Below are 115,343 nucleotides of genomic sequence, written 5' to 3'. Positions count from 1 at the left end.
GCACGGCGAGCTGCTGGTGGAGGACATCCGCAACTGGCTCAGGGACGATCTCGGCCTGCGCGGGCTCGACAAGCACGTCACCAGCCTCCTCATCGCCGCCTACGCCCTGCTCGACGACCGCTCCTGGGTGCTGTACTCGGGTGTCGAGAAGACGCCTCCGCCGCTGTCCGAGATCGGCCTCGGCTGGAAACTGCGCGCCCAGCGGCTGCCCACCGAGGAGGAGTACGCCACCGCCCGGGACCGCGCGGGGCGGCTGTTCGGCGTCCCGACCAAGCCCGGCCTGTTCGCCCGGAACGTCAACCAGCTCGCGACCGACGTCCTCGCCAAGGCGGGCACGTACGAGGAGAACGTCGCCGGAGTGCGCACCGTGCTGAAGCGGCACGCCGCGCTCCTCGGGCTCGACGACGGTGTCACCGGCCCGCGCGGTGCCGTCCTGCGCGAGGCCGCCGGCCTGCTGGCCCGTCTCGTGCGCCACACCGACGACCCCACCGGTCTGGTGAGCGAGCTCGCCTCCGTCTCGTACGAGACGGAGGCCCGGGACCTGTCCCACGCCATGGACAAGGCCGGGGATGTGCTGGCGGCCCTGAACGGCACCGACTGGAAGCTGCTGGCCAGTGTGCGGGGGCTCACCGCCCGCGACGACAGCGTCGGCGACCGCGCCCAGCGGCTCATGGACCGGATCGGCGAGGCCGCGCGCGCTCCCGAGCGCGAGCGGTCCCTCATCCCCGTGCTCGGCGAGGTCCGTGAGACCGGGCTCGCCCTGCTGGACGCGGCCCTGCGGTTGGAACGGCCGGCCGTCGTGGATGAGCCCGACCGAGCGAACCCGGTGACGGATGCCGAGCAGATCACGCTGTCCGAGCACGGAACCCCGCCCGTCCCCTCGGATCCCACGGGCAGGGGCACGGGTGCGAGCACAGCGGAACAGGAGCCGCTGACCTGGGATCCCGAGCCGGGCGCCGATGTCCCCGGCCCCCGGCGGGCCGCCCGCCGGGTCATCGCCGCCGGTCCCGCCGCGCTCCACGCCGACCTGGACGCCGTACGGGAGGAGATCGAGGCGTTCCGTGCCCTGCACCCGGACACTCCGGTGGAGATCTCCTGGCGTGCCGAGCCGGAGGGTGGGCAGCGGTGACCGCTGCCGTCGTCGGCCGGCGCACCGCCGATGCGCTGCCCCGGACCCGACCGAAGGGTGAGAGCCGATGACCGCCACCCGGCCCGTCGCCGGCCGGCGGGCGATCGAGGTGCTCCTGCGGACCGAGCTGAAGAACGCGCCCGGCTGCCGACTCGTCCTGGTCGACGCGGTCTGGGACGCCGATGAGAAAGACACCGAGTTCACCGTCGCGGTCGGCGGCGGGAGCCGGCGTGTCGTCGTCACCGACCAGCACTCCCCGCTCGGCGTCGCCGACGCCTGGCACCGCCACCTCGCGGGCGATACGACAGAGGACGACAGCGTGCTCGTCGTCACCGGGACTGTCCCCGCCGAACAGCTCGGCCTCGACCTGCGCGCCCACGCCGTGGACAAGCACCCGCTGCCCGTCAACCGCGCCGAGATCGTCCCCCAGCTGTTCGGCGCCGCCGACCTGGATCCGCGGATGCTGGGCGAGCACTGGCTGCTCGAGGCGCTGCTGCAGGCCGAGCCCCTGGACGGCTGGCCCAGGGTCGGTGCCGTCCTCACCCGGGACCGTGCCGTGCGCGCGCTCATCTGCGCCCGCCTCGGGCTCGGCGATCCCGCCTCCGACACCCTGGATCTGGATGCCGGCACCCTGTTCGCCTGGACCCGCACCCCGGCCGGGCCCGCCCTGTACGCGTCCCTCTCCGCAGACGAGCAGCGCGGCCTGGCGGCCTGGCTGGCCCGGACGGTCGGGCCGGCGGCACCCACCCTGCTCGCCCTCGCCGCCGAAGGCCGCGGCAGCGACGCGTTGCCCCTCGGTGTGCTCGCCTCGGCCGCCCTCGGCTCACGGACGGCGGAGGCCGCGGGCTTCGCGCTGGGCACCCTGTTCGGCCCGGCCCTCGCCTCGTTCGACACGCTGCGGCCCTTCGCCGACGCCGCCACCGGCGTCCTCACCCGCTGGATCGCACAGGCGGAGGGCACCGCCGTGCCCTCCGGGGCCGCCCGCTCCCGAGTGCTGGCCGTCCTCGAACGCGCCGACAAGCTCGCCGCCGACGCGCGCCTCACCGACCTGGTCCGCGGCGACCGGCTGCTGCCCTCCGGCTATCAGAGCCGGCTACGCGCCCTGGCCGTCTGCCTCGACAGCCGCGGTGCCGGGGCCCCCGCGGTCGCCGAGTCCGCCCTGCGCGACCTGGGCGCCCACCAACTCGCCGCGCTGCGCGCCGACTCCACCGAGACGGCCCGTACCGCTGTCCGTCTGATGCGCTGGCTCGCCACCGAGCCCGCGGCTCCGGCGACCGTCGGCCAGGCCGTCCAGGAGCACCTGTCCTCGTCGGGCTGGGCCGACCTGGCCATCGGTGTCCTCGCCGAGGGGGACGCCTCGCGCGACCCGGCCGTCGGCGAGGCCTACCAGCGGCTGATAGGAGCGGCCCGGGAGCGGCGTACCGCTCTCGACGCCCGTTTCGCGGAGCTCCTCGCCTCCTGGACCGAGAACGCCCACCAGCAGGCGAACGGCGGCGCGCTGCTCATCGAGGACGTCCTCGCCAGGACCGCGGCCCCGCTCGCCCAGGGCGGCGGCCGCCCCCTGGTCCTCGTCCTGGACGGCATGAGCGCGGACGTCGCCGTCCGGATCGCCGGGGAACTGGACGCGAGGGCGTGGACCGAGATCGTGCCCGCCGTGGAGAAAGGCACGCTGCCGCGCCGGCAGGCCGCGGTGTCCATGCTGCCGTCGGTCACCCGGGTCAGCCGGGCGTCGCTGCTGTGCGGTCGGCCCTCCGAGGGCGGGCAGGCCGCGGAACGCACCGGGTTCGCCGCCTTCTGGCGCAAGCGCCACCGCAAGGCGCACCTCTTCCACAAGGGTGGATACGAGGGCCGGCCCGGTCACCGGCTCGCCCCGGAACTCGTCCAGACCCTCGCCTCCGACGACATCGTCGCGGTCGTCGTCAACACCATCGACGACGCTCTGGCCGACGGCCGGGAGGGAACCAGCGGGCGTTCGGGCCTCACCGACATCGGGAAACTGCCCGACCTGCTCAACGCCGCCCGCGACTACGGACGTCCGGTCGTGCTCGTCTCCGACCACGGGCACGTGATCGACCGCACCGAACGCGGGCACCAGCCCGCCGAGGTCACCGGCGTGCGCGGCGCCCGCTGGCGCACCGGCGACGCGGGTGAGGGCGAGGTGGCCCTGTCCGGTCCTCGTGTGCTGACCGACGGCAAGCGCATCACTGCCGCTTGGCGCGACGACCTGCGCTACACCGCACGGCAGGCCGGCTACCACGGCGGCGCCTCGCTCGCCGAGGTCACCGTTCCCGTGATCACGCTGGTGCCGTCCGAAGGGGTCGTGCCGTCGGGATGGGTACTGCTGCCGCCCGAGTCGACCGAGCCCCTGTGGTGGAAGTCCTCCGAAGCAGCCGACGCCGATGCCGTGCCCGAACAGGCCGACCAGGCCCCCGCCGCCCCTCCGCGGCGCCCGGCCCCCGGCCGCACCTCGGCAACCGGCCCGCTCACCCTCGGCCGGCGGACCGTCCGCAGCGCCCCGTACCGGACACAGCGCGAGTTCGTCCGCCTCGCCCCCACCGACAAGGCAGTCGAAGCAGCGCTCGACGCCCTGGACGCGGCGGGCGGAAAACTCTCCCCCGGGGCGGTCGCAGCCGCCGCCCAGGCCGCCACCGGCAAGTCGCAGCGCAACCCCGCGCGGTTCGCCACGATGCTGGAGCGGCTGCTCAACATCGACGGCTACCCCGTGCTCCAGCTGGTCGAGTCGGGCCGCACCGTACAGCTCGACCGCGCCCTCCTCACTCAGCAGTTCCCGTCCCCGGAAGGCACCGCATGACCCGCCCGGCCCTCGACATCAGCGCCGCGCGCCGCCGCGACGTCGTCGACGCACTGCGGCGCGGCACCGTCCCGCAGGCGGGCCTCGGCCTGTTCGCCGTCGGCCTGGAGCGCTTCGAGGGCGCCCTGGACGACGATCTGACCACCGTCGCCCGCGGCAACGCCGCCTTCCACGCCCTGCGCGGTGAGTACGGCTCCGGCAAGACGTTCTTCGCCCGCTGGCTCGCCGAACGGGCCAAGCGGCGCGGGCTCGCCGTCAGCGAGGTCCAGATCTCCGAGACCGAGACCCCGCTGCACCGTCTGGAGACTGTCTACCGCAGGCTCACCGAACGCCTCACCACCGCCACGCACCAGCCGTCCGCGCTGCGTGCCGTCGTCGACTCCTGGTTCTACGCCCTGGAGGAGGAGGCGCTGGCCGGAGGCGAGGTGCCGGACGACGACGAGGAGGCGCTGACCGCCGCCGTCGACGTACTACTGGAACAGCGGCTGGCTGCCGTCGCCCGCACCACACCCGCCTTCTCCGCCGCGCTACGCGGCTACCGGCGGGCCGTGGCCGCGAGCGACGGAGCTCTCGCCGAAGCCCTGATCGCCTGGCTCGGCGGGCAGAAGTCGGTGGCCGCCGCCGCGAAGCGAGCCGCCGGAATCCGCGGCGACCTGGACCACTTCGCCGCCCTCGGCTTTCTCCAGGGCCTGCTCACCGTGCTACGGGACTGCGGGCACCCCGGGCTCCTTCTCGTCCTGGACGAGGTGGAGACCCTGCAGCGGGTGCGCGGCGACGTCCGTGAGAAGTCCCTGAACGCTCTGCGCCAGCTCCTCGACGAGATCGACACCGGACGCTTCCCGGGCCTGTTCCTCGTCATCACCGGCACGCCCGCCTTCTACGACGGTCAGCAGGGAGTACAGCGCCTCGCGCCCCTCGCCCAGCGCCTGGCCACCGACTTCACCACCGACCCGCGCTTCGACTCCCCGCGAGCCGTACAGCTGCGCCTGCCGGGATTCGACCTCACCTCTCTCGGCGAGTTGGGGCGCAAGGTACGCGACATCTACGCTGCCGACGCCCGCCACCCCGAGCGGCTCGCCACGCTTGCAGACGACGCCTACCTGGATGAGCTGGCCCGCGCCGTCACCGGCGCGCTCGGCGGCAAGGTCGGCATCGCGCCGCGCCTGTACCTGCGCAAGCTGGTCGCCGATGTCCTGGACCGCATCGACGAGTTCGAGGACTTCGACCCGCGCAGGCACTACTCCCTCACCCTGCACACGGCCGAACTCAGCGCCATCGAACGCAACGCGGCGACCAGTGCCGCGGACATCCCGCTGGACCTGCCGTGACGCACCGGACGTCTGACCAAGCGGGCGAGTGGCCCCCGCCCGACGCCTTCGATCTCCTCGACCCCGTCCTCGGACACCACATCGTCAACACCCTCGGCTGGCACTCCCTGCGCCCCCTCCAGACAGAAGCGGTCGCACCGCTCCTCGACGGTGAGGACGCCGTACTGGTGGCTCCCACGGCGGGCGGCAAGACCGAAGCGGCTGTCTTCCCCCTGCTGAGCCTGATGAGCCGACGCGGTTGGAAGGGCACCAGCGTGCTGTACGTGTGCCCGCTCAAGGCCCTCCTCAACAATCTGCATCCGCGGCTGGAGACCTACGCGGGCTGGCTGGGCCGCAGCGCAGGCCTGTGGCACGGCGACGTCACCACCGGGCGTCGCCGGCATCTGCTCGTCCAGCGCCCCGATGTCCTGCTGACCACACCGGAATCCCTGGAGTCCATGCTGGTCAGCACCCATGTCGACCATCGCTCCTTCTTCAGCGGCCTGCACTCGATCGTCATCGACGAGGTGCACGCCTTCGCCGGCGACGACCGGGGCTGGCACCTGCTGGCCGTACTCGAACGCCTGGGGCGCATCGCGGGTCGTCCCCTCCAGCGCATCGGGCTGTCCGCGACCATCGGAAACCCCGCCGAACTGCTGGGCTGGCTCCAGGGCTCCGGACACGGACGACGTCCCGGCCGCGTCATCGCCCCCGACTTCCGGCGGGAACCACCCACGACGGGCACCACCAGTCCGGCCGGAGACATCGAGCTCGACTACGTCGGCTCCATCTCCAACGCTGCGATCGTCATCGCCGGTCTCCACCGCGGCGAGAAGCGCCTGGTGTTCTGCGAGAGCCGACGTACCGTCGAAGAGCTGGGCGAGCAGTTGCGCCTGCACGGCGTCACGACCTTCCTCTCCCACGCTTCGCTCTCCGTCGACGAACGCAGACGAGCCGAATCGGCGTTCGCCGAGGCGCGGGACTGTGTGATCGTCTCGACCAGCACGCTGGAACTCGGCATCGATGTGGGCGACCTGGACCGGGTCATCCAGCTCGACGCACCCCGCACCGTCGCCGCCTTCCTCCAGCGGCTCGGCCGGACCGGACGCCGCCCCGGCACCAGCCGCAACTGCCTCTTCCTCGCGCTGGACGACGAAGGGCTCCTCGCCTCCGCCGCCCTGCTTCTTCAGTGGTCGCGCAACTGGGTGGAACCCGTCACTCCGCCCCCCGAGCCCCGCCATCTCGTCGCTCAGCAACTGCTGGCCCTGTGCCTTCAGGAACACCAAGTCGGCGAGAACCTGTGGCAGCAGTGGTGGGGCGGCATGGGCCCCTTCGGTCCCGGAGCGGCGCCTGTCGTCCGCCACCTGGTCGAACAGGGCTACCTCGACCAGGACTCCGGCCTTTTGTTCATCGGCCCACAGGCCGAACACCGCTACGGCCACCGTCATTTCATGAACCTGACGGCCGTCTTCACCGCGCCGCCCGAATTCACCGTCCTCAACGGCCGCACCGAGATCGGCCGGACCGATCCCGATCTGCTCACCGAGGAGGTCCAGGGTCCGCGCAGGCTCCTGCTGGCCGGACGCAGTTGGCAGGTTACCCACATCGACTTCAGCAGGCGCCGCTGTTTTGTCACCCCCGTCGACGAGGGCGGGCGGGCCCGGTGGGCCGGCTTCGGCGCCGAGCGGATCCTCTCCTTCGAACTCACCCGGGCCGCACGCGATGTCCTCCTCGGTGAGGACCCGCCCGTGCGCCTCACCGGGCGGGCCACGGCACACCTCTCTCAGGCCCGCGAAGCGCACCTGGACACGGTGCACCCCGGGGGTAGCGTCATCGCCCGCCGCCCTGACGGCGACGTCCGCTGGTGGACCTGGGCCGGTCACCGCGCCAACGCCACCCTGACCGCCACACTGAGCTCGGCAGTCTCACCGCACCTGCGCACCAACGCCCACTGGATCCGACTGCGAGACGACCTCACGGCAGACGACTGGGCAAGTGCCGTGGCGGACGCAAAGGACAGCCTGAGCCTGCCCGAGGTGGACAAGCACGCCCTGCGTGGCCTCAAATTCAGCGAAGCTCTTCCGCCCAGGTTGGCAGAGGCCACTCTTGCCGCACGCACCTCGGACGAGGAAGGCGCCCGCCTCTCACTCGCAGAGCCGGTGCGGTTCACCACTCTTCTGCACAAACACTGACAGTGGAGTCAGCAGATCGGTGGTGGAGGTCCCTGGCCGCTGTCCGGCCGAAGCGTGGAGCGGGTGGCACAGCCGCTGCTCTGCTTGACCCCCGAGTCGGCCGACGCGGTGCCCGTGGCGACGGGAATGGAGTCAGAGCAGGAGCGACGAGGCCTACGACCATCGCAAAGGCGCCGGCAATCAGGGCAACCGTTACCTCTTGTGACTCATCAGACACGCTAACGCCAGCTGCGTCTTCGTCGGGCGGATACACGCCCACGGGCATCACGGAGGCCGTGCTGTCAGCATCGCCCCGACGGCGGTGGCCCGCACTGGCCTGGGAAGAAGGCGGTCAGAAAGGGCTCTGACGGCTGACGGCAGGCGTACCGTCGAAGAGAACGACGCTCCCGCGCAGCCACGTCCGCCCTGGGAGCACTTCGGGAATCGCATACATCGCGACCGCGGCCCGCATCGCCTGGCGCCAGCGGCATCCGAAGCTTCCTGCTCTCACGGCTGCTGCGGCCCACCCCTACTCAGGGGGCCGCCCTATCCGGCCCGAGCACGGCCCGGCCGCGGCGAAGGGCACTCTCGACCACCACCACGGCAGGTAACCGACCCGGCCGAGTTCGGCTCGGCCGCAAGGACACGAGGAGCGGTCGCTACTGCGGCACCGGCAGTACCTTCGGCGTCACCTGCCCGTCCCACGTCACGCAGATCGACGTCGGGAGCGGCCGGCCACGGCGACGGCAAGACATGCGGCCCGCGGCTACGACCACGACAAGTACTTGCGGCTGCTGTGGGAGCGCGGCATCCGCCCCGCCATCGCTGAACACGGCCAGCCCCACGGCTCCGGCCTGGGCATCTTCCGGTACGTCGTCGAGAGAATCCGCCTGGCTGCACGGCTTCCGCCGCCTGCGCATCCGATGGGAACGGCGCGACGACATCCACGAGGCCTTCCTCTGCCTCGCCACCTGCTTGATCACCCATCGCCACGTCCAACACTTTTGTTAGGACCTCTAAGGACGTGCAGATCTTTAACTCGTAGCTTTCTGCTTGGTGGTTCGTTGGTCTGGCATGAGCGGGGTGGATAGGCAACGGACCGCGCTGGCAGCCAAGTTCGAGGCGATTTTGCCGCACCTCGACGAGCGGCAGCGTCGCCTGCTGATAGGGGCGGAGGCCCAGTCCCTCGGCCACGGCGGGATCAGAGCGGTCGCTCGTGCTGCCGGTGTCCGTGAGGCCACTGTGTCTGCCGGAGTGCGGGAACTCGACTCCGGAGAGGCGCCGTTGGGCCGCGTCCGTCGGCCCGGCGCCGGCCGCAAACGCGTCGTCGACCGGAACCCAGCCGTTCGGGAGGCACTCCTCACCCTGGTCGAGCCCGACGTCCGCGGAGATCCCATGTCACCGCTGCGCTGGACCACCAAATCCACCCGCAAGCTGGCCGAGCAGCTGACCCGGCAGGGCCACAGGATCTCCGCGGACACGGTGGGCGACCTGCTGCGCGAGGAGGGCTTCAGCCTGCAGAGCAATGCCAAGACGCTGGAAGGCAAGCAGCACCCAGACCGGGACGCACAGTTCCACTACCTCAATGAGCAGGCCCGCGACCACCAGGACGGCAGTGCTCCGGTGATCAGTGTGGACACGAAGAAGAAGGAGCTGGTCGGCCCGTTCAAGAACAACGGCCGTGAATGGGAGCCGAAAGGCGAGCCCGTGCGGGTCGACACCCACGACTTCCCCGACCGCGTGCTGGGCAGGGCGGTGCCCTACGGCATCTACGACGTCGCCGCGAACACTGGCTGGGTCAACGTCGGCACCGACCATGACACCGCCGCGTTCGCCGTCGAGTCGATCCGCCGGTGGTGGAACGGAGCCGGGCGGGCCACTTATCCGACGGCCGACCGGCTGCTGATCACCGCCGATGCCGGCGGCTCCAACGGGTATCGCACCCGCACGTGGAAGACCGAACTCGCCCAGTTCGCCGCTGAGTCCGGCCTCACGATCACCGTCTGCCACCTGCCTCCCGGGACTTCGAAGTGGAACCGGATCGAGCACCGGCTGTTCTCCCACATCACCATGAACTGGCGCGGCAGGCCCCTGACCAGCCACGAAGTCATCATCGAGAGCATCGCGGCGACCACCACGAAGACCGGTCTGACCGTGCACGCGGAACTCGACACCAACCCGTACCCCACCGGCATCCAGGTCAGCGACGACGAGATCGCCTCTCTGCCGATCACCCGCCACCGCTTCCACGGCGACTGGAACTACACCCTTCACCCCCAACATCCGATGGACGCGGCCACGACCGACAGCACGCCGGACCGGGCCCCGGTTGGCAGACCGCCTCGACTCACGCGGCGTTCGCTGCAGGACCCGGAACTAACCGGGATGACCCGTCAGCAACTCAGCGAGCTCATCGACGCGCTGACTCCAGCACTGGAGGTTCAACGCGAGCAAGTGCTCCGCGCACGTCGCGGTCACGAGCGCCTGGTAGCCCCTGGCACAGGTGCCAAAGCCAAACTCACCGCAGCCGACCGGATCCTGGTCACCGTGCTCCATCTGCGCAAACTCGCGACCATGGACCTCCTCGGCCAACTCTTCGGCGTCACCGCCATGACCATCAGCCGCGCGAAACAGGAGGTCCGCCCACTGCTGGAAGCACACGGCCACCACATCAACGCGTCTACCGCCCGCCTCCGCACACCAGCCGACGTCGCGACGTTCCTCGCTCCCGACTCCACCCAGACCAAGGTCAAAAATACGAGTTAAAGATCTGCACGTCCTAAGTGGGCGTTAAGTCCGTTTCTGATAGCGGCCTCGTGTGCCGCCGCGACGCCCAGTGTGACGCGGAACTCCGCGTCCGCCGCGGCGACCGTTCCCGTCCGTCGAAGTCAGCAGCATGGAGGACTCGGAGGTCGCCGATCTGTCAGATCGGGCTTTGCGGAACCACTGGTCCAGCCGGGGCCAGGCCTGGCGGAAGGTCCGGTACGTGAGGGTTCGATACCATTAATGCAACTTCTTCACGCGTTCCGACCCGCCACATACACCGCTCGACGCCCCGAACGGGGAGGGTCGCTCACTACTGTCCATGAGGGCTCCGCGACTGCACATCACCCTGAAGGGTATTTCCCCATGTCCGAAGACAGTCGAGCACTGATCGCCCGCATCGCTTCCCACAGTCGCTGGGCCCACTGCTCCGATCCTGTGGCTGCCACCGCACCCGCCCGTGAGGCGTTCTTCGCCCGCTTCGAGCACGACGTCGACCCCGAACGCGTCCTTACGCCCGAGGAGCGCGCACGCCGTGCTGAGCACGCAAAGAAAGCGTACTTTCTGCGCCTTGCCCTGAAGTCGGCTCAGGTCCGTAGCACCAAGTCCGCTGGCCGCCGCAAGAAAGCTGCCGGCTGACCGCCCGCGGGCACCTCCGACCTCGCCCTCAAGCGTTGGCTCACGGGGGTCCTGCGCTGCTCTCAGCGCCGTCGCATGGCCTCGATGTGTGCGCAAAGAGATCGCCTTCGCCGAGTAAGCGAGGCCCGGCGCAGAAGCGCGTGAAGGACTCACGGGCGCTTCTACAAAGCTCCCATCCCCAGGCCTGGGACGACCTGACGCCGGCCGGGAAACGCGACGTCGTCCTCACTCTCGTACCGGGTTGCGAGGTGACGCCGCACGACCGGTCCCGCGGGAAGGCCTTCCAGTCCGAGCATCTCGTGCCGACGGGTGATCCAGACCGACGACGAGCGCGACGGCAATCCGCCGACGGTCCAGTGCGGGCGGCAGCCCCTCCGCGCCTTACCGTCCAGGCCCGGGGTGCACATGAGGCCCTGCGGCGTGAACATGAAAGTGTCCACGACCACCGCGGCGTCCACACTGACGTCAAAAGACTGCACGCACGGGCAGGCACGCCCGGCTCGTCGAGCACCTCCTTGCCGTCCGCACCGAGGCCTTTGCTCTCTCTTCGATAACCACACCATCTCGCCGGTGGTGATCTATGAAGGCGTCGAAAGCTGCTACCGCGCTCGGTATCGCCGTCAGCCTCGGTCTCGCGGGCTGTACCCAGCACGGCAGCACGTCCCAGCCCTCGCCCCCGGCCACATCCAGACCGCCAACCCCACCACCCAGCACACCGGTAACTCCTTCGACGCCGTCGCTGCTGTCGACGCCGTCGGCGCCGGCACCAGCTCCAAGCAGCGCTCCGGCAGATCCTGCCTCTGTCATTGAGAGCTTCTACGCCGCGATCAACGCCCACGACTACCAGCGGGCATGGGATCTGGGAGGAAGCAACCTCGGCCTGCCCTACGCCGACTTCGCAGGAGGCTTCGCCGATACCGCCCACGATGTGATCAGTATCGATAACGTGAAGGGAGACGTGGTTGATGTCCAGCTCCACGCCGTGCACACCGATGGAAGCACCGCCGATTACGCCGGTTGGTACGTCGTCGAGAACGGGACGATCACCCGCGGCTCGCTGCACCTTGTGGCGACGAGCGGAACGACTCACACTCCGGTGCCCACCACGCCAGGTGGCCCGGCTGGAGCTCTCAATCCGGCCGTAACTCAGCCCACGATCCACTCAACTATCTGCGTCCCGGGCTGGGCGGCGACGATTCGGCCGCCGGTCGACGAGACCGAGCATCTAAAGAAGCAGCAACTCGCGGCGTCCGGTGCGGCGGACAAGAACCCCTCGCACTACGAGGAAGACCACATAATCCCCCTGGAACTAGGTGGGGCCCCTTCCGATCCCGCGAATCTGCGCCCCGTGCCGCTCGCCCAGGCGCGTACGGATGACCAGTTGGAGAACTCCCTACACCGCGCTGTGTGCGACGGCAGCAAGACGCTCACAGCCGCTCAATCCCAGATCGAGCAGGCGAAAGCCGCAGAAGCACTTCCATGATCGACTCGGCCCGGCTTCCGGAGCCCCGGAGTCGGATTGAGGAATGCGGCTTGGGCACTTGGACCCGGCGGGACTGTCACCGGGCAGGTGGGCAGTCCAGCGAGGCGAGAGGGCAGCCCTGCCCCGGCCGCCTTCTTCAGCTTCGGCTTCCTGAATCCCCCGCTCATGTCCCGCCCCACTACAGCGGCGTCGTGACCGTGACGTGCTCCCCGCTGCCCAGGTGCAGCATGCCCTTGCCCGGTGTGATCGGGCCGCCGACCATGCTCCGGTTCGTGCGGATGCCGATCAGCTCGCCCGCCGAACTGTCCTGCGGAGACAGCAGGATGCCGCGGCGTGCCTTCTTCATGTCGACCTGCCAGCCGGAGAAGCCGTCGCAGATCTCCTCCTCGTCACCGGCGATGACGATGGCCAGGCCCTCCTCGGTGCCGCGTTCGACGATGCGCTTGAAGACGTCCTCGGCGTCGCAGTCGTCGTGCACCTCCGCGTCGTCGACCAGGACGACGATCGGCTGCTCGGGACTGGCCGATCCGATGACCTCCTCCAGCTCGTCCTCGTCGACGTCACGGCCAGCGAAGACCTTCAACACCCCATCCTGGCCCTCCAGTTCACGCAATGGCGACGGACGTGGCGCCGCCAGGACCAGCCGTACGCCCTGTGTGAGGTAGGAACGAGCGATGCTCAGCAGCACAGTGCTGCGCCCGGACTTGGCGGGCCCGCCGACGACGAACGCCGGGACGCCCTGGGAGAGGTCCGGGCCGAACGCGGTGAGCTCGTCGCCTCCGACGCCCACCAGCGCCCACAACGGTGAGGAAGCGGTCTCCGGCGCGCGCATCGCCCAGGCGTCCGCGAAGGAGATCCTGCTCGGCAGGACGTCGACGCGGAAAGGGCGCCGCGAACGCGGCACGTTGGCGTCCCGTGCGGCCGCCGCGTCGCCGATCGCGACGAGCGCGGCAGCCTGACCCTGACCGGTGGTGTCCTCGGCCAACAGCGCGAACTGGGTCTCGGTGGCCGTCTCACTGCGGAACGCGCGGCCGGGCGCGATCTCCTCGGGGACCTTGCGGGCGTTGATGTCCAGCATCGAGAAGTCGCTGCGGTCAGCGAGGCGCAGACCGTACTTGTCCTCGGTGAGGGAGGAGATCCGGCCCGTCAGCAGCTGACGGTCACCGGTGATCACCATGTGGATGCCGACGCTTGCACCCTCACGCATCATCGCCATCAACTGGTCGGTGAGGTCACCGTGGTTGTACTCGCCGAGCGCCGGGAGCCAGCCCTCCCAGCGGTCCAGCAGCAGCACGATGTGCGGCAGCCGCTCGTCCTCCGGCGCGGAGGCCCGCTGCTCGCCGATGTCTGCGTATCCCTTCTCCGCCAACAGCTCCTGGCGCCGGGCGAGTTCAGCAGTCAGACGGTTGAAGAGCCGGACGACCCGTTCCAGTTGGTTGCGGCCGACGACCGCTCCGCAGTGCGGCAGCCTGGTCAGCGCGTTCAGGGCGCCGTTGCCGCAGTCGATGCCGTAGAGGTGTACGTCGGCGGACGACAGCGTACGGGCCAGGGAGCCGGCGATGGTCCGCAGCACCTGAGAGCGGCCACTGCGCGGTGCGCCGGCGATGAGCAGATGCCCGAAGGTGGCGAAGTCGACGACCACGGGGCGGCGGTCCTGGTCGGCCGGCAGGTCGGCCACACCGTACGGCGCGGCCGGCAGCGTCCCCTCGCCGCGCACCGCCGGGATGTCGTCCAGCAGCAGCATCTCCTCCAGGGCGGGCAGCCACGGGGAGCGCTGGGCCGGGATGCCCAGCGACTGGTTGGCGTCCCGTACGGCGTCCACCAGCACCTTGAGATCGGTGATCTCGTCGTCCTCACGCGCCTCCGACTTCGGCTTCTGGAGCGCGGCCCGCCCCAGGTCCTGCCAGGACAGCGGCCCGGCCCAGGGCGCCAGCGCCTTCGGGTCGGCCGCTCCGGGCCGGCGTCCACCGACGCGGCCGGACTGGAAGGGGATGAGGGAGGCGTGGCCCAGACGGACGTACGCACGGCCCGGGGTGCTCTTGGAGATGTGTCCGGCATCGGGGGCGTCGATGACGTCCGTCGACTCGCCGGCGTCGGTCACGCGCAGCGCGATGCGGAGGTTGGTGTTGGCGCGGATCTCGGGCGAAACGACACCGCTGGGCCGCTGAGTGGCGAGCAGGAGGTGAATGCCGAGGGAACGACCACGCTGGGCGATGTTGACAAGGCCGGTGACGAAGTCCGGCAGATCACGCACCATCGACGCGAACTCATCGATAACGATGAGCAGTCGGGGTACGGACGCGTGAGACGGCTCCCGGCGCACCAGGTCCTGGTAGTCCTCGATGTCCTTGGCGTCGGCCGCGGCGAGGATGTGCTCGCGCCGCTTCAGCTCCGCGCCCAGCGACTCCAGGGCACGCTCGACGAGGTGGGCGTCGAGGTCGGTCACCATGCCGACGGTGTGCGGGAGTTTGACGCAGTCCTTGAAAGCGGATCCGCCCTTGTAGTCGACGAGGACGAACGTCATGTTCTCGGGCGTGTTCGCGACGGCGAGTGCGGCGACGATGGTCTGCAGCAGCTCCGACTTACCGGAACCGGTTGTACCGGCGATCAGGCCGTGCGGCCCGTCCCTGCGCAGGTCGATGCCGAACGGACCGTCGTACGACTCACCGATGACCGCCATCGTCGACTGCCCGCCCATCCGCCACCGCGCGGCGATCCCATCGCGCGTCGGCGGCTCCAGCTGCAGTACGTCAAGCAGTCGACTGGCGGACGGGAGCGCGGAGTCCTCACTCTCGCCACTGATGTCACGGAGGGGGGAGAGGGAGCGGGACAGCCGGGCACACCAGGCGGGGGAGACGAAGTCGGGCCGGACTCCGGTCCTGCGGCGCGCACCACTTTGCTCGACCCGCAGCCGCAGTTCGAGGGCCTGACCGGTGTTCTGCCGGTCCTGCTGGGGCCCTTGGTGCCATGCCTGGAAGGAGGGGAATCCGCCGACGGGAGCCTGGGGCATGCCCATGGGTGAGGCGGGGACGGTGTCGTCGGCGCGCCGCGGTTCCGCGATGACGACGGCCTGGCACTCGCCGGGCAGGAACCGCTCCTCTTCGTCCAGGCAGATCGCGTAGACGGCGACGGCCGGACCTTCCCGCAGCAGTCGTACGACACCGGGCATCGACCTCAGCCGCCGCGACCCGTCCCATACGACGACGATGTCGGGGTCGGAGAAGGAGGGTCCGTCCCCGCTGTTTCCGCCTTCTCTGAGGGCCTTCTGCCGGGCGTCGAGCAGCTGGGTCAGCTCACCGACCCGCGCACCCACTGTCTCGGAGTCCGTACCGATCAGGACGTTGGCGTCCTGACCGCCCGCCGGGCGGGTGTGCGGCAGCCAGCGCACCCAGTCCCAGCGCGGGTGCGCGTCGTTGTCGGTGAGCACGTAGAACTGCACGTCCATGGGGCTGTGCAGGACGGCGGTCTGGGCGACGGCCCACCGCCCGAGCGCCTGAGCGGACTCACCGGGCCCGGCGATACCGACGACACCGAGGTCCTTCAGCGGCAGCGCGACGGGCGAGTCCTCGATCTTCCAGGTGACCTGGCGCTTGTGCTCGTCCTGCTCCGGGTCGTCGAGGACGACCTCGGACGGGACACGGCCGGTGCCGACCCGCAGGAGAAGGTGGTCGGCGTCCGTGCGCCGCCGCTCCCACAGCCGAGTACGGGGCCCGGTGCCGAAGGCCAGGACGGAGGCGGGGTCGGGAACGGCACCGCGCCGGTCGAGCCGCTCCAGGCGCAGGGCGTCCTGGGCGTCCTTCTCGATCCGTTCCTTGTGCTCCTTGTACTCCTTGACCTGCTTCGCATGGGACTTGCGTCCGTGCTTCTTGTCCATGAAGTAGTTGCCGAAGAGCATGAGGGGGCTCATCAGCGCCATGATCAGGTAGTACCAGCGCCCGAAGACCATAACCGACACCACGGCTCCGACCAGGGGCGTCAGCCCCATCAGCCAGTTCAGCGGCCGTGCTTCGTACTCCTTGGGCGGCGAGGGCAGCCGGAAGTGCGTCCGACGCTCGGCAGGGCGCAGTCGCGGAGGCCGGTTGTAGTCAAGCCCAGTGCCGTCGTCCGACCACTTCAGGGCCGCGTTCGGCGGGGTGTACCCGTCGATCTCCAGGAGTGTGTTGCCGAGGGCGAGCTGGGAGCCGAGGGGCCAGGAGCCGCCGTCGAAGTCGTCGCCGTCGAGACGGGGGAAGTCGCGGTCAGGGCTTCCCTCCTCCCGATCCCCCTTCTTCTTAGTGCTTACTGTGCTCTTCTTCTCGATGCCGTGAAGGGCGACGTCGCAGGCGCCGTCGATGGCGATGGACAAGGTGGCGGCGCGGGCGGGGAGTTCGGGGTCGTCGATACGGATGTGGGCGGCCGGACCCCTGCCAATGTCGTACCGTCCGACGCCGAGCCGGTGCACCGCGCCGGCCGCAGGACCGCCGGCCACGCGGAACTCCACGACGCCGGTGGGCTCGCCGAGGACGCACCCGGCGGGGTCGTGGAGGCTGACGACGGCGCCGTCACGGAGGGGCGAGCCGACCACGGTGGCGGAGGGATCGAGGGCGTAACCGTCGACGTAAGCGAGGGGGGCGGCGGAGCCGCCGAGGCCGCCGCGATGCGCGCCGATGGGGATGATTTGCGCGCTGTCACCCAAACCGACGTGCCGCGCCAACTCCTGGGCGATGTCAACCACGGTGGACTCCGGATCGGCGTCGAGCACCACGTCGGCACTGACACCGCCGAGCGGGTCGACGACGGTCAGACTCAGACGCACGTCCATCCCCCAACACACTCAACACATTGAGAACACTCAACTCGGTGGCAATGACCATAGCTGGCCGGTCTTTCGCGAGCGCAACGGATGTGCGCCGGTTCACGGTTTCCTCGCCCGAGCCCCCTGTGACCCCACAGGCCCCACCCGTAGGATCTTTGCTCATGCGGATGGCCGGTCGGACGACCGCGCAGGCCGCGTCGGTCGAGCCACGGGGGCAGGCCCTGCGGCGATCGCAACGGGAGGGAGAGCCGTCATGGCCAAGGACACTGACCTTACTTATGCCGAGATGGAGAAGAAGGCCAACGACCTCATCAAAGCCATGCACGACATGGAAGACATGCTGAAGAGCGTGGAGAAGGGTGTCGAGGAGCTGGTCCAGAACGGCTTCACCACCCAGAAGGCCTCCGGCGCCTATGACGACGCCATGAAGGACTTCACCAAGGGCGCGGCGAAGACCATCCAGGGTCTGGATGGCCTGTCCAAGTTCCTGACCAACGCCAAGAAGGCGTACGAGGACCTGGATGAGCAGTTGGCCAAGGGCGTTAAGGGTTGATCTGACCGACCCACGGTCCTGTGGTGCGGGGGGATGTGCGCGTCCCGCCGCACCACGTTGCTTCTGCTAGTCCGGCCTTGAGGCCGCGGAACGACATCAATGGGGGCGCTGTGGCCGGCGAAGGCGATTACCAGCGGCTTGATCTCGACGTGATCGAGAGCATGGGTAGGGGGCTGAGCAGCATCAAGAAGGCGTTCGACGGAATCGGGAAGCTCGACGACTACTCGGACGACTTCGGCAATGAGCATCTCGCCGACAAGTTCAAGGACTTCGCTGACAACTGGGAGATGAGCAGAGAGAAGCTGACCGGAGAAGTGGACGCGCTGGCGAACATCGCGAAGGCGGCTACGAAGGCCTACGAAGATATCGACCATCAGCTGGCCGAGGCCATTCGGGGTGCTCAGGCCCCGAAGGGGAAGGGAAAGTAGGCCGTGGGAGGAAGGCCACGCGACTGGCACCCGGTGGCGGACAGTGATCCGGTCCCGGGAGACCCCGACCGACTGGCGTCGTTGGGCAGGACCCTGCGCAAGACGGCCGACGAACTCGAGCGCCAGATCAAGAATCTGAAGGCGGTTGCCGGAGTCGACGCCTGGGACAGCAAGGCAGGTAAGGAGTTCCGCGAGAAGGCGAAGGGCAACGTCAAGAAACTGGAGGCCGCCTTCAAGCGGTATGACACCGCGGCGACGGCCATCGGCTCCGCCGTCGTCGAAGAGGGCGGCACCTACGAGGACAAGGTGCACGCTCGGCCCCGAAACTATTCGTCCGATCTCAACCGCGCCCAGGAGATCGCCGACGTTGCCCTCAGGGACGCCCAGGATGCCGAGCAGCGCAAAGGGGCAGCCCAGAAAGGTCTCGACGGCCTGTCCAGCAAGGGCCGCCAGAAGGAAGATGTCGACAAGGACCGCAAGGACATCGAGGCCAAGCGGGACGCCGCCAAGGACGAGATCGAAGCTGCCCGCGACAAGATCAACCAGGCCAAGAAGATTCGTGACGACGCGGCCAAGCGCGCCGCCGACTCCATCGACGCGATCATCAACCACGACTCCCTGAAGGACGGCTTCTGGGACAAGTTGGTCAAGGACATCGCCGACATCACATCCTGGGTCGCCACAGTCTGCGGAATTCTGTCTCTCGTCGTCGGATGGATCCCGGTGATCGGGCAAGCGCTGGCCGGAGTTCTGGGAGCCATCGCCATGATTGCGACGCTCATCAACTTCGTGGCAACCTTCGTCGAGGTGCTGCAGGGCAACGCAGAGTGGATGGACCTGGGGATGGCGGCCCTCGGATTCCTGTTGATGGGAGTCGGAAAGGGTTTCTCCAAGATCGCGGGTAGGTTCGCCAAGGGCGCTCTGGGTAGGCTCGGTAGGGCTGGTGTGGCACGAACCGCACGTCAGATCAGCCGCGCCAACAAGAACCTTCGGAGGACGTCCGCCATCCGGCCCACCCTGGACAAGGGGGACGTCTGGAAGTCGATCAAGGAACCCTTCACGGAACCCTTTTCGAAGAGTGCGTGGAGTGACAACCTCAAAACTCTCAAGCCTTTCAGTGGAAACTATGCGAAGGCTGGTAGTGAACTCGCCAGCCGTGGTGGGGGTAGCGGATTCCTGAACGGCATCAAGGGAACCCCGAAATCGTTTTCCATGGCCGATCCCGGTGTCGCATCCGATCTGAAATCTGTCAAGTTGGGTACCGCGGCCCTGGGCGGTCAATTTGACACTGATGCCCTCAATCGGATCTCCAAGTCAGCCAGCCGCCTGTCCACCGTAGGAGCCGGCATTACGCTGGGCGGGCTGGGTCTCGACGGAAACCTCGACCCGCTCCTCGGTTGAGTGGACAACCATGCTCCGTCGAAAGGAAAAGAGACGTGACCACGCCGAACGATCCCGCCCCGCTGGACGAGACCTACGAGTGCACCTTCGACTTCCAGCCCGGGTGGATCGACCTGACGCTGCGTGAGGGGACGAAGGCCGAGGCCAAGGCACTGGCCACGGAAGTCGTGAACCGCCTCAATCAACTCGCCCTGGAGATTGAGAACAGCGCAGTCTTCGACGACATGGTCGAGCGTGCGGTCGATCTCAACACGGATATGCCCACGCTCGCGGCGGCATATTACTCCGAGGCCGGGGAAGCTCTGACCAATCTCAGGGTTGACGGGTACGGCGACGAGGGTGTGCCGCGTCCCGGCGCCGATGAGGTCATTCCGCTGATTCTGCAGTGGGAAAACGCCGAGGTCGCGGGCGAACCCGAGGTCACGCACCTCGAGCTACCGGCCGGACCTGCCGTGCGCGTACAGGCCATGCTTAAGGTGAAGCGCGTGTTCGGCTTCGGTCGTAAGCTGACCGAATTCGTCAAGTATGCCGTCTTCCCGCCTGGCATGCAGACCCTCATCGTCGTCACGGTGCAGTGGGAGAAGATCGCTCTCACCGAGCAAATTACGGAGCTGGCCGACGAGGCCGTACGAACCATGCGAATCACCCCGCTTCCGACGGGAGACACCGCTACCCCCACCGATGGAGGCACGACGTGAAGACGGCCGACCAGTTCACCGCGCCACCCAATGACTACCGCGTCATCGTGCCGGACGGTTGGTTCCAACTTCCGCTCGATCCGCCGGACGACCGCGACCGTGCCATCGTGGCGCTCGCGGACCTGACGTTCCGCGGCGTGGACAACGCGCCCCACCTCAAGAAGCAGTTCATGCAGGACCTCCAGCGGAGGGCGAAGGACGCCTACAGGGTCGGCGGAACCGAGCTGTACCTGTCCACGCTTTCCGTGGGTCCGGTGCCGCTTGCCTCCTCGTTGCTGATCAGCGTCCCAGCACCGGACGAGTGGCCGCGTACCTCCGACGCCGAGGAACTCGCGGAGCACCTGGCCGGGGGCGACCACGGCAGGTACGGCGAAGTGGGCGTGGTGCACCTTCCGGCGGCTGGCAGGGCGGTGCGGTCCCGGCGCAGAGAGGAAGCGGACCCTGACACGCAGCTGGGCAACACCATGCCTACGACGACTCTCACGTACTACGTGCCGATTCCAGCCAGTGAGCATTGGTTGATGCTGAATTTCTCCACTCCGATCGATCCGCTTGCGGATCAGATGGTGGAGCTGTTCGACACCGTGGCCGGAACGTTGTACTGGGAATGACGAATGTCCCCGCTTTCGTTCAAGTTTCTGTACCTGAAGGCGGGGTGCCCTTGTCGATTCCACAGGTGGGCACGGCGGGCTCGGCAGCGCCGCGCAGCCAGCCGGTCGCGGGCTATGAAGTACCAGATCACACGGCGCCCGAGCCGGGCCAGTTGATGCTGGAGGGCGACCAGCAACTCGGTTACCTCGGTCACGCCTTGAGGTAGAGCTGTTCGGCTTCCAGGATCGCGGCGCTCAGTCGGCTGTCACAGGGCCAGGAGTCGGTGATGACACGGCCCACACCGCATGCACGCTGCTCTTTGGGGGGCAGCTCGGGAGAGGCGAGCTGGTCCGCAATCCGAGTCAACTGACTGCGGATCCAGGTCAGTTGTCCGGCACTGCTGACGCTGCCCTGACCGGTGGCGTGCCGTTCCAGTTCTTCGTCGACGCCGGACAGAGCCCGTTCGGTTGCGTCGAGGGCCTTTTGTGCGGCCGGTCGGGACACCTACCTACAGCTCCAGCAAATCCGTGTCGGGGTTCAATACGTACGCCGCTATCAGTGCCACTCCTGGCTCCGGTCTCCAGGGGCAGTGGGCGGCCCGAGCAGTGCAAGCCGCCCACGTTGGATCACCGGTTGACGGACTGGATCTCCTGGACAGTGACGTCCTGGGTGGCGCCGAACGTGCCGTCGGGCAGATTGCCGCCCGGGACGCCGGTGCCTGTCCAGTGGATCTTCCAGGTGATGGTGGCCTTGAGTGGATAGGAGCTGTCTCCCGAGGAGCGCAGGTAATTCACGCCGCACGGTGGGGTCTCGTTCGCCTTGCCCTTGGCGTAAGGTTCGCCGATCTGGCCGTTCTTGATCTCGCAGACGCCGGAGGCCGGGTAGGTCTCCGCATCTGCGGTGCCTGGGTCGATCTTCAGAGAGACCGGCGTAGCGGTCGTCGTCGCGGAGATCCCCAGAGCCGGCACGGACGCGGTGACGGAGACCGGCTTGAAGGCGGCGCCGTCCAGCCATGCCCAGGTCTTCAGATTGACCTTGGTCGTGCCAGCCGGAGCGAGGGTCACTTTGGTGCCGGGGACCCGGATCTCTTTGTAGGCGAGTTTGCCGAGGACCTCGGGGGTGACGGCGTTCTCGATGTCGGCCGGTGGTGGATCGCCCTTGTCCACCCAGAAGATGGGCTTGGTGCACTTGTCCCAGCCGGGCGGGAAGGCCTCGTCGACGTACGAGTCCCACCAGTAGCCTTTGCCGGTCTTGTCCTTGTTGAAGTCCTTGTACGGGTGGCCGTTGACGTAGCGGTCGCGCTGTGTGGCGTCCCACTCGTAACCCGTCGAGTCGGCCGCCCAGATCGGCTCCAGGTACGCCTTGAGCTGCGCGGGCGTGTACTTCGGGGCGTACCAACAGGCAGGCGGAGTCCAGGAGGTGGTGGAGGTGACAGGGCCGACGGAGGTGCCGGTGCCGTTCTTGGAGCGGTCGAAGACGACTCCTCCCGCGGACGCGGAGATCTCGTCGTCCTTCCGATCGCCATTCACCTGGGTCTCGGAACCCGTGCCCTTGCCTCCCGGCACGAAATCCGCCCAAGCCATAGGGCTGGAAGCCACCGCGGCGACCCCAACGACGGTCACGCACACCAAGAATCTTCCTACGGCTGGCACTTGGCGGCCCCCCTGGTGGAAATGATCTGGGACGTCTGCCAGGCACCGTCGGAGTTCTTGGCCAGGCTGGTGTTGTAAAGGACGTAGCTATTCTTGGTGACCGGCGTCCTGGCAATCTTGTTGGTCTTCTTGTCCTTGCTGAAGCCCTTGCTCTCGTCGGCGCAGAACGAGAGCGTGGCCGACGTCTTGCTCGTCAGCGTCACGTTGCGGTCGTAGTAGCGAGCCACGCCCGTGAGCGTGGCTCCAGCCTTCTTGAACTCGGCGACCCAGGACAACGCAGCCTCAAGTGCCTTGCCTGTGTTGTAGAAAGCGAGGGCCTCACCCTTGGGATCCGTTCCCGTGATCGCGGCGTCGACAGCTCTCATACGCTCTGCGTTGTCAGCCAGTACGGCGTCCTTCACCGAGTCACCCGTCTTCGTGTCCTCGAAGGTCAGGTTCAGGTCGGAGGGCAATTCAATCTTCGGCCGGCCGGCCACGCTGGAAGCCGAAGTCTTCGGCGAAGCTGCCGTCGGGCTCCCCGTGTCGGCCCCCGCGATCTTGTCGTTGGCCTTCGAACTGTCGCCCCCGCCCCCGCAAGCCGTCAGCAACAGGGTTGCAGTCGCGGTGAGCGCGGCAGCAACGGGCAAAGGGCGGCGTTTCACAGTGGGCTCCCCGTGAGACAGAAGTTGAGTCAAGAACACAGACGGTATCGGTGTGCTTCCCGGTTTCGCCAGAGCGAACTTCCTTGTGAACATGGGCAATACCGGGCGTATTGGGTGCTTGGGGTGTGTGATGTGTCGCGAGCGCGCCCAAACCGGTGATGGCCCCGATCGCCTTGGGATGTGGCGTATGGGGCCGTCGTGAGGTCGGCTCCACTTCGCAATTGCGGGTCCGTCCCGCCCGTTCGCTTTGGGCGGTCAGCAGTGGATGGCGCTACTCGTCTCGGCTCACGCGGGCGTCGTCGGTCACCACACGGCAGAAGAGGGTGCGGCCACTGCGCCCTCAGCTCCGCCCAGAGAAGAGGGCCTGCGGCGTGCCGGCCGCGCCATCGCCGACTCCTCGCCGTATGACAACCCGCTGGCCAGCCTGATCCTCGAAGCCGAACAGCTCTATCTCAAGGCGCGATGCTCTCCCTTTGCCGTCCATTGGTTGTTGGCCTAAGAGCATCGAAGGACAGTAACTGTGGCTGTCCCTTGCTTGTGGGGCAGAAGTGCTCTATATGGCAGAAGCGCTGTATGTACGCGTCGAAGCACCGTATATGTCGGGGGTCGGAGTGGCGGATCACGTCAGGGTGTCCACGTCGGAGCTGAAGGAGATCAGCCGGTCGGTGGCGAAGCTCAAGTCGGGCTTCGAGCAGGCCGGGGACGTCGTCGACTCCTACGACGCCGAGATCGGGTCGAGTGACGTCGCGTCCGCGCTGGGCGACTTCGCCGATGACTGGAAGAAGAAGCGGAAGCAGCTCTGCGACGGGCTGGAGTTCCTCGGGAAGACCGCCGGTGCGGCGGCGAAGGCGTACGACGGGGTTGATCAGCATCTCGCGGACGCGCTGCTGAAGTCCCAGCCGGGGGACGGCGGCAAGGGCAAGTGAGCGACGACTTCTCCGGTGTCGACTGGCAGACGGCGCGGTACGACGACAAGGAGTTCACACCCGGTGATCCGTACGAGGTGGCCCGGCTCGGCAAGCGCATCGCCGACACCGCCAAGCTGATCGAGGAGCAGGCCGGCAAGCTGAACAACCTCGTCGACGGGAACGGGTGGGACTCCGATGCCGGGCGGGCGTTCCAGGACAAGACCCATGACACGGTCGGCCTGCTCAACAAAACCCACACGCGGTATGCGGCCGCCGCTGCCGCCCTTGGCTCCTCGGTGGCGCACGAGCCCGCCTCCGACCAGACGCGGGAGAACTGGGCCACCGCCCTCAACCATGCGCAGAGTTTGGTGCGTACGGCGCTCAACAAGGCTGCCGCCGCCGACGCGGACGGCAGTCACTATCAGAAGCAGATCGATCAGCATCCAGGGTCCGATGGACATCCCGACAAGCAGAAGCTGAAGCGGCAGAAGGAGGCTGCGGACGGGGAGCTGGACGCGGCCAAGAAGCAACTGCGGCATGCGCTCGACTACCGGGACACCCAGGCCGGGTACACCGCCGACGCCATTCGCAACGCCATCGACCACGACGGGTTGAAGGATCCCGAGCATCATTGGTGGGACAGCGTGACGGACTGGGTCGCCAAGATCGGGCACTGGGCGGGGGTGGCCGCGGCCGTGCTCGGTGTGCTGGCCCTCGTGCTGAGTTGGGTGCCCGTCCTCGGCGAAGTGCTCGGGGCGTTGGCTCTCGTGGCCTCGGTCGTCGCACTGGCCTGCGATACCGTCTCGGCTCTGGACGGCAAGGGCACCTGGCTGGACGTCGGCATCGACGCGATCGGAGTGCTGTCCTTCGGTGCGGGCCGGGTGCTCGGCACCACGGTGAAGGAAGCATCCGTGGCGGCGCGCGGGGCCTCCGCCGTCAAGGACGTGCAGCTGGCGCGGGAGATCGGGCTGAACCCGGAGGCGGCACGAGGCCTCGCCGAGACGCTCAACGGGGTCAAGCCCGGCCAGATCGGCAAGGCGCTGGCCAACGGGCCTTCCGAGCTCCTGCCGCAGATGCGGTCGGTGGTCAAGGAGTCCTTGAACGCCAAGGCGTACGTCGACGACATCAGAATCGCCGCCGGCAAGCTGCCCGGCGAGGAAAGCCTTGTCACCGAGGGTGCCCCCCGGCTGACGCACATCACCGACTCCTCCTTCAAGAGCGTGGCTGGTTACGGCAAGGCCCTCTTCATCGGCAGCCAGACCCTGCCGCTCGCGGCCGGCTGGTCCAATCTGGCACCGGTCAGCGACGGGGAGCCGTGGTTCACCGGACCGGACGGCCTGGGTCGGGTCAAGGAGATTCCGGGGCTCGGGGCGAGTGGAATACCGTTCGTGAACGGGCGCTGGAGCACCTCCGGGGACGGTGGCTGACCCGGTCGTCGGCCGGGACCGCGCAGCAAGCACACGGCACACTGCACCGTAGGAAAGGCGCACACAGCGCACCGCACAGCAGGGAGAGCAAGGACCCACGTGGCGAGCGAGGAGGAGCGGTCCGTCGACGATCTGTTCGCGCAGCTGCCGCAGGACGGGCAGCGAGCGCTGGAACAGATCGGCATGGGGCTGCCGGAACTGCGTCGAATCGCCGCTCGCGAGGACGGCATGCGGCAGGTTCGCGGCATCCTCTCCGAGTTCGCCACCGCACCCGACCCGCGGCGGCCCGGCGACGACGAGGGACCGGCGCAGCGGGCCGCGGTGTGGCCGTGGGTGCGGCTGCTGCTGGTGTGTGTCGCCTCGGTCTTCGCCTGCCTGCTCTCCAGCCTGTTCATCGGCAAGGCGGCGGCGTTGGTGGGGCTTGCGCTCGTGCTGCTCGTGTTCTGGGTGGCTTTCAAGACGCGCAGTTCACATGGTGGTGTTGTCGCGCGGTGGCTCACCCTGGCCGCATATCTCATCCTGGTTTCCGTGGGTTCGTACTTCGCCAACGCCTGGTATTTGCAGGTGCGCGGGGAGGAACAGACAGTCGCCATCGCATCGCCGACCCATCAGTGGGCCCACGGGACCCGGGAGACGTACTGCAGGGTCCGGCTGAACGACGGCTCCGTCCATGAGGTGATCTCCAACAAGGAGAACTGTGCCGACCGAGTCGGGCAGAAGGTCATGGCCGTCGTCGATCCGGCAGGACACTACGAACCGTCCCTCGGCACGAAGTCCGATATCGGCGGTGTGCTCGAGGGTTACGTCTGCCTGGGTGCGGCCGCGGTCCTCGTCCTTGCTCCGGTGACTGCCGCGATGACGGGCCGGGCGAAGGAGGCGCGGAGCGCGGCATGAGCGAGGAGACGAACGAGACGAACTCGGCCACTACGGCCGACGCCACCAACCCCCACCCCGCACCCCCCTCCGACTACCGCCTCGCCGTCCCCGAAGGCTGGGAGCGCGTCGTCCTCGACCCCGACCGCTGGGGGTACCGGATAGACAAACTGGTCAACCGCGGGCTGCGCCGGACACAGGCGACCCCTCAGCTGAAGGCCGCGCTCGCGGAGCGGATGCGGGAGCAGGCCGCGGCCGCGCATGCGAACGGCGGCGTGGAGATGTACCTCGTCAACCAGGTCATCGGGCAGGTTCCGGTGTCCGCCGGGCTGGTCGTCACCCTCCTGCGGCCGCCCCCGGGCACCGCGGCCGGTGAGTTGTCCGACCTCGCTCTGTCCCTGGGGCGGGGCGACGGCGAGGTCACCCTGGTCGACCTGCCCGCCAGCCCGGCCGTACGCCACCGATACCGCCGTCTGCCCGCGGCCGACGACCCGGACGGCAACAAGCTGCCTGTCACGCACCTCGACATCCACCTCGCGGTGCCTCACAGCGAGCAGCGGCTGCTGCTGTCCTTCTCCACTCCGATGGAACCGCTGGCGGACGCGCTGGTGACCCTCTTCGACTCGATCGCCCGCACTCTGCAATGGATGGCCTGACATGCCCGAGTTCTCCGCGTCCACGGTCCGTATGCAGGCACCGGACGACGCCGTCTCCCTTCCGGTGCGCGAGCTGGTCGACCTGGATTCCTGGGCCGCGGACGCGGCACGGCTACGTGTGGGCCAGGGCGGCGACGCGCGGCTGATCGAGGCGCTCGCCGCCGAACTGCGTGAGGCCGCGCTGGACGCGCGCGGCCGCGGACCGGTCACCGCCCTCTCGTACGTCCCGGAGCCACGCCTCGGTGAACTGGCCCGCATCGAGCTCTCGGCGCTGGTCGCCGACGACACGTACCCGACGATGACCGTCGACCTCCTGCACCGCTACCTCACCACCCCCACGGCCGGCTCCTTCCGCCCGCCCGAGGCCGAACTCCGCGACCTGCCCGTCGGCCCGGCGGTCCGCGTCCGGCACGCGTACGTCCAGGAACCCGACCGGGACGGCAGCGGCACGGTCCTGGAGACCTGCGCCTACGGGATCGTGCCCGACGAGGAGTGGGGGCTGGTGCTGCTCACCTCGTGGCGGGCCCTCGCGCACACCGACGCCCTGTGCGCGCTGACCGACAGCGTCGCGCGGACGGTGACGGTCAGCTGAGCGAGCGCGTTAAGTCCCCCCGGTTGACCCGCTCCGCCAGGGACCCGTGCGACCCGAACGACCCGTACCCCGTGGCCGCCCACACACTCCGCTCCGCCGGCACCTCGAAGTACGGCACCGGGCTCCCGCCCTCCGCCACGTCCGTGAGGACCTCCGGCGCCCGGCGCGCACGCACAGCGGCGGCGCACTCGGGGCACACGGCCACCTGAACCCGGTCCCGGCGGCCCAGCGGGCGCCATGTCGCACGACGTACGGCGCGGCCGTGCAGGGGGTTGAAGAAGCAGAGGGGCAGGGCGGACCGGGAGCCTGCCAGGGCGTCGCGGCCCTCCGCCACCAGGGCCAGCACGCCCGCCAGGTCGGCCAGGCCGCGGGCGGCGTCGAGGACCGTGCCCGCGGCGGCGTAGGCGTCCAGGGCGTGCTGCAGGCCGGGGGTGCCGGACACGTCCGCCGCCTCGGCCGCCTCGCCGAGGGCCAGGACCTCCGCCTCCGCCCGGCGGCGCAGGGCCGCCTCGTCCGCGGCGCGGGCCGCCGCGAAGACGGCCTGTGGGTGGGCGAAGGGAGAAGGATGGGGCGTACGCCCATACCTCCTCGTACGGCGGTTTCGTACGAGGAGCAGGGCGCCGGCTGTCAGCAGCGCGAGCGTCGATACGGCCACCACGGTCGACCAACCGATCCAAGTACCTTGATCCGAGCCCGGTTTGGGGGAGGGCGAGGTCGAAGCCGGGGTCTCGCCTCTCAGGTCCTTCGTCGCCTCCTCGTACACCTTCGTGCCGTTGCCCTGCGCCACCAGTTGCACGGCCTTCGCTGCAAGGTCCGCCAGTCCCGCGTCCCGCATCTCGTCCAGGAACCCGACGGCGGACACGGCGTCATGTGTCTGGTGGGTGTCGCTCGGCCATTCGTAGCCGTTGAGGGAGTCGGCGAAGTCGCTGTCCGTCGTGATGAGGATGAGATTGCGCAGGCCCAGGCGGTCGCGGACGACCGCTGCCAGGTCGTCGGAGTCGCCGTTGAAGGCGTCGCCCTTGGTGAGCGGGGTGAGGACGACCTTGATCGGCAGGCCCGTCTTCCTGATCTGCTCGGCCAGTTTCCGCTGCCGCGCCTGCGGTACGGCGGTGGCGTATGCCGCGTCGACGTAGACGGGCGAGGTGCGCAGGGCGTTCGCGATGCGTTCGCCGAGGCTCGGGGCGTCGGTGTCCGCCGCTGCCCGGGCCGTGGTGGCGGAGACCGCCAGCAGCAGCACCGCCAGCAGCACAGCGGCCATGCGCCTCACGTCAGCGGACATGTACCCACTCCCTCACATCGTCGACCATCCGCGAGATCCCCCCGAGTAGGGCGTACAAGGGGCTGTCGTAGTCCTCGTACGGCACGCGCGTCCGCCGCCGCCCCCGGCCGTCCGGGGCAGGAAGTGTCAGCCACCGTTTGCGGACCTCGGACGCGTCGCGGCACACCTCGCAGACCGGGATTCGGGCCTTGCGGGCCGCCGCGGGGCCGTGCAGGGGGTTCACGGCACAGCACAGGTCGTTGTCGTCGCCCGCGAGGGCCTGGCGCGCCGCGCGGGCCAGGACGATGACCGTGACCAGGGTTGCGGGGTCCGCATGGCCGGACCGCCGAAGGGCGGTGTCGGGGTCGTCGTCGACCAGGAGCAGCGCCGCGTCGAAGCGGTCCCGGGCGCGGGAGTCCTCCCCGGTCCCGTCGGCGAACTCAGCTGCCAGAGCGCGGAGTTCGACCCGCGCCGTGTGCCGCAAATACGCCGCCGACGGCTCCCTCGGCGAGACCAGCGGCAGCGCCTGAGTCGGCAACGGCTCCTGATTGCGCCGCAGCAGAACCCGGCCGATGATCCCCAGCACACCCGTCATCAGGCCGAACAGCAGCGCGGCCGCGAGGGCGCCCATGGCCAGGCCCGGCCAGAAGTCGGTGGCGAACAGCGGGGGCAGGTCGTGCTCGGTGATCGGGCCCTCCGCGGGGGATGGATCGTCGGCGGTGGTCGGCTTGTCCGTGCGCTCGGTCTTGTCGAGGATGGTCATCAGGGCGTCGAGGCGTTCGCCCAAGAGGTAGTCGTCGGCCTTTTGCGCCCTGTCGTCCCCGTATGCGACGGAGTTCGGCAGGTCGAAGAGGAGGCTGTAACTATCCAGCCGCAGACCGAAGTTGAAGACATCGATGGAGCCGATCGCCGGGTCGGCGACGACGTACACCCCGTCCTTGCGCAGCTTGTCGTGGACCGCGGCGGCGAACGCCTCCCCGTCACCGCCCGATTCGTCCTCCGCCAGTTGCGGGACGAGTGAGACGAAGACCGGTCCACCGCCCTCGGACTTCTCGAACTTCCGGATGCGTGCGTGGAGCCGGTCCAGCCGGGTCGCGTCGAGGACCCGTCGGCTCTCCGGGTCCGCGTACACGGGGTCCTGCGCCAAGCCCGCCGCGACCCGGTCGATACGGGCAGTGAGGTCGGTCGCCCGGGGCGGGGGAGCCGCGCTCGACCTGGTCTGGTCAAAGGTGAGGGGGGCGCTCACAGCGATCGCGACGGCGGCGGCGAGGGCGAGCACGGGGGCCATCCAGCGGGTCGCACGGGCGCGGGACGCCGCCTTGGCCTTCCCTCCGGCCGCGGCATCCTTCCGGGCGGCTTTCCGGGCAACTCCCGGCAACTGGCGCCGCCACCGTCGTACGTACGGAAAGGTCAGCAGAATCAGCAGCGGTACGCCGGTGAGCAGGAACCCCGTGAGGAAGGACTGGTTGCGGCGGTCGGTCGGCCCGATGTACATGTTCGCGGGCTCTTCGCCGCCGCGGCCGTACTTCCCGCGCGCCGCCTCCGCCCGCGCCGCGGCTTTCGCGCTGCCCTGTGCGATGACGTCGGTGAACCGCTCGAAGCTGCACAACGGGCCTGCGTCATAAGGGAGTTCGTACGTCACGACGGTTTCGGCGTCGTCGGCAGGCGCGCGTACCCCGTAGGCCGTGGCCGCGGCGACCGACGAATCGTCGACCAGCACGTACAGCCCGTTCCTGCCGAGCCGGTCGTGGACGGCGGCGAGCAGGCCCTGGCTGTCGGTGAGCTGGACGGGGAGGACGAGCACGTAGGTGGGGACGCCGGTGCGCTTGGCCAGCCTGGCGAATTCTGGGGCCGTGGACCGGGGTATCTCGCGCGGGAGTTGGTCGGTGACGTAGACCGGGTTCGCCCGGAGGCGGTCGGCGAGGTAGGCGGCCTGGGAGACCGAAGTGCCGGGGGCCGCCGCACGGGCCGGGGCGGTGGCGACGGTGAAGACGGCGGCCAGGGCGCAGAGGGCGAGGAGCGCGCGTGCGGCATGGGTGCGTAGGGGGTGCAGCGGCCTGCCTGTGCCGTGTGCCGTGACTGCGCTCACCGCTGCATTCCCCCGTGTGCCGTCTGCTGATGTCGCTCGCGGCACTCTACTGAGTGCTTCGCTGGTGCGAAACGGCGTCTGGGGAGGCGCGTGCGCAGCTGGGGCACCGCGCGTTGCAGAGGGAGGCCGCGGGGCCAGAGCAGCCTTTGGGGTCCACGCGGCAGGACGCACCTTGAGGGGCTTATGTACGGCTGATACGGTGCGATGACTTGACACTCGCCCCAGCGATGGCTAATCGCCCAAGTCGGGCGGTACGTCCCATACATCCGGCAGGTTTGCATGTGTGCGGACGCTGGTGGAGTGTCCGAATGTGCAGGGAATTTGCCGAACGTGGCAGACGACATCCTGGGTGTACGGGGAGCGGTTGCGTGAAGATCCAAGAGCGTGCGGGGGCGGGCGCGGGACGTTTCGCCGCTCCGGCTCAGCCGCCGGTCGGCGACCGGCTTCCCACGCCGCCTCGCGAGCGCAAACCCGCGCTGGCCGCACTGGCGGTGCTGCTCATCCTGGTCGGCGCGCTGGGCGCGACGATGCTCGTGCTGCAGGCCGGGAACCGGATCGAGGTCGTCAAGGTAACGCAGGAGATCCCCGCGGGCGGGTCGGTCACCGGCAGCAACGTGACCTCGGTCATGGTTGCCGAGGACAGCAGCATCAACTACGTCCGGTGGTCTCAGTTGGACCAGCTGAAGAAGCTGAAGGCTATCAGCGCCATCCCGGCCGGGGCCGTGGCCGTCGGCGAGATGTTCGGTGACCAGGCCGGCGTCAGCGCGGGCAAAGCTCTCGTCGGGCTCTCCCTCAAGGCGGGCCAGTACCCGACCAGCATCGAGTCCGGAGACGTCGTCGCCGCCTACCGTGTCACCAGCGACAGCAGTTCCAACTCCGGCTCCGGCTCTTCGTCTTCTTCTTCGAGTGGCAGCAACGCGCTGATCGTCGCCCGGGCCACCGTCAGCGATGTCCCCAAGGACAGCGGCGACCTCGTCAGCAGCACGAACAAGGCGATCACGCTGAGCGTCGACGCCGACAAGGCCGCTGCCCTCGCCCAGGCCGCCTCCAACAACCAGGTGGCCCTCGTGCTCGTCTCCGGTAACTAGAAGGCGGCTCAAGCAAACCATGGCCCTCATCGCCCTCGCCGCCGACAAGGGTTCCCCCGGCGTCACCACCGCGGCCGTCGCCCTCGCGGCGGTCTGGCCGCGTCGTGCCCTGCTCGCCGAGGCCGACCCGGCCGGCGGTGATCTCGTCTATCGCAGCACCGCCGCGCACGGCGGACCGCTCAACCCCAACACCGGCATGCTGTCCATCGCCGCCACCGCCCGCCGCGGGCTCGTACCCGACCAACTCTGGGATCACGTCCAGCCGGTGAGCGGCGGCCTGGAAGTCCTCGTTGGCCTCGGCATCGCCGAGCAGGCCGCCGGGCTCGCCGGCTTGTGGCCCACCCTGGGGCGCGCCTTCGCCTCGCTCGCCGACTCCCCGCACGCGCCCGCCGATGTCATCGCCGACTGCGGACGGATCAGTGGGGACACACCCGCAGTCGAGCTGTTCCCGCACGCCGCCCTCGTACTGCTCCTCTCCCGTACCGAGCCCGAAGCCATCGCCCGCGTCCGTGACCGCGCCGCCGCCCTGGCCGCCAAGCTGCACGGAGGCCCGCGCGGTGCCGTAAGCCTGGCCACCCCGCTGATCGGGGTCGTTCTCGTCGCCGACCCGAACAACGCCGGCCGGATCGCGGGCCAGGTCAACGACATGCTTATCCACGCCCAGACCGGTGCCCGCGTCGTCGGCACCATCGCCGACGACCCCGCCGGAGCCGACCAGCTGGCCGGCCGCAGGCGCGGTCGCCTCGACAAGTCGCTGCTCATCCGGTCGGCCCGCAAGGTCACCGCGGATCTGTACCAGCAGTACGGCGCCGCATGGTCCGTACCCGCCCACGGTCAGGTCAACGGGCATGCGGGGGCCGCGGGATGACCGCTGTCGACCATCAGCTCGTCAAGCGGTTCCGGCAGGACGCCGGTGACCGCATCGCCGAGCAGCGTCGCGTCGACCAGGCCAGCGGCGTCACGCCGATGTCCACCGAGGACGAGCGGCACTATGCCCGTGCGGTCATAGCCCAGATCCTGGAGGAGTATGCCCGGACGGAGATCAACGCCGGGCGTACCCCCCTCGACGCCGAGACCGAGGAGCAGTACGCGGCCGCCGTGCACGCCGCCCTCTTCGGCGTGGGCCGGCTACAGCCGCTGCTGGATGACCCCGAGGTCGAGAACATCGACATCAACGGGTGCGACCAGGTGTTCGTCGGGTATGCGGACGGCCGGGAGTCCAAGGGGGATCCCGTCGCCGAGAGCGACGAGGAGCTCATCGAGCTGATCCAGGTGCTGGGTGCGTACTCGGGTCTGTCCTCCCGTCCCTTCGACTCCGCGAACCCGCAGCTCGACCTCCGGCTGCCTGACGGCTCGCGTCTGTCGGCGGTCATGGACGTGGCCCGGCGCCCCGCGCTCTCCATCCGCCGCGCCCGCATGGGCAAGGTCTTCCTCTCCGACCTCGTCGGCAACGGCACCATCGCCCCCGAGGTCGCCCACTTCCTGGCCTGCGCGGTCCGCGCCCGCAAGAACATCATGATCGCGGGTGCCACGAACGCCGGTAAGACGACGCTCCTCAGGGCCCTCGCGAACGAGATTCCGCCGCATGAGCGCCTCATCACTGTCGAGCGCGCCCTTGAGCTCGGGCTCGACACCTTCCCCGAACTCCACCCCAACGTCGTGGCGTTCGAGGAGCGGCTGCCCAACTCCGAGGGGCAGGGCGCCATTTCGATGGCCGAGCTGGTCCGCCGCTCCCTCCGTATGAACCCCTCGCGCGTCATCGTCGGTGAGGTCCTCGGCGACGAGATCGTGACCATGCTGAACGCGATGTCGCAGGGTAACGACGGATCGCTCTCCACGATCCACGCCAACAGCTCCAGCGAGGTCTTCAACCGTATTTCCACCTACGCCCTGCAAGCCTCCGAGCGACTGCCCATCGAGGCCAGCCAGATGCTGATCGCGGGCGCGGTGAACTTCGTCGTCTTCATCCAGCGGCGCAACAACTTCCAGACAGGCGGCCGCCTCCAGCGCATGGTCACCTCCGTCCGCGAGGTCAATGGCGTCGACGGCCGCGTGCTGTCCAGCGAGGTGTTCGCCGAAGCCGCCGACGGACGGATCGTCCCGCACGCGCCCATCGCCTGCCTGGAGGACCTGATCGCGCAGGGCTACCGGCCCACCGGAACGTGGGGGTGACATGACGTACGAGGCTCTCGGCTCGCTAGGATCTCTCGGCTCGATGGGCGGCCTGTTCTCTACCACCGTCCTGTACTCGGTCGGCTGCGGTGTCGCCGTCGGCGGCGGACTCGCGCTGTTCGTGATCGCCGTACGCGGACTGCCCGCCAAGCCCGACCACGAGAAGCAGAAGGCGGCCGAGCGGGCGAGCGAGTTGATCCGGTTCGCCGGGCAGCGCGGCTCGTTGGCCGCCATCATCGGCCTGGCCGTTCTGCTGCTGACCCGCTGGGCGGTGGCCGGACTGGCGGCCGGTGTTCTCGTCTTCTTCTGGGACCGCCTCTTCGGCGGCGCCGCGGAGGAACGGGCCGCCATGCGCCGGGTGGAGGCCCTGGCGTCCTGGACGGAGTCGCTGCGCGACACGATCGCGGGCGCAGTGGGTCTGGAGCAGGCCATCCCGGCGTCCGCCCGCGCGGCGGCGCCGGTCCTGCGCCCTCACCTGGACGCGCTCGTCGACCGCCTGCGCTCGCGCACCCCGCTCCCCCACGCGCTCCAGCAGCTCGGCGACGAGATCGACGACGCGTCCGCGGACATCATCATCGCGGCGTTGATCCTCAACTCCCGGCTGCGCGGCCCGGGTCTGCGACAAGTCCTGGGCGCGCTGGCCAAGTCGGCGCGTGAGGAAGTGGACATGCGGCAGCGCGTGATGGCGCAGCGGGCTTCGACCCGGCGGTCAGTGCAGATCGTTGTTGCCGTCTCGATCGCCTTCGTCCTCGGCCTGTCCGTCTTCAACCGCGACTTCGTGGCGCCGTACGGCACAGCCGTCGGCCAGCTCGTACTCGCCTGCGTCTGCGGGCTGTTCGGGCTCGGCTTCTGGTGGCTGCGCAAGCTGTCGACCATCGAGACGCCAGAACGCTTCCTGGTCCGGGACGAGTCGGCCGTGCAGTTCGTGCGCCCGCGGATGCCCGCACAGCCGGAAGAGGGGGTACGACGGTGAACCTGACGATGCCGGTCGTCGTCGGCGCGGTTCTCGGCCTCGGCGTCTACGCTCTCGTACGCGCCCTGATGCCGTCCAAGCGCAGTGCCGTCGCGCAGGTCGCGCGGATCGACGCGATGCGGGCTCGCGGGGCGGCGTATGAGTCGGCGACGCAGACCACGGCCCGCAAGGGCCCCCTCGGCTCGCTGCGGGCCGAAGTCGGCGCGCGTGTCTCCGAGTTCTACTTGCAGCAGGGCTGGGAGCAGCGCTCGCTGCGGGCCGATCTGGCCGTCCTGGATCGCAGCTGGGAGAACTTCCTGGCGACCAAGGTCCTGCTGGGCGTGGCCGGCCTGTTCTTCGGCCCGTTCCTGTTCGCGGTCGTGTGGACCATGGGCTTCGGCAGCAGCCCGATCATCCCCGTCTGGCTGGCACTGGTCTGTGCGGCCCTGTTCTTCTTCCTCCCCGACCTGGAGGTACGACGGGACGCGGCCGACAAGCGTCGGGACCTGCGGCGTGTGATCGGGGCGTACCTGGACCTGGTGGCGATGAGCCTGGCGGGCGGACGCGGTCTGCCGGAGGCGCTCATGGCCGCAGCCGAAGTCTCGGACGGCTGGGCCACCCAGCGCATCCGCAACGCCCTCGCCGACGCTCGCATCACGGGCATCAGCCAGTGGCAGGCGCTGGGGCAACTCGGCGAGGAGATCGGCGTCGAGGAGCTGAAGGATCTGTCTGCGTCGCTCGCCCTGGTCGCCGACGACGGCGCGAAGGTACGCGAGTCCCTCGCCTCCCGCGCCGAGACCATGCGGCACCGCGAACTCGCCGAGATCGAGGGCAGCGCGGGCGAGAAGTCGCAGTCGATGCTAGTGGCGCAGCTGCTGCTGTGCGCCGGCTTCCTCGTGTTCCTGATCTTTCCGGCGGCGATGCGGGTGTTCCAGATGTCGTAAGCCGTTTCCAGAACTTCCTGAACCGATTGCGAAATTGCGAGAGGACCACGCGTCATGAACGCACGTAACTTCCACACCGGCATCCCGCCCCTGGACTTCCTTGTCACCTTCTTGCAGAGCCGCGTGCAGCGGGCGCGGTCTCAGGGGCTGGACCGCGGGGCCTCCGCGGTCGAGTGGGTCATCATCTCGGCGGTCGTGGTGGCGATCGTCGGCGTGGTGGCCGCGATCATCAACGCCGCGCTCACCGAGGGCGCCAACAAGGTCGGCGACTGCATCAAGGGCGCCAGCGCGTCCAAGACCTGCTGAGCGTTCGTACAGATTCAACGGACTCAACAGATTCAACGGGGTTGTCGGTGCGCGTTCGTCGCTGGATACGCCGCCGGGTGGAGGCCGCTTCCGCCCGCGGTGACTCCGGCATGACCGCGATCGAGTTCGTGTTTCTCACGCCGGTCCTGTTCTTCATGATCTTCGCGACGGTGCAGTTCGCGTTGTACTTCTTCGCCGACCACGTGGCCCAGGCGGCGGCCCAGGCCGGCGCCCGCAAGGCGCGTGCCACGGCCGATGCCCAGCCGGGTGCGTGGCGGGGCGAGGCACGGGACGTGGTGGACAGCTACATCAGCCAGCTGGGCCCGCAGCTCGTGCTGTCGCCGAACGTCACGATGCTGCAGCCGGAGCAGAACACGGTCGGCGTGGAGATCTCGGCACGGGTGCCGACTGTGTTCCCGGGACTGGACCTGACGGTGCACGCACAGTCGGAGGGGCCGGTGGAGAGGTTCGTGCGGGACCAATGAGATTCGCTGCCTTCTCCGCCTTCTCTGCCCGGCGCGACCGCTTCTCCCGACTGCGGGACGACCGGGGGCTGTCCACCGTTGAAGTCGTGATCCTCGCCCCAGTAATGATCCTCTTCATCCTGGTGCTGGTGGCCTTCGGACAACTCGTGGACGGCCGCGGCGCGATCGACGGGGCAGCGCGCGACGCGGCCCGCGCCGGCTCGATCCAGAAGGACCACGCCACGGCGCTGTCCGAGGCGAAGAAGGCGGCGGAGGCGGATCTCGCAGACGTCTGCTCGGGCCCGGTGTCCGTCGTACAGACCAGCCAGGGCTTCAAGCCGGACACCATCTTCACGGTCGAGGTCACCTGCAGGATCCGGGGCCTGGCGATGCTCGGCCTGAATGTCCCGACGACACTGTCGGCGAGCTTCAGCTCCCCGCTGGACCCGTTCCGGAGGACAGCGTGATCGGCGCGATCGGTGTACGGGACTTCGTGCGCGCGTGGCTGTCCTCCCGCTGCGCCCGCCTGGACGACCGTGGCTCGGGTGCCGGTGCGGTCATCATCTTCGCGCTCGTCTTCCTGTCACTGGCGGCCTTCGTCATAGACGGCGGCATGTCCATCTCGAAGCGGGAGCGCGCGGCGGACATCGCCGAACAGGCGGCCCGTTACGCCGCCCAGGACATCGACCGCAATGCCCTCTACGAGAACCAGGGCGGCGCCGCCCCCATCAAGTACCAGGACTGCGACGCCCGCGTGAAGGCCTTCGCCCGCGAAATGGACATGTCCGGCGCGGACGTCGCGGCTACCCACTGCGTGGCGGCCGACGCCGAACAGGTCCAGGTCGAGGTGCAGTTGACGTACGCACCCGTCTTCACCGGGATGTTCTACGGCGGTGACGTGGTCGTCCACGGGCAGGCGGTGGCGGAGAACGAGGTCGGCTGAGCTTGCCCCTTCGACGTCGCACATACGAGTTCATAAGAACTCTGTAGGCTCAATTCACCTCACACATCCTCACAGATCTCACCGTCCGCCCCGCTACCCGAGGACACCCGCCATGCCGCGAACGCCCCAGCCCGTCCACATCCGGCGGCGTACCTTCGGGGACTTCGTCAAGGCATTCTTCGCGTTCGTCGCGCTGCTCGTCCTGGTCGTGGGCGTACCGGGCGCGCTGGCGGTGTCCGTGGGGTGGCCGCTGCCGAGCAGGTTCGAGCCGGTGCAGTGGCTCCAGAACCCCATCACCGTCGGGACCTTCCTGCACATCCTGACCGTGATCGTCTGGCTCGCCTGGGCCCAATTCACCGCCTGCGTCCTCGTCGAGGTCAAGGCCGCGCTCTCCGGAGTCGGCATCCCCGGGCGCGTTCCCGGCGCCGGCCCCAGCCAGCTGCTCGCCCGGCAGCTCGTCGCCGCGCTGCTGCTGGTCGGTGCCACCGCGGCAAGCCTCACACCGGGGCTGTCGCAGTTCGGGCACAGCCTGGAGGGGAATCAGAAGCCCACGGTCGCGGCTGCCCAGCAGACCCCGGGACTCTTCGCCCAGCAGCAGGAGCAGGCCGCCAGTACCGGCACTGCCCTCGCCGAGCAAGCCTCCCACGCCGCAGCACAGGCGGACAGCGGTACCAGCGGTACCGCCAAGCACGGTGAGACGAAGTACTACCGCATCCAGCCACCCGAGGGGCGTCACCACGACACCCTCTGGGAGGTCGCCCAGCGGCACCTCGGCGACGGGCGCCGGTACAAGGAGATCTACCAGCTCAACAAGGACCGGATCCAACCGGACGGCTCCAAGCTGTCCGAGGCCAGTCTGATCCGACCCGGATGGATCATGGAGATGCCGGGCGACGCGCACGGCGGCGAACTCGTCGAGATGCCCGACGCTCACGCCCCTGTGTCGCACGAAGTTCAGCAGCAGATCCACGACTACGCCAAGACTGGGGACCATGCGCAGGGTCGTGGCGACCGGGACACCCAGCAGTTCTCCGTACCCCAGCAGCCGCTCGCCCCTCACGAACAGCGCCACCAGCACGCCACCCCGGCAACCTCCGCGGCCTCCGAGTCCGACAACCACTCCTTCGGCCTCCCCGAAGCCCTCCTCGCCGCCCCCCTCCTCGCCGCCGGTCTCCTCGGCGCCCTCGGCCGCCGGCGCCGACAGGCGCTGTGGCAGTCGGCGTTCGGGGCGGTCGGCGGGCGGCGCGGAATGGAGCCGCCCACGCCGACGGGTGCGGCCGCCGATGCCCAGGACGCGCTTCTGGTCGGCGCCGACCCCGAAGGCGTACGACTGCTCGACCGGTCCCTACGCGGACTGGCCGCGTCCCTCGCCGCCGAGTCGCGCGCGCTGCCTACCGTGTACGCGGCCTGGCTGAGCAACGGCGACCTGCACCTGCAGCTCGCGCAGCCCGCGGGCAAGCCGCCCACCCCCTGGCGGCTCGGGCAGGACCAGACGTTCTGGATGCTGGCCCGCACCGACGCCGAGCGTTACGAGGACGCCGACACCGCCGCGCCCTACCCCGGTCTCGTCAGCCTCGGCACCATGGACGGCTCCCGGCTTCTGCTCAACCTCGAGTCCGTGCCCGGCATCGTCTCCCTCCGCGGCCGTGAGGCCGACCGGGCCGCCGTGTTCGCCTCCGTCGCCGCCGAACTCGCCACCAACGGGTGGTCGGACCGCATGACGATCACGCTCGTCGGCTTCGGCGAGAACCTCACCCCGCTCGCCCCCAACCGGCTCCGCCACCTCGACGACATCACGGCCCTCATCGAGACCATGGAGGCAGAGACGCGGCAGCGGCGGGGGGCGCTGGGGGCTGCGGGGCATGACTCGGTCCTCACCGGGCGTACCGGGCCCGCCCAGCACACGCGTTGGGCGCCGCACCTCGTCCTCCTCGCCGCCCAGCCCTCCGCCGAGGACGCCGTCAAGCTCGCCGAACTCGCCGCCGACGCAAGCCGCTTGGGCATCGGCTACCTCGTCGGCAAGGAGTCCGGCGATCTGCCCGGTGCCGCCTGGGAGATGGAGATCACCAGCGAGGGCAAGCTGCTCGCACCCCTCCTCGGCCTCGAACTCGACGCCCAGCTCCTGCCGGTCACCCAACAGCGTGCCGTCGTCGAGCTGTTCGTCGAGGCCGACCCCGAGGGCGATCCCCAAGGCCCCACACCCACCCCGCCGCTCCTCGTCGACATCAGCGAGCAGGGGCGGCCCGCGGTATACGCGCGGCTCGTCGGGTCGTACGAGATCATCGGCCTCGACACCCCGGACGGGGAGCGCAGCGCGCTCCTCCACGAGGCCTTGGCCCTGCTGCTTCTGCACCGTGAAGGCGTACACCCGCGCGTGCTCGCATCTGCCCTGTGGCCGCGGGGAGTTACCGAGGACGTGCGCGACGCGCTGCTGACACGGCTGAGCACGTGGCTCGGCGCCGGCCCGGACGGCAACCCGCGGCTGCGTACCGACGCGACCGGGCGGCTCACCCTCGACAAGGCCGTCGTATCGGACCTCGACGTGCTGCGGTCGCTGTACCACGAGGCCACGCAGGGCAAGGGCGCAAGCAGCCGGACCGTGCGCGGGCGGCTGCTCACCGACGCGCTGGCGCTGGTGCGCGGACCGCTACTCGCCGACCGGCCCGAGGGCCGTTACCGCTGGCTCACACACGAGATCGTCGACGCCCAACTCCCGCTGCTCGTTGCGGACATCGGGCTCGCGCTGTCCGCCTTCCACCTGGAGAAGGACCACACGGAGAAGGCCATCGAAGCCCTCACCGCGGCACTCAACTCCGCACCCGGCGACGAGCGGCTGTGGAACGAGCTACTGCGCGCCACCCACGCCACCGGCGACACCGGCCGGCTCCAGGCACTCGCCTCCGATCTCATCAACCGCAGCAGTCAGCGGGGGCTGCCGCCGCGCACTGAGGCGCTGCTCGATGAGCTGCTGCCGTCGTGGCGCAGCGGCGTCGCTACAGCGGGATGAGTACGGGGCTGTTAACCGCGGTCCAGCCGGACAGCAGGTCCCAGTGCCCGCTCACGAGATCGGCGGCCTGCCTCGACGGCAGCATCCGCGCGGTAATCACCCGCGAGTACCCGGCCACCATCACCAGCACCGGCGGGCGCCCGGTCTGCCCCAAACCCATCGGCCGACAGTGTCGGTCGGCAGCCGGGTGAATCTTGGAGGTCAGCCCGCCGCCAGACCGGCCGCTCCCCGGCACGCGGGACATCGTGCGCTTCAGCTCACGGCCGTCGACTGTTCCGCAGCGGCGAGCACTGATAGCGCAGCCCCTTGCCCACGATCCGGAACCGCTCGCGACCGGCGGCCGAGAACGGGTTGGGCAGCTCGAACACCTGACGGTGCTCCGGGTCCAGGGCGGAGGTGATCAGCAGGATCCGGTACCGACCGCCACGCGCGTGGGTGCGCGCGGCATCCACCTCGGACGGCCCGAGCTCGAACTCCACGCGCTCACCGACGGGTTCGCTCAGCGCCTTCACCTCGTACAGCCGTGTGGTGTCACGCCAGGCGACCTCGAAGTCGTACCCCAGGCTGTCCGATGCCTCCCGGTCGCCGTTGATGACCGCGGCGTACCCCGACCGCCAGCGCACCTCGGGGTAATGGCGCTGGAGCCAGGCCCGTGCCGCGACCTCCCCGACCAGACCGATGGCCGACCGCTGGTCCTCACTCACCTGGTGCAGACGGGCCACAACCACCCGCGACGTGCCGGAACTCCCGCCCCGCCCGGGCTGGGGCACCGGCGCGACCGTGTCCAGGCGTACCTTGCCGGACTGGGCGAGGAAGGCCTCGTCGACGGTCCTGGAGGCTAGGTCCGCGATGGCGGAGAAGTGGTCGCGTCCCACGGCGACCTCCTTCTCGCCGATCATGATCGTGGCCGGACCCGCCCCGCGTGATCCGGCGGTGCCCTGCGGCGGTCCGGTCCGGGGCGCCAGGTCGGCGGGGGCGAGGCCGAGGAGCCCCGCGTCGGCGGTGAGCGGCATGCCGGTCGGCCAGCCCACACCGCGCCGCACCACGTCGAGCAGTTGTCCCTCGCTCAGCTCGATGAGGTCGCTCAGGCCGGAGCCGTCGAGGAAGGTCCGCGCCTCCAGCAGGGGCGCGCCCTGCCAGCCGGTCGGCACGGGTGCTCCGTGCCGGCGGCACCAGGCGGAAACCAGCCGGGCCAGCGCCGGAACCAGGGGGTCCAGTGCGGCGGTGTTGAGTTCGCGGAGCCGGTCGACGGGCGGGAGATCGGTGGTTCGGCCGAGATCGTCGTCGGCGCCGTGCGAGCGCAGCCATGCCTGTGTCCTGGCCCGCATCTCATTCTCGGGCGGGGTGACGAACCGGGGCAGCCAGTCGGGGTCCGGCAGCAGGTCGTGGAGTCGACGGGCCCCGGCGTACACGGAGAGGTCCGCGCCGTCGCGGGCCGCCGCTACGTACCGTTCCCGCAGCCGGTCCACCAGGGTGCCGGCGTGGCCGCGTACAAAGTCGCCGAAGGCTTGCTCGTGGAGATCGGGGTGGGAGTAGGGGGCGTAGCCGGGGCCGAGCGTGGTGAGCGCCTCGTTGAACCGCTGGAAGTCCAGGCCGAGTTCGTCGCGGAGTTCGGCCGGTGTGGTGCAGGAGCGGGCGAGGGCGACGAGTTCGGCGGCCGACACGGGCAGCGAGACGGTGTACCGGCCGACGATCTGGACGAGTTCGTCCTCGCATGCCGCGCGGTCGAGCGCCCGCGCGCTCTCCTCGTCCCATGCAGAGCCGAGGAGACAGCACAGGGCCGGGCGCAGCAGTCGTACCGTGTCGTGCACGTCTCCCGTGAGATTGCGTCTGATCTCGGCGACCTTGGCCTCGGTCGTGTCCAGTGCCATCGCCAGGGTGCGGTCGTCGATCCTTTCCGGATCATGGGTGTCGAGCTGCCGTTCCAGCTTGACCAGGACCAGCTCCAGGGCGTCCTGCAGCCCCGGCCTGCCCAGCAGTTGGGCGAGCGCGGACGTGCACGCCTGCAGTTCGTCCCAGCCCTCCTCGCTGCGCCAGACGACGATCGCGGGATGGTCGGCGTCCGGCAGCGGCAGAGCGCGCGTGGTCGGCGGTGGTTCGGTGAGCACGCCCGAGATGACGACCTCCACCTCATCGGCCCGGACGACACGCACGGTGCGCAGCCGCTCCAGCAGGGCCCGCACACCGCGCTCGCTGCGGCGCAGGAACGCCCCGGACTTCAGTTCCACGGCCAGGGCCACCACCGTGACGAGCCATTCCCTGCCGTAGATGAGCGTGTCGGCGTGTCCGGTGGGGGTGATCGGTTCGCCGTCGCGGTGGCGGACCTGCACATCGGTCGCCGACGTGCGCAGGGTGCGGATGCCGTGCGCGTCGGCCATCTCCACGATGGCGTCCCCGCTCTCCGGTCCGGCGACCAGGACGGGATGGCCCGCCAATTCGACGAGTGCCTCCTTCAGCGGCGCCTGCTCGTCACAGACATGCACGGGCATGTCCTCGGCCGCCGGTACGAAGGTGCCGAGGGCGTTGCCGCGACTGACCACGAGCCGTACCTCCTCACCAGGGAGCCACGGCCAGCAGGCGTTCTGCGCGAGGTACGACCACGCCCGCCCGTAGTGCTTCTTGAAGGAGACGCTGAGGTACGACGGCACGTCGCCCCGGTGGAGGATCTCACCGAGGTGCTGGACGGCCGCTCCGGCGTGCCGCGGGTCCTCCCAGCTCCGCAGCCCGCACCGGCGAAGCCTCGCAGCCGCGGCCTTGTCGCCGAGCAGCCGCCGGGTCTGCAGCGGCAACGAGGGGACGAAGCCAGGCAGTTCCCCGTCGGTGCTGAACCACGCCTCGCCGGGGGTGACGAAGGCCGGGCCGTCCGACTCGGCCTCCTCCACCGGAAGCCAGGGCGTGCGGCGGAGGAAGGACGCGAACGGAGTGGGCCAGGAGTGCTCGTCCCTCTTGTGCGGGTGCTCGGGCCGGTACACGGTGACGTCGAACACCTCGTCGCCCCAGGTGCGGAACCCCAGGATGAGCAGTTCGGCGAACTCCCGCCGTGCGGTGGGCCCGAGGCCCGCCACCTCGGTCGCTCCCGGAAGATGGGCCAGTGGCCGCTGGAACGCGTAGGGCGTCCACGGGTGGGCGAACTTGGTCCACCGGGACCGTACGTCCGCCGTCCACACAGGCCCCAGGTCGTCGCCGAGGCTGAACCGCTGGGCCAGGCCACGGGGTGCCAGATCGTTCCCCTGTTGGGCTCCCAGGCGGTCCCCGACAACGGACAGCCACAGTCCGTCGACCACGCCGACGGCCGTGAGGAATTCGAGGTACGCCTCCCGGTCCCGGACCGGCGCGGGCCAGTCGTCGGGGCCGCTGATCCAGTGCCGCCGCTGGTCCGCCAGCTCGGGGATCCGGGAACCGCCCGCTTTGAGGAACCTCTCCAGCCGTTGCGCGCCTTCGGTGCCCCAGCCCGGTGAGTACGAGCAGCGTGCCGCCCTCGCCCAGCCGCCATCGGCGAGCGGCACCCGGAAGGCGATCCGCGACAGCCGGTCGCGCTGCCCCGGCGTGAGCGCCGGGAACTGCCGCAGAGCGAAGGTGAGGGCGTCGCGGCTGAGGGCCTCCGAGGGCCGTGCCCCGAGCAAGTCGTGCAGCGCGTCGAGGACCTGGTCCAGCTGGTAGGAGCGGACCAGCCCGCCCCGCAGCAGGAAGTCCCGTCCGGGGCTCTCCCAGGTGATGTCGGGGTGGGTGAAGGAGATACGGCGTCGCAGCGCCTTGAGGTCACCGGGAACTCGGGTGACGGCGTCGGCGTGCTCGTCCCCGGGATGGAAGAAGACGGTGCCTTCCTTCTTGTCCTTCCTGCCGGGCTCCGCCGCACCGCCAAGCGCCGGTCGCAGGCCGCCGTCCTGGTCGAGGATGATCCGCCGACCCCGCAACGCGGTGTGCTGGCCGACGAAGGCCTGGGCCACGTCGTTGTAGAAGTCCGCCCAACGCGGGCTCGTCGACTCACCGCCCTCGGCCCGGATCTCCTCGGCCACCGCCTCGACCCAGTCGGCGGTCCTCACCAGCGGAGGACGCATGGCCCTGGAGACGACCGCCTTGGCCAGCCGGTCGGCACGGGCGTGCCGGACCTGGCCCACGGAGGTGGCCAGCAGAGGGGCTCCGGCCCGGGCGAGCGCCTCGGCAGTGAGGACCCGCCAGGGGCGCCTGCCGTCCGGCCAGGCGTACGTGTCCCGCAGGGTGCCCCAGGACTCCCCGCCCTCCAGAGGGAGGATCGGCTCGGCGCCGAGCTGCCCGTTCAGCGCCTTGTCGAGGCGGGCCGGAGCGTCCCAGCACATGAGGTCGAGCACGAGATGCCCCGCGCGGCCGTGTGCGGTCTCGGGACGCAGGCGCCGGGTCAAGTCCACGCAGAGAACGGCGAGTTGGTCGAGCAGCAGGTCGTTGAGCGCCACCGCCTCGCTGATCTCCAGACGAGCGAGCTTGGTGAAGAACGGAGCGTGTACATGGCCCGGGAACGGAGCGGAGGACGCCTCGGACATGGGAATGAAGGTGTACATCCGGCCGCTCCGCGACAGCGGCCAGTCCAGCCGGAGCGCGACACCGACCCACGCCTCGCCCTGCCAGTCCAGCCATTTCGCGTCGATCCCGTGGACCTCGACGCTGCGCTCGATCGCCACGCGTAGGGCCTCGGCCTCCAGGGTCCGACGCGCCAGCAGATAGCGCCCTGCATCGCCGAGGTCGACCTCGCTGATCCAGTCCGCCGACCGCGACTCGACCAGGTCGGAGCGGCGCTGGGCACGCGACAGCACACGCCGTGAGCCGCCGCCGTCCGCGTCACGGATCTCCACGACCAGCTCCCGTACCCGGTCGAGGAAGAGCAGCAGGGGCGCCTCGTCGTCCACCACCTCCGCGGCCTGCGCCACGACAAGGCCCCAGGCGTGGTCGTGGCGCAGCGGCAGCCGTACGACGGTCGAGAAGCTGTCCGCGGCGAGTTCCTTGAGTACGGGATCCGTGGCCTCGGCCGGCACCGGCAACGCCAGCGGGGAGATGTCCTGGATCACTCGGGCCGCGAGGGCCGTGTCGTCGACGATGGCGTGGATGTCGTCCGGCCGGGCGAAACGGAAGCAGTAGCCGTCGAACGAGTCGGAAGCGGGCGACGCCTTGGAGTAGATCTCGGGCCAGTCGGTCAGCTGCAGCACACTGCGGAAGCCGAGCCCCTTGTTCCCGATCCCTTCCCCCGCCCCCTTGCTGGAGAGGGCCAGTTCGGTGATGGCCTTGAAATTCTCCTCGGTGAATCCGGTCCCTTCGTTGGCGACGTACAGGACGCCGCCACCGTCCTCCTGGCGGATAGCCAGCACGGCGATCCTGCCGGTGCCCCCCACGGCCAGGGCGTCGTGTCCGTTCTGGATGAGCTCCAGAATCGTGCGGCCCTCGTACTCCTGGGCCGTGTCCTCGCTGACGGACTTCAGGCTCTCAGCGAAGCGCCAGTCTCCTCCCGCTCCGTCGAAGATCTCGATCCGCCGTCGTGTCAGGGCGGTGATCGCGTCCCCGAACCCCGCCCCTGATCCACTACCCCTCATCGGTGTGATGGCCGTTCCCCCCTCACTGAACCGACATGCCTGTGCGTGCCTGCCGGGAATCGTGCTCATCAGTGTGTCCGGAAGGGGGCACCAGCCACGTTTTCCGGCCAGTTCCTTGAAAGCTCACATGTCGACGCGAGAGGGGGCGGGGCCGGCTCCGTCCCCTGCGACGTCCGGGCACCCTCAGATGTGGTGAACGGCGAGACGACTGAAAGAAGCCCTTCGGCAGCCCGAATTGTCAGAGGCGGGTGCTAGGGCGCATATCGAGTCGCGATCAAACTGAACCGTTCCGGGTCGAATGGAGGCTCGATTCTCTGAGAGGATTGAGTCATGGCACGTCCCTCCCCTTACCCCGCTGAACTGCGCAAGCGTGCGGTCCGCATGGTCGCCGAGGTCCGCGGCGACTACCCCACCGAGTGGTCCGCGATGAAGGCCGTCGCGTCCAAGCTCGGCATCGGCGCGACCGAGACGCTGCGCACGTGGGTCCGCCAGGACCAGGTCGACAGCGGGAGTCGACCCGGGACGACCACGGAGGAGTCTGCGCAGGTCAAGGCGTTGAAGAAGGAGAACGCCGAACTGAAGCGGGCGAACGAGATCCTCAAGGCCGCGGCGAGTTTCTTCGCGGCCGAGCTCGACCGGCCACATCTGCGCTCGTAGCGTTCATCAACGAGCACCGGGCCCGCTTCGGCGGTGTCGAGCCGATCTGCAGAACACTCACCGAGCACGGCTGCAGCATCGCCCCCTCCACCTACTACGCCCACAAACAACGCCAGGAATCCCCCTCCGCCCGCAGCATGCGGGACGGGGAACTGAAGGTCCTGATCACGGAGATCTTCGACACCAACTACCGCGTATACGGAGCCAGGAAGATCTGGCGGCACCTGAACCGGCAGGGCCAAGCGGTGGCCCGCTGCACCGTCGAACGCCTCATGCGCGAGCTCGGCATCACCGGCGCGGTCCGTGGCAAGAAGGTCATCACCACGCTGGCCGATCCGGCCGCGACACGGGCCCCCGACCTCCTCGACCGCGACTTCGTCGCCGACGCGCCGAACCGCACCTGGGTCGCGGACTTCACCCACGTCGCGGCTTGGGCCGGCACCGTCTACGTCGCCTTCGTCGTGGACACCTTCTCCCGCCGCATCGTCGGCTGGTCCGCGGCAACCACCAAGCACACCGAACTCGTCCTGGCCGCCCTGGAGATGGCGCTCTGGCAGCGCGACCGGACGGGCACTCCGCCGCGGCGCGGGGAACTGGTCCATCACTCGGATGCGGGTTCGCAATACACGTCGTTCACGCTCGCCGAACACCTGGACCGGGACGGCATCGCGGCATCCATCGGATCGGTCGGCGACGCGTATGACAATGCGCTGATGGAGTCCACGATCGGCCTCTACAAGACCGAACTGATCAAGCCGCAACGGCCCTGGAAGACTCTGGCCCAGGTCGAGTTGGCGACCGCCGAGTGGGTGGACTGGTACAACTTCCGCCGCCTGCACGGTGAGATAGGCCACGTCCCGCCAGCCGAATACGAAGCCACCTACTACCTGACAGCGACAAAACCCCAGGTCACAAACAAGATCTAGAGTCTCCGGTCAACCCGGAACGGTTCAAACTGCCTGCTACATAAGCCGGTGATGGCCGCCTGCAGGGACTCGCGTGAGATCATCCGTCCATGAGCAGCGACCTGGAGCTGAGTGCTCTGGCGATCAATGTCATGATCCCGCAGGCGCTCCGCTGCACGGACACTCGACGCGGTGAAGCGTTCACGCTCAACGTCCGGCTTCTCCCGGACGGCAGCCTTGCCGCGAAGGCCTACGGCTGGCCCGTCGGTGGTGGTCGGGGCGCCTACGTCTCGTTCCCAGTCCCCGACAAACCCGAACTGGCGTCCCTGGGTCGCAGACGCTGCCAGCCGTGCCGGGAGGTTGTGGGCCGCCCATCGTGGTTTCGGCTGAGCCCAGTTCGACCCGATGGCGGACGGTTGCAGTCCCAGTTTTCGCTCCCGCGGCGCGGCCGGGGAGGATAGATCTTCTTGCATGACGCGAGTGCAACTGACGTATGAGGAATGGCAGTTCATCGGGCCGTACCTGCCTGTCGGCGAGTACGGCCCGTACCTCGGACGGCTGTGGCAGCAGTTCGAGGGTGTGATCTGGCGCTTCAAGACCGGCGGACAGTGGCGGGAGATACCGGCGTAGTTCGGTGCCTGGTCGACCGTCCACAACGGTTTCTGCGGCTCGAGCGGAGGGTTGCGTCCATGGAGATGGTGTACGGGTTCGACCTGATCCGGGGGTTTGCTCCGGCGTTGGGACGGTGCCCGCATAGATGAACGGCCACCGGCTGATCTTCGAAGTGTCGAAGCCTCGAAGGAGATCAGCACGATGACCGCACCGGACAGTCTGCCCCTGCACGCCCTCGCAGAAGACAACCTCGCCGCGGCGAGTCCCGATCTGCTGCGCGCGATGGTCAAAACGTTCGCCGACGCACTCATGTCCGCCGAGGCCGATGCCCTCTGCAATGCCGAATACGGGCAGGTCAGCGAGGAAAGAGTCAACCATCGCAACGGGTATCGCCCGCGCGAGTGGGACACGCGGGCCGGCACAGTCGAACTGGCCATCCCCAAGCTGCGCCAGGGCAGTTACTTCCCACACTGGCTACTGGAACGGCGTCGCCGGGCCGAGCAGGCCCTCATCTCGGTGGTCGCCACTGCCTACCTGCTGGGTGTATCCACCCGCCGGGTCGAGAAGCTCGCCGAGTCCCTCGGCGTCACCCAGCTGTCGAAGTCCCAGGTCTCGGCGATGGCCAAGCACCTCGACGAGCAGGTGGCCGCATTCCGCAACCGGCCCCTGGACCAAGGTCCTTACGCGTTCGTCTGGGTGGATGCGCTGACTCAGAAGGTCCGCGAGGGCGGCCGGATCATCAACGTCCACGCGCTGATCGCGGTCGGGGTCAACGCTGACGGCCACCGTGAGATCCTCGGCATCGACGTGGCCACCGCCGAGGACGGCGCCGGCTGGCTCGCCTTCCTGCGCTCACTGATCGCCCGCGGCCTCTCCGGCGTCCAACTGGTCATCTCCGACGCACATGCCGGTCTGGTGGACGCGATCGGCGCGGTCCTTCCGGGCGCTTCGTGGCAGCGATGCCGCACGCACTACGCCCGAAATCTACTGAGCCAGGTCCCCAAGTCGGCCCAGCCATGGGTGGCCACGCTGCTGCGGACCGTCTTCGAACAACCCGACACCGACGCGGTGAAGGCCCAGATGCGCCACGTCCTGGACGCTCTGGAAGCCAAGTTCCCCAAGGCCGCAGCCCACTTGGACACCGCTCAGCACGACCTGCTCGCCTTCACGGCCTTCCCGCGCGAGAGCTGGCGGCAGATCTGGTCCAACAATCCGCAGGAGAGGCTGAACAAGGAGATCCGCCGCCGCACCGACGTGGTCGGCATCTTCCCCGACCGCACCGCCTTGATCCGCCTGGTCGGCGCGGTCCTGGCCGAGCAGAACGACGAATGGACCGAAGCCCGCCGCTACATGGGACTCGACCTCCTGGCCAAGGCCCGCCTCCACCCGATCGAGTCAGAAACCGACGACACCGCCCTGCCCACCGAACTCACCGCATAGCCTCAAAACGAGATCACCGAGTGGCCGTCGATACACCACTCCAGCGGACGTGACCGAGCGGAGGCCAGCGCGCAGATGAGCTTCGCCTGACAGCAGCCGCCGATCACCACCGACAACGGCATGAAGCTGGGGTGCCGTATCCGCGGGACTCGTGATCTTGGTGCCAACTACCCCTGGGCCAACCAAAAATCCTCGTCACAACAGGGGGGAGGCGGGACTGAGGAGCCGTCGTGAAGCTCAACACGCCGATGTGTTCGAATTCGTGGAACTGAGGCGGACCGATCACATAAGTTGACCTCCGATTAGCCGATGCCGTCCGCGCCTGACCAGCGCCGAATGACGGGCGGCCAGAGTCTGCGTAGGGGGAAACAACTTGAGAAAGAATGCTGTCCGCCGTGCCACTCGGGGCGGCGTCATAGCCCTGCTCACAGCTACAGTCATGGCCAGTACCGCTGCCGGCGCACTCGCCGCCGACGGCTCAAAGGCAACGAGCACGGCTGAGGGACCGCAGATCGTGAGCTCGTCCCAGTACACCAAGGAAGGTGGCATGGATCCTCAGTCCATGGCGCCCGTCGGCGAAGTCGCCCCCGCCCAAGGTGTCAGCGTGGAGAAGCTCACTGATCTGCTGACCGAGACGACCGGGCTGGAACTCTTCCAGGCGCCTGGCGTGGAGGAATACGAAAAGATCGGTCAGACGCTCACGTTCAGTCTCGGGGACGGGAACTACGAGCACCCGCTCAACATCACCCGCCTGACCATCCATGGGGACGTACCGTCGTCGGTCCTCTCAGCTGAAGGCGACAAGACGAGCACGACGACGTTGCTCAACGGGAGTCAACTACTGACCGCCGTCGGCAAGGAGGGCACCAGGGTAACCACCCTGTCCAAGGACGGGGAGCTGACGATGTGGGAGGCTCCCGCCACCGCCACCGCCACCGCGACGGCGAACGCCTACAGCACAGAGACCCTCGTGGGTTGGGCCACGGCCGTCGACGAGCAGGGAATCAAAGCGTCGAGCTCTCCCCTTCTCGCCGCCCAGGCCGCGCCGCACTGCCAGCTCACCCAGAGCAGGAAGCCGTACCGGCACGGGGGCAACCTGACGATCCAGGCTGACGCCGCAATGGTCTGCGACCAGGAGGGCAAAGGAAACTTCACCGCTTCGCTGCGCCAGTACCAGGGGCTCGGGATCTGGACGACCAAAGACGTCCAGGGCTATAGGAACAGGCACGACCGGAGCTTCCCAGTCACCCTGCTTTTCGATTGCTCAAGACTCACCACGAGCGATTGGAGGTACCGCAGCAACATAGGCAACGCAACGCTGCGCAACAGCAACGGTTACTGGGGAGACCACAACGTCTTCTCCCAGACGGCCACGATCCACTGCGCCTAGCGGTCGCCTCCAGCTGCTGTCTGCCTCCATGTGACACCTCGGTGGCGGCTCATAGTCGTTGTATCGAACCTGGTCGGGCGGCGTACGGTTGGAGACCGTGACACTGCGCACGCCAACTGTTCAAACGATCGGCCGACCAGGTGCAAGCCAGTGAATGGGGAACCGGTGGAAAACGAGCAACACCGTCCTGATTCAGCGGACATCGGCATGGCTGGATGTGGATGGCTCCTGATCGTGGCCGTCATCGCCATGCCCGGACTCATCCTGAACGACGGACCACTGACGGTGTACCTGGTCGTTGTGGGCGGGGTGATCGGGTTCATGTGGGCACGCAAGAGATTGCGCCGCTGAAGGGTTCCCTTCCCTATCCCATCAACGAAGCGTTGACAGTAGAACGGCAGACTGCGAACCGAGCCGCCCTGGGCAAGCCGGAAGTGACGGCCTTCTCAGGGCGTTACATTCCGTCCCGCCGAGGGGGGAGGTCACTCGCAAGTGCCTCGCGACGCCCTCGGCCTCCTCCCCCGCGTTCGAGCCGCTGAGGCGCCGCCTCCAGCTGCAGCCTTTCCCTCTTCTCCCGTTCGCCGGCGTCAGTCCGCTCCCTTGTGCGTGCCGCATGATCCCCTCGCACCGCAGGGATCAAGAAACGTCACCAGCCGACAGACATCACGAGTTCAGCCCTCCCAGACCAGTACACGACCGCGGATTTCTGCCCCGAGCCTCGTAAGGTGTGGCTATGTCAGTCGAACTCACCCATCTGACCCTCTACTCCGATGACCCTGTGTCGCTGGCACGCTTCTGGGCTGCCGTTTTCGCAAAAGCCGTAACGCAAGACCAGGGGCCTGCCCCCCGTCCACGTGTTGTGTTCGAGGAGGGCCGCCGACTGGAAGCTCTCTACTTTGAGAGGCCAAAGGGCGGGAACCTGTCAGGCGGCGGCCCCGCCCTGGGAATCCAGCCTGAAAGGGGGACCCTGGCGGAAGAGGTAGCGCGGCTTATGGGTCTGGGTGCCCTTATCCTCGTCGAGGAAAAAGGTTTGGATGGCCTGCCAAAGGTGACGATGTCTGATCCTGACGGAAACCAGTTCGTCGTCGTACCGAGCAAAGAAGAACAAATCGACTGGGAACGTGTCCGTGAAGCGGAGGGTAAGGAACTGGCCTCCGGCACCGCCACAGCCGTCATTCTAGTACCGGACAATGAGCGATCCGGAAACGGCGCCGCCTGAACTTTCAGCCATAGGGCGCCAACCCATTAGGGCAGCGCCCTACAGCCACTTACAGATCACCGCCCGGGAGTTGCGGAAAAAAGCCTCGATAAGGACTCATCCGCTCTACTGCCAACCACTCACGTGCGTCTACTCGCAGTATTCGGTGTGGGTGGCGCTTTCCGCCTGTGCCACGTTGCTCCTGCCATGGTATTGAATGCTCAGGTAGATGTGAGTGCGGAACTCTTGCCGCGCAATGATGTGGATGCACTTGTATCCGGCGGATTTCTTGAGGCCGGCGCGGCAGGTCGTCCAGCCCGTCGACTTGTCTGCGTAGACATGCCAAGAGCCAGCCCCTGGTGCCCTTCCTTCGAGTGCGACGTCCAGCTTGCACAGATCCGGCGCAGGTTCTCCGCATTCAGTGATTTCACCCTGCGCGTACAGGGGACTGCTACTCGTCGTGTGAAAAGGCTTTTCGGTCTTGGCCCTGCACCAGACTGGGAGAACTTCGCGCGGCGACTTGTTGACGCCCGCCGACTTACTGACGCGCGCCACGGCCTCGCCCTTGCTGCCAGGATGTGCGTCCGCAATGGCGAGGCCGGTAGTGCCCAAGAAAAGACCAGCAGTGGCGACAGCAGCGAAAACGCTCCTGTGTAATCTACGCACTGATACCCCTCCACGTCTCTGCAGCAAGTCACGACTTGCGACTTGCCGTGACGTCAGCATTTCCGCGGCGAGATGGAACCATGCAAGAACAGAGCATGACTGTGATCACGATCCATTGATGGAACCCATACTAAGCTTGATGCATCTGAGTAGAGATGGCGGTGGTGTCTGGCATCGAGTAGAGCCCGCTTCCACACGTGCTTGTTAAATAAGGCGGTCTCCCGAACACCCCACCCCCACCCACGCCAGCCCTCCATAACCTGCAACTTCATGATGGAAATCTCTCGCTGAAGCCTTCTCGGTAACTTCCCGTGAAGGTTAATGATCGGCGTTGAATTGTTCCGCAATTGCGTGGATGCCTCGGATCAGGGCTTCGGCGTAGTCGCGGTTTGAAAGGTTTGTCCTGGTATGGGCCCGACCGGCTCTCCTGCAAGGACGCGAGAGATCGTTTCCGAACCGCAGGTTGATCGTTTTCGGTCAGTTGTTCCGTGATGGGCTCGTATCGAGAGCACGGCACGGATTAACTTGAGATCAAGATTTCTCCGATCTTCCGGACTGAGGCACGGCCGGCAGGCAAGGTGGTCGGGACAGGTCAGCGGGAGGGACAGGGGATGGTGCATGAAGGACCAGAGACCCACTCTTGAGGCAGTCGCAGCACGTGCGGGGGTCGGCCGGGGAACGGCCTCACGGGTGATCAACGGTTCTGGTCGCGTCAGTCAGGCATCCCGGGAAGCCGTCCTGCATGCTGTCGAGGAACTGGGCTACGTACCGAACCAGGCCGCCCGTGCGCTGGTTCGCCAGCGCACGGACACTGTCGCGTTCGTTGCGGGCGTGACCGAGGACCGCGGCTTTTGGGAGGATCCGTTCTACTCTCCCCTCGTGCGCGGTGCCACGTCGGCTCTGGCGGCCGAAGGGATCCAGTTGCTGCTGGCTGTCGCCCAGTCGCGGCAGGAGCACGCACAGCTCACCGCGTTTCTCGAGGCACGCCACGTCGACGGCGTCCTGCTCAGCTCCCTGCACGATGGTGATCCGCTGCCCAGTCGGCTCGATGCGCGCGGCGTACCCACGGTCTTCGTGGGGGCGCCCACCGGCTACACATCGGATTACGGTGTCGATCTGGACAACGAAGTCGGCGCCCGCCGCGCCGCGCAGCACCTGATCGGGCGCAGCCGGCGTCGGATGGCCGTCATCACCGGTCCGCTGGGCATCCAGGCCAGTGTCGACCGCTGGAGGGGTTTCCGCATCGCGCTCGCCGAGGCAGGGCTGGTTCAAGGTCCGGTTATGCATGGCGACTTCACCCGCGCCTCTGGAGCTGAGGCCATGCGACACCTGCTCGCGTGCGACCGCGATGTGGATGCGGTGTTCGCCGCGAACGATCTCATGGCTGCCGGTGCACTGGACGTCCTGCGGGAATCCGGACGTCGCGTCCCAGACGATGTCGCAGTCGTCGGCTTCGACGACACCTGGGTCGCCGCGGCCACCGATCCCCCGCTCACGTCAATCCACCAGCCCATTGAGGACATGGGCCGCGAGGCCGCGCGTCTCATGCTCGCCCGGCTTCGGCAGGAGGATGTTCCCGAGCGGACGGTCATCTTCGAACCGCGCCTCGTGGTGCGTGATTCTGCGTAGGTCCCGACGGTCCTGGTGGCACGACGTTCATCCGACAGGCCCCCGCCCTGCGCATACCTCATGACAACGACGTACCGCGAGGATCAAGCCCTGTCAGCTGTTACGACCCGAGTTCAACCTCAGTAGATTCTTTGAAAGAGTGTCGGTTTCGATAGCCTCAGCTGCCGAAAGTCCAACGTCCGTTGGCGCATAGGCGACCTTGACCAAGGTCCATGGGGCCTGGTCCGCTTGAGGAGTTGGGGCGTCTGACTCGGGGGTTGCCTTCGTGGCTAAGTCGGTTCTGAGTGTGCTCGTTCTGGTCAACAGAGGTGAAGCAGGTGTGGCCGATTCCGGTGCTGGCTTGACGGGGTGCGCGTGAGACTGAGGCGGGGCGCCGCGATCGCCGTCGTCGCCGGCGGTGGCGCGGTGACCACGATGCTCGTGGGTCTGGTCACGAACGCCGTGTCTGCGCAGTCGCGTTGGCCTTCCTGGCTGGGCTGGTTGCAGGAGCACCCCTGGTTGTCGTTCGTCGTGTTGGGGGCGGTCACGGCAGGGCTGACCGCGGTGCTTGCTGCCCTGGATGACCGTCGGCCCCCAGGGCGGAGCCCGGAGCCCACGGGGCGTCCAGACGATGTGTCGGGTCCGCCCGGCGCTGCCCTGGTCCTGCGCTCGCTGCCGCGCGACACCACGGCGTTCACCAACCGCACCGCCGAGCTGGAGTCGCTGGTGCGGTCGGTCCATGCCGCGCAGGAGACCGGCGAGGTCCTGCCAGTCCACGTGATCGACGGGATGCCAGGCGTCGGGAAGACGACCTTCGCCGTGCACGCCGGACACGTGCTCGCCGAGCGGTTCCCCGACGGTCAGCTCTTCGTGAATCTGAACGGGCACACCACGGGCCGTAGACCTGTGCAGGCCACAGAGGCTCTCGCCTCTCTCCTCGCGGCCGCCGGTGTACCGACGCAGCAGATACCTGTCGGCGACGACGTAAGCGCGATCACGGAGGCGCGCGCCGCCATGTGGCGCAGTCGCCTCTCGGGCAAGAAGGCGCTACTCATCCTCGACAATGCCGCCAGCTACCGGCAGTTGGAGCCGCTGCTCCCCGGTGGGAGCGAGTGTCTCGTTCTGGTGACCAGCCGCAAGCGACTGGCCGCGCACGAGGAGGTGGTGCTCCCCGTGCAGGCGCTGCCACCGGATCACGCGGTCGACCTGTTCGTACGGCTCAGCGGGCGGCCGACGGACGCGCTCGACCGGGACGTACTCAAGGAGCTGGCTCGGCTGTGCGGGTACCTGCCGCTCGGGGTGTCGTTGCTCGCAGCACGGCTGCGGCATCACCCGACCTGGAGCGCCGAGGACCTGCGCGAGCGGCTGGTGGCAGCCCGGCACCGGTTGGGAGAGCTGCGCGCCGGTGACCGCGCGATCGCCGCGACGTTCGATCTCTCCTACCGGGATCTCGCTCCCGAGCAGCAGCGCTTCTTCCGGGGGCTCGGCTTCTACCCCGGCACAGAACTCGATGTGTACGTCGGAGCAGCCCTCGGCGACGTCTTGGTGGCCGTGGCCCGTGAGCAGCTTGACGCGCTCTACGACGCCCACCTGATCGACGAACACCCCGGCAGCCGTTACCGGCTTCATGACCTCTTACGCGACTACGCCCGCGGTCTCGCTGACGAAGGGGACAGCATGGACCACGTACAGGCCGTTCAGCGTGTGTGCACCTACTACCTTGCCGCTCTCGCCGTCGCGAACGAGCACATCGTCCGCAGTGGCGCGGGCGTCCCGCCTCCGCCGGACGACGCGGCGCAGGTGGAAACCCCGGTCATGGAGTCGCGTACCGACGCGCTGAGCTGGCTGGAGACCGAGCGGCCCAACGTCTTGGCCTGCATCCGGCAGGCGAACGGCCTCTCTCTGTACGACCTGGTGATCCGGCTGGCCGCGGCCATGGGGCCCTTCCTCCGACAGGCCGGACCCTGGGACCAGGCCGTCGGGCTGCACCGGACCGCCGCCGAGGCCGCCCAGCAGACCGGCGACCAGCGGGCGTTGGCCGGCGCGCTGGCCGAACTCGGCGTTGTACGTCGCTTCATGTCCGCCTACCCCGAGGCGACCGAGGCCTTGAACGAGGCGGTGAGGCAGTACGACGCGGTCGGCGACCGACGCGGCAAGGCGGACGCCCTCAACCAGGCGGGCATCGTCTGGTACCTGACCGCGGACAACGACGCCTCCGCCCGCGCCCAGACCGAGGCCCTCGCCCTCTACCGCGAGGTCGGCCACCGGCTCGGACAGGCCAACGCCCTCGCCGACCTCGGCATGGTGCGCCGCCAGACCAGCGACTTCGACGCGGCCGTCGAGGCCCAGTCCGAAGCCCTGTCGATCTACCGCGAGCTGGGTGACCGGTACGGGGAGGGCAATTCCCTGCGGGATCTGGGCGTCGTGCACTGCCTCATGGGTGAGTACGAGCGGGCCATGCAGCGCCACCGCGAAGCGTTCGACCTCTACGCGGAGCTCGACGACCGGGTCCACCAGGCGTACGCCCTCAACGAGTTGGGTGTGGTGCGCCGGCTCACGGGCGATCTCGACGGCGCTCGCGAAGCCCACACGCAGGCCCTGGAGTACTACATCGAACTCGGCGAGCGGTTCGGGCGCGCGAACAGCATCCGTCATCTTGGGGTGCTGGATCGTCTGTCCGGGGACGCGGCAACCGCGATCCGGGTGCTGGAGGAAGCCCTGCAGGCGTACCGCGATCTCGGCATCCGTGGAGGTGAGGCCGCCGCGCTCGGCGAGCTGGGGGCCGCTCGCTCGGTCCGCGGCGAGCGGGACGGTGCTGTCGAGGCGTTCGGGCGGAGCCTGGAGATCCTGCGTGAGCTCGGCGACCGCAGCGGCGAGGCGGAGGTGCTCAACCACTGGGGAGAGCTGCTGCGCACGTCCGGTGAGGCGGCCGCCGCGCGCGGGCACTTCGAGCAGGCGCTGGGGCTGGCCCGGGCCATCCGTTGTCCGTTGGAGGAGGCGCGGGCGCTGGAGGGCATCGGGCGCTGCGTCTGGGTGACCGACGGCTCCGGCGATGCCGTCGAGACGCTGCGCCAATCCGCCGTTGTATACCGGCGGTTGGGGCTGGACGCGACGGCCGACGATATCGAGCAGCTTCTGGTGACACAGGCGGGGTGAACCCTCTCGTCCCCCTCCGGAGACCGGATCATGTGGCCAGAATCCGTATGCCGTCCTGCCCCGCAGGACTGCTAGGTTGCCGAATGATCTGTCGCTTCAACCACCGCCGTCGTCCCGCGTCGGGCCCCCGTCGCGTACCCCACGAGGAGTGTTGAATGACACCGCCCCCGAGCATCCCCGGACCGCACGATGTCACGCACTCCGCACCGGAGGCGGCGGCCGGCAACGCGGTCCTGGACCGTGTCGCCCACCGCGTGCGGCAGCGCCTCACGGCTGAACAGGCCGCGACGAGCCGCATCGGCGACGGCGCGCACGCGGCCTCGCTGATCTGGCCCTGGCCGTTCTGAGCCGCAGCGGTAGATGCCCCAACTCCCCATTCCCTTCAGGTCATTCATCCTCAAGGTCGCGAACCGCTGCAACATCGACTGCGACTACTGCTACGTCTTCAACTCCAAGGACCAGGCGTGGCGGAATCTGCCCGCCCGGATGAGCCTGGACGTGGCCCGGGCGGCCGCCCGACGGATCGCCGAGCACGCCGCGGCGCACGGGCTGGGCACCGTGCACGTCATCCTGCACGGCGGTGAGCCGCTGCTCGCCGGGCCGCGGCACATGGCGGACCTGCTGGGCGTCGTGCGGGAGGAGATCCCGTCGGACACGGAGGTCCGCTTCGAGCTGCAGACCAACGGGACACTGTTGTCGGAGGCATGGCTCGACCTCTTCGAACGGTTCGGGGTCACCGTGGGCGTCAGCCTCGACGGGCCGCCGGCCGCGAACGACCGGCACCGGCTCACCCACTCCTCCCGGTCGAGCGCTGCCTCCGCCGTACGCGGCATCCAGCTCCTGCGTACCCGACCCCACCTGTTCGCCGGGCTGCTCGCCGTGGTGGACCTGGCCAACGACCCGGTCGAGGTCCACGACTACCTCGCCTCCTTCGAACCGCCCGCCATCGACTTCGGACTGCCGCACGGCACCCACGACGACCCGCCGCACCGCGACAACCCGGACGTACCCGAGTACGGGCTGTGGATGAGCCGCGTCTACGACGCCTGGCTAGCCCGCCCCGAGCACCGGCACAGCGTCCGGATGCTGGAGGACATCGTCGCCCTCGGCTCCGGCGTGCGCGGCTCGGTGGAGACGCTCGGCCTCGCCCCGCCGACGAGCGTCGTCGTCGAGTCCGACGGCACCATCGAGGGCGTGGACACCCTGCGGTCCGTCGAGGAAGGCGCCTCCTGGCTCGGACTCGACGTCTTCGGGCATTCCTTCGACGAGGCCCTCGGCCATCCCAAGCTCCAACACCGCTTGTACGGCCGGGAGGCGCTCGTGGAGAAGTGCCAGGGCTGCCCGCTGGTGGAGGTGTGCGGCGGGGGCTATCTCCCGCACCGTTTCAGTACGGCCCGCGGCTACCGCAACCCCTCGGTGTACTGCGCGGACCTGGAGCACCTCATCCGCTACGTCCAGGACTCCCTGCGCCGGCATGGCTGGGATCAGCCGGCCGCGTCCGCCGCGTCCTTTCCATAGCCGTACCGCACCGCGACGACGGGCGCGGACGTTGGAGTCAGAGAGCCGAGCGAAGAACAAGAAGAACAACAGGAGATGCATGCCGATGAGCACGACGATCCGCCCCGCCGACAAGGGGGACGCCGTCGCCCTGGCCGCGCTGATCGAGGAGATCGAGCGGTTCTACGGATCGACTGAATTCCAGCCCTTCGAGGAACGCCAAGCCCAGGTCGAGGAAGCCCTCTTCGGCTCCCCGCCGCTCGCCTCCGCGCTGGTCGTCGAGGACGAGGCCGGCGACCTCGTGGGGCTCGCCGCGTACTCGTTCCTCTGGCCGGCCGCGGGCTCCTCGCACTCCCTCTTCCTCAAGGAGCTCTACGTCCGCGACACCCTCCGCCGACAGGGCATCGGCGCCCAGCTCATGAAGGAACTCCGCGCGCTCGCCGCCGCCCGTCCCGGGTGCAGCCGCGTCGAGTGGATGACCGACAGCGGCAACCCGGACGCCCGCGCCTTCTACCGATCGCTCGGGTTCGCCGAGTTCGACGGGAAGATCGTCTACCGCGTGGACGCGGGAGCGGCCTCGGAATGAGCAACGCCGTACAGGACGAACGGTGCGAGGAGTGCGGCAGCCGGATCGTCATCGGGCTGGGATGCGACTGCCCGCCGGACGGTCGCGTGCCGACGACACGACCCGCGTCCCAGGTGCGAGAGGAGTGGCGGCGCTTCCCCGCCGACACCATCCTCATCTCACCCACGCAGTACGCGCACCGGTCGGGGTGTCCTCACCTCACCGAGGAGTTGGTGAAACCGCCGCGCTGGGGCTGGATTCCTGATCCGGCGCCCGGGCTCTGGGACCGTCTCGGCATCAGCCACCCGGCAGCCGCCACACAGGGCAACACCTCGCGACGCGCGATCAAGCGGTGCCCGGACTGCGAAGCGGCCCTGTCGTGAGCTGAGATCGTCAGACGGAGCAATGCTCAGAACCTGTGGATCACTCGGTGAGGGCATACCCTCCCGAGTGATCGTTTCGAAGGTCACTGAGTAGGCCGACGCGCCAACGTCGGCTGGGAGGGCACGCCCATCATGCTTACCGTAGCCAACGCCGACGGTTCGACCGACAACGGCTCCTTGATCGACGAGATCGTTCGGGAAGGCGCCCGGCGGATGCTGGCTGCCGCACTGGAGGCCGAGGTCAACAGCTACCTCGCGGAGCTGGCCGATCAGCGGGATGCGGCCGGTCGGCGTCTGGTGGTGCGCAGCGGCTTCCACGCCGAGCGGACGATAGCGACCGCCGCCGGGCCAGTGCAGGTCAGGGCGCCGCGGGTGAACGACCGGCGGGTCGACGAGCAGACCGGGGAGCGTAAGCGGTTCTCCTCGGCGATCCTGCCGCCGTGGGCCCGCAAGACGCCGAAGATCTCCGAGGTGCTGCCGCTGCTGTATCTGCACGGGCTGTCCACCGGGGACTTCGTCCCGGCGCTGGAGCAGTTCCTGGGCTCGTCGGCCGGCCTGTCGTCGGCGACGGTCAGCCGGCTGACCGCGCAGTGGAGCGAGGACCACAAGGCATTCCAGAAGCGCGACCTGTCCAAAACCGACTTCGTGTACGTGTGGGCCGACGGTGTGCATCTGAAGGTACGCCTGGACGAGGCCAAGGCGTGTGTGCTGGTAATGGTCGGTGTCCGGGCCGACGGCAGCAAAGAGCTGATAGCCCTGGAGGAGGGCTACCGGGAGTCCGGCGAGTCATGGGCGAACCTGCTGCGGGACTGCGCCCGGCGCGGGATGCGGGCCCCGGTGCTGGTGGTCGGCGACGGGGCGCTGGGCTTCTGGAAGGCGCTGCGCGAGGTGTTCCCCGACACCCGCGAACAGAGGTGCTGGGTGCACAAACTGGCGAACGTCCTGGATGCCCTGCCGAAGTCCGCGCACCCGGCGGCGAAGAATGCCATCGCAGACGTCTACAACGCCGAGGACAAAGACCAGGCCAAGGCAGCGATCAAGACCTTCGCCCGCCAGTACGGCGCGAAGTTCCCCAAGGCCGTGGCCAAGATCGTCGATGACGAGGACGTGCTGCTGGCGTTCTACGACTTCCCTGCCGAGCACTGGGTCCACCTGCGCACCACGAACCCCATCGAGTCCACCTTCTCCACCGTCCGGCTGCGCACCAAGGTCACCCGCGGGGCCGGGTCCCGTTCGGCCGCCCTGGCGATGACGTTCAAGCTCATCGAGTCCGCCCAGGAACGCTGGCGCGCGGTCAACGGTCCCCACTTGGTCGCCCTCGTGCGGGCCGGAGCCCGCTTCGACAAGGGCGTCCTCGTCGAACGCGAGGAGATGACAGCAGCCTGAGCTACGTCCCGATCGCAGGATTCGGCAGCTGCACGTTCACGACCGGCCTCATGCGGACGGTCGGCCTCGTCCCAGCAGTCTGCCCAGTTCGGCAGCCAGAGCGACCGAAGCCTCGATCTCGACCCTGCGGATCGACACGCTCTCCACGAGGAACCCGAACGGCATGCCGAGCTTGCGGCAGAAGGCAATCAAGTCGCGGGCGTTCGCCAGACAGTGCTGGTAGGACTCGGCCAGCGTGTCGTCCGCGTGGCGCAGAGAGTTCTCCAGCCAGCGTGGGACGTCCACGCCGAGCCACTTGAGGAACGCCAGCGTCTTCAACGACCCGCATACCGAGAGCGTGAACAGGACGGGCTTGGGTTCCAGCTGCTGCTCGCGGCAAGCGTAGTAGTAGTCGGAGACCATGCTCTTGGCCGCGTCGGCGTTGTAGGTGACCTGCGAGATGAAGTACGCGCATCCCGCCTGCTGCTTGGCGAGCAGCCGCTGATGCTCTTCGGGGCGTTCGGTGATGGCGACGCCGCCGAGGAGCAGGTCCGGACGGGCGTCGAGGCGCAGGGCCTGCGCCTCGGACAGGCCGGTTCGCACCGCCTTGCCTTTCGAGGACGCGCCGACGAAGACGGAGAGCACGCGGTCGGTGTCGGCCATCTGCAGCCAGGTCCGCAGCTCCGCCTCGGTGTACTTGCCGACGCACCGGTAGATAACCGCGGGGCGGTTCCACCCGCCGAGGTACTCCGCGTGATACACGGCGGGATCGATCGTCGGCAGGTACGGAAACGGCCGCTCCGACGGATTGCGGTCACTCTCATCGGTGATGTCGTACAGCGCCAGACCGTCCACATCGAGGAAGTCCAACCGCGCCAAGGTGGCCGCGGTGATCTCCCGGATCCGCTCAGGCGTGGTGCTCAGCCGCGGCGGCGTGATACCGAACAGCAGGACACCACCCTCGGCACCGGCCACCAGCATCCGGTCGGCTGTACTGTCGTCACGGTCCACCATGACGCGGAAGCTAGCAGCTCATCCACCAGGCAACGGGCAAAGCGCCAGTCTGTGAGACGAAACGCGGCTCGTCGTCATCGCATCTGACGATGCGATCGACGCCCGGCCGTGAGGGAGCGATCAGATCCACAGGGTTTGACAATTGCTCCGTCAGACGGCTCTACCGTGCACAGCAGTGTTGCCGGCGACGAGAGCTGACGCGTCGCACCCCGCCCGGCCCCGGCGTGTTCGCGTTCCCCGGAAGGGCCCGCCCAGGGCGGCGAGGCGGCGGTCGAGGTCGACGCTGGTCACGTCGTGGAGGTTTCCCTTCCGGCGGATGCCGGGTCGGTGCCCGGGCCAGAGGACATTCGGACGTGGCGGACTATGTCAGGCAGCCGGACCTCGGTGAGGAGCCGTCCGACACCCCATGGCGTGGCTCCGAACTGGCGGAGGTACGTGGTCAGGGTGTGCCGCTGGGCGGGGGTGAGGACGAATTCCCGTACGCCCTCCTCGACGCGCCGGAAGCGGCGGGGATCGCGTACGTCCTCCCGGTTACGCACGGCCGCCAGGAAGCGGTTCAGGTTGAAGCGCGCGGTCTGGCGCAGGACCTCGGGCGGGTCGATGCGGAAGATCTCGGAGAGCGTCAGGCGGTGGTACTCCGCGCCCTCACGCACCAACGCCTCGATCAGGCTGCCGCCACCCACACCGACGCATGCCTCGCGCAGGGCCGCTCGGCATGCGCGGGCGGCCACGTCCGTGGTGTCCTCCAGGGCTTCGGAGAGGATCCGGGTCCGGTACGTGTAGAGCAGGTTGTTGCCCAGGCGGCCTTCGGCGTACTGATCGATGTTGTCGATCGCGTGCGTCAACGGCGCCGCGCCGTCGTCCCACAGCTGCTCGCCGGTCTCCGCTTCGAACTCCTTCAGTACGGCCGACAGGATGGGACCGTGGTCCATTGCCCGTGCCAGCTCAAGCCATCGCATAGCTGATACGCCGTGCGCGCGCAGGAGTGCGAGAAGGACGGCGAAGGCGCCACCGTTGGGGTGGACCGACGCGACGACGGCTGGGATGGGTAGCGGCACAAGCCTGGTCACGACAGGGCCTCCTCGCGGCGCAGGAAAATCTGGAGGAGCAGTTGGCGTTCGTCTTCAGGTACTTCCTCCTGGCCGTCGCCGAGCGCGTCGCGGCCGTGGCAGCACAGATGCTGGTTCACGATCAGCAGGTCGCCCCGCTTGAGTGGGAACCTCCGCTGCCCGCTGACGAGTTCGCGTTCCAGCGCACGGGCCGCCTTGGCGTACGGATCGTCGGGGTCGGCATCGGCGAGCATCTTCGCCGTGAAGCGCACGAAGCCGCCGAGCGGTGAGTGTCCGTCGATGACGGGGAAGGGTGTCCATTCCCTACCGACGCCGCTCAGGTCGTGGAAGGCGCCGTCCTCGTATTTCGGATGGCTGAGCAGTTCGGCGTCCCCGTAGCTGAGCCGGTCCACGGCCCGGCGGACCTGCGAGACGAGGCTGTGGCCTTGGCCCTTCGGGTCCGGGCGTACGCAGAACAGGGCGCTGAAGTCGGGCGGCCAGGTGGAGTTCACGACGTCGATGTGCATCGGGACGTAGCCGGAGCCGGTGGCCCGCATCGGATCGACGGCGAGGTTGGTACTGAGCGGCTTCCACAGCGGCCAGCGGTCGAAGGCGCGCAGCGGCCTGGCGATCAGGGAGAGCAGTGCAGTGATGGCGCGCAGACAGTCGTCCTGCGTGTCGACCGCGTCGAGGAGTCCGCCCAGTTCCAGGACGAGGAAGCCCTCACCGCTGAGGGCGTTCAGAAACCACTCGCAGGTCGCGGCGACCACGGGGATGCCCGACAGGCCGGACAACGTCCGGCGGTAGCGCTGGGCAGTCTCCGGCGACACGAGACCGTCCTTGAGCTCCCACTCGGGAAGGAACGTCGTGCTGTTGGCAAGCTCGGCGACGAATTCCGGCGCCAGGCTCAGGCGGTATTCCGGCAGCGGCGGTGTCGGCATGGCATTCCTCGGATCGGAGGTGTGTGATGAACGGTGGTGCACGGAGAGGAAGGGGGGCGCGGGCGTTGAGGCTCGCTGCGACGGGGCCTCGATCACCTCGCCCGTAGTCCCGGCTCGCGGCTCTGCGCCTCGTGGCTGCGGTTCTCGGACGGAACCGGAAGACGACACGGGAAGACACACCAGGCCACAGTTCCGTCAGCGGTGAAGCCCCACTTCCCGCCGAGCTCTTCGACGAGGGCGTCCACGAGCCACAGGCCGCGTCCGCTCTCCTCGTCCGCGCCGGCCTGCTTGGGGCAAGGGACCGCGGAGGGGCAGTGGTCATTGATCTCCAACCGCACCTGGCCGGTGGCATGTCTCAGGCGAAGGCCGACCGTGGAGCCGCCCCCGTACAGGACCGCGTTGGTGGCCAACTCCGAGATCACCACCGCAACAGAGTCGACCCGCGCTGCCGGCATGTGGCACATGTTCCGCAGCCACGCGGCGCCGATACGTCGGGCGTGCTCGACCCTCGACACCTCCCGTTCGAAGGCGATCTCGATGGGCGACGGGTGCCTCGCGAGTGCGGGAGTCGCGGCCGTGGCGCGGGGGCTCGACGTACGCGCGGGAGCGGGTAGGGCCGTCATCGCCCAGTCCTTCCGCAGGTCAAGGGGATCAGGAGCACAGAACGCTCTCCATGGCCCAACCACCGTGCCGCGTGGGAAAGTTGCTTCGCAACGAAAAGGCTCTAGAAATTTCATCACGAACGAAAATGGCACATGACACCGCAAGCGCATGGTCTGTTGCGGCGCGCGTAACGCGTGTCAGACTTCGCGCATCGCGGCTTCGACGAACGCATGCGATGGAAAGGCGAGCACATGGCAGCGAAACCCAGGCCGACGGTGCGTCGTATCGAACTCGGTTATGAGTTGCGGCAGTTGCGCGAGCGAGCCGGGATGACGCTCGAGGACGTCGCCGGAAGCGGCGCCGTCCGAGGGCTGTACGTCACCAAGCTGCACCGCGTCGAGAAGGGGCTCCAGGACCTCCGCAGCGCCGGTGATCTGCGCGCGCTGCTGGAGCTGTACGGCGTGACCGACGACCGCGACGTCGAGCAGCTCCTGGGCATCCAGCGCGACGGAGCCAGCCAGGACTGGTGGACCCCGTTCCGGTCCACGATGCCGTCCGGCATGCCGCGCTTCGTCGGCATCGAGACCGCTGCACGAGAGACGTGGGCCTTCCACCCGGCGCTCGTCCTCGGCCTGCTCCAGACAGAGGCGTACGCACGCGCGCTGTACGAACTCGCGAAGCCGATCGAGGAGACCACGACCGAGTTCATCGACAAGAACGTCCAGGTCCGGCTCCGGCGCAAGGACGCCCTCACAAGAGACCAGGAGCCCCTACGGCTGCGGGCCGTGCTGTACGAGCCGGCCCTGCGGTACGTCGTCGGCGATCCGGACGTGATGCGGGAGCAGTACGAGGAGATCACCGAGCTGGCGTCCATGCCCAACGTGAGCGTTCAGGTCCTTCCCCAGACCCTCCGAGGATACCTGTCCGTGCACGACTTCACGATCCTGCACCTGGACGACGGCATGCCGACCTCGGTGCAGGTGGACAACGCGTGGAGCGCCACATCGGTCTCCGACAAGCCACGCGAAGTCGGCCGGTTCACCCGGAAGTTCAATGCCCTCACGGCGTCAGCGCTGCCGCCGGAGGACACGCCCGCGTTCCTGCAACAACTCACGCGAGAGATCATCAAATGACCCAGATCCGCACCCACATGGCACCTGAATTCACCGACGCCGGAGCCCGTTGGTACAAGTCCTCGTACTCCGACGGCGCCGGGAACAACTGCGTCGAGGTCGCCGACCTCACCGGCACGGCGTACGCCGGAGTCGCGATCCGTGACAGCAAGGATCCCCACGGGCCCGCGCTGCTTGTCGACCCGGCCCTGTTCATAGCCTTCGTTCAGGGAATCCGGTACAGCTGATGATTACGGTGCTGCGGCTGTAGCTTCCCTCGAAGCTGTTCCAATTTCCAGCTTTGAGTTCCACTCGGGGGGCCATGTGGAACCGAGTGAACCACGGAGAGAACGGCCTGTAGTCAACTTCAACCCGGTCTTGACCCGAAGGGGCGGTGGCCGGGCTGTGAGCTGCATGCGGTCGTCCTCGGCTCTGTCAGCGTGATTGCTGGGTAGGTCACGAGGGCTGGGGGGCGGATGGCCGGGGCCGGGCCCACGGCGGCGTATCTCGCGCGAGCGCTTGGGCAGGGGCGTTGAGGCAGGGCGCGGGACGGGACGTCAGCCGGTTCAGTCCAGCACGCTGCCCAGAATCCCGGCGATCGCGCCCGGCGCGCCGGCGCCGTAGGCGACCACCATGGACTGGCCGATCGCCACGTCCGCCGGGTCGCGGCGACGGACCGCAGGCTCCTGGTCCTCGGCCATGCGTACAACGGTCGTGATCCGCTGTATCCGCTGCTCCAGTACGCCCCCGGTGAGATCGAGTCCGTGCGGATCGTCCCCACCGAGCGCAGCGCGAAGGGCCGGGCGGAGCCGCACGTCGCCCTGGTCTTCCACGACGGGTCGTCAGTCACCGCGGCCCCGGACGCCATCGCGGCTACGCGTTTCGCCGAATTGCTGTCGCGTCCGACGGACTGGGCGGGGGCGGGACGCACGGGTGGCTGAGCGACGCGGGCGGACGGCAAGCCCGGCTACGACACCAGCACGGCATGCGTCAAGTCCGGCTCCCCCACCCGGCAAGGTCAGCACGTCCGTAAGCCGCTGCACGGAAGTCTTCGCACCGGAGCCCTTCGATACGCGTGTGTTGCTGCGTATGCGGGAACCGGCGGCGATGCTCCAGCTCTTCACCATGGTCAAGCCCGCCCAAGGTGGCCGTTAGGAAGCTCTGCGCTTTCTCGTCGGAGCGGACGATCCCGAGGCCATCGACCTGCCAGTGGTCGAGCCCTTCCCCACGGAACTGCTGGGAGAGGGGTTCCGGGCATCCCGCTATCTACAGCAGGACGACACATCCGAAGTGAGCGCCGCACTCCGCTACGCCTGGCGCGACGAGGAAGTCGGCGTCGACGTGGTGCTCTGGACCGCCATTAACGACACCGCACAGGTCATTCGGGCTGCCCCGGACATCGAGGAGTTGGCGCACAAAGTGAGCGTGGCGGTCTGGGAACTAGAACCTGAGGATGAGGCTTCGGCGGACGTGCAGTCGTAGAACTGGGCGCGTGGACAGCCGGTGGCTCGGTCGGCGTGAAGATCTCGGTTGCCCCTACTGGTCGCCGTATGAGACTCGTAGAGAGTGGACCTACGTCCGTTCGTGTTCGGGCGGAAGACGATACAGATGTTGATCGCCGAAATTTCGGCTACGACTTCTGAGACAGAAGGTGAGACCAGCTCCAGGGGTGAGGTGGCTACGAACCAGTAAAGATCAAATTCCGGGTTGATCAGTGCTGGTACGAAGGGAGCATGAACGGGGAAATGATCACGGCGGTCACCGCGCTTGTGGTGGCGGTGCTCGGCGCCTTGACCAGTGTGTACGTCACCAGCGTGACCATGCGCGAGCAGCGCATACTGAAGCAGTCGGAGGCAGAACTGCAGCGAGAGCTCCAGTCGGTGCAGAACGCGGCCGAGCGGGACCGCCAGTGGCTGCAGGCCGAGGGGGACGCGCGATCTAGCGCCTCCACGTACCTCGGCATTTGCTGGGAGTTGGCACAGGAGCTTGGATCGGCCAGCCGTACGGCGGCGCGCTGCGAGGATCTCTACGCCATCTACTCCCAGCGGTGGGAGGAAGTGAAGCGAGCCTTCGTCACCGTGTCCCAGTACGCGCCCACGCCCGAGGCGAGCGAGAAGGCCGCGGAGCTGGATGCCGCTCTCGGCAAGCTGGGTGACCTCATGGCCAGTTGGTTCCACGAGCTCAAGAAGGAGAACTGGCAGGGGGTAAGGGCGAAGTGGAGCGGGTTCACGACTCTGAAAGACGCCGGGTACCAAGCGTACGGCGAGTTCACGGAAGCTGTCGAGCAAGCGCGAGGCGTCGCGTAGACGCAGTCACGGTGCTCTGCAGGAGGCCCTCTCCGGTCAGTGCTCCATCCCGTTGGCTCGGGCGATGCCTTCGATCTCCCGGCGCACCTGCTCCGTAGTGAGGTCGGTGTCGGGCTTCGGGGTGAGGTCCACGTCCATGCGCATCTCGCGTGGCCCCAGCAGGCGCATCAAGGCAGTCAGATGCCGGTTGAACTCGGGGGTGAACAACTCCTTGTCTCGTGGGGATACAGGGAGATCGAACCAGCGATTGTGGTGGCCGAGCGCATCGTTCGTGCTCTTGAGGATGCGCAGTAGTAGTTCGTACGACTCGGGGGTCATCTCACGCTCGCACCTGGCAAGGTAGAGCGTGAACTGGCAGGTGCTCTCCGGCAGGCTGTGTTCGGTCATGCGGCCATGGTCGCCCATGGGGCCTTGCCCAGTGGGCGGTTCAGCCGAGGTTCACCCCATGCAGATCGAGCCCCGCAGGGTCGCTCCGGTGGTTTCGCGGCCACGAGAATCTCACCGGGGGCTTGCGCCGCTAAGGGGTACGCATGCTGGGGCCGCCGATTCAAGAGAAAACGCAGGTCAGTTGGGGGTTGCATCGCTAACGTCCGCCGCCAATATCGTCCGTGTCGTTCTCGAAGCTCCGCCCGATAGCGGGGCTTTCACGTTTTCCATCCCTGGCGTACGGCGTGGTTCCCTGCGCCCGAAGACAGAGAGGCACCTCGATGAGCCCGTCCCACCCCAAGCCCCAGCCTGCTCCGGAGGAGGAGGCGCCGCGGTTCCTCGAACTGAGGGTCGGCGGCGTCCATCTGACCGTGAGGCGAGTGCCGTACAGGCTGCTTACTCTCGCCGCCGCGGCGGCCAGCGGCGGAGCGGCCTGGGTTGTTCGTTGACTCTGCTGGTTCCGCCCCGGCGTTCTGCTGGGGCGGAACCGGATGGACCGGGGCCCGACTCACCCCCATGGGGTGGCCAAGCCGTCGTCTCCGACGGCCCAGGCCAGGGTGTTCTCCACGCCAGTGACGTAATCGTGGCCCTGCACCTCGGCGCCTTCCCGGAGCTTGGGCTCGGCGAGCACGCTCATCGCCTCGTACGCGCGGTCCTGCTCATGGTCCGCATCGAAGGCGGTCACGGGGCGGCCGAGCGGCACGTCGCTGATGGGCGGTGCGGTGGTCAGCCCGGCGACCCAGCGGAGCGCTGCGAGCAGGCCCCGGTCGTACTCGGCGCTGCTGTACCCGTGTTGAGTGACGTGGTCGATCATCGCGGTGATCTCGGCGTGCCCCCGCAGTTCCATGACTTTCCCTTTCGAGTGCAGTGAATCAACTCCAGCTGTCATCAAGATCGTTGATCAGCTTAGGGACACGTCATCTCAGGGCTGATGGGGACGAGGCTGTCATCTCGCCGAGATCGTCGTGGCGGTACGCCCCCAACCCCACGGGCCCGCCGCCGTGTGGGCTGCCTGTACACCAACAAGAGGTGCGCTCGGGCCGATCGGACCGAGGGCGTACAAGAGTCTCAGAGCCCCTTGACCAGTCGGGCCGCCGTAGCAAGCGAAACGGACGGGTACTGGCGCCGCAGCTCACGCACCGCGCCCGCAACCCCTCGCTCCTCGCGGATCCGGAGCAGTGCTTCTTTGTCGACCGCCTGGAAGAAGTCGTCGACGCTGGCGAACTGCTGGTTGAACGTCTCGCGCCTCCCTCTGCGGTCGGCATACGTCTCCGCGCTTCCCAGAAGCGCGCTCGTGAGGAGGAAGAACGTCACGGCCAGGGGGATCGACCGGTTGGCGAGGGACAGGAAGAGCAGGTAGAAGAAGCATGCCGCCAGGCCCCACATGGCTACCCGAGGTTCGTACATGTTGTTGCCGCCTTCTTGGCTGGGGTAGGGGCGGATCGTATTGAAACTTGACCGTTGCCGGGTATCAAGCCAGGGCGTCAGGCTGTCGAGACAGGCCAATGACCACCTCGGTCCGCAGGTATTGATGGCCCTCCCGATGCTGACCGCCGGCGTGGCGGTGCTGGCGTTCACCGACACGGTCGTGATCGCGGTGGCCGGGTCTCTGGCGTGGGGCGCGGCCATGGGCGATCCAGGAGTCCCGTCCCACGCCGCCGAGGCAGCGCGAGCTGGTGTCGATGACCAGACCGTGGCCGGCGTACAGGCCGACGTGGTCCGCGTAGGAGGAGCGGTAGCCGAAGGCGATGATGTCGCCGACCTGGAGGCGCTGCAGCGACACACGCTTCAGCCGTGCCACATCGCGTTCGCCGTTCGCGCAGCCTGACGTCGGCCGCCCGGTAGGAGGCGACCTCGAGACCCGAGCAGTCGAAGGCCGAAGGCCTGGTTGCACCCCAGCGGTAGTGGGCACCGATCTTCGTGCGCGCGTACGCAACCGCGATGGCACCTGCGGTCGTCCGGGGAAGCGACACCGACTCCGCCGTTTCCGAGACGGCGGAGCCGGTGCGCACTTCGACGTGCGTCCCAGCGCGGATGAATCGTCAGGACCGTGCCGGGAAGGATGAGATCGGGATCGCCCCCGATGATCTCCCGGTTGTCCTTGTAGAGCTGCTGCCAGCTCTCACCGTAGGCCCGGCCGATCTTCGCCAGCCAGTCCCCCTTGACGACCGTGTAGTGGTGTACCGAGGTATCGCTTGCGATCACGAGCGTCTCCTGACGCTCAGGCAGCGGCGCTCAGCGCCCGGCGGCATGCTGCAAGCCAGGGGCCGCCTCCCCCGTGGCGCGCGCATACTGGCGCCCGGAGGTGGGCGCCATGGCCACGCGCATGAAACGGATCTGGTTGCTCATCAGTGCGGCCGCCACCGCGGTGGCGGCCGCCGTGATCGTGGCGATGAACACCGGTGGCAGCAGCAGCACTTCGCCGCCGGCCACCTCCCCCTCGGCGAGCGCGCCGAAGACGGCGCCGAGCTTCCGCTCGGGCAGCTGGTGCGCAAAGCATCCGACGTCGCAGTGGTGCCAGAGCCCGTTGCCCACCCACATCACCGAACCCGTCCCCTCGGGCCCGGAGATCAGCGCGGCGGCGAGCAGCGCCTTCGCCTGTTTCGAGCAGCCGGAGAGCTGTAACGACCCGGTCCGCGATTGAGGTCGCGGTGGGATTGGGCAGTTCGGGCTGAGATGCCCGTGTGCCTGTTCAGGGCAGGCGGGCTGAGATACTCGGCCATGGATGCTGGGGTGGTGGGGAGCGGTACGCGATCGGACATGGCAGTGCCTGCACGGACCGCGTCGACGCACGCCGCGGGCTGGGGACTGCGTTCTGCGGTGGCAGCGGACATCGAGGTGATCGCGGAGTTGCGGGCCACGGTCATGCGTGCGGACTTGGAACGCCTTGGGCGCTACGACGAGCACCGGGTACGGCAGCGGCTGCGGGACTCCTTCTCCACGCAGTACACGTCGATCATCGTGATTGACCGTGAACTCGCAGGATGCGTCACGGTCAGACCCGCCGAAGGCCGGCAGTGGTTGGAGCACTTTTACCTTGCTCCGCACTGGCAGGGCCGAGGGCTGGGATCCGCTGTGTTGCGGACGGTGCTGGAGCGAACGGACGCGCAGGGCTTGACCGTGGGCTTGAACGTCTTGCAGGGCAGTGCTGCCCGTCGTCTCTACGAGCGCCAAGGATTCGTCGTGGAAGCCCAGGACTCGATCGACGTCTTCATGATGCGCCCGCCGGGGGCGATGGCGAGCACTCCTGCGAAAGCCTGACCTGCGACGGTTCGACGGCCTCAACTCGGTCCGCGAGGCTGTCTTCGACGGCCGTCACGTGACAGCGGCCGCACGGGTTCTTCGAGTGTGGCCAAGAAGTGGGCCCGTGCGGCCTTGTCCCATCGTGCCTTCTGCGGCGTCTCCCGTGCACATCTCGGCCATTTGACAGAGGAGTTGGCAGGCCCGTGGCTGGCGCGGTGCGAGTCGGCACTGCGTGAGCGGCGAGGTGCTGCGCGGCGGCGGGCGGTCGGCGCTGGCCCGAAGTACGACCTGGTCTTCGCCGACCGGGTGCTGGTCACCCTGGTCCACCTGTGCACGGGGCTCCCGCACGCCGCGCTCGCCGAGTTGTACGGCACAGCCCGTGGCGTTCAGCCCTGATGGCCAGAGCCTGGCCATCAGTTTTCGGAACGGCACGATCAGCCTGTGGGGCGCCTGAGCACGACCAGCCGGAGTGTCCCGGACCGACATCAGTATCTGCAGGGTGAAGGGCCGAACCGACACCATCCCCGCATCCGACGTCCCGGTCGGAAACAACCCGCCCTTCAACCCCGACCTCACCATCGACGCCTACGTCACCCCGGCCGAGTCCTGAACCGGCGTCACAACGCACCGCACGGCCAGGGGGCCGGACCTCTGGCCGTGCGGTCCGCCGCGCTGCCGGAGCGTGCGGTAGAGCTACCGTCCGGCGGAATGCGGACTTTTCGTCAACTCGGTGGTGAGAACTGGTGGTTGACGGTGGCATGTGATTGACGGACAGGGCGGTGAGGCGAAGAATCCGGTGATGCGCGCCGGGTTGGCGTGTCCTCGTCGAGCGGCCGGGGGTAGCACCGTGGGCAGGCGGGAATCGCCGGTTCCGGACGGTCCCTTGCACGACTTCGCCCAGGGGCTGCGCGAGCTGCGCGCCGCGGCCGGGTCACCGCCGTACCGGGAGCTGGCACGGCTGGCGCAGTACTCGCACTCAGCGCTGTCGGATGCGGCGGCCGGGCACAGGTTGCCCACGCTCGATGTGACGCTCGCCCTGGTGGCCGCCTGCGGCGGGGATGTGGACGTCTGGCGGGCCCGCTGGCAGGAACTGGACGAGCGGCTTCGGGCCACGCACCCCGAACTGCTCGCCATCCAGCCCGACCCCGGCAACGACGGCACCCCCACGGACGCGGACGCCGTTTCCAAGCCTGTGATGCACCGGGAGGACGACAAGCGCCTCGAGCCTGCGGGAGCCTCGTACGGGCCGCAAGGTCCGTCCTCCGATACGCCGCCGGCAGGCGACGCGGGCTCCGCTCCCATGCCCGCCGCAGCCGCCACCACGGTTCCGCCGGGCGCCCCGGCAGCAGCTGCCGACCACGCCCCGTCGGCCACACCGCACCCGTCCGGCACCACGGAGCCACCTGCGTCCCGGACCCCGACGGTCGTGGATTCGCCCGTCGTCGAGCCGTTACGCAAGGGCGATCCAGCGCGCGTCGGGGATTTCCGGCTGCTGGGCAGGCTGGGGTCGGGCGCGATGGGCGAGGTCTTCCTCGGGCAGTCGGCAGCCGGGCGGCCGGTGGCGGTGAAGGTCGTACGGGCGGAGTTCGCGCAGGACACGGCCTTCCGGCGCCGGTTCGCCGCCGAGGTCGCCACCGCGCGCCGGGTGCAGGGCCCGTACACCCCGGCAGTGGTCGACGCGGACGCCGAGGCGGAACGGCCCTGGCTGGCCACCACCTACATCGCCGGGCCCTCCCTCGCCGACGCGGTCCGCACCGGCGGACCGCTCCCGGCGCCGGTCGTGCGGGCCCTCGCTGCCGGCATCGCGGAGGCGCTCGTCGCGATCCACGGCGCCGATGTGCTGCACCGTGATCTGAAGCCGTCGAACGTGCTGCTCGACCGCGACGGCCCCAAGGTGATCGATTTCGGTATCGCCCGCGCCGCGGACCGCACCCAACTGACGGACACCGGCGTCGCGGTGGGCACCGTCCCGTATATGTCCCCCGAGCAGGCCGAGGGGCACCCGGTGGGCGCGCCGAGCGACGTCTTCTCCCTCGGCGGTCTGCTGACGTACGCAGCCACGGGGCTGACACCGTTCGGCGAGGGCAGCGTCGGAGAGGTGGTCTACCGCATCACCCACGAGGCACCCGACCCGCAGGCCTTGGACGTCGGCGACGACGGGCTGCGCGACCTGATCACCCGCTGCCTGGAGAAGGATCCCGGGCGGCGGCCGACCGCGCGGCAGATCATCGAGGCCTGTGCGGACGGCCCGGCGCACGCCGACTGGCTCCCGACCGCAGTCGCCGCCCGGATCGCACGCCGCGAGGACGACCTGGCCGACGTCCTGACCAAGGCGGCGCGCAGACGTACCGCCGTCCGGCTCAAGGTGAGCGCTGTGCCGCTGATCGTGGTCCTGGTCCTCGCCGTCGTGCTCGCCGTCACCACCCACCGCGACGGCTCCACAGCCGACGCAAGTCCGGGATACCAAACGGTCCTGCGCAACCAACCGGTCTCGCTGCCGGACGCCGACCACGAGATCGACCTGATGACCGGTCACACCGTGTCGGGCGACCGGTACTGGACGCTGTCCACCGACTCCGGTGGCGACAGCAAGGGCGGCTTCTCGCTCCAGGACGCCACCGACGCCTACATCGCGGGCTCCGGACCGATCACCCCCGCGCAGTGCGCCGCCGGAGTCGCCCGCAAGCCGGTCGAGGACGAGGTCCACTGGACGCAGGTGCCCACGGGCAGCTGGTTCTGCCTGCGCTGGCGGCTGACCGGGGACATCGCCGTGCTGCGCGTCTCCAGTGTCGACACAGGCAGTTGGGGCGTCGACGCCAGCCTCGACTACTACCGGCACATCCCGCCGCTGTCCACGCCCGGCGTGGTGCCGGGCTCCGCCAGCCCCGACTACCGGCGGCTCTACGCCGCCCGGCCCCTGACCCTGCCGGGCCCCGACGACCCGGTCGACCTGACCCGCGGGCGCGTCGCGTCGAACGGCTCTTGGCGGCTGTCCACCGACGCGGGCGGCAACAGCAAGGGCGCCTACGAACTGCAGGACTCCAGCGACGCCTACATCGCCGGGCAGTCCCCCGTCACCCCCGCCCGCTGCGCGCTAGGCATCGCCCAGCACCCGGTGGCCGACAAGGTCTACTTCCCGCAGGTCCCGGCCGGCACATGGTTCTGCGTCCGCGACAACCTCAGCCACGACATCGCCGTCATCCAGGTCCTGGACAAAGACGACGGCGACTGGAGCACCACGATCGCGGTCACCGCCTACGCCCCCACCGGCGCAGGCGGGTCCTGAACAAAGGGGGCGCGAGGCTCCCCACACGGGCGCGTCCGGTCCGTCTTGTGCCCTCCCCGCACCTTCACTCCCGGGACCTGGCCCGACTCGCAGCCGACAAGGGTGCACTACCCGCGATCCCTCCGGACACCTTCGACGACACCGGCGACCGCACCCACCGTGATTCCGAACCCCTGTTCCAGTGGGCGGAGGCGAGTCTGGAAGGGCAACTCGGCTGGACCGGACCGAACGCCCGGCCAGGCATGTCCTGCCGCCAGATCCTGATTGGTGCCTTCTACCCCGAAGACTGCGACGACCACCTCGCCCGGCGCCTGTCCCAGGGCGGACAGCCCCTCATCGACGAAAGCCTGCGTCGCTCCATCGCCGCACGCTCCCACGGACTGCCCCTCTACCTCGACCTGGCCATACTCCGGTTCGTGGAGATACGGCGCAGCGGACGGACACCGCAGCCGTCCGACTTCGGCGACTTCCCCGCCCTGATCTCCCGCACCGTCAGCGACCTGACCACCGACGAGCGGCACGTCCTGCGCTCCGTGGCCTTGCTAGACGCCTTCTCGGTTCCCTTGGCCACCCAGGTCGCCGGCCTGACCCACGACGAGGCCGCCTTGCGCCTGAGCGAGCGGTCCTTCTTCCGTGAAGACCTCACCGGCCTGTGGCCCTTCCACCTCCACCAGGTCGTTCGCTCCGCGATCCGCCACGCCGAGGACGACACCGACGACCGCTGGTCACCGCAGGACTGGCACCGCGCTGCCACCCGCGCACTCGCCGCCCTGGACTACGAATGGCGCCACGGGCCGCGCCGCGACCGCGCCATGCTGATCGGCTGCCTGCGCCAGGGCCTGCGCCTGGCCAGAGATTTCAGCCTCGACCTGGACTGGCTCACCGACGCCGCCTTCCACTACGTCGGCGACTCCGTGTGGGAGCCGCTGGCCCCGCCCGCCCGAGAAACCGACACCACCACCGTGCTGCGCACGCCGGCCGACGCGCTGGTCGAAACGCTCAGCACTCTGGCACGCCGACAACGCGAACACCGTCAACCGGCTCACCAGCATCATCGACTCCCAGCTGCTGCCCGCCGAGCTGCAGGAGATGGCCCTCTACTACCGGGCCAAGGCCCTGCGCATCGGACAAAGCCAGGAGTCACGGCGCGGATACCAGCAGGCCGCCGACGGCGCCGGCCGCCTCGCCCCCGCCGCCCGGCGCGGCCTCGCCCAGGCTGCCCGGCTCACCGGAGCTTTTCCCACCGCCTACGCCGCCGCGCAGACCCTGGGATGGGAAGGACGCCACCAGCGCGTCCTCGGCGACATCTGGTGGCTGCAAGGAGAACCGGAACGCGCGGCCGCCGCCTACCTCGCCGGACGCGCCGAGGCCGAACAGCACGCAAAATCCGGTGAAGCCGCACACAACCAAGCCCTGCGCGCCCTCGCCGTCGCCTTCTCCGACCCCCGCCAGGCCGACGACAAAATCGACCTGGCCAACCAGCTCCTCGCCCCCCTCGACCTGCGCGCCTCCACGATCAACGCGGCCATCGCCGCCCTGATCCGCGACGCCGGCAACCCCGCCCTCGACGACCGCGTCCGCACCCTGCGCAACCGAACTCGACATCGCCGGCCTGACTTCCATGACCCCCACCCTCGAGGTCGCCGCCGCGTTCCACCAGGCCGTCCTGGACGACCACGACGCACTGGCCGCCACCCTCGCCCGGCTGCGCGAACAGACCCAGAACGGGGACTACGCCTACTACATCGACATCGCCTCCTTCATGGCCGGCCTCCCGCTCCCCGACGGCCACACGCCGCCGCTGTGGCTGGATGGCGAACAGGCCACCCGGGCACGGTGGCGCGAGCTCGTTACCGCCCGCCGCGAGCTCCTGCACATCACGCGGTAGACCTCGGGTGTTCGAGACGGGGCACGTACGAAGCCCCGCCGCTCAAGCCCGCGCTCTCCGTGACGGGTTCGAGGTCCCCGATATGAGAAACCCGCCTCGGTCGCGTAGCTGCTGCTGTGGTGGGCCCACGTCATGGACAGCTACGGCGAGAACCCCGCCCTCAACTTCGACACCGACCTCGTCGGCGTCGTCATCACCGTCTTCGTCATCGGCCCGCTGATCTCCCGCGCCCAGGAGGGCCGGGTCCGCGAGCACACCCGGCTCGACTACGAGTGGTTCAGCGCGCGGCTCGACCTCCAACGCGAACGTGCTGGGCACCTTCTCCAACCTGTTCGACTCCGAACGCATCTTCCGCGGCGTCAGGTCCGCCACCGCGCACGGCGCCCGGGTGCAGATCCTGCTCCTCGACCCCGACTCCCTCGCCGTCATCCTGCGCGGCCGCGAACTGGGCGAGCAGAGCGCCGACATCCGCCGCGACATCCTGCGCAACCTGCGCACGCTCAGCCAGTTCGCGCGCCGCCTCGACGACAGCTCCCGCCAGTTCCTCGAAGTACGCCTCTGTTCCACATCCCCCGGCGTGACGTTCTACCGCTGGGACGAACGCTCCTTCGTCTCCTTCCTCACCGTCGGCCGGCTCTCGGGCGAGGGCGTCCAGCTCGAGGTCGCCGGTGATGTCCGCGATGCCGGGCAAGGTCTGCGTCGACGGCGTGGCAGAGGCGGCCGACGAGAAGGTCTTCGTCCTGCACCTGATCCAGGCCTGGCCGTACGCTCCCCGCTCGGTGCCTTCGTGGAGCAGCGCTTCGACGAGCTGTGGCAGCAGAGCAAGCCGATGGAACGGTTCACCCATCCGCCGGTCACCCTGGTCGACGCGACCGACGGCCGCCGCGAGTTCAGCTGCCGCTTCGTCTACGTCGACGACTGCCTGTACGTCGCCGGGCACGACCTGGTCTCGTACATGGCACACCACCGCCTCGACCAACTCTCCGCCTACAGCGAGGCCTTGAGCGTGCCCGACGCCCACGAGCTGATCGTCGTCGACGACGAATACGACCTGCACGAGCGGCTCAGCCAGCACTTCGCGGAGAAGTACGATGCGTCGGCGGCCGCCTTCGTCGAGTTGACGCCGCCGGTCCTGGTCACGGAATGGAGGCCCTGACACATATGAGTTCGACACTCCACCCCGCGCCCCAGACGGGCCCCCGCTTTCGCGCCTTCACGCCCCATGACCTGGACGGCCTGCTGCAGCTCGTCCGAGTGCCCGCTGCCGAGCGGCTCGTGCTGCGGGCCGTCTCCTCGGTCCTGCCATTCCGTACGAACACCTATGTCGTCGACGAGCTGATCGACTGGTCGGCGGTACCCGACGACCCGATCTTCCGGCTGACCTTCCCGCAGACCGGCATGCGGCCACGCCCGACGTCCGCACAATGGCCGACCTTCTGTCCAAGGACGCGCCCCGGGCCGAGATCCAGCGCGCCGCGCACGAGATCCGGATGAAGCTCAACCCGCACCCCTCGGGCCAGCTCGACGCCAACGTCCCCGTGCACGAGGGACACCGCAAGACCGGACTGCAGCACACGTACCCGGAGACGGTGCTGATCTTCCCGCGCCAGGGCCAAACCTGCCACACCTACTGCACCTACTGCTTCCGCTGGCCCCAGTTCGTCGGCGAGTCCGACCTGCCCATCGCCACCGAAGACGTTGCGGCCACCTCCGCCTACCTCCGCGCGCATCCCGAGGTCACCAGCGCCCTGATCACCGGCGGCGACCCGCTGGTGATGAGCACACAGGTGCTACGGCGTTATATGGAGCCGCTGCTGGAGATCGACACGGTCCGTTCGATCCGGATCGGCACCAAGTCGCTCGCCTTCTGGCCGTACCGCTTCACCACCGACCGCGACGCCGACGATCTGCTCCGCCTCTTCGAGCAGGTCGTGGCGAGCGGCCGCCACCTCGCGCTGATGGCCCACTTCACGCCTCCGCAGGAGCTGCGGCCGCCGGTCGTGCGGGCCGCGATGCGCCGGGTGCGCGACATGGTGCCGTACTACCAGTTCGTCGAGCGGGACACCGGCCCCCAGGGCTTCTTCGGCGTCCCCCTGGCCCGCGGCAGCCAGATCTCCCGTGATGCCTGCGTCCATGTCGCTGGCAAGCACGAGGTCGTGGGCCTTGCCGGTGCGCTGCGCTGTGTCCGTGGACCGCCTGTGGCCCCGCATCACTGATGCGGGGCCACAGGTCTCAGGTCACGCACCGGTTGGCGCCGGTGTGTGCCCCTTCATTCGCTCCCCGCGCCGGGGAGTCTCGTCGAAAAGGTCCCTGGCGCGGCCTCATGTTCCACGAGGACGACCTCATCATGCCTTGTTCCGCCTCTATCGCGCTCGCGAAGGTGACTCAGAGCTGCGTACTGCTAGTCCAGCCATCCAATGGCACCTCTCAGGACCACACCGCGTTCCTCGGCGGCTGGACCTGGGCCGCCGTAATTGGCCCGCTCACCCTCGTGATCATTGCGGCGGTCGGCTGGCGCAAGCGGGGCTTCGACAAGACGGCCACCCAGCTGCAGCCGCTCTACGAGCGTGTCCGCGCTGTCGAAGCTGAGATCGACGCTCTCGAGGCGAAGAGCGTCCTCGTCCGGGACGACTGCGCCACTCTGACCAAGCTCAAGAGCGAGCTCCGGGACGATGCCCGGCGCTGGCAAAAGTGCCCGCTGGAGGGCATCGACGATTTGATCGAGAAATACGCTGCGGCCCTCCTGGAAGACCGCGCGCGTCGACTCCTGCCCTGGGGCGTCGACAAGAAGGTGAACCTGGTGCTCAGGAGACGCGACACTGCCGAAGAGCTCCGCAGGCGTCTCGCGTCAGTTAAGGAGTGGATCGAGGCAAGACTCAAACGGTAACCCCCTCGTGCGTGCAGTGTCCGGCGTCGCCACCAGCGACGACCGAAACCTCTTGCACCCATGCCGAACGCCCATCCGTGTTCGCTTGCGCCTTTCTGGCTCACGAGCGAACGCAGCCCCCAGAAGGAGTCGACCGTCTCACGTACCCGCTGTGTCCTCCGCGGGCCGTGGGTGAAATGAGCTGGAGGTGGCTGGGGCCGCCCCGGGCAAGGACGGCCCCAGCGTGGCGGGTCAGTAGTAACTGCTGGATGTGTCGGAGCCCGAACTGTAGGAACTGGTGTCAGACAAGCTGGAGTTGTAGGAGGGGCTCCAGCTGGAGCTGCTGTCGGAGCCGCTATGCAGGTTCGATGAGATGGCGGTTCGGACGGCTGCCGAGACGCCACCGGACTCGAAGGCCTTCTTGATCTTGCCTTTGGACTTCTTCTGCTTCTTCTTAGCCATGAGTGGAAGTGTTCATGACGTTCGGAGGAAACGACAGAAGTTGATATGTAAAGAAGCGCCACTCCGGTTTCTCTGGTGACCGTCATCCCGACAGGCACTCACGAGCGGCGGGCCGTCCCCAGATACGTCATCCACCCCTCATCTGTCACGGCGCCCAGCAGTGCTTCTCCTCGCCCCAGTGGGGCTGGCCCCGGGTGCTCGCGGCTTTATATCTGCCGCACCGGAACGCTCCGTCCCCGGCCCTTAGGCGGCGTCGAGTTCGGCGAACTCCGCTTCGGTGAGCTTCAGATCGGCCGCTGCAGCCGAGTCACGGATGGTCGTCGGCCGGGAAGACCCTGGGATCGGGACGACGATCGGGGACTTGGCCAACTCCCAGGCCAAGCAGACCTGTTGCGGGCTGACCCCGCGCTCCATGGCGATTCGCGCGAATGCCGAGTGCGATGAACCCAGGCCGGCCGCACGGGAGATACCGCCCAGTGGGCTGTACGGCAGGAAGGCGATCCCCAGCTCCGTGCACAGCCGCAACTGCGGCTCACTGTCGCGGACGGCCAGCGAGAAATTGTTCTGTACGGACACCAGCCGTTCGCCGAGGATCCCGTGGGCTTCCCGCAGCTGGTCGGAGTTCACATTCGAGATGCCGACCGCACGGATCTTGCCCGCGTCGTACAGGTCCCGCAGCGCGCCCACCGAATCGGCGTACGGCACATTCGGGTCCGGCACGTGCAGCTGGTAGAGGCCGATGGAGTCCCCGCCCAACCGCTTGAGCGAGTCCTCGCACGCCTGCCGCAAGGTGGCGGGATCCCCGTTGAAGGACCATGCTCCGTGGGCTCCGCGAGCCGCCCCGCCCTTCGTGCCGACCAGCACGTCGGAGGTGTCGCCGCCGTACGACGCGAGCGCGCGGGCGATCAGCGACTCGTTGTGGCCGGTCTCGGACGAGTTCAGGCAGTACGACATGGCCGTGTCGATGAACGAGATCCCGGCGTCGATCGCGGCATGGACGGTCGCGACCGCGCGCTCCTCATCCGGCCGCCCCTCGATCGACAGCGGCATCCCACCGAGCCCGATGGCGCTGATCGTGGCGCTGCCGATGCGGCGATTGTGCATTCCCATACCCCCTGGAGTAACGCGATGCGACGCCCGCGACTTTACGCTTCCAGGCTCATGTCCACCGCTGTTCCCCGGATGCGCCCGGCAGTCCCCCCATGCCGCGACGACAGGAAACAGCGCGCCGAAAGCGCGACAGCCGACGCGTGCCCGGCAGCCGCCCGCGGCCTTGCGGAACAGTCGCCGCTTCATCTGCAGATCCAGGGTGTCCAACGACACCGAGCTCACCGCCCCTGCCCCGTCGCGCAGGCTCAGGCGCCGGCTGGCGTGGGCCCGCTCGACGACGAGCATGTTGGCCACCTGGGCATACCGGTCGTGCCGCTGAGCGCGGCGGATTGCCCGAGCGTAGGACAGCATCTCTGGCAGGGCGTACGGCGTCCCAGGCACCGCCCTTGGCGCAGGAGTCCGCGAGCCAGCGCGTGGTGAAAGCCCGGTCCGGGTCGTCGCCCGGCAGCTCGATGTCCAGCACGCTGGCCCGCTCGCTCAGCCGCAGCCCGGTCTCGAACGGCCCGTCGGCGAACGCGGCATCCCGGTGTTCACCCCGCCCCCGCCACCGCGGGTCCTCCAGGCCGTCCAGGCCGAACCCGCACAGCCCGATGTCGCGCCAGCGCCGGTAGCCGGCCGGGGTGAACCACTTCACGTCCCGGCTGCGGAGCTACCTCTGTCGGATCAGACGGCGATCGGCTTGCGGTAGCGGACGTACTCGTTCTGGCGCCGGAGCCCTGCGCTTTCGTAGAGGTCGTAGGATCGGTGCGGGTTCGCGGTCCCGGTGTACAACCGGGCGGTCTTCGCACCGTGCTCGCGAAGACATCGCACCCCGTCCAGCAGCAGGGCCCGCCCAAGTCCCAGACGCCGTGACTCTGCCCGGACGCTCAATTCTTCGACTTCGCCCACAGTGGGGTCGTGCCGACGGATGGAGCACAGGGCGACCCCGGCCATATGTTCCCCATCCCAAGCAGCCCGCCAGCAGGTCGGGTCGGCAGTGGCGAGGAAGCTCTCGAACGTCCACCGCTGGGTGAAGGCGGCATCTGCATACGAATCGACGACCGTCTTCCAGGCCGCGCGGTAGTTGCTCGGATCGACCGCACCGATGCGGATGCCGGCCGGCAACGGCTTTTCGTCGGGGCGCTGTCGGAGATCGGCCAGTTCCAGCTCTACGAGGCTGAAGACGCGCCGGTATCCATTTTCGAGCAGCAGCGCTGTTGCCTCCTGTTCGGAGGCCATGGCATTTGCGCCGATCACGGCCGTCTGTGCGGTTCCGTGCTGCTGCACGAGCCGGCGGATTCGGTTTTCTGCCCAGTTGAGCATGGCCGAGCCGGTGCCCTGGCCGCGGTGCTCGGGCAGCAGGTAGCCGCGGTGCAGGTACAGCCACGTCCCGTCCCGCTCCTGCCACCACCTGATCGTCAAGTAGCCGACGACGCCACCGTTGTGCTCCACCAAGACCTGGTTCTGGGATGGGTCGTCGAGCTTGGCGCAGGCTTCGGCGATCTCGGCTGCCGTCGGGAGTGCTTCCACGACCGAGCGGGCGTCGGTCCGATCCCGCTGTGCACAGCCCAGCCGCACAGCGGCCATCGCGTCATGGTCGGCGTGGCCGCGATACGGCCGGAAGACGTAGCCAGGCAACCGTTCCCACGGTGCAAGACCGCTGCCACTGTTCACGCCCACACCAAGACCCCCCGGTACGTTGGATATGCGGTGTCATCGATCACGGAAGCGTAGGCCGTGCCGATCAGACGGCAGAACTTGGCTTCGAACGAGTCCTCTGGCCCCAGAGGAACGCTTGGATCGATTGGCTCCACCTGAGCCGTGAGAGCCGTGCGCGGCCCTTTTTCTGGCCGCGGTGTCAGTGGGCAGATGCCTGGTGTTGCAGGGTTGGCCTGCGAGCCAGGGCGGAGACCGGCGCTAAGCCTTCGTCGGCCCGGGTGGGCCGTTGACGGAGTGTGAACTGGACCGGTCTGATGGGATTCTCGTGATCAGCCACGCTCAGGAAGCGTGGAGTAGACGATCGCCTTGGCCCAGCACGTCCAGTCCAGGACCGCTGGCGAAGGTGACACACAGCCGTGAGGGAGACGTGACGTGGCTGTCCCGTGGGGGCTCTTGATATCCACCGCAGGTGGCGTTGCCGCCACCATCGTGGGTGTCATCGCAGGCGGCATCGTCGGGCGCCGCAGCCAGAACCGGCAGTGGCTTCAGGAGTCGAGGACGGCCGCCTACGAAAGGTTCCTGCAGGCATTCGGCACCGTGGAGATGGAGCTCCGCCATGCGTTCCTCGACAAGCGCCGGCCTGCCGTCGTCTGGGAGCCGTTCAACGCGGCTGCGCAATCGATGTCCCTGTTGGCGAGTCGTGAGGCCGTCGCTGCTGCCGAGGAACTTTGCCTTATCGTCGAGGAGTTCACCATCCTGTTCCATGGCCGTCAGCCGACAGACCTCGAAGAGCTCCGGCCGATTCACAGCGGGTTGCATGAGGCGCACTTGAAGTTCGTCAACGCGGCTCGCCGCTCGCTCGATGTGTCGCAAGAACAGCTTCACCGGCCATTCGGCGGCCCGTCACCGTGGCACGGGGTCGAATCCTTCTATGCCCGAGGTGACGGACCCGGTGGGGAGTAAATAGCAGAAGACTCAGCATGGGCGCCGCAAGGCACCACCGGCGCCGCCGGCGGCTCGGTCCGGTTTCCGGATCAGTCGGGGCTCTGGCTGCGCCGCCGCACGAAGGGGTAGTCAAGAATCCGAGAGCGCTGAGGCTGTTCACAGAGGCCCAGCGGCGTGGTGGTCAACTCGCGTTCTGCTGCTTTTCAGCGCGGGCGCGGGTGTGGGCGAGCCGGTAGGAGTCCATGCCGGTCTCGATGATGTTGCCGCCGAAGGTGAGGCGGTCCACGATTGCCGCGCAGAGCCGGGGGTCGGTGAAGGTCTTGGTCCACGAGGAGAACGACTCGTTGGAGGCGATCGCCATGCTGTTCTTTTCCTCGCGCTTGCCGCAGGGGCCACAGGACTCGTTCCGGTGGGGCCAGAGAAGTCATTCACAGCCACGCAGTCAGTGCTGGCCGCCAGAAAATGTGATCAAGACGGGTTGTTCGGTGATGCGCAAGGTGTGCGCGACTGGGGTCGAGGCGCCGTCCAGGGTCTGCACGATCCGGGCGCCGCGGTCGATGGGCATGGTGGTGGTGCCCGTTTCTGTCCAACGGATGACGGCGTGGGGGGACGTTTGTCCGGCGGAGGCTCTCAGCAGATAGCGGCACTGCCAGACGCGCGCCGGCAATCCGTCCTGTGTGCCGTGGCCGCACGAGGTAATCCGGGCGCCGGCCAGCCAGTGCTGCAGTGTGGCCATCGCATGGGCGGCGGCGGTCGGGTGGCCGCCGTCGGCCTGCAGCACGAGCGGGATCTTGGTGCCGCCCCAGTTGTAGAAGTACATGCGGTCGTAGCGCAGATACATGCCGATGAGGTAGAAGCGAGTGGCGTAGGCGATGGCTCGTGCCTGGTCGAGCGGGTGGTCCTCGGGGATGCGGTAGGTGGTCCCGGTGTCCCATAACCGCGGCTGCACGCCGGCTGTGTGGAACGTGCGATCGATCGTCGCGGCCAGCGGGAGGAAACTCTCCGGAGGGTCGCCGTCCTGCCGCGGATACAGCTTTACGCCGGCCACATCACAGTCCTGATAGCCGCCGGCCGCGGCGAAGCCGCGCAGGAAGCGCTGGGAGGCCTGTTCCCATAGGTCACCGATGGAGGGGCAGACCACCGTCGCCTTGGGGTCGGCGCGGCGGATGACCGCGCTGGCCCGCTCGGTCATGCGGGCCAGCGTCGCAGGGTCTCCGGTGAAGAAGTGCGGGGAGGGGGCCAGCGCCCACAGTTCGTATGCGGAGATCCGGCCTGCGTAGCGGGTGGCCACGGCCTGGACGAAGTTCACCCAGTCGTCCAGGTTGTCCGGTGGGGTCACGCGTGACCCGTCGGGGTAGGGGCCGCGCGGGGCGCTGGGCGCCGCCCAGGATGGTGTCCCGCCGAAGGTATAGAGCACAGGGAGACGCCTGCGCCCGGCCGCAGCGACCAGACGGTTCAGCACTCTCCAGTCGTAGCGGCCCCGTTCGGGCTCCACTTGAGCCCAGCGGGTCTCACTGTCCCACAACCGGATTCCGCCCACCTGAAAGGTGGGCATCGCACCGCTGTCGCTGTTCATGGTCACGCCGTAGAAGGCGCTGGGCACCGCGGAGGGGTACTGCGTCCAGGACGGGCCGGAGACCTGCTGGGCCTGCGGCCGTCCGGCGGTCGAGCGGGCCTGTGAGGGGGCCCATAACGGAGCGGACGCGGCCGCGGTGGCGGCCACCAGAAGGAAAAGACCCATGAGGGCGGCCGGCCACAGCGGTCTGTGTCCGCGCCGGACTGTCGTCGGAGATGGCGCCTGCGTGGTGGAGGGTGGTGCGGCCGGTTCCGGCGTGTGCGACGGGGATGCTGACATGCGCGCTGCGTCCGCCTGGGCCCACACGTGGTACAGCCCGTCCATCTCGTCGCGGTCGGCCCCGCATGCCACAGCAATGCGCTCCACCATGCCGAAGCTGCCAGGCACGGTCTGGCCTCGGCAGTACCGGTGCAGGGTCGACGGGCTGAGCCTGCACCGCTCGGCGAGTTCGGCGTAGCTGAGGCCGCTGCGCTCTTTGAGGGCCTGCAGTGAGGAGGCGAGGTCCGGCACGGCGCTCCCTTCATACCCAGACGCCATTCGTATCGTCCCACCGGCGTCCCATCATGCTGCTTCCGCGCAGGCCAGCACGGCAATCTCATCCCTCTTGGTCACTGGGACGCGTAAACCTTGCCCGACCGTTGCAGCGGCACCACGATTTTTCCTGCGTGGCCTGCGACTTCCCGACGGACCACCAAGGCCGTCCGACCGCGCACACGACAGCGTCAACGGGAAGCGACCATTCCCGACTCATGATCCCAACACGATCCAGGGGGACTCGCATGCACTCACCGCACAAGGCGGCCACGATGGCAGCCGGCATGGTTCTCGGCGCGGGCGGCCTCATCATCGGTTCGACATCGACCGCCCAAGCGACCACGGCAGACTGCGACGCAGGCTGGGTGGCCGACGTCTACGGGACGGTTGGGGGCGGCTCCAGCTTCACTTACGCCGGCCGGCTGGTACAGATGCAGAACGGCCGGGCACGCAACTACAGCCACGGCATCATCCTGGGCGGCTACCGGGCCGGTGACCGGATCTGGACCGACCGCAGCCGAAACAAGATGCCCGCGAACGTCATGCATCCGTCGACTGCCCAGGTGCAGTCGATCGGCAGTGGCTGGAAGCAGTGCGGCCCCTTTGACGGAGCCAAGACCAACTCCGTCATCAACTGGGACACGGCCAACGTCCGGCATTACGCCGCGAGGGTGTGCATCGACCCCGTCGGCAGCACTCCATACCAGTGCGGATCGTGGTACACGGACGCCTCATGACACTGCATCCGGCACAGGCGCGGTCCCAGGGCGCCTCCACGCGCGTTCCAGCCATCGGAGGAAAGGAATAACTTCCGTGTTCTCCCGCACGAAGATAGCCGCACTTCTCACAGCCACAGCCGCCGCAGGCCTGGTCGTCACCGCGCCTGCCGCCATCGCCCTGCGGCAGGACGCGCCGCGAACGGACGTGGGCGCCGCGGGCTCCGGTACAACGGTCGCCACCTTCAAGACCGGCGATGCACGACCGGATGCCTTCTACTCCGTCACCGAGGACATCTACAACGGTACCGGCAAGGTCGGCCAGGTCGTCCTCTGGTTCAACGAGGCCACCTTCCAGTTCCACGCCCAATTCCGCTACGGCAGCCAGGGATCCGAGGTGCAGCTGCAGGAATCGGGCTACGACGACTTCCGCACCATCAGCGACAAGTTTCAGCCCGCATGGGTGCCGCCTGGGCAGACCTCGGTGAACACCGGGGACATACCGTGGAACTACCGCGGCAATGGGTACTGGTTCCGTGCCCAGGGGTGGGCCGGGCAGACGAAGGGGCGCAATTACACAGACTCGCTGAGCCTGTACTACGACGTTTCCACCGGCGTCTACACCCTGCGCCAGTACTCTTTCTGACCGAGTTCTGAAGCGCTCCGGGTCTGATGGAGCCGCCATCAGACCCGGAGCGCTTCACCGCTGCCCTCTACACGGCCCGCGCCGAACTCAAGCCCCTCGTCTTCGGCGGCGCCATCTTCGTCGGCGGCTCCCTGACGACCACCACCGAGGTCGAGAACTTCCCCGGCTTCCCCGAAGGCATCGACGGCCCCGACCTCATGCTGAACATGCGGGCCCAGGCGGAGAAGTTTGGCGCTGAGATCGTCGAGGACGACATCGTCACCGTGGATCTGACCGGCGAGGTCAAGACCGTCAACGACACCGCAGGGACCGTCCACCGGGCGCGTGCCGTGATCGTCGCGACGGGATCCGGCTACCGCAAGCTCGGCCTGCCACGCGAGGACGAACTCTCCGGCCGGGGCGTGTCCTGGTGCGCGACCTGCGACGGCTTCTTCTTCCGCGACCGCGACATCGTGGTCGTCGTCGGCGGCGGCGACACCGCGTTGGAAGAGGCCACCTTCCTCACCCGCTTCGCCAAGTCCGTGACGGTCGTCCACCGGCGCTCCACCCTGCGCGCTTCCCAGGTCATGCAGAACCGCGCCTTCTCCGACGACAAGATCTCCTTCGCCTTCGACAGCGAGATCGCCGAGCTCCACGAGGAGAACGGCGTGCTGTCCGGTCTGACCCTGCGCGACACCATCACCAGCAAGACGCGCGAGCTGGCCGCCACCGGCCTGTTCATCGCCATCGGCCACGACCCGCGCACCGAACTCTTCAAGGGCCAGCTGAAGTTGGACGACAACGGCTACCTGAAGGTCCAGTCGCCATCGACGCAGACAAGCATCCCGGGCGTCTTCGGCGCGGGCGACGTCGTCGACCACACCTACCGCCAGGCCATCACCGCGGCCGGCTCCGGCTGCGCGGCCGCACTCGACGCCGAGCGGTACCTCGCGGCCCTCGCCGACGCACAGTCCGTGCCCACCGAGGCCGCCACCGCCTGACCCCAGCCACCTCATACATTCGAGGTGATCAACATGGCCCTCACGAGCGTGACCGACGCCTCCTTCACAGCACCGGCTTCCCCGAGACTTCGCGTGAGCCTAGGGGATCCGCCAGGGGAACAAAGGCCGCCCCAAGCCCCGTAAACACGGGCTGCCGGAGGCTAACGTCAGCATGGGAAATCGGGAAAAAAACACCACCCTGACTGCGTTTCCGCAGGTCAGATGGGTGCCGGTGCGTGGAGCCTAGGGGAGTCGAACCCGAAGCGGAGGAAGCCCCGACCTGCTACTTTATCAATTCTTTGCGAAAGAATCGGACTTTCCCATCTGTTTCCACTCTGCTCGATCCTGCTCGATCCGGCTGCATCCGTGCGATGTGCCCACTGATGGGCACACTGTCCTACTGGATTACTCCTGCAATCCGCTGCCACCGAAAACCCTTTGACCATAGGCTTCCGAGGCCGAGACGAACAGCAAACGCACAAAGGAACGGGGTGATCGCGATAGCAGCCGCTGAGAGAAAACCTCGCCCGAGCCCCACAGGTCTCAGTCGAAGCGCAGCAGACCGCCGTGGTCCTCATAGGTCTCGGCGCTCTCCACGTCCCGGTCCCGGAAGGCCCGCCCGATCAGGTTGTTGAGGTGCATGGCGTGCTGCTCGGTGAGCGCCCGGTTGCCGCTGTGATGGGCGCTCTGGAGTTTGCGGGCGGTGTCCTGGATCTCGCGGGCCAGGGCGGGGGCGGCCGAATAGGTGGCCTGCTCCGCGAGCAGCAGCTGTGAGGCGACGCCGGAGCTGAACAGGTCCTTGCGCAGTACGTTGATCATGCGCTCGCACTCGGCCTCGTCGGAGAAGGCCTTGGCGCGCTCGGCCTGTTCGAGGTCGCGGCGGATCTTCATGGCCTGTGCGGAGTCGAGGTACGGCCCTTGCTCCTGCAGGAACCGCTTGACCTCGGCGATCGTGATCTCCACTTCCGCTCGGACGTCTGCCTCACCGTCGTCGAGGGCCCGGGCCTGCGGGGGCGGCGTGCGGGGGGTGTCGGTGCGCAGCGTCGTGGAGTGCGCCATGTCAGTGCCGGGCACGGCGATGTGTACGGTGACGATCCGGTCGGCGTCGTAGTTGAAGGTGACCTCGACCCGGCTGTCGACGTCGATCTCGTTGGGCAGGTCGTACTCCACGACACCCTGTTCGTGGTTCTTGCTCGCCACGTTGGAGTCGCCCTCGTAGACGGGTACCCGGATCCGCCGGCCGCTGGTCGCCTGGAAGGTGCGGGTCATCGGCTCGGGCAGCGGGTAGGGCGTGCCGCGCGGGATGATGGGTACGAATGCGTCCTGCTGGTGGCCGCGCACTGCGGCGATACCCAGGGACATGCCGGTGACCTCGTAGATCCGTGGTGCTGTCGGGGCGGGTGCCGCGCCGACGAGGGAGGTACCGCAGTGTGTGCACCTCTCCGCGGCCTCGTCATTGGTGCGCCCGCACGCAGAGTCGGGGCATTCGACTCCTTCCATCGTGCCGGCCAGAATGCCCGCGCCGAGAGCCACGCATTCCATCGGGTTCACGTCGCGGCGCACCTTGTCCGCGCCGAACTCGGCCTCCACCGTCCGGTAGACCTGCGGGAGCAGGGTGGAGCCGCCGACCAGCAGTACATCGGTGATGTCGTCGCGGGTCAGCGCCTGATCGGCGAGGGCTTCCCGTACCATTCCCATGGTTCGCTCGACGAGGGGTTTCACCATCCGGTTGAACTCTCCCAGGGAGATGGTGGTCTCCACGTCCCCCAGCCCGCCGTCGGGGAACTTGAAGGCCCCGGGGATGATGAGGTCTTCCTCGTCCTCAATGGACTCCGCCTGGCTCAGGGCGCGCTTGACCTCCTCCGCCTTGCGCTTGACCTGCAGCCGCAGATGTCTGTCGGCTACCGTGGCGGTACCGGCGTCCTGGACGACCTCCTCCAGCACGCGATCCACGATCATGTTGTCGAAGTCGTCCCCGCCGAGCCAGTTGTCGCCGGCGAAGTGCAGCACCTGGAAGTGGTTGCGGCCCGTCCTGTCCCGCGTCATCTGCAGGATCGAGATGTCGAAGGTGCCGCCGCCCAGGTCGTAGACGAGGACCCGCTTGCGCTCCTGCTCGGGCAGTTCCAGGCCGAACGCGATGGCGGCGGCGGTCGGTTCGTCGATGATCTTCTTGACGACGAGACCGGCCATCTGCCCGGCCTCCCGGGTGGCGGCCCGCTGCGCATCACGGAAGTAGGCGGGGACGGTGATGACAGCGTGCGTGATCTCCTCGCCAAGCGCCCGTCCGGCATCACGCTTGAGCTTGTCCAGGATGAGACGCGAGATCTCCGCGGGCGTGCGCATCTCGCCGCCGAGTACGACGTGTGCGCGCGGGTCGTCGCCCGCGCCCGGCACGATCTCGTAATTGAGCCGACCGGCGGCCTCCTTGACCACGGGGTCGGCGAAGTCTCGGCCCATGAGGCGCTTTACGGAGAAGATCGTGTCCGCGGGCTGCGCCGCCGCGTAGTTGACCGCGGAACGGCCGACCAGCTGCCGGGCCTGGCCACCTGCCCCCTTGCGGAGGCCCACGACGGAGGGGGTGAGGGTCTCGCCGTCGGAGTTGCTGAGGATCTTCGCCGTGCCCGGCCCGCCTTCATAGCGGCTGACGGCGCTGTTGGTGGTGCCCAGGTCGATTCCGATGGCCTTCATGGTCGCTTCCCTAGCTCGTTGCTTCCCTGGTGCTCGCGGCTGACGGTTGTACTGCTACGCATCGTCGGGTGGGCCGGCGACGACCACACGTGCCGGGCGCAGGAGTCGACCGTCGAACCGGTATCCGCGCTCGAGGACCTTAACCACCTCGTCCTCGGTGGCGCCCGGGACGATGCAGGTCCCGGCGACCTCGTAGGCCGTCGGCTCGCAGTGGTCGCCGGGGGCGCCGAAGGGCTTCAGGTCGTGACGCGTGCAGGCGTCCTCGAGCAGCCGGGCCACGAGGGTCAGGCTCTTGTGCTGGCGTGCGGGGTCGGGCGCAGGGCCGGCGGCCAGCATCCGGTCAAGTGCGTCCAGGACCGGGAGAAGATCCCCGGCGAAGCTGTTCGCCTCCGCGACCTGCGCGGCGTACGCAGCCCAGCCGGCGGCGTCGGTGAAGGTGCTCATCGTGGCCCCGGCCTGGGTGTCGGAGGGGTCGGGTAGGGGGTGGTTCCGTCGTCGAAGCGGATGAGACGCTCGGCCAGGCCGGACAGGCCGGAGGCCTCGCGTCCGGCAAGGCTCCGGCCGCCGGACGGGATCGGTGGGGACGGAAGCGAGGCCCGGCCCGTCTCGTCCTCCAGTGCGTCCGCCGTGTCGTCCAACTCCCGTTTGGCACCCGGGAGTTCCGCCAACTGCGATGCCGGCAGGTCCACCGGGAAGAACAGCAGGTCGGCGAGGAGCCTGGTGCCGAGGCGGCGCAACTGCCGGTGGGCGTTCTGGGCCTGTGGGGTCATCAGGCCGGCCTGCATCAGTTCGAAGGTGGCGTCCTTCATGTCAGCGTGCGAGGTGTACGGAGTGACCCCGGCGGGGGCCAGGACGTCGTAGGGGAACTGCCCGTCCGGCCACGGTACGTGTGGGTCCTTGATCATCGGCTTCCTTGTCAGGCAGGGGTCAGCGGCCGGTCGTCCGTCGTGGCGTAGGGATCATGGCGCCTGAGCCACGCGTTCAGGGAGCGTTCGAGTGCGGCTCTGGCCGCCGCTTCTTGAGGCGCGTGCCGGACCGCGCGCGCGGCGTTGTCGAGTGCGATGGTGATGTCGCCGCACTCCAGAGCCCGCACCGCGTCCTTGGTGAGTCGTGCGGCGAGGGCGCTCACGTCGTCGCCCGACTCCTCGATCTTCCGGATGACCTCGTCCATGTGCGTACGCATCTGCGTGAGGCTGAGGCCGTTGAGCAGGACGGTCTCGATGCCCCCGGCGATCTCGGTGAGCGTGGCGAGGCACGTGGAGTGGGCCGGCTCATGGCGCAGGCCCTCGTCGAGCAGTCGGAAAGCCTCCCACAGGGTGCGCATCCGCCCAACCGCGTCGTCGGCCGGGAGCCGCTCGGCCATGCCGAAGAGCAGGCAGCGGACGAGGCTGTCGCGCGGGCGGACGGCCTCCGGGTTGAGTTCCAGCGCCCGGCGCAGATCTGCCTCGGCGGCCTCCTGGTGCCGTGGAAAGCCATGGTCGGTGCAGGTGAGACCGCGCCACTCGCCTCGGATGGCGAGCAGTCGGGAGTGTTGTACGTCCAGCCGCTTCCGCTCTTCGGGGGCCAGCGGGCACAGCAGCTCGCTCGCGCCGTCGACGAGCCGCACGGCCCGGTCCAGCTTGGCCCCCGCTTCCGTACCTGCAGCGCCCGCCCACGTGTGCACACGCGCCAGTACGATCTCGAGGATGTCGCTCTTGGTGCGTACGCCCATGCGCACCGCGTCGGCCGAACGGAGCGCTGCTCGCCAGCGCTTGAGCGCGTCGGGCACCGCGCTCGCCTCGTCGGCGTTCAGTGCGGCCCTGGTGCAGGCAAGTTGACACCGCACCACCAGTTCCGCGGTGTCGCGCAGCAGGCGGGTGCGGCGCTGCGGAAGCAAGGTGTAGACCGGGTCACAGTCCAGGAATTCGGTGCAGTGCGGGCATGCGGAGATGTGCCCGGTCTCGCTGCGCGCGACCTCGGAACAGTCCTCGGGCAGCTCCCGCACATCCGCCGTGCGCGTCGGCAGTTCAGCGAGCGCGGCGTCGAATCGCTGGTGGCGATAGAGCGTGAACGCCTTGGCGAGCGACGAGAACGCCCAGCGCACCTCCTGCCCGGCCTGATCGCCCGGACCGCTCGGCGTCGCCTCCCGTTCGAGTCGAGCCACCGTCCCGGCCAACTGCAGCCCAAGACCCATCGTGCGGACGTACTCCGGTCCGGCGGAGAAGGTGAGGGGGGAGCCGTCCGACAGGGGCAGCCCGCCGATTGCGCTCAGCGCATGGGCGCCGTCCAGCTCGGCCTCGAAGAGGAAGCCCAGCTCTCGGTAGGTCTCGGCCTGCGCCTCCCGGCGCTGTGCCGTGTGCCGCTCGGCGTAGTCGTCGAGCTGAGCGGTGAGAGCCCGGCTGAGGACCGAGCGCAGGCTGGTCACGTCGTCGGGGGCCACCCGGCGCCGGTAGCAGACCGTCCGGGCCTCGCTCCAGCGGCTCCAGTGCCCGTCGCTGCTGAGGAGCGCTGCCCACAGCACTGCGGCCTCGCGCCAGACGGGCGCCGCGTGTTCCCAGGCGCCCCCCTCCTCGTACTCGACTGCCTGCCAGCGCCGGGCGATCGCCGCGGCGTGGACGGCATCCATGTCGCCCGGTGTCTCGGCGAGCACCGTGGACCAGGCTGCCAAGGCTTCGTCCCTGCCGTGCGCGACGAGGCGCAACAAGGTCGCGTCTTGAGGGAGTTCTGCGCTCAGTCGCTCCACAAGGTCGTCGGCGCCGCCCGGCTCGAACGCGGCAAGCCGGGCACGCAGTCGGTCGGGGCGGCTCACCTGGTACAGAAGCGCGTCGATCTCGAGGCGGGTCGCCGGGCGGCGCAGTCTCTCCCACGCGTCGAGCTCCTGTTCGTTCATGCCGCCGCGCTCCATGAGCACATATGTCGCGGCCTGGATCTCATCGATGCTCGACGCGGAGGTGACACCGACATCCTGCAGCGTCCTGTACGGGAAGGCGTCCTTGCCGAGCGCGTACGCATACGGGTCGGCCACCAGCGACTCCCCGGCCAAGCCGTCCGCCCATGCTGCGGCGTCGAGCAGCCTCCTGATGCGGCGGCGGCGAGCTCCCGCCTCGGGCAACGCGTCTCCCGCTTGCTCATACAGTGTCAGGGCGGCGCTCCACTGCCCGGTGGCCTCCAGGTGACGCCCGCGGGCATGGGCCCCACGGGCCGCGGCATCGCGCCGCCCGGTGCAGCAGTCGAACTCCGACGCGGCCCTCGCCCAGTCACCGGCCAGCTCCGCCTCGCGGGCCCGGGCGTAGGCGACGATGGCGGCCGCGTCCCGGTGGTCGGCGAGTTGCGCGGCCTCGGACACCGCGTCCGTCCAGCAACCGCGGGCCTCGGCGCAGAGGGCGCGGGCGTAGCAGGCACGGACGTCGGCGTCCGCGAAGTCGGCGGGCAGCACCTCGTACAACCCGGCGATGGCGGCCCACTTACCGGCCTCGTGAACACCCTCCTCGGGGGCCTGCTGCTCGGCATCCCGGGCATGGGCATAGCCTTCGCGGACAGCCGCGTCACGGTAGTCACCGGGCAGTTCGCCGTAGGCTTCGGCAGCGCGATTCCACTCGGCTGCCGCCTCGTGCCGACGGCCACGCGCGTAGGCGAGCAGCTGCCGGGCGGCCCCAACCAGTTCGGGAGACCGCGCGGCAGCCATGGATTCCGCGTAGTGTTCGAGGGCTGCGGCCCAGTCGCCGCGCTGCTCGGCCAGGCTGCCATGGGCCTTCGCCCGCAGGGCCGCAATGTCTCCGGCGCGGTCCGAACCAGCCAGGTGGTCAGGGAAGTTGAAGTTGAGGAGGCTGTGCCGATCGCCGTGGCCATCGGCGATCCGGTAGCGGGCGTACCAGCGGCGCGCGCCGACGTCGCCCTGCTCGGCCTCGTCGGGCAGCCCGCCGAAACCGTCAATGACACCCTGCCAGTTTCCGGTTGCGTCGGCGGCTCGGCCCCGTACGTAGCTCAGGCGGCGGCCGGTATCCAGGAAATGGCCGGGGAGTCCCTCGTACCTAAGCGCTGCCGCAGCCCAGTCCCCGGCCTGTTCGGCCACACGCCCACGGGCGTAGGCGAACCGGCGCTCGCTGTCCGCGTGACCGAGGCATGCCGCGTACGAGTCGCCCGCCTGCTGCCACAGGGCGTTCTGCTCCGCACCGCGGGCCGCGCAGTAGGCGGCGTTCACCGCGGCGGATGGCACGACCGCGGCCAACACGGTGAACAGGTCCCGTGCTACGGCCCATTCACGTCGCCCGGCGGCGTCCTCGGCACCCTCACCCACTCGGCTACGGACATCGTCCAGCCAGGGCCCGGCGTCTCCGCCGCAGGCGTCCAGCCGGAGCAGGTGATCGAGCGCTACGGCCCATTGGGCGGCGTCGATGGCCGCGCGGGCTTCGCAGAGCAGGAGTCGCGTGGGGCTGTCGGCGAGGTCCCCCGCTTTCTTGAAGCACTCCACCGCGTCCGCCCATGCGCCGCGCTCGGCCGCCACACGGCCACGGGCGTGGGCGGCGTACGCCGTCCACGAGGGATCGACGTCCTGCGCGGAACACGTACAGGCATCGGTGAAGAACCCGGCTGCCGCTTCCCACTTGTCGTCCGCCGCTGCGGCACGTCCGGCCGCGTGGGCGGCGCGGGCCTCGGAGTCCGCGTAGCCGCCCGCCTCTCTGTGTCTGCTGCAGGCCTCGGGCCAGTCACCGGCTTCCTCGCTCAGCCGCGCTCGACAGTAGGTCACCGCCTGTGCGACTGCCCGGAGCTGGTCCGGAGCCTCGGCCAGCGCCTGCACGTCCGCGTAGGCGTCGACCGCCGACGCCCAGGCGCCCTCGACACGGTGCCGCTCGGCCAGGTCCGCGAGGCACTGCAGCCGTACCGCGCGGATCTCCCGCGTCAGGTGCCCACACAGTTGGGACCGTGACTGCTCGCCGAGCCTGTCGAGCAGTTCCTCGGCACCGTCCGCGTCACGCCGGTCGGCCAGGGCCTCGCAGACCTCTGCGATCACCGGCCAGTCCTGCTCACGGCAGGCCTCGGCGAACAGGGTGCGGCATACCGGGTCGTTGTGCCCGCGCGTGACGCGTGCGACACTCGGCCAGTCTCCGGCATCGCGCAGGTGGTGGAGGGCCGTGTGGATCGTGTCCATGCTGACGTTGCCCTCGTGCTCGTATGCGGCGACGGACCGGGCGCCGGCCCTCAGCGGGTCCTCTGCCCGTGCGCTCTCCCCTTTCCGCAACGGATGGCGGGCCTTGAACAGCCAGCCGTGCCGGTACGACTCATGGAGGAACAGCACGGGCGTGCACCACTCGACCGTGGTGTGGCCCGGCACCGCGGAGATGGCGATCCGGGCGGCCGTCACCGCTTCGTCCACGGTCCGGTTCTCCAGCAGCTTCTCCATGACCTCGGGGCTGAACCGGGCGGCGGCCCGGTCGCTGATCGGCCCGCGCATTGCGGCCACCGCCGGCACGCCGTGCGCCACCAGGCCCTGGGCGAGCCCGGCGTGCGGCTCTGCCGGCGCGGCCACGGCCCCCGAACACAGGTTCAGCACAGCGAAGCGGAGCCGACCGGACTGGCTGAGGCTACTGGCCAGGACATGAGCGGGAATGCGATGCGACGCACCCTCCGGTGTCTGGAGGAAGACGGCACCGACACGCTCCTCCGCATCGAAGATGCCGTGCGCGGCGAGGACGAGCGCACTGGGTCGTTCACCGCCCTCGCCGAGAGCGCTGACGAGCTCCTCGCGCACGGCGGGCACGTGGCAGATCTCGGCGGCCAGGTCCGGCAGCTTCTCCAACTCGGCCGCCTCGGCCCCGGCGTCGATCGGCGCCATCCCTCCGTCGACCGCAGCGGACACCGCGATCACCACGCGCACCCGGTCGGGCTCGTCGTCCGGCTGCGGGGCGCGCGCGGTGCTGATCCCGGTGCTCAGGGTTCGTACGAGGGAGAGGTCGGGGTTGAGCGCCATCCGGCCGCCGACCTTGCCGGGTGGCGAGGTGAGCACCTCGACCGGCAGCTCCTGCAGCTCGTGCGGCAGGTCGAAGCGGAGCCGCAGACGCATGCCCCGGCTCTGTGCCTGCTCCAGCGCCTCCTTGAAGCACTGGCTCAGTGGTTCGGCGAACAGCATGCGGTACAGGCGGCGCCCCAGGTCGGGCACCGCAGTCTCCACCCTAGTCCGGCCGCGCGGCACGGCGCCCAGCTCGATGCCGATCAACCGGTCCAACTCGGCGCGCAGCGCGGCGGGTTCGCCCTCGGCGCAGTCGAGCATCCCGACCGCACAGGCCGGGCCCGACGCCAGCACCAGATACCGGCCCGGTGCGGTGCGCCGGATCCGGATGCGCAGTTCCTCGTAGCGCTGCACGGTCCGTCATCGCCCCCTGTACGTCGGGCGGCCGGTGAGCCGTAACGCCTCGACGAGTGTTTCGTGAATCCGCGACGCCTCCCGGTACAGGTCGGCGACGCCCCTGTGCTGCGGGAACTCGCGGCGCAGCACCTCGACGTATTCGAAGGCACTCGCCTGCAGCTGGAGCACAGCGTCCATGTCATTGGCCTGGGCAGCAAGCCCCACCTGGGCGTTGAGCAGCGAGCCCAGGTTCAGCCGGATCAGCGCCGAGTGCGGGTTGAGCTCGGCGGCCCGCCGTACGTCCGCCAAGTACCCGTCCAGACGGCTCTGGGCGGTGCGCGGCGCAAGGCTCCGGTCCGCGAGGAGTGTGTTCGCTCCGCTGACACCGCGCTGGTTGAGCGCGGCACCGAGCCGGCCCCGCACCCGCTCCACCGGGTCGCGGCCGCCGAGCACTTCCGTCGCCAGCTCCAGGACGGCGACCGCCGCATCCTTGTCCTTGGCGCGCTGCAGAGCGTCGGCCCGCCCGAGGGCCACCGTCGCGATCTCCTCGCAGATGTCGCCCCTGGCCACGGTCCGGTCCGCGAGGGCAACCGACCGTCGCCAGGCATGCCCTGCCACGGTCGGGTCCGGCGGCCGCTGGTGCAGCGCACCGACGCCCGCCCGCAGCAGGATCCACGCCGCGTGCACCACCGCCTCGGCCGCCAGCCGCCCGTGCCGGTCCGGCAGTCCGGCGTAGCCGGGATGCAGCTCGTCAAAGGTGCTGCAGCTCTTCTCGCACAACAGCGGCTGATCGCGAGCGGTCCACGCGGCAATCGCCTCGTCGAGGGTCGGCGACGAGGCCCCCGTCGCGCTCCGGCGTCCCGCGTCCTGCCGCCCGCGGCAGCCGGGACACCGCAGATCACCCAGGGTGACGAGGGCGAGGGCGTACGCTCCGGACTCCGCCTGCAGGGCGGCCAACCCGAGGCCGGAGAACCGGGACAGCAACTCCCGGAATTCATCCGGGGCCAACGCGCCTTCCACGGAGGCGACCTGGTCCCCGAAGGCCGCGCAGGCCCCCAACTCGGCCAGGCCCAGCGGACCGCAGCTGAGCATCCAGCCGCGCAGCCGAAACCCACCGATGAGGGAGAGGGACTCGGCCGCGCGAGCCTCGCGTTGGAACAGCATCCGCAACGGCGAACCTTCAGGGGATGTCTCGGGCAACTGCTCGGCCACGTAGGCCTTCAGAGCCTGTACGGCTTCCCTGCGCTCGGCTTCCGGCACCCGCTCCGCGTATCGGAGTTCGGCATCCGCCAGCAAGTCAGCCCAGGCCTCCTGGCTCTCCACGACGGCACCCCACGCCGCGATGTACTGCCGCCAGGCGGTGTCCGCTGCGCGCTCGGGGCAGCCTCCACCACGGAGCACCCCGAGAAGCATCAGGCCGACGGTGCGTGCGACGCGCGGATCGCCCGGATCCGCCCGCCAGATCCGCAGAAGGTCCCTGCACGCCTGTCCGCTCCGCCCGCCGAGGTGTCGGACCACGGCCGATTCCAAGGTTGCCGCCGGCCCGCCGAGTTCGGGCAGGTCCGCACACAACCGGTCCGTGCGGGCGGGCACCGCTCGTTCGCTGCGGACCTGTGGATCCTCGGCACGGTGGTCTTCGCCGCTCCCCTCGGGCGACTGCCCGGGACCGAGAGCGAGGGACGGCGCCGCCAAGGGCCTGCCGCCACGGTGCAGAGTCTCGCCGACCAGCGCCTGCTGCTCTCCCCCGGAGTTCGCGAGCAGGACACCGACCGCGCCGGTCCAGTCCGCGGCGCGCATCGGCCCCGCCACGAACGCCCCGGGCGCCCGTCCGGCCGGCACCGCGCCACCTGCCCGGTCGGCGGCCTCGACAAGGGCGGCCGACTCCACGCTCGCCTCCGAGCCCGAGTCCTGCGCGGTGCGACCGACGAGTCCAAGGGCATCGCTCGCGCGCACCTCGTCGGGCCGGATCCGCGGCCCGCTCCACGGCGGGTCCTCGGCCTGCCGCCGGTCTCGGACCCGATGCCTGAGCAGGGCGAGATGGCGCAGGACACGTACCTCTTTCGGCCGCAACTCCCGAGCGATCTGCAGGTGTTGTCCGGCCCGCTTGGCACGGTCCGGCTCATGAAGGTCGGTGGACCGAGCGGAGCTGTGCAACACCTGTGCTGCCGCGCGCAGGTGCCATTCCATTAGCGCGGCATCGACATACACCGACTGTTCCCGCTCGTAGGCCTGCCGGGCCTCCTCGGTTTGGGCCCCGAGTTCCAGGGTGAGGCCGGTCAGGCGGTGCGGCACCCCGAGGACACGCTTGTCGTCGGCTGTCTCGGCCTCGGCCGGGAATCCTTGCGCCGCGGCCCGGTCGTCGGCCCAGGGCTGCAACAACGCGAGCACCGGCCGCGCCTCTGGCGGCAGTTCGGAGTCGGCCACGGCGAGCAGGTCGCTCCGTGCCGCCGCCGGATCTCCCCTCAGCAACCGGACATAGGCACGCTGGACGAGGGCGCGTGGCTCCCCCGGACTCCGGGCGAGGACCTGGGTGAAGTAGGCGTCGGCCGACCGGTGGTAACCGTTGTGAGCGGCGGCGCACCCCGACCAGTAGAGGCCTGCCGGATCACTCGGACACAAGGTCAACGCCTGCCCGAAGTGTTGCTGGGCGGCATCGGACCGACCCAACCGCAGGGAGATGCGCCCGAGCCCGATCAGCGCCTGCGCGGCGACTGCGGCCTCGTCGCTGTCCACCGTCGGAGCCTGACGGATGGCCCGCGTGAAGACCTCCTCGTAGGCGACCGCCGCGGTCTCGTGGTCACCGCGGGCGAAGGCCTCCTCGGCCCGGTCCAACTCACGCCGGGCACGGCGCAGTGCGAACATGTGCCTTCGCCCCCTGCCCCGTCAGGGTTCGTCGGGCACGGGACGCCAACAGGCCAGGTCCTTGTCGTAGCGCACCGGTCCGGTGCGGAAGTCTGACAGATCGAGCCCTACCAGCTGGCGATAGGCCTCGGGAGGCAGGTCGGCCTCCAGTACCACTTGCAGTCCGCTGCCCCAGTCCTGCAGTACCAGAGGAGCCACGGCGGGCGCCTGTACGGGGACCGTCGCGGCGGACTCGTCAGCCAACAACCGTTCCCGGCCAGGGACCAGGCACTCGACGAGCCGCTTGATTCCCTGGTAGGAGTCAGTTGCGGCTTGTCCCGCCACGCCGTCGAGAAAGGCCCGCAGCGGAAGGGCGGCCAAGACAAGCCAGACAATGACCCCGACGTCACGCGCGTGGTGGACGTGGCGTACATCGGTGGCGAATCCGAGCTTCTCGAACCGATCGCGGAGTTCGCACGCCGCCTCGCTGTCGACGTCGCGTCTCAAGAGCAACTCGATGTGAGCCAAAGGCTCGTTGATGGCCGGGCTCCCGTTCACCAGACGCTACCTCACCCCGTGTCCGCCTTCGGCGCACCACTCACGCCGACATGGCCTCGCCTGTGCTATACGTGCAACGCACAGATAACTATGCCCGTCACACAATGCCAATTGCAGCGTAGACCGGCAAAACTCCGCAGCATCGTCAACTCTCCAACTTTTCCCGCCTGTTGCATAGAGATCCCGTTCGCATCAGTGAGTTCCCGCCGGGATCGGTCACGACGCCATCGCCGCGCGAGCCGGCTGCGCGTACTCGACCAGGCGGCTCTCGCGACCATGGCGTTGACGTCGGCGACGCGCTCGCTCATCGCGCCCCGGGCCCTGACCCGGCCCGATTTGATCGTGCGTCAGTGCGTCCCCATGCGGCACTCTGATGTCCTACTGTGTGCGTATCACGGTGTGAGTTCATCTACCCACGGGAGGACGGGAGTTGGGGGCTGCAGAAAGCGCAAGACGCATGGAGCTGTCGGCGGCCGTGCAGGCGATGCGTGACGAACTGCTGCGTGCCGCGGCGCAGGGAGCCGGACACGAAGTTGCGTTCCAAGTGGGTCCCATACAGATGGAGTTCACCGTCGAACTACGTGCGGACGCCCGGGTGCGAGGCGGGATGAAGGCGTTCGTCGTCTCGGGGGAGACCGATGCGGGGGCGGGCCGCACCCACACCCATCGCGTCGCCCTGACCCTGGAGCCCCGCAAGGCCACCGGGGAACCACTGCTCATCTCTGCGGAGGGTGAGGCCGACGCCTCCGGTCTCACCGCAGCCGGGCCGCTGTGACCGGTGCTCCGAGAACGGGGCGCGCGACCGGGCCGGGACTCGAGAGCGTCGCCGCTCTGACCGGAGGCGGCCGGACAGGCAGCGGCTATCTGCTCTCGCCCCGGCTGGTGCTGAGCGCCGCTCACGTGGTCGACGGCGCGGACAACATGAGCGTGTCGACGGTACGCGGTGGCACGGAGGTCTGCCGGGTCGTGTGGCGCAGGCACGACGCCGTGTGCGACGCCGCTCTGCTGCTGGCCCCCCGTGATCTCGTACCGCCGGACGTTGCGCACCGCCTGGGCCCGGTGCACTGGGCCAGGCTCGCGGATGCGTCGCCGATCGGGGACTGCCAGGCGATGGGTTTCCCACGGATCGCACGGGCCTCGGGGGGCAGGCTGGACATCGAGCACATCGAGTGCGCGCTGCGTCCCGGTGCCGGTCTGGTCCGTGGCAGGTACGTCCTCGATGTCAAGGACGTCTCGCCCGAGCCGGCCGGGCAGGGTTCGCCGTGGGGCGGTATGTCGGGGGCGGCGCTTTTCGCTCGCGGGCGGATGCTGGGCGTGATCGTGAGCATGCCCGAGAACTTCAGCAGTCGTCGGCTGGAAGCGGTGCGGAGCGCGACGTTGCTCGACGACGCTTCCTTTACGGCGGCTGTCGCCGAGCACAGCGGAGCGCCTCCCCTTGTCACCGAGCTGTCGGTCGCCGCGGCGGAGCGGAAGCCCCTCGTCCTCGCAGGTGTCCTGCACATGATGCGGCGGGACTTGGCGGCGACGATCCGCTCCCACTGGGCGGAGGCGGCGGGGCAGTTCTTCGCCGAGGAGGGGCGGGCGGAGGAACAGTCCGAAGGGCTGCGGCACCTGCTGGCCTGGCTGCGGCAGTTCGACGATCCGGTGAGCGACGACATCGAGGGCCTCCGGGTCCTGATCGACCGTCGGCTTCTGAACTCCGGTGTGACGGCCGACCTGAAACTGCTGCACCTGCTGGCCTGGCTCGATCCCGAGGGCGATCCCGTATGGCGTGGCTCGGCGGTGACCCTGGAGTCGCTGACGGATGCGTGCCTGGTCGGCCGTATGGACGACAGCGGCCCCACACGGGAGCTGTACGACGACCTGTGCCTGGGCGGGGTGCTGGACGCTCTCGCCGGGTTCACCGCGCTGCGCCGTCTTGAGGGCCTGCAGCAGGCATGGGACCAGGCGTGGGCGTCCTCGCTGAACATGGTCCGGCAGGCGCCCGGGGTGCCGGACGACGCCCAGGAGTGGGCCGAGCACGAGGCGCGCGGCATGCTGTTGGCGGCGCTCCTGCCCCACCCTGGCGCCGGGGAGCGGCTGCGGTTGGCCCACGAACGCGTGATGCCGCCCTCCGACGGAGTTCTGGCGTGGTACGACTGGCTGCGCTCGCACAGCGGGGGCGCGGGCTCCCCCGTCGAGTGGCTCGTGCGCACCGACCTCGCCGCCTTCGCGATGCGCTACGCGGAACTGGCCGCCCAACAGATCGCCAAGGAGCGGATGGACCGGCGGACGACCGAGGCGCTGCAGAAAGCGCACCTTGGCCGCGTGCGCCAGTGGCAGGCGTACGAGGCCGAGCGGCGCGCGCCCGCGGCACGGCTGGGCGCGGTCATCCGGTCCGTAGTCTGGGTCGGGCTGTGGGGAGCGGTCGTGACCGCCGCGGTGTGGCTTGTCTGGGGCTGGGCTGAGCCCGGCATTGCACGCAGCGTGTCCTGGCAGTGCGTGTGGCTGACGGTGGCCGGCATCGCCGGTCGGGTCCCGGCGGCGCTACGGCTGGGCGTCGCCTACCAGCCACCCCTGTCTGGCATCCGCCGCCGGGCGCGAGCACGGGTCGTCCGGTCCGGTCTGCTCAGAACCGTCGCCAGGGGAATCTGGACAAGTCTGCTCCGTGCGGGCGTCACCGTCGGTGCCATCGCCTTTCAGGGAGCACTGGTGCACGACAGCACCGTTGTGTCACTGCTCTTCTTCGGTCTCGCACTGTGCGGTGTGTTCTTGGCCGGCCTCGGCGGTGCCCGGTCAGGCGCGGTGTTCCGGGACTGGGACGAGGAGTACCAGGAGCGCCTGCGGGACTACCGGTCCCGGCAGGGGGGTGTGCCGGAGGGCGTTCTGCGGAAGGTGAAGTCGGCATCTCCGAGGGACCGGGCCGAGGCTTACCGAGCGGCCACGGAGCAGTTCACAGGTCTCGATCTCGGAAGAACCGACGGCCGGCGGTCGGACCGTCACGGATGACCCGCATGGCCAGGCCCGCGTCGTGTTCTTCGCGTGCCGGGGACGGGCAAGGAAATATCGCAATCGAACGGGTGGAGGTTGCTCGATGGTCAGATACGAGGGTGTGGGCGGCTGGGTTGAGATCGGCCCGGCGTCGCTCACCGTCTGCCGGACGGACCTGAGGCCGGACCCCCTCCCGCCGCGCGTACTGCCCTTCCAGGCGCTGTCCGGTGTCGAGTTGGAGGACGCGACCCGGCTTCGGCGCGGACGCCTTCACCTGTGGTTCGGCGGGCGCGTCCTGGTCCCGGTGGGATCCGACGAGGACCCCAACACGATCGGTTTCACCTACGGGCAGCGGGAAGTGTTCCGCGGCCTCCACGAGTACCTCGGGAACGTCGTGAGGACAAACGAGGCCCAGGACATCGACGTGGCCGCCGCCTACGAGGCCGCGAACGACCCTCTGGTGGCCTGGCTGGCCCAGCGCGAAAGCGCCCGGGAAAGAGCCGAGGAAGACCGGGCCGCACACGAACTCGCCGCGGAACAGGAGCGCATCGCCCGGTTCGCCCGCAAGGTCGGCCCGGCGGCCGCCGCCCGCGAGGACATCATGGCCGCCGGGCTCGCCTCGGCCACGGGTGACCGGTGCTGGTACGTCCTCAAGCGGTTGCCCGGCTACCTCCTAGGCGAGGAGCAGGTGTTCGTCGTGGCGGAGTGCCGCCTCAGCGACCTCGGCACGGGCACGGTCGTCCTCACGAACCAGCGGCTCATGTTCGTCAAGGACAAGTTCTCCGGAGACGAGCTGTCCGTGCTCCAGCTCAGGGAGATCAGGGCGGTGGCGGCCAACCAGAAAATCACCCAGGGCGTCCTGCAGGTGGAGACCCTGCGGGGTCTCGTCGTCGCGTTCGAAGGCCTCAAGGGGGAGGACCTGGCACGGCTCGACGAGGCGCTGCGCCTGGCCATCGGCTCTCTCGGGCGGGCGGTCCCGGGCCCGGCTCCGGCCCCGATTAACGACCCGGCCGGGTCCCAGGACGTCCTCGACCAGATAGCCAGGCTCGGCGAGCTGCACACGGCCGGTGTCCTCACCACCGCCGAGTTCGAGCAGAAGAAACAGCAGTTGCTCGACCGGCTGTGAGCTCGACTCTGTCGGTGATCTTGTAATTGTCGGTGTCAGCTGCTGGCAGTCCGCCAGGACTTGTGCCGGGGGATTCCGTGTCGGTGCAGGAAGTTCTGGAAGGCCGTCGGTCGCCGCGGTGGGCAACGACGAGATAGCCGCGCAATTCGTGCTCAGCCCCACCACGGTCAAGACGCACGTGAACCGCGCCATGGTCAAGGTCTCCGCCCGCGACCGCGCCCAACTCGTCGTCTTCGCCCACCACAGCGGCCTCGCCGAAATCGGACTAGGACAGGACATCGCTCAGGCCGTCGTCTTCCTCGCCTCTGCCGACGCGTCTTACACCAACCCCTACCGAGAGCGATGTCCGCGGAGGACGCTCCCGCTAAACGGACCATCATTTTCGTTCGCCGGCCCACCTCACCCAGAAGGCACTATTCAGGTTGAACTCGTCGCCCCCCGTCATGCATTCAACCCCTCCCCACCAAGCGGCCCGCTCCGCCGGCCCGGGTGTTGGCCCGGGCCAACGGAGTTGGCGAGGAGCGCTCGGCGGACCGCCGCCAGGCGGTCTGCTAGGGGCGGATGTGGGGCCAGGTCATGATCTCCTGGGGTCCGCCGAATCCGGAGCCGACGTCCAGGACGACATCCCCTTGCGCGAGGGTGAGGGTGGGGATGAGCAGTTCGACTGCATCGGCGCCACCGATGTGGAACTGGTCGAGGTTGTCCAGTGCTCCGTCGGCCGAGGCGTCGAGATCGCGATGGTCGCTCAGGAGTCGGTCGATGGTCTGGTTGACGGTAGTTTCTCCGAAGGTCATGGCACCTGGGAAAGAACCACCCGCTGACCCGGATGGTTCGGGAGAATCTCGAGGTGGCCAGGCGTGGCTGACCTCTGGCGGTTGAACAACCATCACGGTGCGAGTTACGGCGCCACATCAACCACTCGATTCACTCTTACTCAGCGAGATCGCCCGGTTCATGGATTCCTCTGGCGCGGCAGGAATCCGGCCTGTCCGCCGCCACTGCCTGAGCACAGCCCGACCGTAGTTGTTCGTGCCGGCCACTCGATCCAATTCCGTCCCGTTCGGCGTGTGACCAACAGCCTGCTGACGGTTGAAGTAGTCCCACATGACCTCCTCAGCACTCTGCCCAGCCTTGGGCTGCACCACCGAGGAAGAGCGAGAGTCGCTGGTCTCGCTCTCGCGCTCCCTGTGAGAGTCTCGCTGTGGTGCAGTGAGCCCGTCTCGCTTGGCTTCCAGTGCGCTCGGCCGTGGCTTCGGGACGAGACGGGAGGCCTGTTCTCGCGGCCCATTCTCAGTCCGCTCTCGGTCACTGGACCGATGCGCGAGAAGTTCCACCGAGAACAGGAGGGCGACCGGTGGCCATCCCGCGACAAGCACTGGTTGCCAGGCGAGAGCCGGTGCTGCCGCGACGTTTGCCGCAAGGGACACTCCGATGCCGAGCAGAAATGCCATCCACACCACAGCGCGCGCCCGACGGCCGGCATGCCGGGCAGGCTTCAGCAGGCCAACTGTGGCCAAGAGCAACAACCCGTCGACTGACAGCGGCCACAGCGCGGCGCTTGCCGCGTCTGCCCCGCCCTGAAGGGCAAACGCCCGCTGGTGGATGTAGGAGGCGTACGCGGCCACTGACGCCACGACCAGAGCACAGCCACGCCGCACCCACGTCTCAAGGTCAGCCGCGCGAGACTCGTCCTTGCGGGGCGCCTCGACGCTCCTCATCGGGGCTCACCGCCCTTGCGGCGCCGCCGCGGGACCGCGACCGTAGCCGAAACTACGAGCTCACGGGCCCCGCGGCGGGTTATCCATGCTGTTGGAGCCCCCTGTCGGATTCGAACCGACGACCTTCGCTTTACAAGAGCGGCGCTCTGACCAGCTGAGCTAAGGAGGCCTGCACGCGAGCTTCGCGTGCGTGCCCGTGCAGTGTACCCAGGTCCCAGCCGCCCCCTGTCGAAAATTTCCGCGAAGTTCACAGCCCCGCGGGTACTGACAGATCAGGCAAACGCCAGGTAGCGTCCTGAGCCAGTTCACTCGCGTGGACTACACCACCACCTTCCTACAACGGATCGTCCGGCACGTTCCTGCCGGTAGAAGGGGGCCCATCACCATGGCCACTGTTACGTTCGACAAGGCGACCCGGATCTACCCGGGCACCGAGAAGCCCGCCGTCGACGGTCTGGAGATCGAAGTCGGGGACGGCGAGTTCCTCGTCCTCGTCGGTCCGTCCGGCTGCGGCAAGTCCACCTCGCTCCGGATGCTCGCGGGGCTCGAGGACGTGAACGCCGGCGCCATCCGCATCGGTGACCGCGACGTCACGCACCTGCCGCCGAAGGACCGGGACATCGCCATGGTGTTCCAGAACTACGCGCTGTACCCGCACATGACCGTCGCCGACAACATGGGCTTCGCGCTCAAGATCGCCGGCGTCAACAAGGCGGAGATCCGCAAGAAGGTCGAGGAGGCGGCGAAGATCCTCGACCTCTCCGACTACCTGGACCGCAAGCCGAAGGCCCTGTCCGGCGGTCAGCGTCAGCGTGTCGCCATGGGCCGCGCCATCGTGCGTGAGCCCCAGGTCTTCCTCATGGACGAGCCGCTGTCCAACCTGGACGCCAAGCTCCGTGTGTCCACCCGTACGCAGATCGCGTCGCTGCAGCGCCGTCTCGGCATCACCACCGTCTACGTCACCCACGACCAGGTCGAGGCCATGACGATGGGCGACCGGGTGGCCGTACTCAAGGACGGTCTGCTCCAGCAGGTCGACTCGCCGCGCAACATGTACGACCGCCCGGCCAACCTCTTCGTCGCCGGCTTCATCGGCTCCCCGGCCATGAACCTGGTCGAGGTGCCGATCACCGACGGCGGTGTGAAGTTCGGCAACAGCGTCGTCCCGGTCAACCGTGACGCCCTCAAGGCCGCCGCCGACAAGGGTGATCGCACGGTCACCGTCGGCGTCCGTCCCGAACACTTCGACATCGTCGAGGAGAACGGCGGCGCCGCGAGCTCCCTGTCGAAGGCCACCGAGGACGCCCCGGCCGGCCTCGCCGTCTCCGTGAACGTCGTCGAGGAGCTCGGCGCCGACGGCTATGTGTACGGCACCGCCGAGGTCGGCGGCGAGACCAAGGACCTGGTCGTCCGGGTCGAGGGCCGCCGGGTGCCGGAGAAGGGCTCGACGCTGCACGTGGTGCCGCGTCCGGGCGAGACCCACGTGTTCTCGACCTCCACGGGCGAGCGCCTCACCGACTGAGGCCACCCGGCCCACCGGCAACTCCCGAAACGCCCATCCCGGGTAATTCACCCAGGTTGACGAAGAAGGGCCCCGCAGACCCCTGCGGGGCCCTTCTTGTTGTCGATATTTACCCCGGCACACCGGTCATTTCGAGCAGTGTGCGTCAACCTCGCGCCCAATTCGAGGCGGCTCTTCGTCCCCCGAATTGATTACTAAATGTCGCCAAATCATCACCTGGCGCTACTCTCACTCGCGTGAAGCACTCCACTAGCCAACAGACGCGACGCGGCCGGGGCCCCGCCCGCCGGATCGGCCGCACGCTCGCCCTCGTCCTGCCCGTCGTCCTGGTGCTTTCCGGGACCCTCGCGGTCACCCGAGTCAACTGGACGGGGAACCCCTCGAACTCGGTCCTCACCGCCTCGGACGCGACCGACATCACCGCGGACGCCAAGGCCGCCCACCGCGCCCCGCAGGACGTGCTGCGCGACAAGCTCCTGGGCGAGCTCCAGGAGAAGGACCCGGGCACGGTGCTGACGCACCTCCAGCAGGCCGTGAACGAGCGCCCGTCGCTCGCCAGGCACTGCGTGTCCATCGCCCGCTCCCTGGGCCGCGCCGCGGTCCGCATGTACGGCCCCACGCGCGCCCAGTCCTACGCCCGCCCGGTCTGCGACACGTCCTTCGCCTCGGGCGTCGCGGGCGCGCTCAGCTGAACCCGCCCCTCCTCCGCCGCGGACATTACGAACAGTTCGGAGGAGGGTAACGGCTCATTAAGGAACGGTTGCCGGCTCCGGACGTGGGCGGGACGCACCGTACAGTTCGGTCATGACCCATCCGACCGCCGCGTCCCGCCCCGTTCAAGCCGTCGTCCTGGCCGGTGGCCAGGGCTCGCGGCTGCGTCCCTACACCGACGACCGGCCCAAGCCGATGGTCGAGATCCCCGGTACGGGAACTCCGATCATCGGCCATCAGCTTGCCTGGCTGGCCGAGGAGGGCGTGACGGACGTGGTGGTCAGCTGCGGCCATCTCGCCGAGGTGCTGCAGGACTGGCTGAAGTCGGCCGACCTGCCGGTGAAGGTGACGACGGTCGTGGAGGCGGAGCCGCTCGGCCGTGGCGGCGGGCTGAAGTACGCCGCCGCCCATCTCCCGCACCCGGACCGGCCCTGGTTCGCCACCAACGGCGACATCTGGACCCGCTTCTCGCTGCGGGACATGGCGGACTTCCACACGGAGCGCGACGCGGTCGCGACGCTGGCCCTGGCCCGCCCGCGCATCCCCTGGGGCGCGGTGAAGACGGACGGCTTCGGGCACATCACGGACTTCATCGAGGCGCCGCCGTCGACGTTCGAGATCAACGCGGGTGTATACGTCTTCTCTCCCGAGTTCGCCGGGCTGCTTCCCGAGCGGGGGGACCACGAACGTACGACGTTTCCCCATCTGGCGCGTGAGCGGCGGCTGGCCGGGTTCACGATCCCGCAGGGGGCGTATTGGCGCGCCATTGACACGGCGAAGGATCTGACCGAGGCCGCGAAGGAGCTGGCCGCTCTGGGGCGGTGAGAGCTCGGTTGGTGCGGTCGTCTTTCGGCTGCCGGCCCGGTGGGGGCTGATCGCGCAGTTCCCCGCGCCCCTTAAAAGCGAAGAGGTCCCGCACAGTTCTCGTGCGGGACCTCTTCGTATGGACCCGGTGTCTCAGCCGGTGGGCGGGCCCAGGATGCCGCCCGTCGGCTTGGCTACCCCAGTAGGCCGCCCACCAGGCCCGGCTCGCCGGAGGATGAGCCTCCGGAGCCCGTGCCGCCGTCTCCGCCGGTGCCGCCGGAGGTGGGGCCGGAGCTGGTGCTGGGGGCGCCTCCGGACGGCGAGGACTGCTGGGGCGGGGTCTGGCCCGCCGTGCCCTGGGTCTGGCTGGGCGTGCCGCCGGTCGCGGTGGCGCCCGGCGTGGTCGCCGCGCCGGAAGGAGTGGAACCGGCGGTGGCGCCCTGGGTGGGCGCGTTCGAGGCCGAGGGCGACTGGCTGTGCCGCTTGTGCGGCTCCTGCGGGAGCGGGGAACCCGGCAGCTCGTTGCGCGGGGCCTCGCCGGGCCCGGGGACGATCACACGGTCGGCGTCGCGGACCGCACCGCCGAGCAGCGAGCCGACGAGCAGGGTGAGGCCGGTCGCGATCGCCGTGATGAGGGCGCCGCGGCGCAGGACGTAGGCGCGCAGGTCCCAGATGTCGGAGCAGGGGCCCAGGCGCCGCCAGGCGCTGCCGGCGAGGCGGCCGTCGACGGAGTAGACGGGGGCGCCGGCGATGATCAGCGGGGACCAGGCGGCCAGGTAGATGATGTCGGGGGCGTCGTAGGCGGGAACGGTCTTCCAGCTGACGGTGACGATCAGCGCGGCCGACAGCAGCGCACCGAAGACGGCGGCGACCCGCTGCCAGCAGCCCAGGACCGTGAGCACGCCCACGACGACCTGTGCGAAGGCGATGACGAGGCCGGAGCCGACGGGGTGCTGCAGGGCGAACTGCCGCAGCGGCTCGGCGACTTCCCAGGGGTGCAGCGTGTTGAGCCACTTGACCATGGAGCCGCGCTTGCCGCCGTCGAAGTAGACGGGGTCGCACAGCTTGCCCATGCCGGCGTAGATGGAGATGAAGCCGAGGAAGATGCGCAGGGGGAGGAGGACGACGCCGAGGTTCATCCGGCGGCCCGGGTAGTAGGCGTGCCGTGCCGGGTCGACGCCGTGGCGCTTGGCGGGCAGGTCGGTGCCGTCGGACTCGTCGAAGTCGCCGAACTCGTCGGCCTCGTCGGCCTCGTCGAAGTCCTCGAACTCCTGGGCGTCGTAGTCGGGTTCGTCGTCGTATGCGCTGCCGACGGTGCGCATACCGGGGAGGAAGCGGGTGCCGACGATGTCGTCGTGGTGGCCGCGCTGGGCGCCGACGATCGGGGTCTCGACGGTCTGTTCCAGCTCGTCGTAGGCCTCGTCGTAACCGCCGACTCCGACGCGCGGGATGACCTGGGTGGCTCCTGCGTCCACGGACGGGTCGTCGCCGTGCCGGACGCTGCCGCCGCGTACGGCCTGGAGCAGGCGGTGGGCGCCGGTGTCGTCGGGGGCCGACCTGCCGCTCCAGACGACGGGCCGGCGCCGGGGGCCCGCGCCCGCTCTGCTCGCGGCGGTACCGACGACGGGCGTGCGGGCGGCGTCCTGGGCGGCAGTCAAGTGCCGTGCGATCCGCGGCGATCGGGTGCGGGCCGAGGCGCCGAGCTGCACGCGGAAGCTCGCATGATTGACGATGACCTGCGCCGGATCGCTCGGCACCTTCACCATGCTCAGCGCGGGAGCGTCATCGAATCCCGACGGGCCGTCCCCCGTGGGTGTGCGGGGTGTTCTGGTGTCCACACTCATCTAACCGAGTGACGTGTGGTTAGGACACTGCTTTGACCCGCCGGATGTGTCCGGATCGCGTCAACGTTGTCCGGGACGCCCAGATTGACCCGTACGAGTGATGGTGCGGACGCGTGTTCAGTCGCGCCGCCGTGCGGCCTCGTACAGCACGATCCCCGCAGCCACACCGGCGTTCAGCGACTCGGCACCGCCCGGCATCGGAATCCGCACCCGGAAGTCGCAGGTTTCGCCGACGAGTCGGGACAGGCCCTTGCCCTCGCTGCCGACCACGATCACGACGGGGCCCTCCAGGGCCTGCAGTTCGCCGATCTCGGCCTCTCCGTCGGCGGCGAGGCCGACGACCACGATGCCCTGCTTCTTGTACGCCTCCAGGGCGCGGGTGAGGTTGGTGGCGCGGGCGACCGGGGTGCGGGCCGCCGTGCCGGCGGACGTCTTCCAGGCGCCGGCGGTCATGCCGGCCGCGCGCCGCTCGGGTACGACCACGCCGTGGCCGCCGAAGGCGGAGACGGAGCGGACGACGGCGCCGAGGTTGCGCGGGTCGGTCACGCCGTCGAGGGCGACGATCAGGGGATCCTCGCCGTCGTCGTACGCCGCGTTCGCGAGGTCCTCGGGGTGGGCGTACTCGTACGGCGGGACCTGGAGGATGAGGCCCTGGTGGTTGAGGCCGTTGGTCATGCGGTCGAGCTCGGGGCGGGGGGCCTCCATGAGGTTGATCCCGCCGCGCTCGGCGGCGAGCTGGAGGGCCTCGCGGACGCGCTCGTCGTTGTCGATGAACTGCTGGACGTAGAGGGTCGAAGCCGGTACGCCCTCGCGGAGCGCCTCGACCACCGGGTTGCGGCCCACGACCAGCTCGGACGACGACTTGCCGCCGCGGCCGCGCGGCGCGGGACGGCGCACGGCCTGCTTCGCCTTGGCGCCCGCGATGCGGTTCTTCTTGTGCCCCTTGCGCATCTCGGCGGGCGGGGTCGGGCCCTTGCCCTCCAGACCCTTGCGCCGCTGGCCGCCACTGCCGACCTGCGCGCCCTTCTTGCCGGACATGCGGCGGTTGTTGGCTGCCATGACCTACCCGTCTGCTCTCTGAAGAAGTGAAGCGTGTGTTCGTACGTCTATGAAGTGTGCCGCCCGGACGGCCGGGCGGCACAATCGATCTTCTGATCAGCTGCTGGGCTCAGCGCGGGCCGAGGCTCCAGCGCGGACCCTGCGGGCCGTCCTCGATGGCCAGGCCCGACTGGTTGAGCTGGTCGCGGATGGCGTCCGCGGTGGCCCAGTCCTTGCGGCCGCGGGCGGCCTCGCGCTGGTCGAGGACCAGGCGTACGAGGCTGTCGACCACGCCGTGCAGGTCCTCGCCGCGGTCGGCCTCGCCGGCCCAGTGCGGGTCGAGGGGGTCGAGTCCGAGGACGCCCAGCATGGCGCGCACCTCGGCGAGGCGGGCCACGGCGGCTTCCTTGTCGTCGGCGGCGAGGGCGGAGTTCCCCTGCCGGACCGTCGTGTGCACGATGGCGAGGGCCTGGGGCACGCCCAGGTCGTCGTCCATCGCCTCGGCGAAGGCGGGCGGCACCTCGGCGGACGGCTCGACGACGCCGGCCTTCTCCACGACGCGCTGCACGAAGCCCTCGATGCGCGCGAACGCCGACTCGGCCTCGCGCAGCGACTCCTCGCTGTACTCGATCATCGAGCGGTAGTGCGGGGTGCCGAGGTAGTAGCGGAGCACGATCGGCCGCCAGGTCTTGACCATCTCGCTCACCAGGACGCTGTTGCCGAGCGACTTGGACATCTTGTCGCCCGCCATGGTCACCCAGGCGTTGTGCACCCAGTACTGCGCGAAGTCGTCGCCGTAGGCCTTGGCCTGGGCGATCTCGTTCTCGTGGTGCGGGAAGATCAGGTCGAGGCCGCCGCCGTGGATGTCGAAGGCGGTGCCGAGGTATTTGTGCGCCATGGCCGAGCACTCCAGGTGCCAGCCGGGACGGCCGCGGCCCCACGGGGTCGCCCAGGTCGGCTCGCCCGGCTTGGCGGACTTCCACATGGCGAAGTCGCGCGGGTCGCGCTTGCCGGTCTCACCTACGCCCGAGGGCTGCTGCAGGTTGTCGAGCTCCTGGCGCGAAAGCTCCAGGTAGCCCGGGAAGGAGCGCACGTCGAAGTAGACGTTGCCCTCGGCCTCGTACGCGTGTCCCCGCTCGATCAGGCCCTGCATCATCTCGACCATCTCGGTCACATGGCCGGTCGCTCGCGGCTCGTACGTCGGCGGGAGGCAGCCGAGCGCGGTGTAACCGTCGTTGAACGCGCGCTCGTTCTCGTAGCCGATCGACCACCACGGGCGGTTCTGCTCGGCCGCCTTGGCGATGATCTTGTCGTCGATGTCCGTCACGTTCCTGATGAACGTCACGTCATAGCCGCGGTATGCGAACCAGCGGCGCATGATGTCGAAGTTGAGGCCCGAGCGGATGTGCCCGATGTGCGGTGCGGACTGCACGGTGGCACCACACAGGTAGATCGAGACACAACCCGGCATGAGCGGGGTGAAATCACGGATCTGCCGGGCGCTGGTGTCGTACAGCCGAATAGTCACCACTCCAGGGTAGTGGGCGGAAGGCAATGCCTTGCGCCCCTTCCAGTCAAGGGGGACGGATTCGTGACGTTGCCTCCGGCGGTTGGGCGGGTTCTTCGTGCGGGTGGGTCGTGGTTGCTGGGGGCTGCCGCCCCCAGACCCCCGCTGTCGGCCTGAACGGCCTCGTCCTCAAACGCCGGACGGGCTGGGATGGGCGTCCGGGGCTGGAGACAGCGGCCGCGGCCGGATCATCCGGTTCGCACTACCAGTGCTGTCGCGATCGCCATCAAGCCCTCTTCCCTGCCCGGGAAACCGAGCCCGTCCGTCGTCGCGCCCGACACCGACACCGGTGCTCCGGCCGCCTCGGACAGCAGCTTCTGCGCTTCGTCGCGGCGCTTGCCGATCTTGGGGCGGGGGCCCACGACCTGTACGGCGATGTTGCCGATCCGGAAGCCCGCCTCGCGGACGATGTGGGCGGCCTCGGTCAGGAGGGTGACGCCGGATGCGCCGGACCATTCGGGGCGGCCGGTGCCGAAGTGTTGGCCCAGGTCACCGAGGCCGGCGGCCGAGAACAGTGCGTTGCACGCGGCGTGCGCGACGACGTCCGCGTC

General features: G+C 68.9%; 100 protein-coding genes, 1 tRNA gene and 7 pseudogenes (2 of these 108 cut by a window edge). 67 read left to right on the top strand and 41 right to left on the bottom strand.

Annotation, left to right across the window (positions count from 1 at the left end; translation table 11 throughout):
- The 8 genes and pseudogenes from ACFY10_RS40190 to ACFY10_RS40155 all read left to right on the top strand — a co-directional run.
- Positions 1–1,129 carry the 3' end of a hypothetical protein gene (locus ACFY10_RS40190; protein WP_390670239.1) on the top strand. The gene continues 2,792 nt to the left of window position 1, outside the view, so 1,129 of the gene's 3,921 nt are visible here — the last part of the coding sequence; its start codon lies off the left edge, out of view; the stop codon is at positions 1,127–1,129.
- Between the two features lie 67 nt (positions 1,130–1,196).
- Positions 1,197–3,941 carry a BREX-2 system phosphatase PglZ gene (gene pglZ / locus ACFY10_RS40185; protein WP_390670238.1) on the top strand — a complete coding sequence of 915 codons (2,745 nt, stop codon included), beginning with the start codon at positions 1,197–1,199 and terminating at the stop codon, positions 3,939–3,941.
- On the top strand, positions 3,938–5,269 hold the full coding sequence (gene brxD / locus ACFY10_RS40180; RefSeq protein WP_390670237.1) for a BREX system ATP-binding protein BrxD: 1,332 nt from the start codon (positions 3,938–3,940) through the stop codon (positions 5,267–5,269). Before pglZ ends, brxD begins: the two co-directional genes overlap by 4 nt.
- The gene (locus tag ACFY10_RS40175) at positions 5,266–7,440 is read left to right on the top strand and encodes a DEAD/DEAH box helicase (RefSeq protein WP_390670236.1); all 2,175 of its coding nucleotides are present in this window, start codon (positions 5,266–5,268) and stop codon (positions 7,438–7,440) included. The genes brxD and ACFY10_RS40175 overlap by 4 nt, the downstream gene beginning before the upstream one ends.
- A 731-nt stretch (positions 7,441–8,171) precedes the next feature.
- A pseudogene (locus ACFY10_RS40170) lies at positions 8,172–8,430 on the top strand (transposase); the annotation flags it as partial.
- Positions 8,431–8,493: 63 nt separating this feature from the next.
- Positions 8,494–10,185, top strand: coding sequence for an ISAzo13 family transposase (locus ACFY10_RS40165; protein ID WP_390670235.1), 1,692 nt, complete (start codon positions 8,494–8,496; stop codon positions 10,183–10,185).
- A gap of 363 nt (positions 10,186–10,548) precedes the next feature.
- A complete protein-coding gene (locus ACFY10_RS40160) occupies positions 10,549–10,821 on the top strand; it encodes a hypothetical protein (RefSeq protein ID WP_390670234.1) in 273 nt (90 codons plus the stop codon).
- Between the two features lie 580 nt (positions 10,822–11,401).
- Positions 11,402–12,304 (top strand): hypothetical protein, encoded by a 903-nt coding sequence (locus tag ACFY10_RS40155; RefSeq protein WP_390670233.1) that lies wholly within the window; start codon positions 11,402–11,404, stop codon positions 12,302–12,304.
- 178 nt (positions 12,305–12,482) lie between these two features.
- Here ACFY10_RS40155 and ACFY10_RS40150 read toward each other — a convergent pair whose 3' ends face one another.
- Entirely contained in the window at positions 12,483–17,099 is a 4,617-nt protein-coding gene (locus ACFY10_RS40150; protein ID WP_390670279.1) for an FtsK/SpoIIIE domain-containing protein, read from the bottom strand.
- Positions 17,100–17,352: 253 nt separating this feature from the next.
- Between ACFY10_RS40150 and ACFY10_RS40145 the strand changes: the two genes are divergently transcribed.
- From ACFY10_RS40145 to ACFY10_RS40125, 5 genes are all read left to right on the top strand, one after another.
- The gene (locus ACFY10_RS40145; RefSeq protein ID WP_390670232.1) at positions 17,353–17,652 is read left to right on the top strand and encodes a WXG100 family type VII secretion target; all 300 of its coding nucleotides are present in this window, start codon (positions 17,353–17,355) and stop codon (positions 17,650–17,652) included.
- A 110-nt stretch (positions 17,653–17,762) separates the two neighbouring features.
- Entirely contained in the window at positions 17,763–18,080 is a 318-nt protein-coding gene (locus ACFY10_RS40140) for a hypothetical protein (RefSeq protein WP_390670231.1), read from the top strand.
- Positions 18,081–18,161: 81 nt separating this feature from the next.
- On the top strand, positions 18,162–19,481 hold the full coding sequence (locus ACFY10_RS40135; protein ID WP_390670230.1) for a hypothetical protein: 1,320 nt from the start codon (positions 18,162–18,164) through the stop codon (positions 19,479–19,481).
- A gap of 35 nt (positions 19,482–19,516) precedes the next feature.
- The gene (locus ACFY10_RS40130; RefSeq protein ID WP_390670229.1) at positions 19,517–20,179 is read left to right on the top strand and encodes a hypothetical protein; all 663 of its coding nucleotides are present in this window, start codon (positions 19,517–19,519) and stop codon (positions 20,177–20,179) included.
- A complete protein-coding gene (locus tag ACFY10_RS40125) occupies positions 20,176–20,790 on the top strand; it encodes a hypothetical protein (protein ID WP_390670228.1) in 615 nt (204 codons plus the stop codon). Before ACFY10_RS40130 ends, ACFY10_RS40125 begins: the two co-directional genes overlap by 4 nt.
- Positions 20,791–20,980: 190 nt before the next feature.
- On the opposite strand, the gene ACFY10_RS40120 is transcribed toward ACFY10_RS40125, so the two are convergent.
- From ACFY10_RS40120 to ACFY10_RS40110, 3 genes are all read right to left on the bottom strand, one after another.
- Positions 20,981–21,274, bottom strand: coding sequence for a hypothetical protein (locus tag ACFY10_RS40120; protein ID WP_390670227.1), 294 nt, complete (start codon positions 21,272–21,274; stop codon positions 20,981–20,983).
- A 122-nt stretch (positions 21,275–21,396) separates the two neighbouring features.
- Positions 21,397–22,422 (bottom strand): hypothetical protein, encoded by a 1,026-nt coding sequence (locus ACFY10_RS40115; RefSeq protein ID WP_390670226.1) that lies wholly within the window; start codon positions 22,420–22,422, stop codon positions 21,397–21,399.
- A complete protein-coding gene (locus tag ACFY10_RS40110; protein WP_390670225.1) occupies positions 22,410–23,063 on the bottom strand; it encodes a hypothetical protein in 654 nt (217 codons plus the stop codon). Before ACFY10_RS40110 ends, ACFY10_RS40115 begins: the two co-directional genes overlap by 13 nt.
- Before the next feature lie 265 nt (positions 23,064–23,328).
- Between ACFY10_RS40110 and ACFY10_RS40105 the strand changes: the two genes are divergently transcribed.
- The 6 genes from ACFY10_RS40105 (at position 23,329) to ACFY10_RS40080 (ending at position 27,519) form a co-directional block, all read left to right on the top strand.
- Positions 23,329–23,562: a hypothetical protein gene (locus tag ACFY10_RS40105; RefSeq protein WP_390670224.1), complete on the top strand. Its 234-nt coding sequence runs from the start codon at positions 23,329–23,331 to the stop codon at positions 23,560–23,562.
- A gap of 130 nt (positions 23,563–23,692) precedes the next feature.
- Entirely contained in the window at positions 23,693–23,989 is a 297-nt protein-coding gene (locus ACFY10_RS40100; protein ID WP_390670223.1) for a hypothetical protein, read from the top strand.
- A complete protein-coding gene (locus ACFY10_RS40095) occupies positions 23,986–25,398 on the top strand; it encodes a hypothetical protein (protein WP_390670222.1) in 1,413 nt (470 codons plus the stop codon). Before ACFY10_RS40100 ends, ACFY10_RS40095 begins: the two co-directional genes overlap by 4 nt.
- 99 nt (positions 25,399–25,497) lie before the next feature.
- Positions 25,498–26,292 (top strand): hypothetical protein, encoded by a 795-nt coding sequence (locus ACFY10_RS40090; RefSeq protein WP_390670221.1) that lies wholly within the window; start codon positions 25,498–25,500, stop codon positions 26,290–26,292.
- Positions 26,289–26,927 (top strand): hypothetical protein, encoded by a 639-nt coding sequence (locus tag ACFY10_RS40085; protein WP_390670220.1) that lies wholly within the window; start codon positions 26,289–26,291, stop codon positions 26,925–26,927. The genes ACFY10_RS40090 and ACFY10_RS40085 overlap by 4 nt, the downstream gene beginning before the upstream one ends.
- 1 nt (position 26,928) lies before the next feature.
- On the top strand, positions 26,929–27,519 hold the full coding sequence (locus tag ACFY10_RS40080; protein WP_390670219.1) for a hypothetical protein: 591 nt from the start codon (positions 26,929–26,931) through the stop codon (positions 27,517–27,519).
- On the opposite strand, the gene ACFY10_RS40075 is transcribed toward ACFY10_RS40080, so the two are convergent.
- Both ACFY10_RS40075 and ACFY10_RS40070 read right to left on the bottom strand, forming a co-directional pair.
- The gene (locus ACFY10_RS40075; RefSeq protein ID WP_390670218.1) at positions 27,512–28,798 is read right to left on the bottom strand and encodes a hypothetical protein; all 1,287 of its coding nucleotides are present in this window, start codon (positions 28,796–28,798) and stop codon (positions 27,512–27,514) included. The two genes, ACFY10_RS40080 and ACFY10_RS40075, sit on opposite strands and share 8 nt — an antisense overlap.
- Positions 28,788–30,866, bottom strand: a complete 2,079-nt coding sequence (locus ACFY10_RS40070) for a hypothetical protein (RefSeq protein ID WP_390670217.1) — start codon at positions 30,864–30,866, stop codon at positions 28,788–28,790. Before ACFY10_RS40070 ends, ACFY10_RS40075 begins: the two co-directional genes overlap by 11 nt.
- Before the next feature lie 368 nt (positions 30,867–31,234).
- Between ACFY10_RS40070 and ACFY10_RS40065 the strand changes: the two genes are divergently transcribed.
- From ACFY10_RS40065 to ACFY10_RS40020, 10 genes are all read left to right on the top strand, one after another.
- Positions 31,235–31,954 carry a hypothetical protein gene (locus tag ACFY10_RS40065; protein ID WP_390670216.1) on the top strand — a complete coding sequence of 240 codons (720 nt, stop codon included), beginning with the start codon at positions 31,235–31,237 and terminating at the stop codon, positions 31,952–31,954.
- A 19-nt stretch (positions 31,955–31,973) separates the two neighbouring features.
- Positions 31,974–32,822, top strand: a complete 849-nt coding sequence (locus tag ACFY10_RS40060; RefSeq protein ID WP_390670215.1) for a hypothetical protein — start codon at positions 31,974–31,976, stop codon at positions 32,820–32,822.
- Positions 32,819–34,126 (top strand): CpaF family protein, encoded by a 1,308-nt coding sequence (locus ACFY10_RS40055; protein WP_390670214.1) that lies wholly within the window; start codon positions 32,819–32,821, stop codon positions 34,124–34,126. Before ACFY10_RS40060 ends, ACFY10_RS40055 begins: the two co-directional genes overlap by 4 nt.
- Positions 34,127–34,169: 43 nt before the next feature.
- A complete protein-coding gene (locus tag ACFY10_RS40050) occupies positions 34,170–35,099 on the top strand; it encodes a type II secretion system F family protein (protein ID WP_390670278.1) in 930 nt (309 codons plus the stop codon).
- Positions 35,096–36,022: a type II secretion system F family protein gene (locus ACFY10_RS40045; RefSeq protein ID WP_390670213.1), complete on the top strand. Its 927-nt coding sequence runs from the start codon at positions 35,096–35,098 to the stop codon at positions 36,020–36,022. The genes ACFY10_RS40050 and ACFY10_RS40045 overlap by 4 nt, the downstream gene beginning before the upstream one ends.
- 54 nt (positions 36,023–36,076) lie before the next feature.
- Positions 36,077–36,328: a hypothetical protein gene (locus ACFY10_RS40040; RefSeq protein WP_390670212.1), complete on the top strand. Its 252-nt coding sequence runs from the start codon at positions 36,077–36,079 to the stop codon at positions 36,326–36,328.
- 41 nt (positions 36,329–36,369) lie between these two features.
- Positions 36,370–36,813, top strand: a complete 444-nt coding sequence (locus ACFY10_RS40035) for a TadE family protein (RefSeq protein WP_390670211.1) — start codon at positions 36,370–36,372, stop codon at positions 36,811–36,813.
- Positions 36,810–37,259: a TadE/TadG family type IV pilus assembly protein gene (locus tag ACFY10_RS40030; RefSeq protein ID WP_390670210.1), complete on the top strand. Its 450-nt coding sequence runs from the start codon at positions 36,810–36,812 to the stop codon at positions 37,257–37,259. The genes ACFY10_RS40035 and ACFY10_RS40030 overlap by 4 nt, the downstream gene beginning before the upstream one ends.
- Positions 37,259–37,735 (top strand): pilus assembly protein TadG-related protein, encoded by a 477-nt coding sequence (locus ACFY10_RS40025; RefSeq protein ID WP_390670277.1) that lies wholly within the window; start codon positions 37,259–37,261, stop codon positions 37,733–37,735. The genes ACFY10_RS40030 and ACFY10_RS40025 overlap by 1 nt, the downstream gene beginning before the upstream one ends.
- A 112-nt stretch (positions 37,736–37,847) precedes the next feature.
- On the top strand, positions 37,848–40,742 hold the full coding sequence (locus ACFY10_RS40020; RefSeq protein ID WP_390670208.1) for a BTAD domain-containing putative transcriptional regulator: 2,895 nt from the start codon (positions 37,848–37,850) through the stop codon (positions 40,740–40,742).
- On the opposite strand, the gene ACFY10_RS40015 is transcribed toward ACFY10_RS40020, so the two are convergent.
- Together ACFY10_RS40015 and ACFY10_RS40010 are read right to left on the bottom strand one after the other, a co-directional pair.
- Complete coding sequence (locus tag ACFY10_RS40015) at positions 40,729–40,902, bottom strand: hypothetical protein (RefSeq protein ID WP_390670207.1); 174 nt, start codon at positions 40,900–40,902, stop codon at positions 40,729–40,731. The two genes, ACFY10_RS40020 and ACFY10_RS40015, sit on opposite strands and share 14 nt — an antisense overlap.
- A 97-nt stretch (positions 40,903–40,999) precedes the next feature.
- On the bottom strand, positions 41,000–46,300 hold the full coding sequence (locus ACFY10_RS40010; RefSeq protein ID WP_390670206.1) for a sacsin N-terminal ATP-binding-like domain-containing protein: 5,301 nt from the start codon (positions 46,298–46,300) through the stop codon (positions 41,000–41,002).
- 330 nt (positions 46,301–46,630) lie between these two features.
- Between ACFY10_RS40010 and ACFY10_RS40005 the strand changes: the two genes are divergently transcribed.
- The 7 genes and pseudogenes from ACFY10_RS40005 (at position 46,631) to ACFY10_RS39975 (ending at position 52,523) form a co-directional block, all read left to right on the top strand.
- Positions 46,631–47,883 (top strand): IS3 family transposase gene (locus tag ACFY10_RS40005; protein ID WP_390670205.1). Its coding sequence is split into 2 segments (ribosomal slippage): positions 46,631–46,913 and positions 46,913–47,883, totalling 1,254 coding nucleotides; the frame shifts between segments, so codons are not numbered across the junction.
- A gap of 89 nt (positions 47,884–47,972) precedes the next feature.
- Positions 47,973–48,252: pseudogene (locus ACFY10_RS40000) on the top strand (hypothetical protein).
- Positions 48,253–48,333: 81 nt separating this feature from the next.
- Positions 48,334–48,558 (top strand): annotated as a pseudogene (locus ACFY10_RS39995) (transposase); the annotation flags it as partial.
- A gap of 117 nt (positions 48,559–48,675) precedes the next feature.
- Entirely contained in the window at positions 48,676–49,914 is a 1,239-nt protein-coding gene (locus ACFY10_RS39990) for an IS256 family transposase (protein ID WP_390670204.1), read from the top strand.
- 439 nt (positions 49,915–50,353) lie between these two features.
- The gene (locus ACFY10_RS39985; protein WP_390670203.1) at positions 50,354–51,304 is read left to right on the top strand and encodes a hypothetical protein; all 951 of its coding nucleotides are present in this window, start codon (positions 50,354–50,356) and stop codon (positions 51,302–51,304) included.
- 165 nt (positions 51,305–51,469) lie between these two features.
- On the top strand, positions 51,470–51,655 hold the full coding sequence (locus tag ACFY10_RS39980) for a hypothetical protein (RefSeq protein ID WP_390670202.1): 186 nt from the start codon (positions 51,470–51,472) through the stop codon (positions 51,653–51,655).
- Positions 51,656–52,037: 382 nt separating this feature from the next.
- Complete coding sequence (locus tag ACFY10_RS39975; protein WP_390670201.1) at positions 52,038–52,523, top strand: VOC family protein; 486 nt, start codon at positions 52,038–52,040, stop codon at positions 52,521–52,523.
- 129 nt (positions 52,524–52,652) lie between these two features.
- On the opposite strand, the gene ACFY10_RS39970 is transcribed toward ACFY10_RS39975, so the two are convergent.
- Positions 52,653–53,114, bottom strand: a complete 462-nt coding sequence (locus ACFY10_RS39970; RefSeq protein ID WP_390670200.1) for a hypothetical protein — start codon at positions 53,112–53,114, stop codon at positions 52,653–52,655.
- A 672-nt stretch (positions 53,115–53,786) separates the two neighbouring features.
- Here ACFY10_RS39970 and ACFY10_RS39965 point away from each other — a divergent pair.
- The 7 genes from ACFY10_RS39965 to ACFY10_RS39935 all read left to right on the top strand — a co-directional run bounded on the left by ACFY10_RS39965 (position 53,787) and on the right by ACFY10_RS39935 (position 61,763).
- Positions 53,787–54,797: a LacI family DNA-binding transcriptional regulator gene (locus tag ACFY10_RS39965; RefSeq protein ID WP_390670199.1), complete on the top strand. Its 1,011-nt coding sequence runs from the start codon at positions 53,787–53,789 to the stop codon at positions 54,795–54,797.
- 354 nt (positions 54,798–55,151) lie between these two features.
- Positions 55,152–57,932, top strand: coding sequence for a cyclophane-containing RiPP biosynthesis TPR protein HaaT (gene haaT / locus ACFY10_RS39960; protein WP_390670198.1), 2,781 nt, complete (start codon positions 55,152–55,154; stop codon positions 57,930–57,932).
- Between the two features lie 155 nt (positions 57,933–58,087).
- Positions 58,088–58,279: a HaaA family cyclophane-containing RiPP peptide gene (gene haaA, locus ACFY10_RS39955; RefSeq protein ID WP_390670197.1), complete on the top strand. Its 192-nt coding sequence runs from the start codon at positions 58,088–58,090 to the stop codon at positions 58,277–58,279.
- Between the two features lie 13 nt (positions 58,280–58,292).
- The gene (locus tag ACFY10_RS39950) at positions 58,293–59,450 is read left to right on the top strand and encodes an FxsB family cyclophane-forming radical SAM/SPASM peptide maturase (protein ID WP_390670196.1); all 1,158 of its coding nucleotides are present in this window, start codon (positions 58,293–58,295) and stop codon (positions 59,448–59,450) included.
- An 85-nt stretch (positions 59,451–59,535) separates the two neighbouring features.
- Positions 59,536–60,015 carry a cyclophane-containing RiPP N-acetyltransferase HaaN gene (haaN, locus tag ACFY10_RS39945; RefSeq protein WP_390670195.1) on the top strand — a complete coding sequence of 160 codons (480 nt, stop codon included), beginning with the start codon at positions 59,536–59,538 and terminating at the stop codon, positions 60,013–60,015.
- Positions 60,012–60,377: a hypothetical protein gene (locus tag ACFY10_RS39940; RefSeq protein ID WP_390670194.1), complete on the top strand. Its 366-nt coding sequence runs from the start codon at positions 60,012–60,014 to the stop codon at positions 60,375–60,377. Before haaN ends, ACFY10_RS39940 begins: the two co-directional genes overlap by 4 nt.
- 132 nt (positions 60,378–60,509) lie before the next feature.
- Positions 60,510–61,763 carry an IS256 family transposase gene (locus ACFY10_RS39935; protein WP_390670193.1) on the top strand — a complete coding sequence of 418 codons (1,254 nt, stop codon included), beginning with the start codon at positions 60,510–60,512 and terminating at the stop codon, positions 61,761–61,763.
- A gap of 48 nt (positions 61,764–61,811) precedes the next feature.
- Here ACFY10_RS39935 and ACFY10_RS39930 read toward each other — a convergent pair whose 3' ends face one another.
- The 4 genes from ACFY10_RS39930 to ACFY10_RS39915 all read right to left on the bottom strand — a co-directional run bounded on the left by ACFY10_RS39930 (position 61,812) and on the right by ACFY10_RS39915 (position 65,369).
- Positions 61,812–62,756, bottom strand: a complete 945-nt coding sequence (locus tag ACFY10_RS39930; RefSeq protein WP_390670192.1) for a methylenetetrahydrofolate reductase — start codon at positions 62,754–62,756, stop codon at positions 61,812–61,814.
- Between the two features lie 287 nt (positions 62,757–63,043).
- Positions 63,044–63,826, bottom strand: coding sequence for a hypothetical protein (locus ACFY10_RS39925; protein ID WP_390670190.1), 783 nt, complete (start codon positions 63,824–63,826; stop codon positions 63,044–63,046).
- Complete coding sequence (locus tag ACFY10_RS39920; protein WP_390670189.1) at positions 63,823–64,746, bottom strand: TauD/TfdA family dioxygenase; 924 nt, start codon at positions 64,744–64,746, stop codon at positions 63,823–63,825. The genes ACFY10_RS39925 and ACFY10_RS39920 overlap by 4 nt, the downstream gene beginning before the upstream one ends.
- Before the next feature lie 92 nt (positions 64,747–64,838).
- On the bottom strand, positions 64,839–65,369 hold the full coding sequence (locus ACFY10_RS39915; RefSeq protein ID WP_390670188.1) for an ATP-binding protein: 531 nt from the start codon (positions 65,367–65,369) through the stop codon (positions 64,839–64,841).
- Positions 65,370–65,600: 231 nt separating this feature from the next.
- Here ACFY10_RS39915 and ACFY10_RS39910 point away from each other — a divergent pair, with 231 nt between their 5' ends.
- A complete protein-coding gene (locus ACFY10_RS39910) occupies positions 65,601–66,482 on the top strand; it encodes a helix-turn-helix domain-containing protein (RefSeq protein WP_390670187.1) in 882 nt (293 codons plus the stop codon).
- Positions 66,479–66,709, top strand: coding sequence for a DUF397 domain-containing protein (locus ACFY10_RS39905; RefSeq protein ID WP_390670186.1), 231 nt, complete (start codon positions 66,479–66,481; stop codon positions 66,707–66,709). Before ACFY10_RS39910 ends, ACFY10_RS39905 begins: the two co-directional genes overlap by 4 nt.
- Positions 66,710–67,027: 318 nt before the next feature.
- On the opposite strand, the gene ACFY10_RS39900 is transcribed toward ACFY10_RS39905, so the two are convergent.
- A complete protein-coding gene (locus tag ACFY10_RS39900) occupies positions 67,028–67,162 on the bottom strand; it encodes a hypothetical protein (protein WP_390670185.1) in 135 nt (44 codons plus the stop codon).
- A gap of 63 nt (positions 67,163–67,225) precedes the next feature.
- Between ACFY10_RS39900 and ACFY10_RS39895 the strand changes: the two genes are divergently transcribed.
- The 3 genes from ACFY10_RS39895 (at position 67,226) to ACFY10_RS39885 (ending at position 68,767) form a co-directional block, all read left to right on the top strand.
- Positions 67,226–67,402: a hypothetical protein gene (locus ACFY10_RS39895; RefSeq protein ID WP_390670184.1), complete on the top strand. Its 177-nt coding sequence runs from the start codon at positions 67,226–67,228 to the stop codon at positions 67,400–67,402.
- Positions 67,403–67,670: 268 nt separating this feature from the next.
- Complete coding sequence (locus ACFY10_RS39890) at positions 67,671–67,943, top strand: hypothetical protein (RefSeq protein ID WP_390670183.1); 273 nt, start codon at positions 67,671–67,673, stop codon at positions 67,941–67,943.
- Positions 67,944–68,194: 251 nt separating this feature from the next.
- A complete protein-coding gene (locus tag ACFY10_RS39885; protein ID WP_390670182.1) occupies positions 68,195–68,767 on the top strand; it encodes a hypothetical protein in 573 nt (190 codons plus the stop codon).
- Positions 68,768–68,803: 36 nt separating this feature from the next.
- On the opposite strand, the gene ACFY10_RS39880 is transcribed toward ACFY10_RS39885, so the two are convergent.
- The 7 genes and pseudogenes from ACFY10_RS39880 to ACFY10_RS39850 all read right to left on the bottom strand — a co-directional run bounded on the left by ACFY10_RS39880 (position 68,804) and on the right by ACFY10_RS39850 (position 71,728).
- Entirely contained in the window at positions 68,804–69,154 is a 351-nt protein-coding gene (locus tag ACFY10_RS39880; RefSeq protein ID WP_390670181.1) for a hypothetical protein, read from the bottom strand.
- Positions 69,155–69,701: 547 nt separating this feature from the next.
- On the bottom strand, positions 69,702–70,040 hold the full coding sequence (locus tag ACFY10_RS39875) for a hypothetical protein (RefSeq protein WP_390670180.1): 339 nt from the start codon (positions 70,038–70,040) through the stop codon (positions 69,702–69,704).
- A gap of 221 nt (positions 70,041–70,261) precedes the next feature.
- Entirely contained in the window at positions 70,262–70,600 is a 339-nt protein-coding gene (locus ACFY10_RS39870; RefSeq protein WP_390670179.1) for a hypothetical protein, read from the bottom strand.
- A 64-nt stretch (positions 70,601–70,664) separates the two neighbouring features.
- Entirely contained in the window at positions 70,665–70,994 is a 330-nt protein-coding gene (locus ACFY10_RS39865) for an NlpC/P60 family protein (RefSeq protein ID WP_390670178.1), read from the bottom strand.
- A 16-nt stretch (positions 70,995–71,010) separates the two neighbouring features.
- Positions 71,011–71,166, bottom strand: a pseudogene (locus ACFY10_RS39860) (NlpC/P60 family protein); the annotation flags it as partial.
- 76 nt (positions 71,167–71,242) lie between these two features.
- Positions 71,243–71,398, bottom strand: a pseudogene (locus ACFY10_RS39855) (LysM peptidoglycan-binding domain-containing protein); the annotation flags it as partial.
- 30 nt (positions 71,399–71,428) lie between these two features.
- Complete coding sequence (locus ACFY10_RS39850; RefSeq protein WP_390670177.1) at positions 71,429–71,728, bottom strand: hypothetical protein; 300 nt, start codon at positions 71,726–71,728, stop codon at positions 71,429–71,431.
- Positions 71,729–71,953: 225 nt separating this feature from the next.
- On the opposite strand from ACFY10_RS39850, the gene ACFY10_RS39845 reads away from it, so the two are divergent.
- From ACFY10_RS39845 to ACFY10_RS39835, 3 genes are all read left to right on the top strand, one after another.
- A complete protein-coding gene (locus ACFY10_RS39845) occupies positions 71,954–72,454 on the top strand; it encodes a GNAT family N-acetyltransferase (protein WP_390670276.1) in 501 nt (166 codons plus the stop codon).
- A 174-nt stretch (positions 72,455–72,628) separates the two neighbouring features.
- A complete protein-coding gene (locus ACFY10_RS39840; RefSeq protein WP_390670176.1) occupies positions 72,629–72,832 on the top strand; it encodes a hypothetical protein in 204 nt (67 codons plus the stop codon).
- Between the two features lie 487 nt (positions 72,833–73,319).
- Complete coding sequence (locus ACFY10_RS39835) at positions 73,320–75,722, top strand: protein kinase (protein WP_390670175.1); 2,403 nt, start codon at positions 73,320–73,322, stop codon at positions 75,720–75,722.
- A 725-nt stretch (positions 75,723–76,447) separates the two neighbouring features.
- Here the strand turns inward: ACFY10_RS39835 and ACFY10_RS39830 are convergent.
- On the bottom strand, positions 76,448–76,777 hold the full coding sequence (locus ACFY10_RS39830; RefSeq protein WP_390670174.1) for a hypothetical protein: 330 nt from the start codon (positions 76,775–76,777) through the stop codon (positions 76,448–76,450).
- A gap of 85 nt (positions 76,778–76,862) precedes the next feature.
- The gene (locus ACFY10_RS39825; protein WP_390670173.1) at positions 76,863–77,345 is read right to left on the bottom strand and encodes a hypothetical protein; all 483 of its coding nucleotides are present in this window, start codon (positions 77,343–77,345) and stop codon (positions 76,863–76,865) included.
- Between ACFY10_RS39825 and ACFY10_RS39820 the strand changes: the two genes are divergently transcribed.
- The 5 genes from ACFY10_RS39820 to ACFY10_RS39800 all read left to right on the top strand — a co-directional run bounded on the left by ACFY10_RS39820 (position 77,344) and on the right by ACFY10_RS39800 (position 80,497).
- Positions 77,344–77,610 (top strand): hypothetical protein, encoded by a 267-nt coding sequence (locus ACFY10_RS39820; RefSeq protein ID WP_390670172.1) that lies wholly within the window; start codon positions 77,344–77,346, stop codon positions 77,608–77,610. The genes ACFY10_RS39825 and ACFY10_RS39820 overlap by 2 nt on opposite strands.
- A 307-nt stretch (positions 77,611–77,917) precedes the next feature.
- Entirely contained in the window at positions 77,918–78,766 is an 849-nt protein-coding gene (locus tag ACFY10_RS39815) for a hypothetical protein (protein ID WP_390670171.1), read from the top strand.
- Positions 78,767–78,771: 5 nt separating this feature from the next.
- Positions 78,772–79,104 carry a hypothetical protein gene (locus ACFY10_RS39810; protein ID WP_390670170.1) on the top strand — a complete coding sequence of 111 codons (333 nt, stop codon included), beginning with the start codon at positions 78,772–78,774 and terminating at the stop codon, positions 79,102–79,104.
- Positions 79,035–79,826 carry a hypothetical protein gene (locus ACFY10_RS39805; protein ID WP_390670169.1) on the top strand — a complete coding sequence of 264 codons (792 nt, stop codon included), beginning with the start codon at positions 79,035–79,037 and terminating at the stop codon, positions 79,824–79,826. Before ACFY10_RS39810 ends, ACFY10_RS39805 begins: the two co-directional genes overlap by 70 nt.
- Before the next feature lie 107 nt (positions 79,827–79,933).
- Complete coding sequence (locus tag ACFY10_RS39800; RefSeq protein WP_390670168.1) at positions 79,934–80,497, top strand: hypothetical protein; 564 nt, start codon at positions 79,934–79,936, stop codon at positions 80,495–80,497.
- A 231-nt stretch (positions 80,498–80,728) separates the two neighbouring features.
- On the opposite strand, the gene ACFY10_RS39795 is transcribed toward ACFY10_RS39800, so the two are convergent.
- The 3 genes from ACFY10_RS39795 to ACFY10_RS39785 form a co-directional block, all read right to left on the bottom strand.
- A complete protein-coding gene (locus ACFY10_RS39795) occupies positions 80,729–80,938 on the bottom strand; it encodes a hypothetical protein (RefSeq protein ID WP_390670167.1) in 210 nt (69 codons plus the stop codon).
- 243 nt (positions 80,939–81,181) lie between these two features.
- A complete protein-coding gene (locus ACFY10_RS39790) occupies positions 81,182–82,042 on the bottom strand; it encodes an aldo/keto reductase (protein ID WP_390670275.1) in 861 nt (286 codons plus the stop codon).
- A 669-nt stretch (positions 82,043–82,711) separates the two neighbouring features.
- Complete coding sequence (locus ACFY10_RS39785; protein WP_390670166.1) at positions 82,712–83,707, bottom strand: GNAT family N-acetyltransferase; 996 nt, start codon at positions 83,705–83,707, stop codon at positions 82,712–82,714.
- Positions 83,708–84,118: 411 nt separating this feature from the next.
- Here ACFY10_RS39785 and ACFY10_RS39780 point away from each other — a divergent pair, with 411 nt between their 5' ends.
- Entirely contained in the window at positions 84,119–84,649 is a 531-nt protein-coding gene (locus tag ACFY10_RS39780) for a hypothetical protein (protein ID WP_390670165.1), read from the top strand.
- Positions 84,650–84,812: 163 nt separating this feature from the next.
- On the opposite strand, the pseudogene ACFY10_RS39775 reads toward ACFY10_RS39780, so the two are convergent.
- A pseudogene (locus ACFY10_RS39775) lies at positions 84,813–85,013 on the bottom strand (ATP-binding protein); the annotation flags it as partial.
- A 60-nt stretch (positions 85,014–85,073) separates the two neighbouring features.
- Positions 85,074–86,717: a helix-turn-helix domain-containing protein gene (locus ACFY10_RS39770; protein ID WP_390670164.1), complete on the bottom strand. Its 1,644-nt coding sequence runs from the start codon at positions 86,715–86,717 to the stop codon at positions 85,074–85,076.
- Positions 86,718–86,986: 269 nt separating this feature from the next.
- Here ACFY10_RS39770 and ACFY10_RS39765 point away from each other — a divergent pair, with 269 nt between their 5' ends.
- The 3 genes from ACFY10_RS39765 (at position 86,987) to trxB (ending at position 89,083) form a co-directional block, all read left to right on the top strand.
- Entirely contained in the window at positions 86,987–87,478 is a 492-nt protein-coding gene (locus ACFY10_RS39765; protein ID WP_390670163.1) for a hypothetical protein, read from the top strand.
- A gap of 76 nt (positions 87,479–87,554) precedes the next feature.
- On the top strand, positions 87,555–88,103 hold the full coding sequence (locus ACFY10_RS39760; protein ID WP_390670162.1) for a hypothetical protein: 549 nt from the start codon (positions 87,555–87,557) through the stop codon (positions 88,101–88,103).
- A gap of 26 nt (positions 88,104–88,129) precedes the next feature.
- Positions 88,130–89,083, top strand: a complete 954-nt coding sequence (trxB, locus tag ACFY10_RS39755; RefSeq protein WP_390670161.1) for a thioredoxin-disulfide reductase — start codon at positions 88,130–88,132, stop codon at positions 89,081–89,083.
- Positions 89,084–89,626: 543 nt separating this feature from the next.
- Here the strand turns inward: trxB and ACFY10_RS39750 are convergent.
- From ACFY10_RS39750 to ACFY10_RS39725, 6 genes are read right to left on the bottom strand one after another with little or no spacing between them, the layout of a single operon-like run.
- On the bottom strand, positions 89,627–91,771 hold the full coding sequence (locus ACFY10_RS39750; RefSeq protein ID WP_390670160.1) for an Hsp70 family protein: 2,145 nt from the start codon (positions 91,769–91,771) through the stop codon (positions 89,627–89,629).
- 54 nt (positions 91,772–91,825) lie between these two features.
- Positions 91,826–92,215, bottom strand: a complete 390-nt coding sequence (locus tag ACFY10_RS39745) for a nucleotide exchange factor GrpE (RefSeq protein WP_390670159.1) — start codon at positions 92,213–92,215, stop codon at positions 91,826–91,828.
- Entirely contained in the window at positions 92,212–92,676 is a 465-nt protein-coding gene (locus tag ACFY10_RS39740; RefSeq protein WP_390670158.1) for a hypothetical protein, read from the bottom strand. The genes ACFY10_RS39745 and ACFY10_RS39740 overlap by 4 nt, the downstream gene beginning before the upstream one ends.
- Positions 92,677–92,687: 11 nt before the next feature.
- Positions 92,688–98,111 (bottom strand): CHAT domain-containing protein, encoded by a 5,424-nt coding sequence (locus tag ACFY10_RS39735; RefSeq protein ID WP_390670157.1) that lies wholly within the window; start codon positions 98,109–98,111, stop codon positions 92,688–92,690.
- Between the two features lie 6 nt (positions 98,112–98,117).
- On the bottom strand, positions 98,118–100,955 hold the full coding sequence (locus tag ACFY10_RS39730) for a hypothetical protein (protein ID WP_390670156.1): 2,838 nt from the start codon (positions 100,953–100,955) through the stop codon (positions 98,118–98,120).
- A 21-nt stretch (positions 100,956–100,976) separates the two neighbouring features.
- Positions 100,977–101,492, bottom strand: coding sequence for a hypothetical protein (locus tag ACFY10_RS39725; protein WP_390670155.1), 516 nt, complete (start codon positions 101,490–101,492; stop codon positions 100,977–100,979).
- A 457-nt stretch (positions 101,493–101,949) separates the two neighbouring features.
- On the opposite strand from ACFY10_RS39725, the gene ACFY10_RS39720 reads away from it, so the two are divergent.
- From ACFY10_RS39720 to ACFY10_RS39705, 4 genes and pseudogenes are all read left to right on the top strand, one after another.
- A complete protein-coding gene (locus ACFY10_RS39720; RefSeq protein WP_390670154.1) occupies positions 101,950–102,267 on the top strand; it encodes a trypco2 family protein in 318 nt (105 codons plus the stop codon).
- On the top strand, positions 102,264–104,480 hold the full coding sequence (locus tag ACFY10_RS39715; RefSeq protein WP_390670153.1) for a serine protease: 2,217 nt from the start codon (positions 102,264–102,266) through the stop codon (positions 104,478–104,480). The genes ACFY10_RS39720 and ACFY10_RS39715 overlap by 4 nt, the downstream gene beginning before the upstream one ends.
- 85 nt (positions 104,481–104,565) lie before the next feature.
- Positions 104,566–105,588: an SHOCT domain-containing protein gene (locus ACFY10_RS39710; protein WP_390670152.1), complete on the top strand. Its 1,023-nt coding sequence runs from the start codon at positions 104,566–104,568 to the stop codon at positions 105,586–105,588.
- A 118-nt stretch (positions 105,589–105,706) separates the two neighbouring features.
- A pseudogene (locus tag ACFY10_RS39705) lies at positions 105,707–105,841 on the top strand (response regulator transcription factor); the annotation flags it as partial.
- Between the two features lie 298 nt (positions 105,842–106,139).
- Here ACFY10_RS39705 and ACFY10_RS39700 read toward each other — a convergent pair.
- From ACFY10_RS39700 to ACFY10_RS39690, 3 genes are all read right to left on the bottom strand, one after another.
- Positions 106,140–106,382, bottom strand: a complete 243-nt coding sequence (locus ACFY10_RS39700) for a hypothetical protein (RefSeq protein ID WP_390670151.1) — start codon at positions 106,380–106,382, stop codon at positions 106,140–106,142.
- 117 nt (positions 106,383–106,499) lie between these two features.
- The gene (locus ACFY10_RS39695; protein WP_390670150.1) at positions 106,500–107,306 is read right to left on the bottom strand and encodes a DUF2637 domain-containing protein; all 807 of its coding nucleotides are present in this window, start codon (positions 107,304–107,306) and stop codon (positions 106,500–106,502) included.
- Between the two features lie 92 nt (positions 107,307–107,398).
- Positions 107,399–107,475, bottom strand: a tRNA-Thr gene (locus tag ACFY10_RS39690).
- A gap of 216 nt (positions 107,476–107,691) precedes the next feature.
- Here ACFY10_RS39690 and ACFY10_RS39685 point away from each other — a divergent pair.
- The 3 genes from ACFY10_RS39685 to ACFY10_RS39675 all read left to right on the top strand — a co-directional run bounded on the left by ACFY10_RS39685 (position 107,692) and on the right by ACFY10_RS39675 (position 110,364).
- Positions 107,692–108,828: an ABC transporter ATP-binding protein gene (locus ACFY10_RS39685; protein WP_390670149.1), complete on the top strand. Its 1,137-nt coding sequence runs from the start codon at positions 107,692–107,694 to the stop codon at positions 108,826–108,828.
- A 236-nt stretch (positions 108,829–109,064) separates the two neighbouring features.
- On the top strand, positions 109,065–109,520 hold the full coding sequence (locus ACFY10_RS39680; protein ID WP_390670148.1) for a hypothetical protein: 456 nt from the start codon (positions 109,065–109,067) through the stop codon (positions 109,518–109,520).
- Positions 109,521–109,632: 112 nt separating this feature from the next.
- Positions 109,633–110,364, top strand: coding sequence for an NDP-sugar synthase (locus ACFY10_RS39675; protein ID WP_390670147.1), 732 nt, complete (start codon positions 109,633–109,635; stop codon positions 110,362–110,364).
- Positions 110,365–110,537: 173 nt separating this feature from the next.
- Here the strand turns inward: ACFY10_RS39675 and ACFY10_RS39670 are convergent, their stop codons facing one another.
- From ACFY10_RS39670 to ispF, 4 genes are all read right to left on the bottom strand, one after another.
- Positions 110,538–112,187 (bottom strand): DoxX family membrane protein, encoded by a 1,650-nt coding sequence (locus ACFY10_RS39670; protein ID WP_390670146.1) that lies wholly within the window; start codon positions 112,185–112,187, stop codon positions 110,538–110,540.
- A gap of 117 nt (positions 112,188–112,304) precedes the next feature.
- Positions 112,305–113,246, bottom strand: coding sequence for a 23S rRNA (guanosine(2251)-2'-O)-methyltransferase RlmB (gene rlmB / locus ACFY10_RS39665; RefSeq protein WP_390670145.1), 942 nt, complete (start codon positions 113,244–113,246; stop codon positions 112,305–112,307).
- A 109-nt stretch (positions 113,247–113,355) separates the two neighbouring features.
- A complete protein-coding gene (gene cysS, locus ACFY10_RS39660; RefSeq protein WP_390670144.1) occupies positions 113,356–114,753 on the bottom strand; it encodes a cysteine--tRNA ligase in 1,398 nt (465 codons plus the stop codon).
- 227 nt (positions 114,754–114,980) lie between these two features.
- On the bottom strand, positions 114,981–115,343 hold the 3' portion of the coding sequence (ispF, locus tag ACFY10_RS39655) for a 2-C-methyl-D-erythritol 2,4-cyclodiphosphate synthase (protein ID WP_390670143.1). The gene runs 135 nt beyond the window's last position; 363 of the gene's 498 nt are visible here — the last part of the coding sequence; the start codon falls outside the window, past its right edge; it ends in the stop codon at positions 114,981–114,983.

It is taken from the genome of Streptomyces sp. NPDC001401 (assembly GCF_042895385.1).
Lineage (GTDB): Bacteria > Actinomycetota > Actinomycetes > Streptomycetales > Streptomycetaceae > Streptomyces.
Note: the sequence above shows the minus strand (reverse complement) of the source record. Positions and strands in the feature narration are given on the sequence as shown.

What these genes read in the sequence shown, in the direction of transcription:
- ACFY10_RS40060 (WP_390670215.1), top strand. Translation starts at nt 31,974, where the DNA reads ATGGCCCTCATCGCCCTCGCCGCCGACAAGGGTTCCCCCGGCGTCACC.
- ACFY10_RS39905 (WP_390670186.1), top strand. Translation starts at nt 66,479, where the DNA reads ATGACCCAGATCCGCACCCACATGGCACCTGAATTCACCGACGCCGGA.
- ACFY10_RS39915 (WP_390670188.1), bottom strand. Translation starts at nt 65,369, where the DNA reads ATGACGGCCCTACCCGCTCCCGCGCGTACGTCGAGCCCCCGCGCCACG.
- ACFY10_RS40030 (WP_390670210.1), top strand. Translation starts at nt 36,810, where the DNA reads ATGAGATTCGCTGCCTTCTCCGCCTTCTCTGCCCGGCGCGACCGCTTC.
- ACFY10_RS39950 (WP_390670196.1), top strand. Translation starts at nt 58,293, where the DNA reads ATGCCCCAACTCCCCATTCCCTTCAGGTCATTCATCCTCAAGGTCGCG.
- ACFY10_RS40050 (WP_390670278.1), top strand. Translation starts at nt 34,170, where the DNA reads ATGGGCGGCCTGTTCTCTACCACCGTCCTGTACTCGGTCGGCTGCGGT.
- ACFY10_RS39985 (WP_390670203.1), top strand. Translation starts at nt 50,354, where the DNA reads ATGGCCAGTACCGCTGCCGGCGCACTCGCCGCCGACGGCTCAAAGGCA.
- ACFY10_RS39900 (WP_390670185.1), bottom strand. Translation starts at nt 67,162, where the DNA reads ATGGCCGAGGACCAGGAGCCTGCGGTCCGTCGCCGCGACCCGGCGGAC.
- ACFY10_RS40155 (WP_390670233.1), top strand. Translation starts at nt 11,402, where the DNA reads ATGAAGGCGTCGAAAGCTGCTACCGCGCTCGGTATCGCCGTCAGCCTC.
- ACFY10_RS39880 (WP_390670181.1), bottom strand. Translation starts at nt 69,154, where the DNA reads ATGACCGAACACAGCCTGCCGGAGAGCACCTGCCAGTTCACGCTCTAC.
- ACFY10_RS40020 (WP_390670208.1), top strand. Translation starts at nt 37,848, where the DNA reads ATGCCGCGAACGCCCCAGCCCGTCCACATCCGGCGGCGTACCTTCGGG.
- ACFY10_RS39800 (WP_390670168.1), top strand. Translation starts at nt 79,934, where the DNA reads ATGTTCCACGAGGACGACCTCATCATGCCTTGTTCCGCCTCTATCGCG.
- ACFY10_RS39675 (WP_390670147.1), top strand. Translation starts at nt 109,633, where the DNA reads ATGACCCATCCGACCGCCGCGTCCCGCCCCGTTCAAGCCGTCGTCCTG.
- ACFY10_RS40160 (WP_390670234.1), top strand. Translation starts at nt 10,549, where the DNA reads ATGTCCGAAGACAGTCGAGCACTGATCGCCCGCATCGCTTCCCACAGT.
- ACFY10_RS39845 (WP_390670276.1), top strand. Translation starts at nt 71,954, where the DNA reads ATGGCAGTGCCTGCACGGACCGCGTCGACGCACGCCGCGGGCTGGGGA.
- ACFY10_RS39940 (WP_390670194.1), top strand. Translation starts at nt 60,012, where the DNA reads ATGAGCAACGCCGTACAGGACGAACGGTGCGAGGAGTGCGGCAGCCGG.
- brxD (WP_390670237.1), top strand. Translation starts at nt 3,938, where the DNA reads ATGACCCGCCCGGCCCTCGACATCAGCGCCGCGCGCCGCCGCGACGTC.
- ACFY10_RS39790 (WP_390670275.1), bottom strand. Translation starts at nt 82,042, where the DNA reads ATGCACAATCGCCGCATCGGCAGCGCCACGATCAGCGCCATCGGGCTC.
- ACFY10_RS39825 (WP_390670173.1), bottom strand. Translation starts at nt 77,345, where the DNA reads ATGGAAGTCAGGCCGGCGATGTCGAGTTCGGTTGCGCAGGGTGCGGAC.
- ACFY10_RS40055 (WP_390670214.1), top strand. Translation starts at nt 32,819, where the DNA reads ATGACCGCTGTCGACCATCAGCTCGTCAAGCGGTTCCGGCAGGACGCC.
- ACFY10_RS40010 (WP_390670206.1), bottom strand. Translation starts at nt 46,300, where the DNA reads ATGAGGGGTAGTGGATCAGGGGCGGGGTTCGGGGACGCGATCACCGCC.
- ACFY10_RS39730 (WP_390670156.1), bottom strand. Translation starts at nt 100,955, where the DNA reads ATGTTCGCACTGCGCCGTGCCCGGCGTGAGTTGGACCGGGCCGAGGAG.
- ACFY10_RS39685 (WP_390670149.1), top strand. Translation starts at nt 107,692, where the DNA reads ATGGCCACTGTTACGTTCGACAAGGCGACCCGGATCTACCCGGGCACC.
- ACFY10_RS39920 (WP_390670189.1), bottom strand. Translation starts at nt 64,746, where the DNA reads ATGCCGACACCGCCGCTGCCGGAATACCGCCTGAGCCTGGCGCCGGAA.
- ACFY10_RS39750 (WP_390670160.1), bottom strand. Translation starts at nt 91,771, where the DNA reads ATGAAGGCCATCGGAATCGACCTGGGCACCACCAACAGCGCCGTCAGC.
- ACFY10_RS39965 (WP_390670199.1), top strand. Translation starts at nt 53,787, where the DNA reads ATGAAGGACCAGAGACCCACTCTTGAGGCAGTCGCAGCACGTGCGGGG.
- ACFY10_RS39870 (WP_390670179.1), bottom strand. Translation starts at nt 70,600, where the DNA reads ATGTACGAACCTCGGGTAGCCATGTGGGGCCTGGCGGCATGCTTCTTC.
- ACFY10_RS39745 (WP_390670159.1), bottom strand. Translation starts at nt 92,215, where the DNA reads ATGAGCACCTTCACCGACGCCGCCGGCTGGGCTGCGTACGCCGCGCAG.
- ACFY10_RS39805 (WP_390670169.1), top strand. Translation starts at nt 79,035, where the DNA reads ATGGCCGACCTTCTGTCCAAGGACGCGCCCCGGGCCGAGATCCAGCGC.
- ACFY10_RS39740 (WP_390670158.1), bottom strand. Translation starts at nt 92,676, where the DNA reads ATGATCAAGGACCCACACGTACCGTGGCCGGACGGGCAGTTCCCCTAC.
- ACFY10_RS39875 (WP_390670180.1), bottom strand. Translation starts at nt 70,040, where the DNA reads ATGGAACTGCGGGGGCACGCCGAGATCACCGCGATGATCGACCACGTC.
- ACFY10_RS39990 (WP_390670204.1), top strand. Translation starts at nt 48,676, where the DNA reads ATGACCGCACCGGACAGTCTGCCCCTGCACGCCCTCGCAGAAGACAAC.
- ACFY10_RS39710 (WP_390670152.1), top strand. Translation starts at nt 104,566, where the DNA reads ATGGTCAGATACGAGGGTGTGGGCGGCTGGGTTGAGATCGGCCCGGCG.
- ACFY10_RS39830 (WP_390670174.1), bottom strand. Translation starts at nt 76,777, where the DNA reads ATGATGCTGGTGAGCCGGTTGACGGTGTTCGCGTTGTCGGCGTGCCAG.
- ACFY10_RS40015 (WP_390670207.1), bottom strand. Translation starts at nt 40,902, where the DNA reads ATGGGTTTGGGGCAGACCGGGCGCCCGCCGGTGCTGGTGATGGTGGCC.
- ACFY10_RS40040 (WP_390670212.1), top strand. Translation starts at nt 36,077, where the DNA reads ATGAACGCACGTAACTTCCACACCGGCATCCCGCCCCTGGACTTCCTT.
- haaA (WP_390670197.1), top strand. Translation starts at nt 58,088, where the DNA reads ATGACACCGCCCCCGAGCATCCCCGGACCGCACGATGTCACGCACTCC.
- ACFY10_RS40085 (WP_390670220.1), top strand. Translation starts at nt 26,289, where the DNA reads ATGAGCGAGGAGACGAACGAGACGAACTCGGCCACTACGGCCGACGCC.
- ACFY10_RS39935 (WP_390670193.1), top strand. Translation starts at nt 60,510, where the DNA reads ATGCTTACCGTAGCCAACGCCGACGGTTCGACCGACAACGGCTCCTTG.
- ACFY10_RS40075 (WP_390670218.1), bottom strand. Translation starts at nt 28,798, where the DNA reads ATGTCCGCTGACGTGAGGCGCATGGCCGCTGTGCTGCTGGCGGTGCTG.
- haaN (WP_390670195.1), top strand. Translation starts at nt 59,536, where the DNA reads ATGAGCACGACGATCCGCCCCGCCGACAAGGGGGACGCCGTCGCCCTG.
- ACFY10_RS39670 (WP_390670146.1), bottom strand. Translation starts at nt 112,187, where the DNA reads ATGAGTGTGGACACCAGAACACCCCGCACACCCACGGGGGACGGCCCG.
- ACFY10_RS40105 (WP_390670224.1), top strand. Translation starts at nt 23,329, where the DNA reads ATGGCGCTACTCGTCTCGGCTCACGCGGGCGTCGTCGGTCACCACACG.
- ACFY10_RS39810 (WP_390670170.1), top strand. Translation starts at nt 78,772, where the DNA reads ATGAGTTCGACACTCCACCCCGCGCCCCAGACGGGCCCCCGCTTTCGC.
- ACFY10_RS39975 (WP_390670201.1), top strand. Translation starts at nt 52,038, where the DNA reads ATGTCAGTCGAACTCACCCATCTGACCCTCTACTCCGATGACCCTGTG.
- ACFY10_RS39720 (WP_390670154.1), top strand. Translation starts at nt 101,950, where the DNA reads ATGGAGCTGTCGGCGGCCGTGCAGGCGATGCGTGACGAACTGCTGCGT.
- ACFY10_RS39695 (WP_390670150.1), bottom strand. Translation starts at nt 107,306, where the DNA reads ATGAGGAGCGTCGAGGCGCCCCGCAAGGACGAGTCTCGCGCGGCTGAC.
- rlmB (WP_390670145.1), bottom strand. Translation starts at nt 113,246, where the DNA reads ATGGCAGCCAACAACCGCCGCATGTCCGGCAAGAAGGGCGCGCAGGTC.
- ACFY10_RS40165 (WP_390670235.1), top strand. Translation starts at nt 8,494, where the DNA reads ATGAGCGGGGTGGATAGGCAACGGACCGCGCTGGCAGCCAAGTTCGAG.
- ACFY10_RS39910 (WP_390670187.1), top strand. Translation starts at nt 65,601, where the DNA reads ATGGCAGCGAAACCCAGGCCGACGGTGCGTCGTATCGAACTCGGTTAT.
- ACFY10_RS40145 (WP_390670232.1), top strand. Translation starts at nt 17,353, where the DNA reads ATGGCCAAGGACACTGACCTTACTTATGCCGAGATGGAGAAGAAGGCC.
- pglZ (WP_390670238.1), top strand. Translation starts at nt 1,197, where the DNA reads ATGACCGCCACCCGGCCCGTCGCCGGCCGGCGGGCGATCGAGGTGCTC.
- ACFY10_RS40080 (WP_390670219.1), top strand. Translation starts at nt 26,929, where the DNA reads ATGCCCGAGTTCTCCGCGTCCACGGTCCGTATGCAGGCACCGGACGAC.
- ACFY10_RS39795 (WP_390670167.1), bottom strand. Translation starts at nt 80,938, where the DNA reads ATGGCTAAGAAGAAGCAGAAGAAGTCCAAAGGCAAGATCAAGAAGGCC.
- ACFY10_RS39765 (WP_390670163.1), top strand. Translation starts at nt 86,987, where the DNA reads ATGCACTCACCGCACAAGGCGGCCACGATGGCAGCCGGCATGGTTCTC.
- trxB (WP_390670161.1), top strand. Translation starts at nt 88,130, where the DNA reads ATGGAGCCGCCATCAGACCCGGAGCGCTTCACCGCTGCCCTCTACACG.
- ACFY10_RS39930 (WP_390670192.1), bottom strand. Translation starts at nt 62,756, where the DNA reads ATGGTGGACCGTGACGACAGTACAGCCGACCGGATGCTGGTGGCCGGT.
- ACFY10_RS39700 (WP_390670151.1), bottom strand. Translation starts at nt 106,382, where the DNA reads ATGACCTTCGGAGAAACTACCGTCAACCAGACCATCGACCGACTCCTG.
- ACFY10_RS39885 (WP_390670182.1), top strand. Translation starts at nt 68,195, where the DNA reads ATGAACGGGGAAATGATCACGGCGGTCACCGCGCTTGTGGTGGCGGTG.
- ACFY10_RS39820 (WP_390670172.1), top strand. Translation starts at nt 77,344, where the DNA reads ATGACCCCCACCCTCGAGGTCGCCGCCGCGTTCCACCAGGCCGTCCTG.